The sequence below is a fragment of the Thermococcus atlanticus genome (genome assembly GCF_054657855.1).
Genome location: NZ_BAAHXX010000001.1, coordinates 1680809 through 1790912, shown reverse-complemented (window position 1 = coordinate 1790912; position 110104 = coordinate 1680809). Strand labels below are relative to the sequence as shown.

121 protein-coding genes and 3 tRNA genes (1 of these 124 only partly in view) are annotated in these 110104 nt (G+C 50.4%); 57 read left to right on the top strand and 67 right to left on the bottom strand.

The genetic code is table 11. The annotated features are described in order from the left end of the window. Window positions 1–182 precede the first annotated feature (182 nt). A complete protein-coding gene (locus tag ACYQ27_RS09575; protein ID WP_460041542.1) occupies window positions 183–644 on the bottom strand; it encodes a hypothetical protein in 462 nt (153 codons plus the stop codon). An 88-nt stretch (window positions 645–732) separates the two neighbouring features. Here ACYQ27_RS09575 and ACYQ27_RS09570 point away from each other — a divergent pair, with 88 nt between their 5' ends. From ACYQ27_RS09570 to ACYQ27_RS09530, 9 genes are all read left to right on the top strand, one after another. Further along, window positions 733–2445 (top strand): chloride channel protein, encoded by a 1713-nt coding sequence (locus ACYQ27_RS09570; RefSeq protein ID WP_460041541.1) that lies wholly within the window; start codon window positions 733–735, stop codon window positions 2443–2445. 147 nt (window positions 2446–2592) lie between these two features. Next, entirely contained in the window at window positions 2593–3855 is a 1263-nt protein-coding gene (locus ACYQ27_RS09565; protein WP_460041540.1) for a TIGR00375 family protein, read from the top strand. A 3-nt stretch (window positions 3856–3858) separates the two neighbouring features. Further along, window positions 3859–4815 carry a thiamine-phosphate kinase gene (locus ACYQ27_RS09560; RefSeq protein ID WP_460041539.1) on the top strand — a complete coding sequence of 319 codons (957 nt, stop codon included), beginning with the start codon at window positions 3859–3861 and terminating at the stop codon, window positions 4813–4815. Window positions 4816–4967: 152 nt separating this feature from the next. After that, complete coding sequence (locus tag ACYQ27_RS09555) at window positions 4968–6188, top strand: glycosyltransferase family 4 protein (protein ID WP_460041538.1); 1221 nt, start codon at window positions 4968–4970, stop codon at window positions 6186–6188. Then, window positions 6185–6898: a polysaccharide deacetylase family protein gene (locus ACYQ27_RS09550; RefSeq protein WP_456453728.1), complete on the top strand. Its 714-nt coding sequence runs from the start codon at window positions 6185–6187 to the stop codon at window positions 6896–6898. Before ACYQ27_RS09555 ends, ACYQ27_RS09550 begins: the two co-directional genes overlap by 4 nt. A 221-nt stretch (window positions 6899–7119) precedes the next feature. Beyond that, a complete protein-coding gene (amrS, locus tag ACYQ27_RS09545; RefSeq protein ID WP_456453731.1) occupies window positions 7120–8166 on the top strand; it encodes an AmmeMemoRadiSam system radical SAM enzyme in 1047 nt (348 codons plus the stop codon). Window positions 8167–8411: 245 nt separating this feature from the next. Beyond that, a complete protein-coding gene (locus ACYQ27_RS09540; RefSeq protein ID WP_456453729.1) occupies window positions 8412–9260 on the top strand; it encodes a hypothetical protein in 849 nt (282 codons plus the stop codon). Between the two features lie 193 nt (window positions 9261–9453). Further along, window positions 9454–11265: an S-layer protein gene (locus tag ACYQ27_RS09535; protein WP_460041537.1), complete on the top strand. Its 1812-nt coding sequence runs from the start codon at window positions 9454–9456 to the stop codon at window positions 11263–11265. Window positions 11266–11312: 47 nt separating this feature from the next. Next, on the top strand, window positions 11313–11978 hold the full coding sequence (locus tag ACYQ27_RS09530; RefSeq protein WP_456454082.1) for a hypothetical protein: 666 nt from the start codon (window positions 11313–11315) through the stop codon (window positions 11976–11978). Here ACYQ27_RS09530 and ACYQ27_RS09525 read toward each other — a convergent pair. After that, window positions 11956–13713: a radical SAM protein gene (locus ACYQ27_RS09525; protein ID WP_456454084.1), complete on the bottom strand. Its 1758-nt coding sequence runs from the start codon at window positions 13711–13713 to the stop codon at window positions 11956–11958. The two genes, ACYQ27_RS09530 and ACYQ27_RS09525, sit on opposite strands and share 23 nt — an antisense overlap. Before the next feature lie 89 nt (window positions 13714–13802). Here ACYQ27_RS09525 and ACYQ27_RS09520 point away from each other — a divergent pair, with 89 nt between their 5' ends. Then, window positions 13803–14315, top strand: coding sequence for a ferritin family protein (locus ACYQ27_RS09520; RefSeq protein ID WP_456454096.1), 513 nt, complete (start codon window positions 13803–13805; stop codon window positions 14313–14315). Here the strand turns inward: ACYQ27_RS09520 and rsmA are convergent. From rsmA to ACYQ27_RS09495, 5 genes are all read right to left on the bottom strand, one after another. Then, on the bottom strand, window positions 14307–15128 hold the full coding sequence (gene rsmA / locus ACYQ27_RS09515) for a 16S rRNA (adenine(1518)-N(6)/adenine(1519)-N(6))-dimethyltransferase RsmA (RefSeq protein WP_456454086.1): 822 nt from the start codon (window positions 15126–15128) through the stop codon (window positions 14307–14309). The two genes, ACYQ27_RS09520 and rsmA, sit on opposite strands and share 9 nt — an antisense overlap. Then, window positions 15125–15754: a DUF655 domain-containing protein gene (locus ACYQ27_RS09510; RefSeq protein WP_456394017.1), complete on the bottom strand. Its 630-nt coding sequence runs from the start codon at window positions 15752–15754 to the stop codon at window positions 15125–15127. The genes rsmA and ACYQ27_RS09510 overlap by 4 nt, the downstream gene beginning before the upstream one ends. An 81-nt stretch (window positions 15755–15835) precedes the next feature. Further along, window positions 15836–16186 carry an RNA polymerase Rpb4 family protein gene (locus tag ACYQ27_RS09505; RefSeq protein ID WP_456454088.1) on the bottom strand — a complete coding sequence of 117 codons (351 nt, stop codon included), beginning with the start codon at window positions 16184–16186 and terminating at the stop codon, window positions 15836–15838. Window positions 16187–16191: 5 nt separating this feature from the next. Then, entirely contained in the window at window positions 16192–16485 is a 294-nt protein-coding gene (locus tag ACYQ27_RS09500; protein WP_456454090.1) for a 50S ribosomal protein L21e, read from the bottom strand. 136 nt (window positions 16486–16621) lie between these two features. Beyond that, window positions 16622–17797 (bottom strand): tRNA pseudouridine(54/55) synthase Pus10, encoded by a 1176-nt coding sequence (locus ACYQ27_RS09495; protein WP_456394020.1) that lies wholly within the window; start codon window positions 17795–17797, stop codon window positions 16622–16624. A 56-nt stretch (window positions 17798–17853) separates the two neighbouring features. Between ACYQ27_RS09495 and ACYQ27_RS09490 the strand changes: the two genes are divergently transcribed. The 8 genes from ACYQ27_RS09490 to ACYQ27_RS09455 all read left to right on the top strand — a co-directional run bounded on the left by ACYQ27_RS09490 (window position 17854) and on the right by ACYQ27_RS09455 (window position 23984). Next, window positions 17854–18147 (top strand): transcriptional regulator, encoded by a 294-nt coding sequence (locus tag ACYQ27_RS09490; RefSeq protein WP_456454092.1) that lies wholly within the window; start codon window positions 17854–17856, stop codon window positions 18145–18147. Window positions 18148–18252: 105 nt separating this feature from the next. Next, on the top strand, window positions 18253–19572 hold the full coding sequence (gatD, locus tag ACYQ27_RS09485; RefSeq protein ID WP_460041536.1) for a Glu-tRNA(Gln) amidotransferase subunit GatD: 1320 nt from the start codon (window positions 18253–18255) through the stop codon (window positions 19570–19572). Between the two features lie 5 nt (window positions 19573–19577). Further along, on the top strand, window positions 19578–19790 hold the full coding sequence (locus ACYQ27_RS09480) for an antitoxin family protein (protein ID WP_456394023.1): 213 nt from the start codon (window positions 19578–19580) through the stop codon (window positions 19788–19790). After that, window positions 19756–20229 carry a type II toxin-antitoxin system VapC family toxin gene (locus ACYQ27_RS09475; RefSeq protein ID WP_460041535.1) on the top strand — a complete coding sequence of 158 codons (474 nt, stop codon included), beginning with the start codon at window positions 19756–19758 and terminating at the stop codon, window positions 20227–20229. Before ACYQ27_RS09480 ends, ACYQ27_RS09475 begins: the two co-directional genes overlap by 35 nt. Then, entirely contained in the window at window positions 20226–22115 is a 1890-nt protein-coding gene (gene gatE, locus ACYQ27_RS09470) for a Glu-tRNA(Gln) amidotransferase subunit GatE (protein WP_460041534.1), read from the top strand. The genes ACYQ27_RS09475 and gatE overlap by 4 nt, the downstream gene beginning before the upstream one ends. A 35-nt stretch (window positions 22116–22150) precedes the next feature. Next, window positions 22151–22678 (top strand): hypothetical protein, encoded by a 528-nt coding sequence (locus ACYQ27_RS09465; protein WP_460041533.1) that lies wholly within the window; start codon window positions 22151–22153, stop codon window positions 22676–22678. Between the two features lie 113 nt (window positions 22679–22791). Then, the gene (locus ACYQ27_RS09460) at window positions 22792–23334 is read left to right on the top strand and encodes a hypothetical protein (RefSeq protein WP_460041532.1); all 543 of its coding nucleotides are present in this window, start codon (window positions 22792–22794) and stop codon (window positions 23332–23334) included. Between the two features lie 71 nt (window positions 23335–23405). Continuing rightward, window positions 23406–23984, top strand: coding sequence for a hypothetical protein (locus ACYQ27_RS09455; RefSeq protein ID WP_460041531.1), 579 nt, complete (start codon window positions 23406–23408; stop codon window positions 23982–23984). Here ACYQ27_RS09455 and hmgA read toward each other — a convergent pair. The 3 genes from hmgA to ACYQ27_RS09440 form a co-directional block, all read right to left on the bottom strand. Beyond that, window positions 23981–25207 carry a hydroxymethylglutaryl-CoA reductase (NADPH) gene (gene hmgA / locus ACYQ27_RS09450; RefSeq protein ID WP_460041530.1) on the bottom strand — a complete coding sequence of 409 codons (1227 nt, stop codon included), beginning with the start codon at window positions 25205–25207 and terminating at the stop codon, window positions 23981–23983. The two genes, ACYQ27_RS09455 and hmgA, sit on opposite strands and share 4 nt — an antisense overlap. Window positions 25208–25219: 12 nt before the next feature. Continuing rightward, on the bottom strand, window positions 25220–25963 hold the full coding sequence (locus ACYQ27_RS09445) for a MinD/ParA family ATP-binding protein (RefSeq protein WP_456454026.1): 744 nt from the start codon (window positions 25961–25963) through the stop codon (window positions 25220–25222). 113 nt (window positions 25964–26076) lie between these two features. Then, window positions 26077–26310: a TRAM domain-containing RNA chaperone gene (locus ACYQ27_RS09440; RefSeq protein ID WP_456394031.1), complete on the bottom strand. Its 234-nt coding sequence runs from the start codon at window positions 26308–26310 to the stop codon at window positions 26077–26079. 199 nt (window positions 26311–26509) lie between these two features. Here ACYQ27_RS09440 and tdh point away from each other — a divergent pair, with 199 nt between their 5' ends. The 4 genes from tdh (at window position 26510) to ACYQ27_RS09420 (ending at window position 31270) form a co-directional block, all read left to right on the top strand. Further along, window positions 26510–27562: an L-threonine 3-dehydrogenase gene (tdh, locus tag ACYQ27_RS09435; RefSeq protein WP_456454049.1), complete on the top strand. Its 1053-nt coding sequence runs from the start codon at window positions 26510–26512 to the stop codon at window positions 27560–27562. Window positions 27563–27633: 71 nt separating this feature from the next. Next, on the top strand, window positions 27634–29139 hold the full coding sequence (gene pheS / locus ACYQ27_RS09430) for a phenylalanine--tRNA ligase subunit alpha (RefSeq protein ID WP_460041529.1): 1506 nt from the start codon (window positions 27634–27636) through the stop codon (window positions 29137–29139). A gap of 10 nt (window positions 29140–29149) precedes the next feature. Beyond that, window positions 29150–30826 carry a phenylalanine--tRNA ligase subunit beta gene (gene pheT / locus ACYQ27_RS09425; protein WP_456454051.1) on the top strand — a complete coding sequence of 559 codons (1677 nt, stop codon included), beginning with the start codon at window positions 29150–29152 and terminating at the stop codon, window positions 30824–30826. 6 nt (window positions 30827–30832) lie between these two features. Then, entirely contained in the window at window positions 30833–31270 is a 438-nt protein-coding gene (locus tag ACYQ27_RS09420; RefSeq protein WP_460041528.1) for a hypothetical protein, read from the top strand. On the opposite strand, the gene ACYQ27_RS09415 is transcribed toward ACYQ27_RS09420, so the two are convergent. Beyond that, entirely contained in the window at window positions 31248–31373 is a 126-nt protein-coding gene (locus ACYQ27_RS09415; RefSeq protein WP_460041527.1) for a hypothetical protein, read from the bottom strand. The two genes, ACYQ27_RS09420 and ACYQ27_RS09415, sit on opposite strands and share 23 nt — an antisense overlap. Before the next feature lie 286 nt (window positions 31374–31659). Between ACYQ27_RS09415 and truA the strand changes: the two genes are divergently transcribed. After that, window positions 31660–32463: a tRNA pseudouridine(38-40) synthase TruA gene (gene truA / locus ACYQ27_RS09410; protein WP_460041526.1), complete on the top strand. Its 804-nt coding sequence runs from the start codon at window positions 31660–31662 to the stop codon at window positions 32461–32463. Here the strand turns inward: truA and ACYQ27_RS09405 are convergent. Further along, a complete protein-coding gene (locus ACYQ27_RS09405) occupies window positions 32428–33804 on the bottom strand; it encodes a DEAD/DEAH box helicase (protein ID WP_456454053.1) in 1377 nt (458 codons plus the stop codon). The genes truA and ACYQ27_RS09405 overlap by 36 nt on opposite strands. A gap of 254 nt (window positions 33805–34058) precedes the next feature. Here ACYQ27_RS09405 and ACYQ27_RS09400 point away from each other — a divergent pair, with 254 nt between their 5' ends. After that, window positions 34059–35327: a UbiD family decarboxylase gene (locus ACYQ27_RS09400; RefSeq protein ID WP_456394039.1), complete on the top strand. Its 1269-nt coding sequence runs from the start codon at window positions 34059–34061 to the stop codon at window positions 35325–35327. 101 nt (window positions 35328–35428) lie between these two features. On the opposite strand, the gene ACYQ27_RS09395 is transcribed toward ACYQ27_RS09400, so the two are convergent. The 11 genes from ACYQ27_RS09395 to sppA form a co-directional block, all read right to left on the bottom strand. Next, window positions 35429–36346: an ABC transporter ATP-binding protein gene (locus ACYQ27_RS09395; RefSeq protein ID WP_456394073.1), complete on the bottom strand. Its 918-nt coding sequence runs from the start codon at window positions 36344–36346 to the stop codon at window positions 35429–35431. Between the two features lie 8 nt (window positions 36347–36354). Then, the gene (locus ACYQ27_RS09390) at window positions 36355–37239 is read right to left on the bottom strand and encodes an ABC transporter permease subunit (RefSeq protein ID WP_456453537.1); all 885 of its coding nucleotides are present in this window, start codon (window positions 37237–37239) and stop codon (window positions 36355–36357) included. Window positions 37240–37348: 109 nt separating this feature from the next. Beyond that, window positions 37349–38356, bottom strand: coding sequence for an aspartate-semialdehyde dehydrogenase (asd, locus tag ACYQ27_RS09385; protein WP_456453538.1), 1008 nt, complete (start codon window positions 38354–38356; stop codon window positions 37349–37351). Next, the gene (gene thrC, locus ACYQ27_RS09380; protein WP_460041525.1) at window positions 38353–39525 is read right to left on the bottom strand and encodes a threonine synthase; all 1173 of its coding nucleotides are present in this window, start codon (window positions 39523–39525) and stop codon (window positions 38353–38355) included. Before thrC ends, asd begins: the two co-directional genes overlap by 4 nt. Beyond that, window positions 39510–40403: a homoserine kinase gene (locus ACYQ27_RS09375; RefSeq protein WP_456453540.1), complete on the bottom strand. Its 894-nt coding sequence runs from the start codon at window positions 40401–40403 to the stop codon at window positions 39510–39512. Before ACYQ27_RS09375 ends, thrC begins: the two co-directional genes overlap by 16 nt. Beyond that, window positions 40400–41446, bottom strand: a complete 1047-nt coding sequence (locus ACYQ27_RS09370) for an aspartate kinase (protein WP_460041524.1) — start codon at window positions 41444–41446, stop codon at window positions 40400–40402. The genes ACYQ27_RS09375 and ACYQ27_RS09370 overlap by 4 nt, the downstream gene beginning before the upstream one ends. A gap of 123 nt (window positions 41447–41569) precedes the next feature. Beyond that, entirely contained in the window at window positions 41570–42358 is a 789-nt protein-coding gene (locus ACYQ27_RS09365; protein ID WP_456453541.1) for an N-glycosylase/DNA lyase, read from the bottom strand. Next, entirely contained in the window at window positions 42359–43297 is a 939-nt protein-coding gene (locus tag ACYQ27_RS09360) for a beta-ribofuranosylaminobenzene 5'-phosphate synthase family protein (RefSeq protein ID WP_460041523.1), read from the bottom strand. Next, window positions 43294–44289 carry an AI-2E family transporter gene (locus ACYQ27_RS09355; protein ID WP_460041522.1) on the bottom strand — a complete coding sequence of 332 codons (996 nt, stop codon included), beginning with the start codon at window positions 44287–44289 and terminating at the stop codon, window positions 43294–43296. The genes ACYQ27_RS09360 and ACYQ27_RS09355 overlap by 4 nt, the downstream gene beginning before the upstream one ends. Continuing rightward, window positions 44289–44750, bottom strand: coding sequence for a PH1570 family protein (locus ACYQ27_RS09350; protein ID WP_456394057.1), 462 nt, complete (start codon window positions 44748–44750; stop codon window positions 44289–44291). Before ACYQ27_RS09350 ends, ACYQ27_RS09355 begins: the two co-directional genes overlap by 1 nt. A gap of 4 nt (window positions 44751–44754) precedes the next feature. Then, window positions 44755–45786, bottom strand: coding sequence for a signal peptide peptidase SppA (sppA, locus tag ACYQ27_RS09345; RefSeq protein ID WP_456394059.1), 1032 nt, complete (start codon window positions 45784–45786; stop codon window positions 44755–44757). A gap of 97 nt (window positions 45787–45883) precedes the next feature. Between sppA and ACYQ27_RS09340 the strand changes: the two genes are divergently transcribed. After that, entirely contained in the window at window positions 45884–46690 is an 807-nt protein-coding gene (locus ACYQ27_RS09340; RefSeq protein ID WP_456394075.1) for a sugar phosphate isomerase/epimerase family protein, read from the top strand. Window positions 46691–46695: 5 nt separating this feature from the next. Here the strand turns inward: ACYQ27_RS09340 and ACYQ27_RS09335 are convergent, their stop codons facing one another. Genes ACYQ27_RS09335 through ACYQ27_RS09320 form a run of 4 tightly spaced genes read right to left on the bottom strand, consistent with a single transcriptional unit; the run spans window position 46696 to window position 48623 of the window. Further along, a complete protein-coding gene (locus tag ACYQ27_RS09335; protein ID WP_456453544.1) occupies window positions 46696–47082 on the bottom strand; it encodes a ribonuclease III family protein in 387 nt (128 codons plus the stop codon). Window positions 47083–47116: 34 nt separating this feature from the next. After that, on the bottom strand, window positions 47117–47404 hold the full coding sequence (locus ACYQ27_RS09330; protein WP_456453545.1) for a DNA-directed RNA polymerase subunit L: 288 nt from the start codon (window positions 47402–47404) through the stop codon (window positions 47117–47119). Next, window positions 47394–48023 carry a DUF2067 family protein gene (locus tag ACYQ27_RS09325; RefSeq protein ID WP_456394065.1) on the bottom strand — a complete coding sequence of 210 codons (630 nt, stop codon included), beginning with the start codon at window positions 48021–48023 and terminating at the stop codon, window positions 47394–47396. The genes ACYQ27_RS09330 and ACYQ27_RS09325 overlap by 11 nt, the downstream gene beginning before the upstream one ends. A gap of 3 nt (window positions 48024–48026) precedes the next feature. Then, window positions 48027–48623 carry an exosome complex RNA-binding protein Csl4 gene (locus ACYQ27_RS09320; protein ID WP_456394077.1) on the bottom strand — a complete coding sequence of 199 codons (597 nt, stop codon included), beginning with the start codon at window positions 48621–48623 and terminating at the stop codon, window positions 48027–48029. Window positions 48624–48736: 113 nt separating this feature from the next. On the opposite strand from ACYQ27_RS09320, the gene ACYQ27_RS09315 reads away from it, so the two are divergent. Continuing rightward, entirely contained in the window at window positions 48737–50611 is a 1875-nt protein-coding gene (locus ACYQ27_RS09315) for a threonine--tRNA ligase (protein ID WP_460041858.1), read from the top strand. Window positions 50612–50681: 70 nt separating this feature from the next. Here ACYQ27_RS09315 and ACYQ27_RS09310 read toward each other — a convergent pair whose 3' ends face one another. From ACYQ27_RS09310 to ACYQ27_RS09295, 4 genes are all read right to left on the bottom strand, one after another. Beyond that, window positions 50682–51440 carry a hypothetical protein gene (locus ACYQ27_RS09310; RefSeq protein ID WP_460041521.1) on the bottom strand — a complete coding sequence of 253 codons (759 nt, stop codon included), beginning with the start codon at window positions 51438–51440 and terminating at the stop codon, window positions 50682–50684. A 66-nt stretch (window positions 51441–51506) separates the two neighbouring features. Next, window positions 51507–52181, bottom strand: a complete 675-nt coding sequence (locus tag ACYQ27_RS09305; RefSeq protein WP_456453547.1) for a TBP-interacting protein — start codon at window positions 52179–52181, stop codon at window positions 51507–51509. Window positions 52182–52289: 108 nt separating this feature from the next. Next, on the bottom strand, window positions 52290–53087 hold the full coding sequence (gene uppS / locus ACYQ27_RS09300; protein WP_456396799.1) for a polyprenyl diphosphate synthase: 798 nt from the start codon (window positions 53085–53087) through the stop codon (window positions 52290–52292). Between the two features lie 6 nt (window positions 53088–53093). Beyond that, window positions 53094–53618, bottom strand: coding sequence for a gamma carbonic anhydrase family protein (locus ACYQ27_RS09295; protein WP_456396806.1), 525 nt, complete (start codon window positions 53616–53618; stop codon window positions 53094–53096). Between the two features lie 70 nt (window positions 53619–53688). Between ACYQ27_RS09295 and hjc the strand changes: the two genes are divergently transcribed. The 6 genes from hjc (at window position 53689) to ACYQ27_RS09265 (ending at window position 58671) form a co-directional block, all read left to right on the top strand. After that, window positions 53689–54096: a Holliday junction resolvase Hjc gene (gene hjc / locus ACYQ27_RS09290; RefSeq protein WP_456396801.1), complete on the top strand. Its 408-nt coding sequence runs from the start codon at window positions 53689–53691 to the stop codon at window positions 54094–54096. Then, complete coding sequence (locus ACYQ27_RS09285; RefSeq protein WP_460041520.1) at window positions 54086–55621, top strand: COG1470 family protein; 1536 nt, start codon at window positions 54086–54088, stop codon at window positions 55619–55621. The genes hjc and ACYQ27_RS09285 overlap by 11 nt, the downstream gene beginning before the upstream one ends. Window positions 55622–55693: 72 nt before the next feature. Continuing rightward, on the top strand, window positions 55694–56731 hold the full coding sequence (locus ACYQ27_RS09280) for a lysyl aminopeptidase (protein ID WP_460041519.1): 1038 nt from the start codon (window positions 55694–55696) through the stop codon (window positions 56729–56731). A 44-nt stretch (window positions 56732–56775) separates the two neighbouring features. Then, on the top strand, window positions 56776–57324 hold the full coding sequence (locus ACYQ27_RS09275; protein ID WP_460041518.1) for an archaemetzincin family Zn-dependent metalloprotease: 549 nt from the start codon (window positions 56776–56778) through the stop codon (window positions 57322–57324). Next, window positions 57321–57875 carry a class IV adenylate cyclase gene (gene cyaB, locus ACYQ27_RS09270; protein WP_456394617.1) on the top strand — a complete coding sequence of 185 codons (555 nt, stop codon included), beginning with the start codon at window positions 57321–57323 and terminating at the stop codon, window positions 57873–57875. Before ACYQ27_RS09275 ends, cyaB begins: the two co-directional genes overlap by 4 nt. Then, entirely contained in the window at window positions 57859–58671 is an 813-nt protein-coding gene (locus ACYQ27_RS09265) for a hypothetical protein (protein ID WP_460041517.1), read from the top strand. The genes cyaB and ACYQ27_RS09265 overlap by 17 nt, the downstream gene beginning before the upstream one ends. Here ACYQ27_RS09265 and ACYQ27_RS09260 read toward each other — a convergent pair. Together ACYQ27_RS09260 and ACYQ27_RS09255 are read right to left on the bottom strand one after the other, a co-directional pair. After that, a complete protein-coding gene (locus ACYQ27_RS09260; RefSeq protein ID WP_456453551.1) occupies window positions 58643–59482 on the bottom strand; it encodes an ATP-binding cassette domain-containing protein in 840 nt (279 codons plus the stop codon). The genes ACYQ27_RS09265 and ACYQ27_RS09260 overlap by 29 nt on opposite strands. Then, complete coding sequence (locus tag ACYQ27_RS09255; protein ID WP_456394614.1) at window positions 59479–60960, bottom strand: TrkH family potassium uptake protein; 1482 nt, start codon at window positions 60958–60960, stop codon at window positions 59479–59481. The genes ACYQ27_RS09260 and ACYQ27_RS09255 overlap by 4 nt, the downstream gene beginning before the upstream one ends. A 161-nt stretch (window positions 60961–61121) precedes the next feature. Between ACYQ27_RS09255 and map the strand changes: the two genes are divergently transcribed. After that, window positions 61122–62012, top strand: a complete 891-nt coding sequence (map, locus tag ACYQ27_RS09250) for a type II methionyl aminopeptidase (RefSeq protein ID WP_456394628.1) — start codon at window positions 61122–61124, stop codon at window positions 62010–62012. 25 nt (window positions 62013–62037) lie between these two features. Here map and ACYQ27_RS09245 read toward each other — a convergent pair. After that, window positions 62038–62124: transfer RNA gene (locus ACYQ27_RS09245), tRNA-Ser, on the bottom strand. Window positions 62125–62305: 181 nt separating this feature from the next. Here ACYQ27_RS09245 and ACYQ27_RS09240 point away from each other — a divergent pair. After that, window positions 62306–63478 (top strand): CBS domain-containing protein, encoded by a 1173-nt coding sequence (locus ACYQ27_RS09240; protein ID WP_456394613.1) that lies wholly within the window; start codon window positions 62306–62308, stop codon window positions 63476–63478. An 89-nt stretch (window positions 63479–63567) separates the two neighbouring features. On the opposite strand, the gene ACYQ27_RS09235 is transcribed toward ACYQ27_RS09240, so the two are convergent. From ACYQ27_RS09235 to ACYQ27_RS09225, 3 genes are read right to left on the bottom strand one after another with little or no spacing between them, the layout of a single operon-like run. Next, entirely contained in the window at window positions 63568–64677 is a 1110-nt protein-coding gene (locus tag ACYQ27_RS09235) for a DUF835 domain-containing protein (protein WP_460041516.1), read from the bottom strand. A 4-nt stretch (window positions 64678–64681) separates the two neighbouring features. After that, entirely contained in the window at window positions 64682–65941 is a 1260-nt protein-coding gene (gene glmU / locus ACYQ27_RS09230; RefSeq protein WP_460041515.1) for a bifunctional sugar-1-phosphate nucleotidylyltransferase/acetyltransferase, read from the bottom strand. After that, window positions 65938–66735: an undecaprenyl-diphosphate phosphatase gene (locus ACYQ27_RS09225; RefSeq protein WP_460041857.1), complete on the bottom strand. Its 798-nt coding sequence runs from the start codon at window positions 66733–66735 to the stop codon at window positions 65938–65940. Before ACYQ27_RS09225 ends, glmU begins: the two co-directional genes overlap by 4 nt. Window positions 66736–66797: 62 nt before the next feature. Here ACYQ27_RS09225 and ACYQ27_RS09220 point away from each other — a divergent pair, with 62 nt between their 5' ends. Continuing rightward, window positions 66798–67592: an MBL fold metallo-hydrolase gene (locus tag ACYQ27_RS09220; protein ID WP_460041856.1), complete on the top strand. Its 795-nt coding sequence runs from the start codon at window positions 66798–66800 to the stop codon at window positions 67590–67592. A gap of 9 nt (window positions 67593–67601) precedes the next feature. On the opposite strand, the gene speB is transcribed toward ACYQ27_RS09220, so the two are convergent. Then, the gene (gene speB / locus ACYQ27_RS09215; protein WP_456453555.1) at window positions 67602–68462 is read right to left on the bottom strand and encodes an agmatinase; all 861 of its coding nucleotides are present in this window, start codon (window positions 68460–68462) and stop codon (window positions 67602–67604) included. A gap of 139 nt (window positions 68463–68601) precedes the next feature. Between speB and ACYQ27_RS09210 the strand changes: the two genes are divergently transcribed. After that, the gene (locus ACYQ27_RS09210) at window positions 68602–69969 is read left to right on the top strand and encodes a cation:proton antiporter (protein WP_456394608.1); all 1368 of its coding nucleotides are present in this window, start codon (window positions 68602–68604) and stop codon (window positions 69967–69969) included. Between the two features lie 5 nt (window positions 69970–69974). On the opposite strand, the gene ACYQ27_RS09205 is transcribed toward ACYQ27_RS09210, so the two are convergent. The 4 genes from ACYQ27_RS09205 to ACYQ27_RS09190 form a co-directional block, all read right to left on the bottom strand. Further along, window positions 69975–70385 carry a translation initiation factor IF-5A gene (locus ACYQ27_RS09205; RefSeq protein ID WP_456453556.1) on the bottom strand — a complete coding sequence of 137 codons (411 nt, stop codon included), beginning with the start codon at window positions 70383–70385 and terminating at the stop codon, window positions 69975–69977. Between the two features lie 64 nt (window positions 70386–70449). Then, the gene (locus ACYQ27_RS09200; protein WP_460041514.1) at window positions 70450–71766 is read right to left on the bottom strand and encodes a sodium-dependent transporter; all 1317 of its coding nucleotides are present in this window, start codon (window positions 71764–71766) and stop codon (window positions 70450–70452) included. A gap of 48 nt (window positions 71767–71814) precedes the next feature. Next, window positions 71815–72492, bottom strand: coding sequence for a 16S rRNA methyltransferase (locus tag ACYQ27_RS09195; RefSeq protein ID WP_460041513.1), 678 nt, complete (start codon window positions 72490–72492; stop codon window positions 71815–71817). After that, a complete protein-coding gene (locus ACYQ27_RS09190; RefSeq protein ID WP_460041512.1) occupies window positions 72492–73565 on the bottom strand; it encodes a saccharopine dehydrogenase family protein in 1074 nt (357 codons plus the stop codon). The genes ACYQ27_RS09195 and ACYQ27_RS09190 overlap by 1 nt, the downstream gene beginning before the upstream one ends. 59 nt (window positions 73566–73624) lie before the next feature. On the opposite strand from ACYQ27_RS09190, the gene ACYQ27_RS09185 reads away from it, so the two are divergent. Further along, the gene (locus tag ACYQ27_RS09185; RefSeq protein WP_456394603.1) at window positions 73625–74215 is read left to right on the top strand and encodes a metallophosphoesterase family protein; all 591 of its coding nucleotides are present in this window, start codon (window positions 73625–73627) and stop codon (window positions 74213–74215) included. 48 nt (window positions 74216–74263) lie between these two features. Continuing rightward, window positions 74264–75232 carry a hypothetical protein gene (locus tag ACYQ27_RS09180; protein WP_456453560.1) on the top strand — a complete coding sequence of 323 codons (969 nt, stop codon included), beginning with the start codon at window positions 74264–74266 and terminating at the stop codon, window positions 75230–75232. On the opposite strand, the gene ACYQ27_RS09175 is transcribed toward ACYQ27_RS09180, so the two are convergent. After that, window positions 75213–76142 carry an NOL1/NOP2/sun family putative RNA methylase gene (locus ACYQ27_RS09175; RefSeq protein ID WP_460041511.1) on the bottom strand — a complete coding sequence of 310 codons (930 nt, stop codon included), beginning with the start codon at window positions 76140–76142 and terminating at the stop codon, window positions 75213–75215. The two genes, ACYQ27_RS09180 and ACYQ27_RS09175, sit on opposite strands and share 20 nt — an antisense overlap. A gap of 164 nt (window positions 76143–76306) precedes the next feature. Continuing rightward, the gene (argF, locus tag ACYQ27_RS09170) at window positions 76307–77254 is read right to left on the bottom strand and encodes an ornithine carbamoyltransferase (RefSeq protein ID WP_460041855.1); all 948 of its coding nucleotides are present in this window, start codon (window positions 77252–77254) and stop codon (window positions 76307–76309) included. A gap of 237 nt (window positions 77255–77491) precedes the next feature. Here argF and thyX point away from each other — a divergent pair, with 237 nt between their 5' ends. Then, window positions 77492–78241 (top strand): FAD-dependent thymidylate synthase, encoded by a 750-nt coding sequence (thyX, locus tag ACYQ27_RS09165; RefSeq protein ID WP_460041510.1) that lies wholly within the window; start codon window positions 77492–77494, stop codon window positions 78239–78241. Window positions 78242–78287: 46 nt separating this feature from the next. Continuing rightward, entirely contained in the window at window positions 78288–78974 is a 687-nt protein-coding gene (locus ACYQ27_RS09160; protein ID WP_460041509.1) for an STK_08120 family protein, read from the top strand. Here ACYQ27_RS09160 and ACYQ27_RS09155 read toward each other — a convergent pair. Further along, entirely contained in the window at window positions 78971–79465 is a 495-nt protein-coding gene (locus tag ACYQ27_RS09155) for an HIT family protein (protein ID WP_460041508.1), read from the bottom strand. The two genes, ACYQ27_RS09160 and ACYQ27_RS09155, sit on opposite strands and share 4 nt — an antisense overlap. 91 nt (window positions 79466–79556) lie before the next feature. Between ACYQ27_RS09155 and ACYQ27_RS09150 the strand changes: the two genes are divergently transcribed. The 4 genes from ACYQ27_RS09150 (at window position 79557) to ACYQ27_RS09135 (ending at window position 82400) form a co-directional block, all read left to right on the top strand. After that, complete coding sequence (locus ACYQ27_RS09150) at window positions 79557–80789, top strand: 2,3-bisphosphoglycerate-independent phosphoglycerate mutase (protein ID WP_460041507.1); 1233 nt, start codon at window positions 79557–79559, stop codon at window positions 80787–80789. A 219-nt stretch (window positions 80790–81008) separates the two neighbouring features. Then, complete coding sequence (locus ACYQ27_RS09145; protein ID WP_460041506.1) at window positions 81009–81812, top strand: DUF2202 domain-containing protein; 804 nt, start codon at window positions 81009–81011, stop codon at window positions 81810–81812. A gap of 73 nt (window positions 81813–81885) precedes the next feature. Then, complete coding sequence (locus tag ACYQ27_RS09140; RefSeq protein WP_456394597.1) at window positions 81886–82008, top strand: hypothetical protein; 123 nt, start codon at window positions 81886–81888, stop codon at window positions 82006–82008. Window positions 82009–82034: 26 nt separating this feature from the next. Beyond that, on the top strand, window positions 82035–82400 hold the full coding sequence (locus ACYQ27_RS09135; protein ID WP_456453181.1) for a DUF4405 domain-containing protein: 366 nt from the start codon (window positions 82035–82037) through the stop codon (window positions 82398–82400). A gap of 119 nt (window positions 82401–82519) precedes the next feature. Here the strand turns inward: ACYQ27_RS09135 and ACYQ27_RS09130 are convergent, their stop codons facing one another. Beyond that, complete coding sequence (locus ACYQ27_RS09130) at window positions 82520–82813, bottom strand: hypothetical protein (RefSeq protein ID WP_456453179.1); 294 nt, start codon at window positions 82811–82813, stop codon at window positions 82520–82522. Window positions 82814–83083: 270 nt separating this feature from the next. Between ACYQ27_RS09130 and ACYQ27_RS09125 the strand changes: the two genes are divergently transcribed. Beyond that, window positions 83084–83917: an aldo/keto reductase gene (locus ACYQ27_RS09125; protein ID WP_460041854.1), complete on the top strand. Its 834-nt coding sequence runs from the start codon at window positions 83084–83086 to the stop codon at window positions 83915–83917. Window positions 83918–84082: 165 nt separating this feature from the next. Beyond that, window positions 84083–84322, top strand: coding sequence for a hypothetical protein (locus tag ACYQ27_RS09120; protein WP_460041505.1), 240 nt, complete (start codon window positions 84083–84085; stop codon window positions 84320–84322). 6 nt (window positions 84323–84328) lie between these two features. Here ACYQ27_RS09120 and ACYQ27_RS09115 read toward each other — a convergent pair whose 3' ends face one another. The 7 genes from ACYQ27_RS09115 to ACYQ27_RS09085 form a co-directional block, all read right to left on the bottom strand. After that, window positions 84329–85054, bottom strand: coding sequence for a tRNA-binding protein (locus tag ACYQ27_RS09115; RefSeq protein ID WP_460041504.1), 726 nt, complete (start codon window positions 85052–85054; stop codon window positions 84329–84331). After that, window positions 85038–86111: a hypothetical protein gene (locus ACYQ27_RS09110; RefSeq protein WP_460041503.1), complete on the bottom strand. Its 1074-nt coding sequence runs from the start codon at window positions 86109–86111 to the stop codon at window positions 85038–85040. The genes ACYQ27_RS09115 and ACYQ27_RS09110 overlap by 17 nt, the downstream gene beginning before the upstream one ends. A gap of 53 nt (window positions 86112–86164) precedes the next feature. Continuing rightward, window positions 86165–87211, bottom strand: coding sequence for a tetratricopeptide repeat protein (locus ACYQ27_RS09105; RefSeq protein WP_460041502.1), 1047 nt, complete (start codon window positions 87209–87211; stop codon window positions 86165–86167). Continuing rightward, window positions 87204–87533, bottom strand: coding sequence for a hypothetical protein (locus tag ACYQ27_RS09100; RefSeq protein WP_456453171.1), 330 nt, complete (start codon window positions 87531–87533; stop codon window positions 87204–87206). Before ACYQ27_RS09100 ends, ACYQ27_RS09105 begins: the two co-directional genes overlap by 8 nt. Beyond that, window positions 87534–88505 carry a DHH family phosphoesterase gene (locus ACYQ27_RS09095; RefSeq protein ID WP_456394588.1) on the bottom strand — a complete coding sequence of 324 codons (972 nt, stop codon included), beginning with the start codon at window positions 88503–88505 and terminating at the stop codon, window positions 87534–87536. It lies immediately after the preceding gene. Between the two features lie 191 nt (window positions 88506–88696). Further along, window positions 88697–89002 (bottom strand): DUF3194 domain-containing protein, encoded by a 306-nt coding sequence (locus ACYQ27_RS09090; protein ID WP_456394622.1) that lies wholly within the window; start codon window positions 89000–89002, stop codon window positions 88697–88699. Between the two features lie 27 nt (window positions 89003–89029). Beyond that, window positions 89030–89380 carry a prefoldin subunit beta gene (locus ACYQ27_RS09085; RefSeq protein ID WP_456453187.1) on the bottom strand — a complete coding sequence of 117 codons (351 nt, stop codon included), beginning with the start codon at window positions 89378–89380 and terminating at the stop codon, window positions 89030–89032. A 165-nt stretch (window positions 89381–89545) separates the two neighbouring features. On the opposite strand from ACYQ27_RS09085, the gene ACYQ27_RS09080 reads away from it, so the two are divergent. Further along, window positions 89546–90286 carry a hypothetical protein gene (locus ACYQ27_RS09080; RefSeq protein ID WP_456394587.1) on the top strand — a complete coding sequence of 247 codons (741 nt, stop codon included), beginning with the start codon at window positions 89546–89548 and terminating at the stop codon, window positions 90284–90286. After that, on the top strand, window positions 90279–91673 hold the full coding sequence (locus ACYQ27_RS09075; RefSeq protein WP_460041501.1) for a coiled-coil domain-containing protein: 1395 nt from the start codon (window positions 90279–90281) through the stop codon (window positions 91671–91673). Before ACYQ27_RS09080 ends, ACYQ27_RS09075 begins: the two co-directional genes overlap by 8 nt. Window positions 91674–91678: 5 nt before the next feature. On the opposite strand, the gene pcc1 is transcribed toward ACYQ27_RS09075, so the two are convergent. The 7 genes from pcc1 to ACYQ27_RS09040 all read right to left on the bottom strand — a co-directional run bounded on the left by pcc1 (window position 91679) and on the right by ACYQ27_RS09040 (window position 94168). Beyond that, a complete protein-coding gene (pcc1, locus tag ACYQ27_RS09070; RefSeq protein ID WP_456394585.1) occupies window positions 91679–91921 on the bottom strand; it encodes a KEOPS complex subunit Pcc1 in 243 nt (80 codons plus the stop codon). After that, a complete protein-coding gene (locus ACYQ27_RS09065) occupies window positions 91914–92549 on the bottom strand; it encodes a ribosomal biogenesis protein (protein ID WP_460041500.1) in 636 nt (211 codons plus the stop codon). Before ACYQ27_RS09065 ends, pcc1 begins: the two co-directional genes overlap by 8 nt. 44 nt (window positions 92550–92593) lie before the next feature. After that, a complete protein-coding gene (locus ACYQ27_RS09060) occupies window positions 92594–92743 on the bottom strand; it encodes a DNA-directed RNA polymerase subunit P (protein ID WP_456394583.1) in 150 nt (49 codons plus the stop codon). A gap of 24 nt (window positions 92744–92767) precedes the next feature. Continuing rightward, window positions 92768–93028 carry a 50S ribosomal protein L37ae gene (locus tag ACYQ27_RS09055; protein ID WP_456394620.1) on the bottom strand — a complete coding sequence of 87 codons (261 nt, stop codon included), beginning with the start codon at window positions 93026–93028 and terminating at the stop codon, window positions 92768–92770. 308 nt (window positions 93029–93336) lie between these two features. Next, window positions 93337–93414, bottom strand: a tRNA-Pro gene (locus ACYQ27_RS09050). A gap of 23 nt (window positions 93415–93437) precedes the next feature. Then, window positions 93438–93514 (bottom strand) — tRNA-Thr (locus ACYQ27_RS09045). A 66-nt stretch (window positions 93515–93580) separates the two neighbouring features. Then, window positions 93581–94168 (bottom strand): RNA ligase partner protein, encoded by a 588-nt coding sequence (locus ACYQ27_RS09040; protein ID WP_456394619.1) that lies wholly within the window; start codon window positions 94166–94168, stop codon window positions 93581–93583. A gap of 52 nt (window positions 94169–94220) precedes the next feature. On the opposite strand from ACYQ27_RS09040, the gene ACYQ27_RS09035 reads away from it, so the two are divergent. After that, window positions 94221–95423, top strand: coding sequence for a hypothetical protein (locus ACYQ27_RS09035; protein ID WP_456394582.1), 1203 nt, complete (start codon window positions 94221–94223; stop codon window positions 95421–95423). A gap of 71 nt (window positions 95424–95494) precedes the next feature. Here the strand turns inward: ACYQ27_RS09035 and ACYQ27_RS09030 are convergent, their stop codons facing one another. The 4 genes from ACYQ27_RS09030 to ACYQ27_RS09015 form a co-directional block, all read right to left on the bottom strand. Next, window positions 95495–97831, bottom strand: coding sequence for a TRAP transporter permease (locus ACYQ27_RS09030; protein ID WP_456453144.1), 2337 nt, complete (start codon window positions 97829–97831; stop codon window positions 95495–95497). 2 nt (window positions 97832–97833) lie between these two features. Further along, window positions 97834–98295, bottom strand: a complete 462-nt coding sequence (locus tag ACYQ27_RS09025) for a DUF1850 domain-containing protein (RefSeq protein WP_460041499.1) — start codon at window positions 98293–98295, stop codon at window positions 97834–97836. Window positions 98296–98308: 13 nt separating this feature from the next. Continuing rightward, window positions 98309–99346, bottom strand: coding sequence for a TAXI family TRAP transporter solute-binding subunit (locus ACYQ27_RS09020; protein ID WP_456394579.1), 1038 nt, complete (start codon window positions 99344–99346; stop codon window positions 98309–98311). Between the two features lie 150 nt (window positions 99347–99496). Continuing rightward, window positions 99497–101410 carry a KamA family radical SAM protein gene (locus ACYQ27_RS09015; protein ID WP_456394578.1) on the bottom strand — a complete coding sequence of 638 codons (1914 nt, stop codon included), beginning with the start codon at window positions 101408–101410 and terminating at the stop codon, window positions 99497–99499. A gap of 370 nt (window positions 101411–101780) precedes the next feature. Between ACYQ27_RS09015 and ACYQ27_RS09010 the strand changes: the two genes are divergently transcribed. The 8 genes from ACYQ27_RS09010 (at window position 101781) to rpl12p (ending at window position 107285) form a co-directional block, all read left to right on the top strand. Further along, the gene (locus ACYQ27_RS09010) at window positions 101781–102599 is read left to right on the top strand and encodes a D-aminoacyl-tRNA deacylase (RefSeq protein WP_456453140.1); all 819 of its coding nucleotides are present in this window, start codon (window positions 101781–101783) and stop codon (window positions 102597–102599) included. 227 nt (window positions 102600–102826) lie between these two features. Then, entirely contained in the window at window positions 102827–103948 is a 1122-nt protein-coding gene (ftsZ, locus tag ACYQ27_RS09005) for a cell division protein FtsZ (RefSeq protein WP_456394576.1), read from the top strand. Window positions 103949–103986: 38 nt separating this feature from the next. Then, window positions 103987–104175, top strand: a complete 189-nt coding sequence (locus ACYQ27_RS09000; protein ID WP_456394575.1) for a protein translocase SEC61 complex subunit gamma — start codon at window positions 103987–103989, stop codon at window positions 104173–104175. A gap of 16 nt (window positions 104176–104191) precedes the next feature. Next, window positions 104192–104647: a transcription elongation factor Spt5 gene (locus ACYQ27_RS08995; protein ID WP_456394574.1), complete on the top strand. Its 456-nt coding sequence runs from the start codon at window positions 104192–104194 to the stop codon at window positions 104645–104647. 12 nt (window positions 104648–104659) lie between these two features. Further along, entirely contained in the window at window positions 104660–105151 is a 492-nt protein-coding gene (locus ACYQ27_RS08990; RefSeq protein WP_456394573.1) for a 50S ribosomal protein L11, read from the top strand. Window positions 105152–105232: 81 nt separating this feature from the next. Then, the gene (locus tag ACYQ27_RS08985) at window positions 105233–105883 is read left to right on the top strand and encodes a 50S ribosomal protein L1 (RefSeq protein WP_456453138.1); all 651 of its coding nucleotides are present in this window, start codon (window positions 105233–105235) and stop codon (window positions 105881–105883) included. A 5-nt stretch (window positions 105884–105888) separates the two neighbouring features. Continuing rightward, window positions 105889–106908, top strand: a complete 1020-nt coding sequence (locus ACYQ27_RS08980; RefSeq protein WP_456453136.1) for a 50S ribosomal protein L10 — start codon at window positions 105889–105891, stop codon at window positions 106906–106908. Between the two features lie 62 nt (window positions 106909–106970). After that, window positions 106971–107285 (top strand): 50S ribosomal protein P1, encoded by a 315-nt coding sequence (rpl12p, locus tag ACYQ27_RS08975; RefSeq protein WP_456453134.1) that lies wholly within the window; start codon window positions 106971–106973, stop codon window positions 107283–107285. An 11-nt stretch (window positions 107286–107296) separates the two neighbouring features. On the opposite strand, the gene ACYQ27_RS08970 is transcribed toward rpl12p, so the two are convergent. The 3 genes in view from ACYQ27_RS08970 to ACYQ27_RS08960 are tightly spaced (at most 53 nt apart) and all read right to left on the bottom strand, a layout consistent with a single transcriptional unit that may run on beyond the window. After that, entirely contained in the window at window positions 107297–107929 is a 633-nt protein-coding gene (locus tag ACYQ27_RS08970) for a pyroglutamyl-peptidase I (RefSeq protein WP_456453132.1), read from the bottom strand. Further along, window positions 107926–109101 carry a carboxypeptidase CpsA gene (cpsA, locus tag ACYQ27_RS08965; RefSeq protein ID WP_460041498.1) on the bottom strand — a complete coding sequence of 392 codons (1176 nt, stop codon included), beginning with the start codon at window positions 109099–109101 and terminating at the stop codon, window positions 107926–107928. Before cpsA ends, ACYQ27_RS08970 begins: the two co-directional genes overlap by 4 nt. A 53-nt stretch (window positions 109102–109154) precedes the next feature. Further along, a protein-coding gene (locus tag ACYQ27_RS08960; RefSeq protein WP_456453695.1) for a sodium:solute symporter family protein crosses the window boundary here: on the bottom strand, window positions 109155–110104 show its 3' portion. 502 nt of this gene lie beyond the right edge of the window; only the last 950 of its 1452 coding nucleotides appear in the window; its start codon lies beyond the right edge, outside the window — the gene reads right to left on this strand; its stop codon occupies window positions 109155–109157.

Genomic DNA, 110104 nt, shown 5'->3' with positions numbered 1-110104 from the left:
GCATTAGCTTCCTTTGCACCTTGGTTTTTAAAGCCTTCTCCGCTGAAGTTGTGTCTCCCGGCAGCCGTGAGCTTTCAAGCCCATGCCGGGGCATAACCTGAAATTAATGCCCCTCAATAATACCAAAATAACACCAACAAGCGCACCGCGGACAGTATGCAAAAATTAGATGGCGAAGGGGACTAACCGAAGAACGCCCCCATCATGTCCATCTGCTCCTCGCTGAATGCCCGGACTTTGAATTCCGGCATTTTCTCAATCAGGTCTCTGTACTCCTCCTCCGTTATCTCCCTGACGGAACCCTCTTTGACATGGAAGTATCTCCCGGCTTTTCCGTTCTTATATGCGATGAGAAATTCTCCGCTCTCTATATCCTCGAACTTTACGAATATGGCGTTTCCCCCGGTATAGGGCCTTTTGCACCTGAACGGAAAGCTTGATGAGTTGAGCATGGCATCTCCAAGGGCAGAGTTTGCCTTCTCACCGTTTATCTCGGTGAAAAATCTGCTGCCCTCGAAATCCCCCTCAATAACGACGAGGAATTTCTCATCATCCAGATCAACTATCGGGCTGCTCAGAATATTGAACAGCTCCTCTATGGTTCCTGCATTTCTAAGGCTTGCAACAAATCCCTCAATTTTCATGTTTATTCCTCCGGTCTTTCGTTCCGTCCAACAGCTTAAAAAGTTTGAGCTGGGATAGCTTTTTATTGGCTGGCTGCCATCACTCAGTGTGAGGGCCGGAAGGGTTGATTACGTAAGGAGATGGGCAGCAGTCCTGACACTTTCAACGGTGGTGGGCTTAGCTGGAGGATTGGGGGCAGTTCTATTCAGGCTGTTCATCAACCAGAGCAGGCATATATTCTTCGGTCTCATACTCCCCAGGATAACCCTTGAGGTTTACGGCTATAATCTCGGATACATTCTCCTCCCGGCTATTGGGAGTCTTGTGGCGGCCCCTTTTATAATCAAGTTCCCGGAGCTTCAGGGAAACGGAATTCCTGAGGTAATGGAGTCCGTAATATTCAAGGGGGGACACATGAGCGGTAGCTTTTCCCTCATGAAGATTCTTGCAACCTCCATAACAATAGGCTCCGGGGGCAGCGCAGGAAGGGAAGGTCCGATCGGTTCCATAGGGGCATCCCTTGCATCCCTCATCGGAAAATGGTTTGGACTGTCCCCCGAAATGAGAAAACTCCTGACCACGTGCGGTTTGGCGGCCGGAATTGCCGGGACATTCAACACCCCCCTCGCAGGGGCAATGTTTGCCCTTGAGGTTGTCTATATGGGAGCATTCTCCATAAATCTCGTGCCGATATTCTTTGCGGCCATCACAGGGCACGCGGTCACCAGAGCCATTCTCGGGCGCTCCTTTGAGGTTACACTCCCGTGGCTTCTTTCATACTCCCACACGGAGCTTATCTTTTTCTTCATTCTCGGTGTCCTCCTCGGTATTTTATCCGCCGCGTATGTGAAGTTCCTCTATGCCCTCAGCGACCGGCTAGGCGGAAAAGGGGTAAGCACGCTCGTTCTCGCGGGGCTTGGTGTTGGAGCGATTGGCATGTTCTTCCCGCAGTACGGTATCTTCGGAATCGGCTACGATGGGATGACCCTTGCCCTCTACGGCCTTCTCCCCCTCTCCTTTCTTCTCATCCTCGGAGTTGCCAAGATGATAGCCACCGCCCTGACCCTCTCTTCGGGCAACAGCGGGGGAATTTTTGCCCCCAGTCTGTATATCGGCACGGTGTTCGGCATGGCATTTGGAATGATACTCCATCTTTTGATGCCCTCACTCAGCACCAATCCATCGGTCTATGCACTGGCAGGGATGGCGGCGTTCTTCAGCGGGGTTGCCCAGGCGCCTCTAACCCAGATTCTGATGATTACCGAGCTAACGAGGAGTTACGCACTCCTGCCCGCCATAATGACGTCAGCTACGGTGAGTTTTTTGGCTGCGAGATTCTTCCTCAACGGCGATTCCGTCTACACCCTGAAGCTCAAGCGCAAGGGCTTTCACCTGAAGACCGGGAAGCCAATCATCCTTGAAACGATACCCGTGAAGGAGATCATGACAGATGAGCCAGTTTATGTTCATGAGTGGAACACTCTGCTGGATGTTGAAAAGCTGGTTGGAGAAACCGGTCACGACTGCTTTCCGGTTGTTGATGAGAAGCTTGAAGTGGTGGGGGTGGTTGGCATAAAGGATCTCATAAGGCGGAGGGATTCCATGAAAGGGCTGCAGGTCAGGGAGGTGCTCGAAGGGCCATATGCTGTGGTCTACCTGGATGAAACTGCCGAGACAGCCTTCAGGAGGCTGATGGAGTACAGCCAGAACCTTCTTCCGGTTGTCGAAAGCCCCGAAAGTAGAAGGCTTGTGGGTGTTGTGACCAAGAGGGATATCTACAGGGCATATTACATGGGAATAGAGGGTATGTATCTGGAATGATGATGAGAGCCTGTAATACCTCTAAAGATTTGCCATCTGCCGGGCGCACGGCAGTTATCGCAAAGTATTTCCCGCCCCAAAGGACGGGCTTGGAAAAGAAAAAAGTCAAGTTTTTAATTGCCGGCGACAACTTCCATCGGTGATGGAATGCTGGTGGATGCTGACCTTCATATTCATTCGCATTATTCAAAGGCGGTCTCAAAGCTCATGAGGATTCCTGTACTGGCTGAAAATGCCCGGTTCAAAGGGCTTGGAATCGTAGGAACCGGGGATATCCTCAACCCGCACTGGGAGGCGGAGCTGCTTAAATACACCGAAAAGCTCGATGAGGGCACATATGAGCGAGGAGGAACCGTATTTCTGCTGACGGCTGAGGTTGAGGACATAAGGAGGGTTCACCATCTCCTTATATTTCCGGGAATCGATGCTGTCAGGGAGATGAGGGAAAAACTGGGGCGGTATTCAAGCGACATTGAAACCGAAGGACGTCCCCGTGTAAATCTTTCAGCCGCTGAGATAGCGGAGATTGCGGATAATCTCGGTATTCTGGTGGGGCCCGCACATGCTTTTACTCCCTGGACGGCCCTCTATAAAGAATACGACTCCCTGAAGGAGGCGTATGATGGCGCAAAAATCCATTTTCTTGAACTGGGGCTCTCCGCTGATTCATACATGGCGGACAGAATAAAAGCCCATCACGGACTAACGTATCTATCAAACTCCGATGCCCACTCACCGCATCCCCACAGGCTTGGAAGGGAATTCAACCGCTTTGAAATTCAGGAGGCATCTTTTGATGAGGTCAGGAAGGCGATTCTGAAACGTGGCGGGAGGAAAATAGTTCTGAATGCGGGTCTTGATCCCAGGCTCGGCAAGTATCATCTCACAGCATGCTCAAGGTGCTACACAAAATACCACCTTCAGGATGCCATAGCCCTGAGGTGGAGGTGCCCCAGGTGCGGCGGAGCGATAAAGAAGGGAGTTCATGACAGGATTATGGAGCTGGCCGATACGGATGAGAGGCCGGATGACAGACCGCCCTACCTGCACCTTGCCCCTCTGGCGGAGATAATCGCGATGGTGATGAACAGGGGCGTTGATACCAAGGGTGTTAAAAGGGTATGGGAAAGGCTGCTGCGGGAGTTCGGCTCTGAGATCAGGGTTCTCGTCGATGCTCCTGTGGAGGCCATAGGAGAGGCTGTTGATGAGGGGATAGCCAAGGCTATCTGGGCGTTCAGGAATGAAAAGCTGGTTATAATCCCCGGAGGAGGCGGCAGATACGGCGAAATTAAGCTCCCTGATGAAATCAGAAATGCAGAGCTGGGAGAGCTTGAATCCATTGAATTTGAAACATCCACGGGGGAATACAGACCAAAGCAAACTTCCCTGATGAAATTTCTGAGGGGGTAAAACATGGAGAGGGAAATAATCGAGATGTTCCTTAAGCATCTAAATCTTCAGGGTGAATTGCCCCTCGGAGATGATGCCGGGGCACTGAGAATAGGGGAGGAGTGGCTCGTTGCTACGAATGATATGCTGGTCAGGAAAACTGATGTTCCCGAAATAATGACACCTGAACAGACCGGTTTCAAGGCCGTTACGATGAATGTGAGCGATATTGCTGCAATGGGTGCGGAGCCAATAGCCTTCCTGTTCTCCATAGGGATTCCAAGCGATAGCGATATAGAGTACCTTGAGGGCATCGCCAGAGGCATCGGCAGAGGTTCAGAATTCTATAGAATTCCCGTAATCAGCGCTGATACGAATGAGGCATGCGACCTGATAATAGACGGCATAGCCCTTGGAAAAACAGCACACCTGCTCAGGAGAGATGGAGCAAAGCCGGGCGATCTTGTTTGTGTTACCGGGGATATAGGAAGGGCCCTGGCAGGGCTGAAGGTTTACTCTGAGGGCATAGAGGTCGACGGAAAAACACGCAGAGCGCTCTATGAGAAGCTGCTTGAGCCGAGAGCGAGGGTCAGGGAGGGTTTAATGCTTGGCCCGCATGCCAGCTCGGCCATAGACATAAGCGACGGACTGAGCAAGGAAATTCATCTTCTCGCGGAGATGAGCGGAGTCAGGATAATAATAGACTCTGAGAGACTTCCCGTGAGGGATGAGGTGTTTGAGGTTGCTGGAATGCTGGGTATGGACCCTTTGGCCATTGCTCTTGCCTCGGGTGAGGAGTTTGAGCTCCTCTTCACGATCCCGCAATCAGAGCTCAGAAGCATTGATTTTGAATTTTCGGTTATAGGTGAGGTGAAAGAGGGGAGCGGGGTGTATATCCTGAGGAATGGCGTACCCGAGGAGATGCCCGTCCTCGGCTGGGAGCATCTGGGAGGCAGGTCAGATGAAAATCTACACGTTTAACCAGTTCTCTGAGTTAGCTTTAAAACCGCTGAGTTCAATCGAGGGTTGGGGGTTAATTATTTCACAGAATCGTATTCCGCCCGATACTTTGATGGTGTTACCAAGAGGTTTATATTGGGCATCCTGAACTCCATTTAGGCCGGTGATATTCAATGAAAATAGCGATTGCCAGTGACTGGTTTTACCCCAAGGTGGGTGGAATCGAAGCACATATGGATGAGCTTGCACGGCATCTGCTGGATGCAGGGCATGAACCTCACGTAATCACCCACGACTACCGGTATCTTACTCCCTATAATGATGGCTTTCCCTATCCCGTTCACAGATTCAGGGGCTCGGTTTACCTGAGGGATTACCATATAAGCCTGAGCCCGGGTCAGCTCTGGAGGATAAACGGGCTTTATAAGAGTGTGGATTTTGATGTGACCCACGTGCACAGCATATATTCACCTTTCTCAATCGCCGTTGCAAACCTCTCAAGGGGGATAAGGGGCGTGCCTGTGGTTGCCACTAACCACTCTTTTTTTGGAGAGCCGAGACTGGGAGGGGTCATAAAGTCCCTTCTCAGGTATTACCTCAGGAGGATGGATGCATTCGTAGCCGTGAGCACCCCTGTTGCGGAGGATACGAGGAAGCTCCTGGGGAGAAGTCTTGGAAACCGTATTGTGACGACGATTCCCAACGGCATTGATGTCGAGTACTGGCGCCCTCCTGAAGAGGAGGAGAGGGAAAAGGCAAGGGATATGCTGAATCTCGGAGGTAATGAGATTGCCCTCCTGTACGTTGGAAGGATGACGGAAAGAAAGCAGGCCCACAGGCTGCCATTTGTTATATCAAAGGCCCTTGAAATGTCAGGCACGCCGAAAGACCGTATAAGGATCATAATAATCGGGAATGGTCCCATGAAGAAAGCCTTAGAAAGCAATCTTGATGCGACGGGACTCAAGGAGAGGGCAATCCTGATGGACTTCATTCCCAGGCAGAATCTGAGGGAAATATACTGGGCTGCGGATGTTGTTCTGATGCCCGGTATGCTTGAGGCCTTCCCCATAGTCGGACTTGAGGCGTCTGCAACAGGGAAGCTGATAGTCGGGAGGAACGAAAGCGGGCTGTCGGATTTAATAGTTGACGGTCAGACAGGTTTTCTCTCCTACAGCGAGGAAGAGCTCTCCCAGAAGCTTGCTGCTGTTCTATCCCGCACCGAGCTGATACCGAGGATGGGAAAGGAGGCGAGAGAGAGGGCCGAGAGGGAATTCTCGTGGGATGTCATACTGAAACGCCTTCTTGAAGTCTACAGAACTGCAATAAACAGGGCGGAGGAATTTGATGACAGGTATCTCCTCTACAGAGCAATCAGGAGGATTGCGGGATGATCGTTACGCTGAGTTTCGATGTCGAACACGACTGTCCCCCCTATCTCACCACAACGAGGGGAATGGAGGAAGGGCTGCCGCGTATTCTTGACCTCCTAGCCGAAAAAAGGGTTAAGGCGACATTTTTCTTCACTGCTGAGATGGCGAGGCGCTTCCCCGGGCTCGTCAGGAGGGTCGTTGATGAGGGGCATGAACTTGGAAGCCACAACTACAACCACGAGAGGCTTGACAGGCTTTCCAGGGAGGAGGGGAAGAGGGCCATAGAGAAATCGCTGGAGGTTCTGAGGCAGTATGACGATGTCCTCTCGTTCAGGGCTCCCAACCTCCAGCTTCCCGATTACTACTATCCGATACTTGAGGAAAACGGGGTTCTGGTGGATTCCTCAAAGGCCACATATAAGGGATACAGGGGCGGAGTGAGATTCTTCGGCGGCGTTCTGGAGGTTCCGGCTTCAACGACCTCCTCGGTTATAAGGCTCCCGTGGAGGATTCAGAGTATTATTCACGGCAGGCTGTCAGAGCCACGCGTTTACTTTGCTCATCCCTGGGAGTTCGTGCCGATGCAGGGAGAAAGGATAAGGTGGGACTGTAGGTTCAACACGGGGGATAAAGCCCTTGAACTTCTCGGACAGCTTATAGACCAGTACAAAAAGCAAAAAGCCCGGTTTCTCATGATGAGGGAGTATTATGGAAAGTATGGGAAAGCCTAATTAACAACCTCCCCGATTCTTCCAACGTGAGAGGTGATGGTTATGGGAGAGGCTGTTAAGGGGAGTGCTGAGAGAGGTATGAGGGGCCTATTTGATCCCTGGAGCGTAGGAGGGTGGTTATCATGAGGGAAGCAATGGGTGGAGTTATGTACTGGAGAGGGCAGGAAAGCCTAATTAACAATCCGCGACAATTTAACTGTGAGCTGTGAGAGGTGATGCTCATGAGGGAGGCCATGTACTGGGAGAGGATTGGAGATGACACCGTCAGATGCAGACTGTGCCCTCTCAACTGCATCATCAGCGAGGGAAGGAGGGGTTCGTGCAGGGTAAGGGAGAACAGAGGCGGGAAGCTCTACACGCTCAACTACGGCCTTGTGTCGTCCATAGCATCCGACCCCGTGGAGAAAAAGCCCCTTTTCCATTTCTGGCCGGGTTCATGCGCCCTTTCCATAGGAACTGTTGGATGCAACATGCACTGCAGGCACTGTCAGAACTGGGAGATAAGCCAGGCTGACGAGAAATTTCCCTATCTCCAGAAGGCAGCCCCCGAATCCATTGTGGCCATAGCAAAACGCTACGGCTGTGAGAGCATAGCATACACATACAATGAGCCCACGATATGGTATGAGTTCGTCCTCGATACGGCAAAGCTTGCCAGAAATGAGGGCATCAACAACATCCTCGTTACAAACGGATACATAAACGAAGAGCCTTTCAGGGAGCTTGCACCCTATGTTGACGCCATGAATATCGACATTAAGGCCTTTGATGATATATTCTACATGAAGATAGCTGGTGTGCCCGGGGGGGAACCGAGCAGAAAAACTGCGGAGATTGCGAAGAAGGAGTTTGGAATCCACGTGGAGCTAACGTATCTCATCATACCAACGCTTAACGACAGGGAGGAAGAGTTCAGAGAATTTGCGAGATGGGTCGTTGGGGAGCTCGGTGATGACACCCCGGTCCACTTCTCCCGCTTCTTCCCGCACTACAGGCTCACCAATCTTCCGCCGACTCCCTTGGAAACCGTTGAAAGGGCTTACAGGATAGCCAGGGAGGAGGGCTTAAAGTTCGTTTATATTGGAAATGCACCCGGACATCAGGGGGAGAACACATACTGCCCGAAGTGTGGAAAGCCTTTAATAGTAAGATGGGGCTTTGAAATTGAGGAGTACCATGTTAAAGATGGAAGATGTGAATACTGCGGGGAGCCAATTCCCGTTGTTGGCACATACACAAAAAAGAGATATAAGGGAATATGGTGCTGACCTCCTCCCCTTTGTGAGGGGGGTTTGCGGACCCATCACTTACTCCCGTCGCCGGTTTCAGTTCAGCCCGCAGGCCGGGTCTCCGGCCCGTTACCCCTAGCACGGGGTTATTGCTCCAACTGCCCGGGAGGGCAGTTTTCAAAGGGCGCTCCCCGGCATCCGTTTTGGGGCACGGTGAAAAGCCCCAAAAGGACTCTTTCGGAGTCCTTACCACTCCAAAACTTAAAAAGCTTTCGGTGATTTAAATGACAGACTCAGCGAAATTGGGTGAGGTTGAGGTTATATTCTATATTGAGGCCATGGGAAACGAGAAGAAAGCCTTAGAAATGGCTGTAAGGGAGACTGTGGAGTCACTGAAGAAGGAAACCACGGTTAAAGTGAAGCGTGTTAGGGCTGAAGAGGTTATCGAAAACGAAGGGGACGACCTCCTTAAATACTCCAGCATGATAGAGGCTGTTCTATCGGGGTCCTTTGAGAACGTGGTTAAAGCCGTTCTTAAATACGCTCCGGCTGTGGTGGAGGTTCTCAGGCCCGGCAGCCTTGAACTCAGGGCCAATGATCTCATGAAGCTTATGGGCGAGGTGGCCTTCTTCATGTCGAAGCTTATGGACACATACGGCGGGCTGGCGGCATATCCGAAGCTCGACGATGTTCCGATGCCGAGGATAGGGTACGAAGAGGAGGAAATAGAGTCCGCCATCATGGAGGACAGGTACATCCGCTACCGTTTTGTTATAGAAACCTTCGGAAAGGAGCTTGAAGAGGTAAAAGAGAGCATGGCAAAAGCCTTCTTCCTTGAGGGATGCATGATAAACACGATCCTCGTCCAGGAACAGGGGGAGGGAGAGAGTGAGGGAAGCAGATACTTCCTCGTTGCCGCAGAACTCCTCTCTGACTTTGAGACGATGTTCCAGCTGAATGCCAAGTACTCCCCGGTTGCGATATCCATTGTGGAGCCGGAGATCATTGATATCAATGCCAACGAGCTTCAGGGTGCCCTTACTGATCTGGCGGGTTTTGTCCACTCACTCATCCACCGGCCGCTCCTGAAAAAGCTGAAAGAGGAAGGCATGCTTAAATCCGGGCAGGAATAATATCGTCAAATGGCGAATTGAGTGTAGGCATTTAATTAAGCTCCCTTTCATTTTTACGGCAATAATCGAGCTTTTTTAATCGTTAGAAAGGGTCTGAAAGCGAAAAGTATATATACCCAAACCCGATATTAAGGTATTGACAACACTGTTAGAAAGGGGTCTAACCCCCAACAAATGTGGAGGTGTTGAAGAAATGAAGGTTAAGAAAATCGCGGCCCTTGCAGTTGGTGCCGCAATGATAGGAGCAACTCTTGGCATGGCCAGTGCTGGCGGAACCCTTGTAAAGGATGACAGCGCTAACATTCCAAAAGACTTCTTTGTTAAAAATGGAGAGCCAAACGTTAAAATTGTGATTGGTACCCAGGCAGCTGCCCAGGATGTTGCAGGTGCTGCTGACATAGCCGTTGCACTTGGAAGCTTACTCTACACCGAGAAGGAGGTTACAACAGCTCCCCTCACGGATCTCTCAGTCGTCGTTAAGAAGGACGTTAGCCACATCGGCGACATACCGGTTTACTCAAACTACTACGAATACACAGGCACTCAGCCAACAGCCCAGAAGTGGGAAGACCTCACAGGAAACTACTGGTACAACGGCGCCGCCTACAGCACGGACTACAGCGGATGGGTGACAAACAACTTCCCGTACGACCTCGCTACTCTCACAAACCAGAGCGATATTGTTGTTGGAGGTCACACCTACGGAGTCTCATGGAACTTCATCATCGACAAGATACAGTTTCTAACTGATGATGGCAAGGAGTGGAACGAAACCTACAGTTACCCACCATCAGCGAGCAACGTCCTCATGGAGATACCGGCAAACGCCTTCAAGATCGTCATGAACTATGAAATCTACAAGTGGACAAAAACCGAGAACACCACCGACCCTGTCTGGGGAACAACCGAGACAACCACAGACACAGTGGTCTCAGATGCTCCTGTTGCGGGATACACCCAAGATGGCACAGTCATTGACGGTGTTGGCGTCGGCGACACCATCCAGGTTCTCGACAAGACCCTCAACATAATTGACATCGGAAGTGACACCAACGGCGACTTCGTTAAGGCCGGCGAAACTGCAACAGAATGGATACCAGCAAACAGCTCAAAGACATTCGGCGACTACCAAGTTAGCGTTGTTGATATTGACATGATCAGCAAGGAGATCCTCGTCGAGGTTAAGAACCTCAAGACAGGTGAATCAGAGCAGAACGTTCTTTCAGACACAAGCACGAACGTTCCGTTCCTCAACGACCAGGTTGAGATAACTGTTGAGGGAGTCTTCACAGGTCTGAACATCCTCAAGGCCAAGCTCAAGGTTACATACAATATCCAGACGATCTACGACGGCGACAAGATAAGCGGATGGGTGGTGGACTGGACAGGCGTGAACACCACAGCCAAGACCCTCAAGGGTGTCGTTCTCACGTACCCGGATGCCATCAAGGGCAAGGTCCTTAACATAGAGACCCCTGCAGTCAAGTACAAGATAACCTACAACGTTGAGAAATATTCAAAGGACATCAATAACGATGGCACCAACGAGCTTGCTGTTGACATCTGGCTCTCAGTCGACTACGCCCAGCCGAAGTACGAATACAAGGATCTTTCAGATGTCCTCTCAGGATGGCAGGTCGACCTCGGAAAGAGCAAGGCCACATTTGAGGGCATCAAGACCCTCGAGATTGTCCCACCAGCAAGCCCGATAACAGTCCTCGACACCAACGTCACACTCAGCAATGTTACCAGCAACCTCATCCTCGTCGGCGGTCCGGTTGTCAACAAGGTCACAGAGGCCCTTGCAGACGCCCTCGGCGTCCCGAAGGACTACAACGGCTGGAAGAGCGAGATTGGCGAAGGCAACGGTGTAATCGTCTACAAAGCCCAGTGCGACAAGATTGGCGGACACGGCGTTGTACTCGTTGCGGGTACCGACAGGGACGGAACCCAGGTCGCAGCTGAGGCTCTCATGGCAAGAATCGCCGAGCTTGCCAAGGCCTGAATTCTCTTTTCTTTCTCTCCTGCTTTCAGCTTCTTGGAGGGATTCCATTGAAGAAGAGAACTTTCTATGCCCTGCTTGTTATCGTCCTTCTGGTTGTGGCTTCTCTGTCTGTTGCGGTATATGCATATAACAGCTTCTCAAATGTCGTTAATCCGGGAAAGAAGCCCCTGACTGTAAAACCTGTGGGGGCTCCTTACGAAGGAAAGCTGTACAGAATTGATTTTGAGAGCTATCTAACCGGTGATCCTTTCATTGACCTGAACATGACGCTTCGCACCACATACGATAAAATAACCATAATAGTTGGAAATCCGGACTTTAAAGGTTGCTCGGGTATGGAGTGTGCCCTCAGGAAGAGGACAGCAATGGAGCTTGGCCTCATGATAGGAGCGCTCTATGGCGTTAAGCCATATATCGAGAACATCCAGAAGGGGGCAAACAACACGAGCGCACTCTACAGGGCGGCATACGAGACAATGAAGAACGTGAAATCGGATTATCTCGGCATAATGCAGAAAATCAACATAGGGCTCGGAAGGATAGGGAACAGAAAGCATCTGGTTATAATTCTCATCGGTCCTGCAGAGGGTGCCACTGAAAACAGAGTTTTCTGCCCGAGGCAGGGGGTTCTCGTTATTGAAGGGACAAGTGAAGAGGCTCTGTTTGTTGAGGTGCTAACAATTAAAAGGCTCATAGGCTCTGCTGTAAAGTGATTCTGCCCCTGTACATCTCTCTGTATTCCTCCCCTATTATTTCCAGGAATTCCTCCTCATTCTTAAAGGGCCTCTTTGAGAGGATTCTCATCACCCTCCTCTTTCCTATTCCCGGAAGATAGCTGAGAACTTTTGAGCTCTCTTTGTTCACGTTTACGGGTATTGGGATTCCCGTTATGCTCCTGAACCCGTGTCCCACTATCAGGACGTCATAAAAACGGTTTAGCCCGATTTCTTTTGGAATCCCCACTATAATGGGGTAGCTACCTATCTGACGCCCGTAGGTCAATCCGCTGTCATAAACCTCCGCTCTCACATCCCTTAGAACAGTCCCCACAGGGACCAGCCTTTTCAGCATTGGGAGGTCAATCTCGTGCCTTATCTTATACTTGTAGTGTCTAGTGAGCGCTCTGTGTTTTTCGGTCTTTACCTTCTCCCTCATGTGCCACAGGGGGGTGCCCGGAAAGACCACAACCTGCCTTATGTTTATCCTCCTCACAAGAAGGCCGTCATCCAGGAGGCGCTTTAAAAACTGGAATGTTATTTCATAGCTTTTCTTGGTTTCCCCGGGGAGCCCGAAGAGGATATTTATGCCCGGGAGCAGCCATGGCATCCCGTTATGGCCCCTTCTGGCCCCAACCTCGTTCAGGATTTTAACGGCTTCGTACGTCTCATCGGCGGTGGCGTTGAGGTTGTTCTTTCTGGCCACCTTTGGATCAGCGCTCTCAAGGCCAAAGGCGACGACATTCCCGGGCGTTCCGTATTTTATCAGTGTCTTTGCTATCCTCCTGCCCTCCTCGGGATGGTTTGCTATAACAGCGGGGTTCGCGTTATCAACGTGCAGGGTTTTGAGCTCCGGGGCGACGCTCCTTATGCCTTTGAAGAGCTTTTCCAGCGCATCGGGATTCGGAATTGGGACCCTTCCATCCGGTTTTGCCATATACGAAAAGATGCAGCTCTGTCTGCCCACCCTGAAGTGTCTGACCCCCAGGCTGTAAAGAACACTGACCTCCTCCACGATGTCCCTGATAGGTCTGTCCTCAACGGTTCTGTACCTCAGAGGCTCTGTACAGAAGGAGCACCCCCCAATCCCCGCCGCTTTGGGGCATCCCCTCTGGGTCTCGATTTCCACTATGAGGAAGTCCGGATAATCCGGGAACTGCCTGACCACCTCGGCCCCCAGAAGGGCGTAGTCCCTAAGCTCCCCGTAGGTCCTAAAGCGGAAGGGGCCGGCATCTTTGGGGCCGGTCAGATAGTCGTAGAGAAAGGCTTCCAGGTCTCCATAGGCTATGTAATCAAAAATCTGAGCGGCCAGCATGAGCTCTCTCGACCCTATCCTGGTTCCCCCTTCGTGAGCGGAGCCCATAAAGGCCGGCCCACCCAGAATCTTGACGCCTTCAAAGGGCTTTAGGAACCTGGCCACCTCCTCAACCTGGGAGGGCACCGCGGATAGGTATTTCCCGGGCGTGTGCAGGCCTCCTATGTAAATTATTAACTCCGCTTTTTGGAGGATTTCCCTGGTTTTAAATGCGTTTGGGGTCCTGTTCTTTGTCCTTATCCCCTGCTCGCCTTCAAAAGTGAACCTCAGGTCATCAATGGTCAGATAAAATATATTAGCCCCTGGATTGGCCTTCTTCACTGCCCCGTAGGCATAGCGGGGGTATATCCCCAGGTAAGGCGGCACCCCAAGGCCGGCCGGCTCATCCGTGTAACCATCAATTATGGCGACTATCATGGTATCACCTTAAAGGCTGGAGCTTAAAAATTCAGCGAAAAGCATATTACCCCATGTGTCTATCTGTTTTCTGGTGTTAGTAATTGGCTATGAAACTTGGTGAGTCTTCCAGGAACAGACTCAGGGAAATTATCAGCGAGCTCCTTAAAATGGATTCCAGGGGGATAATGTCCTACTGGGTCAGCAGCGAATTCAGAAAGGCTGAGATGTATTACCGGCTTTACAGGGTGAGCAAGGAAACCACGTGGGATGAAAGGATTTCCGAAGTTTTCTTCAGCCTCTACATGGAGAGTATAGGGCACGCGGAGAAGCTCCTTGGTCTCTATAAAAAAATGTTCCCCGGAGAAAAACCGGTCCCAATTCAGCTGCAATCTCTGGAGGTCGAGATGTCCGAATACAAGCTGGAGGAGATGCTCAAGCGGGGGAGAATCAGCGACCTTTTTGGAATCCTTATCGGGAGTGAAGAAACTGCGGCTGAGCTTTACAACTACCTCATGGAACACGCGGGGGACTCTGATCTGAGGGAAATACTCGCTCATCTCGCGCAGAGCGCGGATGGATATTCTCAGAGGCTCAGGGAGATTTACGCCGCATTAGGTTAATATGCCGTTTTCCCTCAAAAACTCTTCAATTTCTTTGATATCGATGACATCAAGATGGAAGACCCTCTTCCTGGCATGGGGAACGCTGTCAAAGATTCTTTTAATCCCCTTAAACTCCTCCTTTGTGAGGCCGAGCATGTGGTATGAATCCTTCAGTGCTCTGGATGCTGTTTTGCGCCTGTGCTGAAAGAGGGCCTTGACCAGGTCTTCATTTAAACTCACCTGCTCATTTTTCGGCTTCGGCTCCATAACTATTACAGCTGAATCAACCTTGGGCTTTGGATAAAATGCACCCCTGCCTATTTTTTCAACCAGTTCTGCGCGAGCTTTCGCCTGAACCATTACGGACAGGCGGGAGTAGTTCCTATCGCCCGGCTTCGCCACCATTCTCTGGGCAAATTCGAGCTGGTATATCAGAACGGCCCTCTTAAAGTCATGCTTTAAAAATTTGAACGTTATCGGGGATGAAATCTGGTAGGGAAGGTTTGAAACTATCCTGTCAAAGGGGGGAAACTCAATTTTTAGAGCATCCGCGTTGATAATCTCGACGTTGCTCCACCTGTACTCATTTTTCAGGATTTCAATTACCCGCGGGTCCTTTTCCACCGCGTATACCTTTTTCGCCACCCTGCTCAGCTCATCGGTAAGAACACCCAGACCGGGGCCGATCTCCAGAACAGTCTCGCTCTCTTTTATCTCTGCCCGCTCAACTTCCCTCTTAACCACATCCTCCACTATAAGGAAGTTCTGGCCCATGTTAGAATCGGGCCGTATTCCGTATTTTGAAAGAAGGTAGAAAAGATTCGACTTCATTTCGACTCCCTGAAGAGGCGCCTTGAGCCTACGAAGAGGCGGTACTTATCTCTTCCTTCCAGCTCGTCAAGGATTCTCTTCGATATCATCTTGACTGGGTCAGGAAGCCCCTTGACCCTGTGCTTCAGGTCCTCAAAGCTCTTAAACGGCTCCCTCTTCCTTTCATCGAGTATCTCCCACATGTGCTTCTTCCCTATGCCCGGAAGGAGCTCAAGGCTGTGGAGACGGTTGGTTATGGGTGGGGCTATGTTGAAAAACTGAATGAATCTGTTTTCGCCCTTCTTCACGATTTCCTCAATAATGTAGGGAAGCTCTGCCTTTGCAGTGGCTGTGAGATCGTCATAGTGGAGCTTTCTGTTTATCATAAAAACCTTATCCCTCTCCCCTTTTCCGATAAACACCCTCTCATACAGCATTAAATCTGTCTTTGGGGTCACCTCAAGGAGTGTAAATGCCTTCTCACCGAGCACCTGGGCGACAGGCTTTCCGCTTTCCCTTCCGGTATTTATATCGATGTAACCTCTGGGCAGATAATCAAGGACATATGCATACTCCTCATATTCAACATTCCTTCTCCTCTTTTTATCCAGACTTTCCCTATAACTGTGTCTCCTATAGTAATCCATGCTCTCTCCCCCAGAAAATATAGCATACAACTCTTTTTATACTTTTGTCTCCGAGAAGAGTTCAGGAAATAAAAATGAAAGTTAAGCCCGGTATTCATCAATCAGCTGGATGATCCGCTCTGCCTCCTCCTGTGTCGGCATATAATCCTCCTTGGCAAAGATGACCCGGATGTCGAAGTAGTCCCCGGGCATAAGGTCAATCAGCTTGGCTGCCAGTCTTTCATCGAGCCATTCAAACAGTCCCATCAGCTTCTCCTTAAGCTCCCTCGCCTGCTCCGGGCTGAGCTTTGCAAACCTCTCCGAGTACTCAAGGCTGATTCTGGCTTCATAGAACATCTCTTCCTCCTCACCGTCCTCCTTTCTCCTGTGGAGGAGTTCTTTTGTCTCTGCAACGGTAATGTAGCGTTCCTCAATCTTCTTTCTTCCTATCATATTCCTCACTTCTGGGGCCTTAAATGAACCGGATGAATGAAGAAGGTCTTAACCTTTCCCCCATCGAGGAGCTCCACGACGTATGCATCGCCTCTCCTTCCGACGACGGTTCCAGTCCTTCCGTGGAACCGCGGGTCGGGCATTCCCCTGTGGTAGCTTGGTTCAATTACGATATGAACCCTCTGACCCACCTCAAATTCCTGGAGGAACCTCGTGAGAGGCGGAAGGCCCCTTCTTCTCGGGGATTTGCTGAGCTTACCCCTCGTCTTCCTCCTAAAGCTGTGTGCCTTTTGAACCATTTAAATCACCTCGCATCTTTCCGTTTATCCCGCAACACTCATTTACACGAACCTTTTCGGCATATAGACTAAGCCTGTTATGGCTTCGTAACCCAATCGGGGAGAATCATTTATAAAGTTTTCACTTAAATGGAGGTCAGTCCAGCTCCTCCACATCAAATATGCCAATCACATCAAGCAGCTCACACCATGCTTTTTTACCGATAATTGAACTTACGGAGGGTACGGTTCTCCCGTCATCACCGGAGATAAGCTCTTTTATGTAAAGTCCTCCATCCGTTAAAAGCCTGAGCCTGAAGTGATTTTCGTCGATGAGCTCCCCTTCCGCCCGGTATACCCTTCTTTCCCTGATAATATCCGCCCGTCTTCCAAGAACCCTCTTTGGGGTCTTCTGCCTGATTAAAGCACCGCTTAGGGCTTCCTCAACCCTTCTTATATCGCCGATATTGGCGCCCCCATCAACGCGCACAACGGCCTCGTACATTTTCCTATGGCTGCCGGCGAGGATTTTTTCCATCTCCTCCCTGCTGGAGAACCTCAAATCCAGAACTTCAACCATCCCGCTTCTGTTTATTTCCTTCGCTGCTTCCTCCAGGTTTATTCTTCTCCGCTTCGGATTCTTTATCTCCAGGATGAAAGGCCTCCCGTTCCCCAGCATCCTGACATCTATGTCCTCCCTGCCCGCACCGTGGAAGACGCATCTGCCCCCCGATGCCTTCGAAAACGGCCTGCATATTATGGACGCAACACTCTCCCTGTATCCCCTGAGGGGAGTCTGGGGAATTCCCCGCACGAGCTTCCGGTATCTCCCGTATACAAGGAGGGGCTTAATCTGAAGCTCGATTCTCATGGCATATGGGTCTACTATAAACACGACATCGGGAGTTTTCCTGTCCACGGGCTTTCCCAAGATTCCCTCGACACTCTTCCCCGCTTCCCTGTTGAACTCCCGGTTTATGGGCTCCATGTATTCAAGCCCGAACTTATCCGCAATCTCCCTCTCCCTTTCAAGCACTTCCTTCGGAAACCTTGAGCCGATCAGAAAGCTCTCAAATTCTATCTTTTCTGCCGTCCTTACGATGAGCCCTGCAATCTCATCCACCCTGTCAAAGACATTCAGACAGAGCACACACTCCTCCGGCTCTTCAAACGGTGGTAGCCCCTCTGCCTCCCTTTCCATGTTAAGCACAAGTCTGATGGCTTCTCCCCGTTTTCTGTTTTCTCCTTTTCCAAGCCTGCCGAACAGCCTCCCGAGGCAGCGATCGCACAGAGCATATTCCTCAAGCACTTCTTCCGCTTTTTTAAGTATCATACCTCTCACCGGCAAATCCCGCAACGTTTATATCCCGGGCATCTGATCAAGTGCCGATGATGACTCGCAGGCAGCGCATAATAAAGCTTTTGGAGGAGAGGGACTACTCACCGGGAGAGCTTGCACTAGCCCTCGAACTGAGGGGCAGGGGGGCGAGGAAGGTTATCATCGAGGACCTGAAGGTCATCCAGAGAACCCTCAAGCGCGAGGGCAAGGTGCTCCTCATAAAGCCCGCGGAGTGCAGGAAGTGCGGCTTCGTTTTCAGGCCAGAGATTCACATCCCCTCACGCTGTCCGAGGTGCAAGTCGGAGTGGATAGAGGAGCCGAGGTTTAAGATTGAGGCCAGATAGCTGTCATTCTGACGGGATTCACTCATAATTTTAGCCCGATTTCGTCACTTGTCCAGACCGAAGGTTTATATTGGATTGGGTGCACTATTCCCCGGAGGGAGAGCTATGCGTAAAGTTGAGAGGTTTATGAAGGAAAAAGGCCTTGAAGTCGGAGATTACGTCCGGATAATCGAAAAGGAGAACGGAAACACGAGCGTCTATGAGGGCATCGTTATGAACCCTTACGAGCTCTCCAGCGGCGAGACCCTCACGCTGAAGCTCGACAACGGGTACAACATCGGAATACTGGTTGATCAAATCCTCTCCGTTGAAATCATAGAGAAGGCCGCTCCAAAGGAAGAGCTCCAGTTTGAGGAGGTCTTTCCCAAAAAGCCCGGCCTTCCAAGCGTCGCGATAATAGGAACCGGCGGAACCATAGCGAGCAGGATTGACTACAAGACCGGCGCCGTTCACGCGGCCTTCACCGCAGAGGAGCTCGCCAAGGCCGTTCCCGAGATATTCGAGATAGCGAACATAACGCCGAAGCTTCTCTTCAACATAATGAGCGAGGACATGCGCTTGGAGTACTGGATTAAAATAGCCCACGAGGTTGCGGGAATGCTGAACAGCAGTGAGGATGGTGTTGTGATAGCCCACGGAACGGACACGATGGCCTACACCGCCTCGGCGCTCAGCTTCATGCTCAGGGATTTGGGCAAGCCGGTTATTCTCGTCGGCTCCCAGAGGAGCTCCGACAGGCCGAGCAGTGACGCCGCTATGAACCTGATATGCTCGGTCAGAATGGCAACTGCCGACTTTGGGGAAGTTGCCATAGTCATGCACGGCGAGACCGGCGACACCTACTGCCTGGCCCACCGCGGGACAAAAGCAAGAAAGATGCACACGAGCAGGAGGGATGCCTTCAGGAGCATCAACGACATCCCTCTCGCGAGAATATGGCCAGACGGCAAAATCGAGTTCCTCAGGAGCGACTACAGGAGAAGAACCGATAGCGAGGTCTGGGTGGACGATGAGATGGAGGAGAGGGTAGCCCTCGTCAAGGCATTCCCCGGAATCCAGCCGGAGGTCATAGACTTCTTCGTCGATAAGGGCTATAGGGGTCTGGTCATTGAGGGCACCGGACTGGGCCATGTGCCTACTTACCTCATAGACTCCATAAAACGCGCCACCGAGGAGGGTCTTGCAGTCTGCATGACCAGCCAGTGCCTCTACGGGAGGGTGAACCTCAACGTATACTCCACCGGCAGGAGGCTCCTCAAGGCCGGCGTGATTCCGTGCGAGGACATGCTTCCTGAGACCGCCTATGTTAAACTCATGTGGGTTCTCGGCCACACCGACGACCCGAAGGAAGTGCGCGAAATGATGCTGACCAACTATGCTGGCGAGATAACACCCTACACGAGATTTGACACTTTCCTGAGGTGATAAGTATGGGGATTAAGGCGGTTTACAAGAATGGGGTCTTCAAGCCCCTTGATAAGGTGGACTTACCTGAGGGAATCAAGGTGGAGATAGTCATAGCTGATCCCCAAGAGGCCATCAGGAGGTACGCTGGGGCGCTTAGGGAGCTGAAGAACCTCAAGAACATAGACTGGGAGGAGGCTTACCATGAGTACATTCTCAAAAGAGCCGGTGATGGTTGATTCAAACGTCTGGATAGATTACCTACTCGGGGAAAAACGTGGAATTGAGCTAATGGAGGAACTGGCTAGGAGATACCTTCTTGCAGTGATCCCAACAATATACGGGGAGGTTGCCTTTCAGTTGCTCGCAAGGAACTATACGAAACTAACCGGAAGCTACAAGTTCTACTCTCTTAGAAAAGAGCTCGCCAAGAACCCTGAGCTATACAAGCCTGTGAAGACCTTCGATGAATTCCTAGATTCCCTTCTTGCCTCTGAGGTTTTGATTTTCCTCGACGAGAACTGGGAGATAATGCGCATCTCCAGAAATATACGCAAGAAGTTTGGCCTGCTCCCAAACGATGCCATGATAGTGTCCGCCTGTGAGTACTATGGAATAAGCAAGATAGCCACATTTGATGACGACTTTTTGAGAACCCCACTGGAGGTGTTAAGATGACTGAGAAGTTCAACTACGAAAAACTCGGCCTCAAGGTTGGCCTTGAAATCCACAGGCAGCTGGACACCAAAAAGCTGTTCTCACCAGTCCCAAGTGAGTTCAGCGATGAGGTTGATTTCACCTTCCGGAGGAGGCTCAGGCCAACGATAAGCGAGCTCGGTGAGGTTGACCCCGCCGCGCTGGAGGAATTCAAGAAGGGAAGAACCTTTGTCTATGAAGGAAATTACAGGTTCAGCGATCTGGTCTATATAGATGAAGAGCCGCCCCACATGCCGGACGAAGAGGCTCTGAGGGTTTCCCTCCAGATAAGCTACCTGCTCAACGCAACATCTGTTGACGAGGTTCACTTCATGAGGAAGATAGTCATTGACGGCTCGAACGTTTCGGGCTTCCAGAGAACGGCGATAATAGCCATGAACGGAAAGGTTGATACCCCCTGGGGAAGCGTAGGGATACCGACGATATGCCTTGAAGAGGACGCCTGCAGGATAGTTGAAAGAAAGGACAAAGAGGTAATCTACCGCCTCGACCGCCTTGGAATACCTCTCGTTGAGATAGCCACAACACCAGATATACACCACCCGGAACAGGCAAAGGTCGTCGCCAAGTACATCGGCGATGCTCTGAGGGCGACGAGAAAGGTCAAGCGCGGCCTCGGAACCATCAGGCAAGACCTGAACGTCTCCATCAGGGGTGGGGCAAGGGTCGAGATTAAAGGTGTGCAGGAGCTGGACATGATACCGGTCATCATCGAGCACGAGATTGAGAGGCAGCTCAACCTTCTCGCGATAAGGGACGAGCTCAGAAAGCGCGGCGTTAAACCCGAAGAAATAAAGGAGGAGTTCCACGACGTCACGGATATATTCGAAAACACCGGCTCGAAGATAATAGCGAGAACCATAAAGAGGGGCGGAAAGGTTCTGGCAATAAAGCTTCCCAAGTTCCGCGGACTTATAGGTAAGGAGATACAGCCCGGAAGGAGACTAGGAACAGAGATGGCCGACAGGGCCAAGAAGTACGTGAAGGGCATCTTTCACATCGATGAGCTGCCGAATTATGGAATTACCGAATTAGAGGTTAATGCGGTTATCGAAAAACTTGGCCTTGGAGAGGAAGATGCATTCGTTCTCGTTGCTGCGGAGGAGGAGACCGCAAAGAACGCCCTCCGCGAGGTTCTTAAGAGGGCGAGGGAAGCCATTGAGGGCGTTCCTGAAGAAACGAGGAGAGCCCTGCCGGACGGAAACACCCAGTACATGCGCCCCCTGCCGGGCAAGGCCCGGATGTACCCCGAGACGGACATACCCCCGATACTGATAACGGACGAGATGAAAAGTGAGATACTTGCAAATCTTCCCGAACTGCCGCAGGAGCGCGTTGAACGCTATGTGAGGGAGTACGGAATAGACAGAAGCCTTGCTGAGACCCTCGTGAACGACGAACGCGACGAGCTCTTTGAGGAGCTAATCGGAAAAGGTGTCAAGCCGTCCCTAGCTGCCTCAATTCTCGTAGTTGTGCTCAAGGGACTCAAAAAGGAAGTGCCCATTGAGAACATAAGCGATGAACACATCAGGGAAGCCTTTGATCTCTACCTCAGCGGAAAGATAGCGAAGGAGGCCTTCGAGAAGATATTCAAGGAACTGGCGAAGAGCCCGGAGAAGACCGCGAAGCAGATCGCGGAAGAGAAAGGCCTGACGCTCCTCAGCGAGGAGGAGGCCGAGAGGATAATAGATGAGGTTGTTCAGGCCCACATAGAAGTCATAAAGGCCAAGGGAATGGGAGCGATGGGCATGATCATGGGAAGGGCCATGGCAAGGCTCCGCGGAAGGGCGGACGGAAAGCTCGTCAGCTCGCTCGTGAGGAAAAAGATTCAGGAGCTGAGCAGTTGAGTTAAGTTTTTAAATTTCTCGTTTTACCTTTTATCGTGGGAACCATGGCAGAAAAGATGAAAATCATCTATTATCTCTTTGAGCTCCGGAACCAGCCGATGAGTGCATATGCAAGAGAAATGGAGAGGCATCTGAAGCACTTCGTCAGGCTTGTGAATCCCGATGAGTACAGCCTTTTTGAAAATTCCAGGAGTATTCTGAGAAGTTCCGGAAAGGTCTATATTATAGAGCTCCGGGATGAGCTGAGCAGGTGGTTCTACATAGCTCCGGTCGTGGAAAACATTGAAAAACCGGAAGCGGCATACGAATATGAAATCGGGAAGGAGAAGGGTCTGGAGGCGGTTCTCAGAGAGATTGCGGAGGGAAAGGCTCACAGGAAATGGAGCGTAAATAAAATCTCCACCGTTCTTCAGATTATTCTGTGGGGAGGCTTTTTTGTGTTGAGCTACTTCGGCTATAAAAATGATCAGGCCGGATGGGTCAGTAATCTCCTTCCTCTGGTTTTTCTGCTTTCAGGTCTGATAGAGGGGTTCAGGAGAGGGTACAAAAAGAAGAAACGCTGAGATGGTGGGGGAATATGAGAAGCATTGGAAGAAAGTTCCGCATTTTTCGCAAAAAGAAGAGGTGTGTTTACGCCTGCTTTCGATTTGACCACGTCTCCACCGGCATGCGGGAGGTGGAGGCCTATTTGTCCTCAAAGGGAATTAGCTTCAGGAGGCTGGCAGACCCTGATCCGGATTTCATTAACCCTGATCCGGGTATCCTTTACAGGGAGGGCAATTTTATCACAATTCTGGAAGTCAGGGGTGAGCTCGGCAGGGTATTCTACATCTTTTCAACAGGAGAAATCTTTGATGTTGAAGACCTGATGAGGCCCGAGTTTGCCATCGGTTTTGAAGTGGGCAGCGAGGAGGGATTTGAGGCCCTCCTGCGGATGATATTTGAAAAGAGGATCTCAGGGGCCAGGCACAAACACAGATCCCTCGTGAACTTCATCATCAGCTTCATTGGAAGCATGGTGCTCTCAGCCCTCATGGGGTTTGGGAGCGTCATTGTGCAGAGCATAGTTGTGGGCGTGATGGCGTTCGTTCTCTTCATGATAGTAGATTACCCGTTCTCCGTGCTTTACCTCAAGGGAGTTAAAGTCATCCCTGTTCCAAAACCCGGCGGAAGAATCATGGTGGTAAGGATAAAGCGCGCAGGAGAAAAGAGTGTTTAGCGGTGGGGCGCTCCAGATCTTACCCGGATTGATCAATAAAATTTTTAAGGTATGAAGTTGTTTTCTTTTCCATGGGGCTCATAAACGTCGTGCCTGTTTTCTACTACGAGCTGAATGTTCCTCCGGAGAGGGTTAGAGAGTCCTTTCCTTCGGTCCTTGAGTTCAGGAACCCCTCTCCCGGGAGCTTCTCCGTCATTCAGCCTCCGGAAAGGAACGGGGGACTTCTCGTTATTGACCTTAGGAGCGAAAACCGCCATGTATTCGTCCTTCCAATTGGGGAGGAGCTCGTCCTGATCAACGACGCCTTTCCGGGGGTTTTCGTAGTTCCCAGACGGGGACTCAAAAAGTTCTTCGATGCCCTTGCTGAAAACGACATTGAGAGGCTCACCGGAGGGGGCCTCAGGAGGAAGGGCAGGAAGTGGCGCTTCATCATAGATGCTATAGCATCCCTCATCATCGTTTCCGCTGGGGATTATTTCCATCTCGGCCTCTGGGCGGTGGTTCTTCTTGGTGCGGTTGTTTCAACCGTCGAATACCTCTTCGGGCCGAAGCAGGTGAAAACCTACATCAACGGATTCGATGAAAAGACCGTCAGAAAGATGTACAGAGCTTCAAAAAGGAAGGGGAAGGTGATTGAGGTCTCCCTTTAGCGTCCGAGCTCCTTGTGGGCCTTTGCCAGGTGCTTCGCCGCTATTGCCGCCAGAAGTGAGAGTTCTCCAGCTAAAACTGCACCGGCTATTATCTCCGCGAACTTCCTGGCGTTGGTTCCCGCTGGCTCCCCACCGCCGGCGACGCCCATTATGCTCAACGCTTCCCTCTGGGTCGGGACGCGGGTTCCTCCGCCGACTGTGCCTATCTCGAGGCTCGGCATGGTGACGCTTACGTAGAGGTCTCCCTCGGGAGTGACCTCGGCGAGGGTTATGCCATGTGAGCCTTCGGTAATCTGGGCCTCGTCCTGGCCGGTGGCGAGGAATATTGCCCCGACTATATTGGCGAAGTGGGCGTTGAAGCCGTAGGAGCCAGCCTGAGCGGAACCTACGAGGTTCTTCCTGTAGTTGACCTCGGCTATGAGCTCCGGCGTCGTCTTCAGCTTCCTCTCAACGATCTCCCTTGGTATCACCGCCTCGGCAATAACGGTCTTCCCGCGGCCGTTGATGAAGTTCATGGCGTTCGGCTTCTTGTCCACACACAGGTTGCCCGAAAGCGCGAGGTATCTCACGTCCGGAAAGTGCTCCTCGATGACCTTCATTATCTCCTCACTTGATATCGTCACCATGTTCATGCCCATGGCATCGCCGGTCTCGAACTCGAAGCGGAGGTAGAGGTTGTTGCCGACGATGTAGGGTTTAACACCCCTGAGCTTCCCGTGTCTGGTGACCTTGCTCACGGCCTTCTCCTGGAGGTAGTCGATGTTGGCCTTGACCCACTCCGCAACCTCCCTCGCCCTCCTCGCGTCGGGGCACTTGAGGAGCGGTGCCCGGGTCATCTTGTCGTCTATGATGGTGGTCTTGACGCCCCCAGCTTCCGTGAGGGCGGAACAGCCCCTGTTCACTGAAGCAACGAGAGCACCCTCCGTGGTCGCGAGCGGAATGTAAAATTCGCCCTTCGCGTACTCGCCGTTGATTTTAAGCGGTCCAGCGACGCCCATCGGTATCTGGACGACGCCTATCATGTTCTCGATGTTCTTGCCTATGACCCTCTCCGGGTCTATGGAGTAGTGCCCTATGTTCTCAAGCCTTACACCGAGCTTCTTTTCAAGCGCCTTTCTCCTTATTTCAGTGGCGAGTTTCTTATCTCCGTTTGTGTACTTTTCAACCTGGTGGAGCTTTATCTCTCCGCCGGCAACTTTCTCAACAATCTCCTCGATCTCCATAGAGGCACCTCCTCATCCAAACATCCATTCCTCAAGAATCTGCCCCGCTTCTTTAAATGCAATCCCCGCATAACTCCTGGGCCTGTACCGGATCACGGGAACTCCCACGTTTATTGAAGAAGGAACCGTATCATCGAATGGAATTGCGCCCAGAACAGGGACGTTTAAATCCTCCTCCACGGCCTCTATTATATCATTCACAACATCCTGTGATTCCCTTATTTTGTTCAAAATGACTCCGATTTTAAGGCCGTATTCATCTCCAAGTGCCTTCAGTTTCTCAACTTCATTTTTCACCATAATCTCAAAGGAGTAGATGGGGGATCTCTCAATCTCCACGACTATGAGCTGGTAGTTTGCCACCTCGAAGGTTGGCAGTGTATCGAAGGGAACACCCGTTGGAGAATCCACGAATACGACACCGAACTTATACTTCATGTCCTCCACTATGTCCCTGAGCCTTTTGGGGGAGATTCCAAGGACATCCTGGAGATTTGTGCTGCCCGGCATAACATAGACCCCTGTATCGGGGTGTTTATAAATTGCCCACTCTGGATCCATATTGGGATCCTTCAAAAGCGAATGAACGGTGTATTTAACATTCTCAAGTGCAAAATGAAAGCCAAGATTGGGCAGGTACAGGTCTCCATCAATTGCGAGTGCGCGGTATTCCCGGCCGGCAAAATAGGCACTCAGATTGGCTGTTGTTGTGGTTTTTCCTGCACCCCCCCGGCCTGTTACAATAACAACCGCCATTTAAGCTCCCTCTCAGTGCTCCTCCCTAGTCCACGTGATTTTTTAACCTAAACAGAATATAAGGTTTTCTGATAAATGAGACAATATTAAAAGAACAAGAACATAAAACCCCTTTAACCAATGACCTCTGCGAATGCAAATTTCTGCTTCACATTATTTATAACAATCTCAACCTCATCTCCAATCTGAGTTTTCGGCACAAAAATAACAAACCCTTTAATTCTGGCGATACCATCCCCGGCCTTTCCCATGGCCTCAATTTTTACCCTGTATCTTTCACCAACCTTAACGGGGGGCTGGGAAGTGAATCTTTTCCTCGGTCTGTCTTCAAACCTTCTACCCTCCAACTCAGACACCACCGGTAAGGGGTTGCATTATAAGAGATGCCCTTGAGGTATTTAAAGCTTTGGTGCCGATGATGCCTGAAAAGAGGGGCGCGGTCTTCTTTATCTTCTGAGAGCCTCAGGGTATGGGGGATTCGTTCAAAAGATTTATATCGGATGTCCATTTAGATACTCATGTAATCGTTTTATGGAGATGATAAAGATGGATGAAAAGATGCTCGCAATTATGAAAACAAAGCCTGCCTATGGAGCGGAGCTCGTTGAAGTTGATGTTCCAAAACCCGGGCCCGGAGAGGTTCTGATCAGGGTTCTGGCAACCACCATCTGTGGAACCGATTTGCACATCTACGAGTGGAACGAGTGGGCACAGAGCAGAATTAAGACCCCCCAGATAATGGGGCATGAGGTGGCCGGAGAAGTCGTAGAGGTTGGTCAGGGTGTCGATAACCTTGAGGTCGGCGACTATATCTCCGCAGAGACGCATATAGTCTGCGGCAAATGCTATCAGTGCAGGACAGGGAACTACCATGTCTGTCAGAATACGAAGATTTTTGGCGTCGATATGGATGGTGTATTCGCCGAGTACGCAATAGTCCCCGCCCAGAACGCATGGAAGAACCCCAAGGGCATGCCTCCGGAATATGCCTCGCTTCAGGAGCCCCTTGGAAATGCAGTCGACACAGTCTTAGCAGGCCCAATAGCGGGCAAAAGCACGCTCATCACAGGGGCCGGACCGCTGGGGCTTCTGGGAATAACCGTCGCAAAGGCCAGCGGTGCGTATCCTGTTATAGTAAGTGAGCCGAGTGAATTCAGGAGGAAGCTGGCCGAGAAAGTTGGGGCTGACTACATAATCAACCCCTTCGAGGAGGACGTTGTCAAGGAGGTCAGGGATATAACGGACGGCAACGGTGTCGACGTGTTCCTTGAGTTCAGCGGTGCTCCAAAAGCCCTTGAACAGGGTCTGCAGGCGGTAACTCCCGGTGGGCGGGTTTCCCTGCTCGGTCTCTTCCCGAGGGATGTTACGGTAGATTTTAACAACCTGATAATCTTCAAATCGCTGACCATCCACGGTATCACAGGAAGACATCTGTGGAACACATGGTATACGGTTTCAAGGCTCATACAGAGCGGCAAGCTGAATCTTGAGCCTGTGCTTACCCACAGATACAAGGGATTTGATAAATTCGAAGAGGCCTTCGAGCTGATGCGGGCGGGCAAGACCGGAAAGGTTGTTTTCTTCCCACAGAAGGCCTGATAATTTTTCTATCTTTTTCAACCGCAATTTTTAAGTAACTTCTATCCGTATTCAACCCGGGAGGTGACTTTATGGACCTGAGCTATCAGGAAAAGATAACTCTCATCAGACTCAAAGACCTGAGGAAGGTAAAATTTGATGAGCTGGTTAAAGAAACTGGTCTGGATCAGGTTGCCGTTATGAGAGCAGTCCTCTGGCTTCAGAGCAAGGGGCTTGCAAAGCTCCATGAGAGGGAGAAAAATTTTGTCAGGCTCACAGACACAGGGAAAAAGTACCTTGAGATTGGACTTCCTGAAAGGAGGGCCCTTAAAGTTCTCAGGGAGAAAGGCAAGGTCACGCTGGATGACCTGAAGGAGGTTCTGAGCGAAGACGAGCTCAGGCCCATTGTGGGAATCCTGAGAAAGGAGGGCTGGGTATCTGTAAGGAAGGAAGACGGAAAGCTTGTCCTTGAGATAACCGATAAAGGCCTGAAAGCTGGGGAGCGGCCGATTGATAAAGCGCTGAAACTCCTTTCCGAAAAAGGCGAGGTTGAAACAGGCGAGATTTCAAAGCTCCTGCCTGTCAGGGAGCTTAAAAGGAGGAAGATTGCGGAGGAGGAAAGCAGAACCGAGAGGGAGGTTGAGATAACCGAGGAGGGTCTGAGAATTGCTGAAAAGGACCTGAAAATAAAAGAGGAGATTTCCTTCCTGACCCCCGAGCTGATAAAGTCGGGAAAATGGAGGGAAGTTGAGTTCAAACGCTTCAACATAGAAGCTCCTGTTAGGAGAATTTATCCCGGGAAAAAGCAGCCTTACAGAGCGTTTCTCGACAGGATCAGGAGGAAGCTTATAGAGATGGGGTTCATCGAGATGACGGCTGAGAGTCTCATAGAGACCCAGTTCTGGAACTTCGATGCCCTCTTCCAGCCCCAGAACCATCCTGCGAGGGAATGGACAGACACATATCAGCTTAAATATCCAAAAACGGGGCACCTGCCCGGAAAGGAGCTTGTTGAGAGGGTTAAGGCGGCTCATGAGAACGGGTGGATTACAGGTTCAAGAGGCTGGGAGTATGTGTGGAGCCCTGAGAGGGCGATGCTACTCATGCCGAGGGCTCATGGAACCGCACTGAGCGGGAGGCAGCTTGCCGGAGGGGTTCAGATTCCGGGCAAATACTTCACGATACAGAGGGTTTTCAGGCCCGATGTGCTTGACAGGACTCATCTCATCGAGTTCAATCAGGTCGACGGCTTCGTTGTCGGTGAAGACCTGACTTTCAGGCACCTGCTCGGCATACTGAAACGCTTTGCCGTTGAGATAGCTGGAGCAAAAAAGGTCAAGTTCCTGCCAGACTATTATCCCTTCACGGAGCCCAGTGTCCAGATGAGTGCATACCACGAGGAGCTCGGCTGGGTGGAGTTCGGCGGTGCCGGAATCTTCCGCGAGGAGATGACCAAAGCTCTCGGCATAGACGTTCCTGTCATAGCATGGGGGATAGGGATAGACAGGCTGGCCATGTTTAAGCTTGGAATAGACGACATCCGCTATCTGTTCAGCTACGACCTGAAGTGGCTCAGGGAGGCTAAGATAATCTGGTGAGGTGATGAGGATGCCGAAGTTTGATGTGTCCAAGGATGATCTGGAAAGGCTCGTCGGGGAAACATTCACGGTTGAGGAATGGGAAGACCTGTTTCTCTATGCCAAATGCGAGCTGGATGACATGTGGGAAGAAGATGGAAAGATTTACTTCAAAGCTGACTCCAAGGATACCAACAGACCCGACCTCTGGAGTGCCGAAGGAATAGCGAGGCAGATAAAATGGGCTCTCGGGAAGGGCCGCGGTCTCCCCAGATATGATGTGGAGGAGAGCGGCGTCGAGGTTTATGTTGATGAAAAGCTCGCCAGCATAAGGCCCTACGGTGTCTATGCGCTTGTTGAGGGACTCAGCCTCGATGAGGAAGCTTTGAGGCAGATGATAAACCTTCAGGAAAAGGTTGCTCTAACCTTTGGGAGGAGAAGGAGGGAGGTCGCCATAGGAATATTTGACTTTGATAAAGTAAAACCTCCGATATACTACAGGGCCGCCGATAGGAATGAGAAGTTCATACCCCTTGGATTTGAAGAGGAGCTAACCCTCGATGAGATTCTTGAGAAGCACGAGAAGGGAAGGGAATACGGTCACCTGATTAAGGACAAACCATACTATCCGCTCCTCGTCGACAGCGAGGGTAATGTCCTCTCAATGCCGCCCGTGATAAACTCCGAGCTTACAGGAAGGGTTACGGAGAATACCAGAAACGTGTTTGTTGATATCACCGGATGGGATCTGAAAAAGATAATGCTGGCACTCAATGTTGTCGTCACGGCCATGGCAGAGCGCGGCGGAAAAATCAGGAGCGTTAGGGTGATATACAAGGATTTTGAAATCAGGACACCGGATTTGACCCCTAAAAGCTTTGAGGTGGAGATTGATTACATCAGAAAGCTCACGGGTGTTGAGCTGAGCGATGAAGAGATTAAGGGGCTCCTTGAGAGGATGTTCTATGAGGTTGAGCTCGCGGACGGAAAGGCCAGGTTGAGATATCCCGCCTTCAGGGACGACATAATGCATCCGAGGGATGTTCTTGAGGATGTTCTCATTGCGTACGGCTACAATGAGATAGAACCGGAGGAGCCGAAGCTTGTTGTTCAGGGGAAGGGGGACGAATTTATCGATTTTGAAAACGCAGTCAGGGAGCTTATGATAGGCTTTGGCCTTCAGGAGGTCATGACCTTCAACCTGACGAATAAGGATGCTCAGTTTGCCAGGATGAACATCCCGTATGGGGACCTCGTGGAAATTGAAAACCCGATAAGTCCCAAATGGAGCGCCCTGCGCAGATGGCTTCTTCCAAGCCTGATGGAGTTCCTCAGCTTAAACACTCATGAGGAGTACCCCCAGAGGATATTTGAAGTCGGTAAGGCCACGCTGATAGACGAGAACAGGGAGACAAAAACCGTTAGTGAAAGCAAACTGGCAGTTGCCATCGCTCATCCGAGGGTTACATTCACGGAGGCCAAGGAAATCCTCGATAGCGTGATGCGCCATCTTGGGGCTGACTACAGAATAGAGGGGATTGAGCACGGTTCGTTCATCCCGGGAAGGGCAGGAAGGATACTCGTGGGAGATAAAGAGGTTGGAATAATCGGAGAGATTCATCCGCAGGTGCTGGAGAACTGGGGTATGGAAATGCCTGTGGCGGGGTTTGAAATCTTCCTCAGGTCTTTTTACAGGCCTTCCCCATAAGACCCGGTGGTGCAGATGAACTTCAACTTCGGTTTAATCTTTTTAATAGCCCTCGCATTTCTTCTGGGCTCATATCTCCCCAAGCTGATGAGCGAGCACAGGGACTGGGGCAGGCTTCTGGTTATACTCCTGCTGGTGGCGCTGACGATATTCAACTGGAAAACAAAAGGGCCGAGGGAGGCCTATGTCTACTTTGAGATAGTTATACTGCTCCTTTTCGGTATCGTGGATTATCTCAGGGAGTTCTGGATAAAGGTGCTCATGTTGCTCGTTCTGATAGCCACGGGGATTCTGGGTCTCACCCTCTACAGATTTGAAATGACCGTGACGGATGTAATGGGGGTGGTGATAAGTTCAGCGGTGGCCCTTTATGGCTTTGCCTATCTGGGCTATCTTGTTGTCGAGAGAAGAGAAATGAGAGCTAAGAGAGGGAAGGCTTCTTAATCTTGAGCCTCTTTTCAAGTCTCTTAATCAGCTGGGTTAGCATTATTTCAAAATTCTCAACCGCACTGAGCACCTCTTTATCATTTATACAGCTGTTCTCCATCTCAACCCCTCCATGTGTGCATCCTGCACGTGAGTATTTAAAGTTTGTCTCACTGTTCTTGTCAATGATTCGAAAAAAACCGGGCGTATCTTAAATTGGCTGAATATTTTCCTTTTACGTTTGTAAATTTTTACATAGGGAAAGGCATCAATGCTTTTCAGGGGTGATGGAGGCTGTTTTGTGTGCATTGATGCCCCTGAATTTCTGATAAAAAAAGCACGGAAACAGTATATCACCCCCAAAAATCTTTTATAATGGACGGCCAATAGATTATCCGGGATTGTAAATGAGAATTGCCCTAAAGATAGCCTATGACGGGAGTAAATTTTACGGCTTTCAGCGACAACCGGATGTAAGGACTGTTGAGGGGGAGCTGTTGAAGGCCCTCAGAAAGCTGGGGGTAATAGGGGATCCCAGAGAAGCCGGGTTTCAGGGGGCTTCCAGAACTGACAGGGGGGTTTCGGCGTTTTTTAATGTCGTTGCATTCAACACTGAAAATCCGAAACTGGCCATGCCCAGAATCCTGAACCACCAGCTCAGGGATGTGTGGGTTCTCGGGATAGCGGAGGTTCCTGAGGACTTCCACCCGAGATTTTACGCCAGGGGCAAGACCTACAGGTACTATCTTCCGGATGAGGGATTTGATATTGACTCCATGAGAGATTGCGGATGTCTCTTCATCGGAGAGCACAACTTCTCAAATTTCGCACGCCTTGAGAGGGGTAAAAATCCTGTGAGGAGGATAACGAACCTGAGGATTATGAAACAGAATGACATCGCTGTGATTGAAATCTCAGGAGAGAGCTTCCTGTGGGAGATGGTCAGGAGGATTGTAACGGCGCTAAAGCTGTGCGGTCTCGGGGTTCTCGGAATGAATGAAATAAGGGAAATGCTGGAGCTGAAGGTTAAAAGAAAGCTTCCCCCTGCACCTGCTGAAAATCTGGTGCTCTGGAAGATTGAATACGAAAATCTGCGCTTTGAGATTGATGGGTACTCACTGGAAAAGGCAAAGAAAGAGTTCTTTGAAAGATATAAGCTTGCCGCTGTCAGGGCATCACTCTTCAGGGATTTTTATGCCGGACTTCCTTGATCTCATTTCCCTGTCATAGAAGCTCCCGTAGTACTGCTTAAGGGCTTTTTGTCTCTCAATGAAATGCGTGAATAGCAGGGGATCGTCGTCCTGTATATCAACTATAACGGCTTTCATGCCCCTTTTAGGTCTCAGAGCCCTTCCTATGGTCTGGATTGTCATTATGTCGCTTTTTCCTCCACCCGCAAGGATTATCGTTGATATCTCGGGTATATCAACGCCCTCCTTTAGCAGCGTCGAGACGAGAATGCTGATCTCGCCGTTTTTGAACTTTTCGAGAATCTCCCATCTGTCAGGGCTCTGTGAGCTCAGGAATTCAACATTCACGCCGTTTCTTCTGAGCATCTCAACGAGAATTTTGCCGTGCTCTATCCTCCTCACGTCAATCAGAACCCTGTGCCCCTTTTTTGCGAGCTCAAGGGCTTTCTTCACAATCGCCCTGTTCCTCTCCTCGTTGTTCATTATCATGTCCTCATAAAGCTCCTTGTAGCGCTCGCTGAAGGAGGGCATTTTCGATTCATAGGTTATGATGTCAAATTTTGGCTTTGCGAGGAAGCCCTCCTTTATCAGATCCTCGGCCTTGACCTCATAGAGAGTCGGTCCGACAACAGCCTCAATCTTTATCTCCTCCCCCCTGATCCTCCTCCACGGGGTTGCGGAAAGGCCGAAGCGGTAGACCTGGGGCAGGGACATTCCCAACCTGTAAAACTTCTCCGCGGCTGATGTTCTGTGGCATTCATCAAACAGAACTGCGGCGTATTCAAGCTCCAGCTTATCGACTCCCCTCGACAGGAGGGTCTGTATCATGGCTATTGTGACGGGTTTTTCGTTCCATTTATTGTCCCCGACTATACCTGCCTCCAGACCCAGCACATCCTCAACCTTTTCCGCCCACTGATAGAGGAGCTCCTTTGTGTGGACAACTATCATGGCCGACAGGTCGAGTTCATGTATTATCCTGAGTCCAACTATGGTTTTCCCGCTGCCTACCGGCAGTGCCAGAACACCCATTTTGGCCTTCAGGGCTTTTTTAACCGCCTTCTGCTGGTATTTTCGAAGGCTGTATTTCGGGTTCCATTTTGAATTCAGGGGTACCCCCATATCATCCCTCTCGTCTATTATCCTCACCCTGTACCCCTTACAGTTCAGAAATGTTTTCACACGTGGCAGGAGGCCCACGGGGAAGGTTTTTTCATATGGGTCGTACAGGCTTTCCGGCTTTTCCCATTTGCCATAGTCCTTTTTGTAGCTGAGCAGGTCATATATCTGGAAATATATCTTCGGGTCAGCTTTCTCAATAATGACCTTTGCAGAGCCCTTTGGAATGCGAAGCCTTACCATTCCCATTGGCAATCAAATTGAAAATTTGGAGAAGCCCCTTTATAGGTTTTTTGATTTCAGGGGGCGTGTCCAAAGTCGGGGTTGTTTTCGTTTGATGCTTTATTGAAGTTTTTGCACCCTCAGGGAAAACCACCTGAGGGGCTAACCGCATAACTCAACCATCAAGACATGCCCTGATTTCGAAATGGTCTCGCTAACAGCGGGAAAAATACAAAATGCTAAAAAGGCCGGGGAGTATTCTCTACGGTGATATCATGCTCAGGGAGATTATTGAGGGTTTTGGAGATGAGGTTGTCAGGGTGAGCACCCCCGTGCGGAAGGAGCTTGAGATAACAAAATACCTGCTGAGATACAGAGACAGGCCTGTCCTTTTTGAGGATGTGGATGGCTGGCAGGTTGCCGGCAATATATGGAGCACCCGGGAGAGAATAGCCCGATACCTCGGGGTGGGTAAGGAGGGCATCCTCCATATTCTGGCGGAGGGCATGGAAAATCCGCAGCCATACCGGGCTGTGAAGGATGCCCCTTTTCTGAAGAATTCGACAGAGGATTTCTCGCTGCTGGAGCTGCCCGTTCCCAGATATTTCCCGGAGGATGGAGGCAGATATTTTACATCGGCGGTTATAGCTGCAAAAGATGATGATGGCTTTGTCAATCTCTCATTCCACAGAATGATGGTTGTTGACGAAAGGAGGGCGGCAATACGTCTCGTCCCCAGGCATCTCTACTCCATGTGGCGGGATAAAGTGGAGCGGGGGGAGGAGCTGGACATAAGGATTATGGTCGGAAATCCGGTGCACATTCTTCTGGCCGGAGCAACAAGCGTGGCCTATGGAGTCAGCGAGCTTGAAATCGCATCATCCCTGAGCTGGAAAGCCTTCGGAAAGCCGCTGGAAGTGGTTGAGGTTGGGGGTATCCCGGTTCCGGTGGAGACAGAATTTGTGTTTGAGGCCAAAATCCTGCCCGAACTCACGGATGAAGGGCCCTTTGTGGACATAACCGGAACCTACGATTACGTCAGAAAGCAGCCCGTTGTGGTTTTTGAGAGGATGTATCATGCTGATAACCCGGTTTTCCATGCCCTCCTTCCCGGAGGCTACGAGCACTACATGCTCATGGGCCTGCCCAAGGAGCCCCAGATTTATGCAGCGGTTAAGAGGGTTGTGCCGAAGGTTCACGGTGTAAGGCTGACTGAGGGGGGAGCGATGTGGCTGCATGCCGTTGTGAGCATTACAAAGCAGCATGAGGGGGATGGCAAGAACGCCATCTTAGCGGCATTTGCCGGCCACCCGAGCCTGAAACACGTCACGGTGGTCGATGAGGATATAGACATCTACGACGACAGGGATGTTGAATGGGCTGTGGCCACGAGATTTCAGGCCGATAGAGACCTGGTTTTAATTCCCAATGCCCGCGGAAGCTCTCTTGATCCCTCCTCTGAGAAAAGCCTTACCGCCAAATGGGGCATAGATGCCACAAAGCCTCTTGAGAGAAGGGAAGAATTTGAAAGGGCAAAGCTTTAGCTCTCGCTCCTCTTCAGAGAAGAGCCTGGCTGCCAGATGGGATATAGATGCAACAACGCCCTTCAGCAAAAAGAAGAATTTGAAAGGGCAAAGCTTAGCCCCTATTCAACCATTTTCAGGAAAATCTCCTCTAAGGTGGGCTCTCTGACCTGCATCGTCAGTATTTTGGCTCCCTGAGATGCCACAAAGTCGTGAATTTCCTCCCTTATGTCGCCCGGGGCCGCGATTCTGTATTTCTTTTCTCCGAGGGGGCTCACCTTCCATTCAACTCCATCAAACGACACCGGTCTGCTTGTCTCGACTATTATTGTATAGCCAGCCCTCCGGAGGAATTCGCGCTTGATGCTTTCGAGGTTGTCCTCAACTATAAGCTTTCCCTTAACGATGACCCCCACGGTATCGCATATCTCCTCCACATGGGCCAGTATGTGGGAGGAGAAGAATACGGTTTTGCCCTCCCTGTTCAGCTCCCTGATTATGCCCTTGAACTCTGCGATTCCCGAGGGATCGAGGCCCGTCATGGGTTCATCGAGGATTAGGAGCTCCGGGTCGTTGATGAGGGACTGGGCCAGCAGGAGCCTCTGCCTCATCCCCTTTGAAAACTTGCCCACTTTCTTGTTTCTTACATCCCAGAGGTTAAGGAGCTTCAGAAGCTCCTCGGAGCGCTCTGCCCTTTTTCCCTTCGGAATCCCAAAGGCCTCTCCGATCATGTCCAGGGTCTGCAGGGGTGTCAGGAACTCCCAGAGGGTGGCGTGCTCGGGCATGTATCCTATTTTTCTCTTGACCTCAACGAGGCTGCTCTCGTCATATTTCCCATCCCTGAAAACCTCAGTGTCGAAGAGCTCAATTCTGCCCTGCTGGGGAAATATAAGGCCCAGTGTGCTCAGTATCGTCGTGCTTTTGCCTGCCCCGTTCGGCCCCAGGAATCCATAAATCTGCCCCTTTCTGACTTCGAGATTGAGTCCATTGAGGGCCTTCACATCACCATAGGTCTTGATGAGGTTTTCTATGTGCAGTATCATCGCCATCACCTCAAATCCATCCTGAGGAAGCGGTAAAATCCAACGAGCAGGTACAGGGCCGTGAGCCAGATTATGTGGGCAAGGTTTGTGAGGTTGTGCCTGATGGCGTATGCAACGCCGTTGTATCTGATGTTCCCCACCCTCCCTGAATTCGAGGAGGACATTGTGGATACATCGCCTGTTATTACCTTGACCTGCGATATGGGGTCATAAAACAGGTATTTTGTTGTGTATTCCTTCTGAATCTGCTGTACCTCCTCCATGCTGGTGTGGGGGTTGTTCATGGTGTCCTTGATTGCGAGGAATCCCACCATGCTCGGGACTATCATAAACACAATGAACATCACAGCCAGTGCCAGTCCGAGGGCTGTGGTGGCCGATTTTATGAGGGTCGAGATAATGTATCCGAGGGCCACGAGCTGTATCATGGCCAGAAGGAGCAGCAGGTTCAGGAGGAGGACATCGGTTACGAGCTGGGTCGTAAGCGAGCCCCCTATGTAGAGTATCCCTGCTATGCTGATTACTGTTGAGAACAGGATTGCTATGAGGAGGACGAGGATATGCGCCAGGAATTTCCCTCCTATGTAATGGAGCCTCTTTATCGGCTTGCTCATGGCTATCCTGAGGGTTCCCTTCTCAATTTCGCTGTTTATGGCGGTGGCACCGATTAAAAGGGCCAGAATTGCGACGAAGAAGCTCGTCATCCCCGTTATTGAGCTTATGAGCATGCTCATGGCAGCTTCATTTGTTATTTTCTCTCCGGACTGCAGGAAGAAGGACTTCATGATGTAGAATGAGGGTATGTAAAGCAGGGCCATTATGCCTATTATAACCCAGAACTTTTTTGTTCTCAGATTCTGCTTGAACTCCAGCCTGAATCCCCACATCATAAGCAACCACCCCTGTTACGGTTTCCAGAGATTACTAACATTGGAGATATAAAAACTTTTCTCCCAATAAGGGTTTAGCCAATAAATCTTAAAAGAGGAAGAAGGAGATTCAATGAAGGATTCTCAGTGCATAGGCCAGCTCTGCGTTAAGGATCGAGCCTCCCGCAGCGCCCCTGACAAGATTATGGCCGAGTGCGACGTATTTTATCCCGCTGTCTGCATTCTCCACCCTCCCAACTGTAACCGTTAAACCCCTTCCCCTGTCTCTGTGGAGCCTCGGTTGAGGAACCTCGCTGTATGCTATGGGCTTTTCGTATGAAGGCAGGCGATAAGCTCTGAGGGGGTCGAACCGTTCAAAGGCTTTCTTTATTTCGCTGATATCGGGGTTTTCAAGCTCAACAAAAACTGCTTCGGTGTGACCGTGGAGGACTGGAACTCTTGCTGCTATTGCCGATATCCCGAATTCGGCGGGTTCGATTTTTCCATCAATTATCTCTCCGAATATTTTCCTGCTTTCGTTTTCAATCTTCCATTCCTCTCCCTCTATGAGCGGAATCACGTTGTCCTGTATGGCAAACGCAGAAAGCCCGGAGAAGCCGGCACCGCTTACAGCCTGCATCGTCGCCACCCTGATTTTCCTGATTCCGAATTCCCTCAGGGGTGCCAGTGAAAGCGCCAGTATGGCCGTTGAGCAGTTTGGGTTTGCAACTATAAACCCACCCCACCCGCGGTTCCTCTTTTGGGTCTCCACAAGCGCAAGGTGCTTCTCGTTCACCTCTGGGACGAGAATCGGCACATCGTCCTCATATCTGTGGCTCCTCGCATTTGTAAACACGGGAATCCGTCGGGCCAGCTTTTCCTCAACTCTGCCAGCAATTGAAGCCGGCAGCGCCGAGAACACCAGCTCCACATCAGGATTTCTCAGAAATTCCTCAAGGGACGTCAGTTCCATATCTGCAAACTCGGGAGGAGAGTCCTCTACCAGCTCCCCGTATTTTCTTCCGGCGGATCTCTCGGATGCGACAAGCTTCTCCACTTCAAACCATGGATGGTTCTGGAGGAGGGCAACAAATTCCCTCCCCACAAGCCCGGTCGCTCCAAGCACAGCTGTTCTCATTCCATCCTCCTCCTGAAGGCTTCCATGGTGGGTTCTATCGGTTCGGGAAGGGTGAAGTTTTCAAGGATTATATTTGGATCCTTCAGCCCGTGCCCCGTGGTTATGAGGACGGTGCTTTCGTCGGGGCCAATTTCATCCCCCATCTTTATCAGCCCCGCCAGTGAGGATGCCGATGCGGGTTCAACGAATATTCCCTCCTCCGACGCCAGGAGCTTCTGGGCCTTCAGTATCTCATCATCGCCAACGCTCTCAAATGTACCGCCCGATTCTTTCACGGCGCGCCATGCTTTGGGCCAGTTTGCTGGATTTCCTATCCTTATTGCGGTTGCCACCGTTTCGGGTTTTTTCAGAGGTTTGAAGGCCTGACCTCCCTTCCACGCCCTCACTATCGGTGATGCCCCTTCAGCCTGTATTCCAATCATCCTCGGCAGACTGTCCGTAAATCCGGCTTCATAGAGCTCCCTGAACCCCTTCCATATGGCCGATATGTTTCCTGCGTTTCCCACCGGCAGAATAATGTTTTCAGGAACAAATCCGAGCTGGTCATATATCTCGAATGCTATCGTTTTCTGTCCCTCAAGGCGGAAGGAATTTATTGAATTGAGCATGTAGACACCAAGCTCTTTACTTGCTTCCACCACTAATCCGAGAGCATCATCAAAATTCCCCCTCACGGGAACGACCTTTGCTCCATAAACTATGGCCTGAGCAAGCTTTCCCAGCGCTATCTTTCCCTCAGGAACGAGAACATATGCATCGATACCCGCCTTCGCAGCATATGCGGCCAGAGAGGCCGAGGTATTTCCCGTCGAGGCACAGATAACCCTTTCCATCCCGAGCTCCAGAGCCTTGCTAACACCGACCGTCATGCCCCTGTCCTTGAACGAACCGGTGGGATTTGCTCCCTCGTTCTTGACATAAAGTTCCTTCATTCCGAGCTTTTTTTGAAGGTTCTCCAGCCGGTAAAGGGGAGTTCCCCCTTCATTGAGGGAAACCCTCTTTTCAACCGGAATAAACCCCCTGTATTTCCAGAGAGTTATATTTCTCCCATCGAATACGTTTTCAGACCCATCCAGATTCACAATGACTTCAAGCAGCCCTCCACATTCGCACCTGTACCTTACCTCGTCTTCCCCATATACCCTTCCGCATTTTATACATCTGAGCATTTTGCTCCACCTCCCACCTTAACTACCCGATAATCCGCTCTGATTCCGGCATCCTCAAAGGCCTCCTTCATGGCCTTCCCTATGCCCTCCAGCCCCTCACCCAGGGCAAACATTGCGGGCCCTGAACCCGAGATAGAAACACCGTATGCCCCGCTCTCCAGTGCGGCATTTCTTACCCTGTCAAACCACGGCATGAGGGACTTCCTGTACGGTATGGCCAGATGATCATCCAGAAGCCTTCCGGCAGTCTCGATGTCGCCGTCTTTGAGGGCCGAGATGAGAGCGCTGGCAAGCGCAACATTCCTGACCGCATCCTTCAGCGGCACGTACTCCGGCAGCACTTTCCTCGCCCTTTTTGTACTTATCTCAATCTCCGGCAGGACGACGACGAGCCTGAAGTCCACATCGAGCCTGAACACTTCGAGAGGTGAGAGTGATTTTGTTATTGTGAACCCTCCAAACAGGGAGGGAACCACGTTGTCCCCGTGTGCACTCCCGGATGCTGCTTTCTCCCCCTCAAGCGCCGCTTTTATTATACGCTGCCTGTCCTCAATCCCCAGAAGCTTTGCCATTGCCAGCGCCCCTCCCAGAGCGGAGGCTCCGGAGCTGCCGAGCCCGCTTTTCGGCCTTATTCCCTTGTGGATGCTCATTTCAAACTTGACTTCAGCTCCCGCCATCCTGGCAAGCCTGAGAGCGGCGATTGAGGCGACGTTCCTCAGGGGGTCTTCAGGGATTTTGAGCCTGAATCCATGCACCCTGAGCGTGAGACTGCTGCTCTCCCTTATTCTGATGACGTCAAAGGGTTCATTCAGGCACAGGCCAAAGACATCGAATCCCGGCCCGAAGTTTGCCACCGTCGCCTGGGTCAATACCTTCATCCAAAAATCACCTCATGAATCTCATTCAAGGCATGGCTTAGTTCGCTTTTATCGACGGAGAAGCACACATAATGGGAACCTCTCCTTGAGACCCTGTATTCCCCTATCCCGGGAATCTCCGTGGTGTTTATAACCGAAATTTCCGCCCTTTCCTCAAGCTCTCTGTGCACGATTATCGGCCATCCCGAACCCGTCCTGGAAATCAGGGTTCCGAGCTTCCAGCTGCTTGTTTTCCCGAGTATTAAGGGAATCCTATCCTGGAGGGGCTCTACTGCTTTTTCGTGCAGGGCTTTCATTCCAAGCGCTGAAGCCATTGAGGCTTCATGATAGGAGACAAAGGGTATGAGGAATGCATCCCTCACCAGCTTTGGATCTGCCGTGTAAATCCCGCTTACATCGCTCATCACTGCGACGGCTCTTGCATTCAGAAGCAAACCCATGACTGAAGCCGTGTAATCGCTGCCCCCTCTCCCGAGTGTTATCCTGAACCCACCCCTGTTCCCCAGAAATCCCGTTACAACCGGAACCATTCCGTTCTCCAGAAGCCTCTCTATCGGGTGGATTTTCTCCGCGGTCCTTTCAATATCAACTTCACCGCAACCGAACCTGCCCCTGGCTTCAACAACGTGGAACGCATCAACCGGAACCGAGGGTATTCCTTTCCCTTCAAGTGCCCTTGAAAAGAGTTCTGCAGAAAGTCTCTCTCCGAAGGAGAGGATATGATCTTTCCATGCATCCCTTGAAGGAAACATCTCCGGGTTTTCGAGGATGAATTCAAGCTCCCTGAAGTAGCCCGAGATATCCGCCCCCACCCTTCTGGCAGCCCTCTCATGGAGCCTCTCCATCTCATCCAGGATGCGGGGTTCATGGCTTCTGGAGAGCTCCAAGAGGCTGTCTGTAATCCCTTTCAGGGCCGAGACAACAACCACAACGCTGTTGTTTTCCCTGAGATGCTGAACGAGCTCTAAGGCTTCTCCAAAAGAGTTCTTAAGGGAACTTCCCCCGAATTTAACCACTATTCTTCTGGAGAGTTTGTAAACCACCCAATTGAATCACCTGTCTGGGAGAGTCCTCATTCAATATAAGGCTTTCTGAAGGTTTTTTGGAGTTTTGATAATAACAGGCTGTTTTTGATAAAGAATTTTGATGAAATAACAGCGATCCGGTTAAATCTCCCTCAGCATGAGCACGAGATCCGCCTGCGGGCAGTGTTTTTTCACCCTCTCCCTTACCTCAGCATGCTTCCCGAGAACAGGCCATAGAATGGAGTCTATATGCAGGGGAGGTATGCCAACATCCCGGGCCAGTCTGTTCCAGAAGATGACCGGCGGAGCATCCGTGAACCTCCTCGTGTATGCGTTTATCCTGATGTCATCGGGTATCTCAACTTCCATCGGATACGGGATAAAATGGCCGAAGACAATTCTGCAGGCATAACCGAACATCTTCACGCTGAAGACTATCGTCTTTGCAGTCCTCTTTGAACCCAGAACCCCCGAGAGGTCGTTTCTGAAGCCCGACATGTTCCCGTAATAGTTTTCCATCTCCCGAAGGGTTAATTCCCGGAGAAAAGGCTCAATCCTCTGGAGCCTCTTAAGTTTTCCGGTGATAAGGCGTCTGTTTGTCCTTGAAGTTCGCAGAAACTCTGCATAGGCATTTTTTATGCTCTTCCCGGGCGGATTTCTGGAGAAATATTCTGAAAATTCCCTCCACCACTCTTCCCCGGTTGCGTTCAGCTGGTAGGATATGAGTGCGTTGGCAATCACGAGTCTTATGAATGTCTCATCGTCCTCAAGGCTTTCCCTGAGATGTAACAGGGCTGAGAACTGCAGGTCGACCTTCTCCTCTATTGTCCTGGCGCATTCTATCCCCAGCTCCCTCAACATTTTCCTGAGTCTTTCCGTTCTAGCCCTGTCCTCCCTATACTGAATTTTGATAAACCTGTCGAGGGTCATTCACCCACCAGCCACATCTTCAATCTCGGCCCCCCGGTTTCTCGGGACTCCAACCTCTATCCTGGCCCTTATTCCATGCTCCTTCATGTAATCACGGGCTTCGTTTATCAGTTCCGCCCCCATCTCCCTCAGGATCAGGCCGTAAACCGTCGGCCCCCATGAGCTCTGACCGCAGCCATAGGTTTTTTCAGCCAGAAACTCAATGGCAAGCCTTACATCCTCCCTGAACTCCCCTCCCTGATATGCCTCAAAATGCTTCCCCACAAGCCTCTGAATTGCGTTCAGATGGGAGCCGAATTCTTCAATGTCCCTCTCCTTCAATGCGGGCAGGAGACCGAGCAGAATTCTGTGGGAAATTTCCATGGCAATCTTTCCGGAACCTGTTATATTTTCCATAATCGGTTTTTCCTCTTTCTCGTCCAGCCCCGCTTTAACATCCGGTATTATAAGGAGGAACCCCCACTCCTCCGGAAAGTCTTCCCTGAAAATCATGGGAGGGACTCCCTTCTTGGCTCCCCCATCGACTATAAACCCGCCGTAGGCAAAGGAATAAACTCCAGCGCCTCCATTTTTGCCTCTTCCGAGGATTTCCGCGAGCTTCTCCACAGAGATATCAATGCCGTTTATCTTTGCAATTGCCGCCCCGACTGCGAGGGTCAGCTGGGTCGTGGAGCCAAGCCCGACATGCCTTGGAATTGCCCTCTCCACCTTTATATGGTATCCAAAGCCCGTGTTAAATCTGGAATCCATCCTCTCGATGGCATCACGTATGGTATCCCTGTCCTCTTCCCGGGCCGCTATCCTGAGCCTCTCCCCCCGAATCACATCAACCTCATACCCTTCCTCAAGAGCAACTCCCAGTGCCCCAAACCTTCTGCCCAGAGTCGCTGAGGGGTCTATAAGACCGAGGTGCAGCCTCCGCGGAGTGCGCACTATCATGTATACCCCCTCTCCGTCATGCTCTTCCACTCCTCAATCAGGGTTGCTGCGAGGCCAAGCGTCACGGGCCCTATGATAATGCCAACCGCTCCGAAGGCAAAAAGCCCGCCAAAAATTCCAACCAGGGCTATGATGGCATTTACCCCGCTTTTGCTCGGGGCGAGCCTGTGCCTGAGGAAATAATCCGGCACCGGTGATACCAGCAGGAACCCGTATACACTAAACAAAACGGCGAGCAATGCATTTCCTCCCTGAAACAGATACACCGCTCCGGCGAGCCACATCATCCAGCCACCCACCACGGGCAGCAGCTCCAGGATTATGGTGAATATACCGGCCGCAATTGCTCCGCTTATGTTTGCGATTCCAAAGATAAGGAAGGCAAAGGCCAGTGAGGCTCCCTTAATGACGCTGAATGCAAGCCACACCCTCAGGAGCATGCTGAGTGTCTCCTCCCCCTTCTTGAGAAGGCGCAGTGCAAGCTCCCTTCTTTCGGACGGCATGAGGCTGTATACCTCCTTTTCAATCGCCTTTGCGTTCAGCAGTATTCCATAGAAGGTGAATATCAGGACAAAGACCTGCAGTGTGAGCTTCGGCAGGGAGTATGTGTATGCCTGCAGGTAGTCCTCAAACCGTCTCAGGATATCGCCGGCAACCCTCTGCAGAACATCGTAGAGGCTGGGCGGCAGATTCTGATTCAGGAGCCACCTGAAGAAGACATCCAGATAGAGGGTCAGGTACGTCTTAACCTCGTTAACCCACAGGGCAAAGCCGATTACAAAGAGCATCAGGAAGACGGTAAGGATACCCGTAAGAACCAGCCCCGAATTCCTCTCCCCGATTTTTTCAGCGAGGTTCTTATGCCAGGGATGGAATATGTATGCTATCGTCAGTGCGAATATCACGGGGGTTATCACCGGACGTATGGTCTCCCATGTGAGAAGCAGTATTATGAGGGAGACAACAATCCATACAGCGGTTTCAGTCCTCATCAGAATCTCCTCAGATATTTGAGTATGAGCTCCCCTGCGGAGGGTTTGTTGAATACAAAGAGCCTTTTTCTGCCCTCATCCAGCACGAAATTCCTCCCCAGGGCAATAAGCCCATCCCTGAGCTTCTGGACATCCGCCTCCTCAAGCTCTATGGCCACGGGGGCATCGATTTCCGCCAGTGCCCTCTCAAGCCTTCCTTTTATGGAGCGGTTTATGAACTTCACCCTTCCTGTTTCGAGCTCTTCGGGTACCACCTCGCCGGGATCCATGTAAATGCCCCAGAACTCCTTGGCGCACTCGAAGGGATACACGTATTCGGGAGTGTAATCCTGCAGGTAAAGCTCGTAGATAATCGCAAGGAGAAGCTTTCTGGAGTCGCTGCCGTAGAACCGTATTTCAAGGTTGAACCTCCCATCTTTAAAGCCGTTTTCAAACACCTCAAGCTTCTCCTCGCACTGCATAACCTCACCCCTTTATGTATGCGGTTATATACCTCGGATCCATGTAAAGGGCAGTGCTCTGATACACCCCAAAGTTTACCCTGGTATTCCCCTGATAGATAATAACCTTTGCGCTCGAAACATTTGCCATGTTCTCCAGAACCTTGATGGAGTAATCGAGGTCTCCGGTTTCATCAACGAGAGTCCCGGTGACGTTCAGCGCAAACCACGTTCTTCCGGTTGCGAATTTCTTTGTTTCGTTTATTGTCATGTTCCTTCCCGTGCTCACGGCGTTAAGGAAATCCGTGAAGTATGCATCCACCATGTTGGAGATAATTTTCCTCTCCTCATCCGTGAGGCCCCTCCACTCCGCCCCCATGTCCTTGTAGGGGCCGGTTTTGAAAACCTCGACCTTTATTCCGTTTCTCTGATAGTTCTGCTCAAGGTCGTAGTGGACATAGAGAACCCCTATGCTGCCAACATCCGCCAGAGGATCCGCGATGATTTTATCCGCGCCGCATGCTATGAAATAGGCACCTGACGCCATCATATCCCCCGTGTATGCAACCACGGGTTTGTTATAGCTGAGCTTCCTGACCTCCCTGTAGAGCTCTCTTACAGGCCCCACATACCCACCGGGACTGTCTATCCAGAGAAGAACCCCCCGGATTGAGCTGTTCTTTGCGATATCCCTCAGCTTCGGAATCAGGCTGAGGGCCGTGTATTCGTCTATCGGCCCGAATATTGGAACTATTGCGAGGGTGGCGTTGCTTACGTTTCCGGATATCTGCCTCTCCCTGAGCTGCTCCTTCAGATAGTCAATCTCCCTCTGGAGCTCATCAATTCTGGCCTGCAGTGCGGTTGTATTCCCGGTTGAAACTATCACCGTCTGGTTTCTGACCTCAACCTTTGCCTGTGCCGTCCTGTTAAACATGTAGCTCTTCTGAAGCTCGGAGTTCTGGATGTAGAGAAGTGAGGTTGCAATTATCGACGTCGCAAGCAGGAGTGCGAGGATGAGTGCGAGGTACTTCCAGATTTCCCTTTCCCTCTCTTCCATTATACCACCAATTTCAGTATTCCTCCGGGATTTTTAAATATGCCCCTGCTAAGATTTTTATAGTTGGCGCTACAGATATCGCAATAAGGTGAGGATTATGGAAATAGGAGTAAGCGTGTATCCGAGTTTTATCAGCAAAGACAAGACGCTGGCCTCGCTGCTGGCGGATGTGAAGATAAAAAACTACGATTTTGTATCGATTTTCCCCCACGCACTCGGCCTGATAAAGAACGGTCATGTCATAGAGAAGGCCATGAGGGAGGTTGAGATTACCCTGAAGGGCGTAGGCATTGACTACATAATACGGATGCCGATATCTGTCAACCTCAGGGATCACATCTACTACACCCGGCATTTCAGGGTCGCGAGGGCGATTGCGGATGTGGCGATAAAGCTCGGTGCAGGCGTAATAGTGATGCAGAGCGGGAAAACGGGAAGGCTTGACCTCGAAATAGAGGCCATCCAGCAGCTGGCAGACATGGTGAGGCCTTTCAACATAAAGATAGCCCTTGAGAACACCTTCAGCGTTAAAGATACGCTCTACGTTGTCGATAACGTTGAGAGGGAGAACGTTGGCTTCGCCCTCGATGTCGCCCACGCATTCCTCAGCGCCCAGGGAGATGAGCACAAGCTTCTCGACGATGTCAAGCTCGGCACGGAAAAGACGATCATCCTCATGATACACGACAACTTCGGAAAGCTCTTCCCCCAGGTTGAGCCCGAGGATGCCCTTGCCTACGGCGTCGGTGATCTGCATCTGATGCCCGGAGAGGGCAGGATTCCCTTCGGCAAGCTGCTCAAGCTCTTTGGAGATGTTCCGATCCTCCTTAAGATTAAGGATCCTGAGAAGTTCAGGAAGATACCCACAAAACACGGCCTGATAGAACTCCTGACCAGCCTCTAATCCCTCTAAAGCTCCAGCCTTTCCTTTATGACCTTAAAAACCTCACAGAAGGCCCTTCCAATCGCCTCTTTCTTTCTTGCGAAGTTCATGACGTCATCCGTGAGGTTCTTCCTCAGAATTTCCGCAGCCTCATCTATCGTTATTTTCCTTTCAAGCCATGCGTATGCAAAGACCGCCTCAGCTATGTCTCCCTTCCCGTGTTTGTCAGTCCTTGGAGGAAACAGATGCTTCAGGCCGGCCAGCTCAAGCGCCATCGCAAGGGATGCGTTCGGAACCCTCCCAGCGGAGGGATGGCCTAGATACTCGCTCAGAGCCAGGGAGAAGACGAAATTGATAAGGGAGTCGCCGAATTTTGAGAGGTTCTTATCCCTAAAGTCATTCGGGTATTTCATAAAATTCACTTCCCGCAGTGAGAAAAGGGAAAAGTCACCGCTCTGCGGCTTCCTTCCAGAGGTTCAGGACTTCCCTGGCCTTGTCAAAAATCCTCTGGGCGGCCTCCTCAAGGGCCTTTTCGGGGGTTATCTTCCCGTCCGTAACCACCTTGAACCTCGGCTTCCTCGCCATGAGTATAGGGTGCTCGATGGCATAGCTTGCAAACACCACATGCCTGTTCTCATGGAGCACCTCATTGAGTAATCCTGCGAAGGTGTGGTCTTCCCCCTCAAGATAGAACTCGAGCACGTTGGCTTCACGCTTTATGACCTCAATCCTCATCAACCTCACCTTTTAGATGTTCTAACAGCCTTTTCAATGCCTGCTCCTTATTCTTCACGAGTTCGTATTTAAACTTATCCTCTTTATACTCTGCCAGCCCGAGTTCCACAAGCAGGTCAAGCACCTCTTCCGGATCGAGGCTGAAGGCAGCTGCAACGGGGAGGACGACCTCCCTGATCTGCCTGGTGGTCTGGAGGGAGACCTCAGAGAGCATTCCTCCCAGATTCCTGACAAGCTCGACAATATCATTCCACGGGAGGGAGGTTTTGAGACTTTCACCGTTGAACTCCGCATATTCGCCCTCAAGCTCAAGTGTCTTCAGCAGGATCTGCGCTGAGACACTCACCCCCGCCTCCCTGAAGATATCCTCGATGCCGTACCTGTAAAGCCCTCTCCTGTTTGTGTATAGCCTCGCCCTGACCCTGTGCTGTATCTCCCTTATCCTCCTGAGGGCATCCCTTATCTCATCTTTTGTGCCCTGAACGGTTATCTTCAGGGAGTTCAGCTTTCCGTGGACATATATAAAGGCAGGAACGCGAAGCCTCTGAAGCTCCTTCATGAACTCCTCCTTTTCAGCATCATCCCTTACATGTATAACAATGACTTTTTTTGCCACCATATTTCACACCGTCAGCTGAAGCTTTCTGTAGAGGGTTGAAGTCTTTCTTGTCTCGACGTTTCCGCATTTGGGACATATGAGCTGGCTTCCCCTTCTGACAAGCGGACTCCTGCAGCGGGTGCAGAGGGCATAGACGACCCCGAGGTCAGGATTTCTTGTTGTGAGCTGGATTGGACTTTTCTCATCCGTTAATACCCTTGCCCGTATTATGTCGCCGATTTTGAATTCCTTCCTCATATCCTCAACATACCCCTCCCTGACCTGCGAGATGTGAATTCCGGCCAGTTTGGAGGTTGCTATTTCCCTGTAGCCCCCTCTGCCCTCAATTTTTGAGAGCTGGACTATGGCCGCCTGTGGCTTCACCTCTATGACCTTGCCTATCACTATGTCCCCGACCCTGGGCAGGGGAGGAACGTCAGTTACGGGCTCAATGCGGATTTCCATCTTTTTTTCGTTTATTCTAACCCTTCCGGGTATCATTGCATACAGTTCCCCGTTCTCCTCTATGACCCCCTCCCCCGGAAGATACTCCTCTATAACCCCAAGGTAATCGCCCGGGATAACAAGCGTGCCTTCCCTGATTTTTTTCTTTTTATCCATCCGCCACACCTCAAAAGGTTTCCGTGATCTAATCTTTTAAGCTTGCCGCTGGATTTATAAGGCTGAAGAAAAAGGTTTTAGTAATTGAATATGAGCTTACGGTGGTGGTAGAGATGAGAATGCTCCTGATCCATAGCGACTATCTTGAATATGAGGTTAAGGACAAGGCGATAAAAAGCCCGGAGCCGATAGGCGATGAGATGAAAAAGGGAAGGCTTGAGGAGGTATTGGCTGTTTTCATAAGCGTTGAGAAGGTTGATGAAAGCGGTCCGGAGGAGGTCGTTCGAAAGGCTGTTGAGGAAATAAAGGGTGTTGCTTCTCAGGTTAAGGCGGGGAACATATTCATCTATCCCTTTGCCCACCTAAGCAGCGAGCTTGCAAAGCCCGCCCTTGCCCTCGGCATTCTGAAGGAGCTTGAAGAAAAGCTCAGAGAGGAGGGCTACATCGTAAAGAGGGCTCCGTTCGGCTACTACAAGGCCTTCAGGCTGAGCTGCAAGGGGCACCCTCTGGCCGAGCTTTCAAGGACGATAGTGCCGGGCGGAGAAAAGGCCGAGGAGGAGGTTTCGGAGGCACTGAAAAAAGAGGAAGAGCTGGTAAGCTACTGGTACATCCTCACGCCCGAAGGCGAGCTGGTTGAGGTGGATAAGTTCGACTTCACCGGCCACGAGAACCTCAGGAAGTTTGCAAACTACGAAATAAGCAAGAGCAGGATCGCCACCGAGGAGCCTCCCCACGTCAGGATAATGCTTGATCAGGAGCTCGTCGACTACGAACCGGGAAGCGACCCAGGAAACCTGCGCTACTACCCGAAGGGCAGGCTCATCAAGTCCCTCCTTGAGCGGTACGTCACGGAAAAGGTCATCGAGTACGGTGCCATGGAGGTTGAGACGCCGATCATGTACGACTTCGAACACCCGGCACTTGAGAAGTACCTCAACCGCTTCCCTGCGAGGCAGTACGTCGTCAAGAGCGGGGATAAAAAATTCTTCCTCCGCTTTGCAGCATGCTTCGGCCAGTTCCTCATCAAGAAGGATGCAACGATAAGCTACAGGCATCTGCCGCTGAGGATGTATGAACTGACGAGATATTCCTTCAGGAGGGAGAAGCGCGGTGAGCTCTCCGGACTGAGAAGGCTGAGAGCGTTTACAATGCCGGATATGCACACCGTTGCTAAGGACTTAAAGCAGGCCATGGACGAGTTCAAGAAGCAGTACAGGCTCAGCATGGAGGTGCTCAGGGGTGTGGGGCTCACCCCGGAGGACTATGAGGTTGCAATACGCTTTACCGAGGACTTCTGGAACGAGAACAGGGACTTTATTATCGAGCTCGTCAGGATAATAGGCAAGCCCGTCCTCATAGAGATGTGGAAGCAGAGGTTCTTCTACTTCATCCTGAAGTTTGAGTTCAACTTCGTGGACAACCTCGATAAAGCCGCCGCCCTCAGCACGGTTCAGATAGACGTGGAAAACGCTGAAAGGTTCGGCATAACATACTACGATGAGGAAGGCAAGGAAAAGCACCCGCTCATTCTGCACTGCTCCCCGAGCGGAGCCATTGAGAGGGTCATGTATGCGGTTCTTGAAAAGCAGGCAAAGCTAACGAAGAGGGGCACAAAGGCGATGCTCCCGCTCTGGCTCAGCCCGATACAGGTTCGTGTCATTCCGGTCAGCGATGATGTTCTGGACTATGCCCTCTACGTTGCGGGGAAGCTTGAAGGGGCAAAGATTCGTGTGGATGTCGATGATACTGGCGACAGGCTCAACAAGAAGATAAGGAAGGCCGAGAAGGAGTGGGTGCCCTACATCATTGTCGTGGGCGAAAAGGAGAAGGAGCAGGGCACGGTTACGGTGAGAAGGAGGGCAGGAGACCGGTCGGAGATGCAGCTTGAAGACCTCATAAGGGAGATAAAACAGAAGACGGAAGGCTTTCCGTACAAGCCGAGGCCATTACCGCTGCTCCTCTCAAAGAGACCGAAGTTCAGAGGCTGATTTTTCTGCTTTTATTTCCATTCTCCTTTTCAGCCTCTCAGCTCCTGCGCCTGTATGTGACACCAATCCATTAAAGGGTGCCTTTGTTGAGGCCGATTTTCCTTATTTTAAGCCTCTCTGCCCTTTCCCCCGTTGCCCTGAGCCTGTATGCAGTGGGTTCAAAATCCTCAAAGGGCGCTTTTACAACGTGAAGTCTCTCTTTAAGGCCCTCATCGGTCAGTTTTGACGAAGCGACAATGACGTAGTCGCTCAGGCTCGCCACCCATGCCACAAACCGCCTGGAAACCACATCCCTGTTAACCGGCAGCACCAGCACGGATTCGGGCATTGTTCTCGTCTTTTCGGCGATTGTGGCGTTGAGGAGCCTCAGGGTGACCTCCTCTCCGAGCATAAAGGCCGCCCCATCGAGGGTGTGCACCAGCCTTATAACAGTTCTGTGATGCATTTTCGGCAGCACAATCCTCTCATAGAGCACGTTGATTTTGGGGTTTATCGTCTCGGGGTCAACGTTCTCAAGATAGAAGAGGTTCTTCATATCAAACCTCACGTTGTATTTGGAGCCGAAGACATCTATGATTATAAGATTGTCCTTTTCAAGCTCATCCATTATGTCAAGCCCGACCCACGCTCCCGCCCGCAGCAGGTTCAGGAACGGGAGGTTGTAGTTTGATATGCTCCCGAATCCGCCCGCATCCATCTCCCTCTTCAGAAACGCAAATCCCAGCATCCATGCTGAGGAATAGGTGTCGTATATTATCGACACTATTGAATTGTGGGGGAGCTGGTTCCTGAAAAGCGCACTCACTATTTCCTCCTCTTTTGATGACATTCTTCTCCCCCAAACTGGTGATTATTTATAAACTTAAAAATTTTTCGCCGATAAAATGTAAAAACATCAGTCCCTGAAATTATCAAATGTCTCCCTGATGAAGTCCCGGGCTTCATCGCTGAACTCTTCCATCGAAACCTCCTTGCCGAACTTGTCCCTGACCTTGCCGTCCCTGAAGTTGATTTCAAACACTTCATAGCGCTCCTCGCTTTTTTCGTGAATTCTTATTCCGTGCCATTTCAGGTGGGCCGCAACGCTGTCCATGTCCACATACTTTCCGCACTCTTCACACCTGTAGAACTGCCAGAAAACATAATCCTGTCCCGGCATCATGTTTGCCTTCAGGTGCTCTATCAGCATGCCGCCGAGGTACTCATAGAAGTCCTCCTGAAGCAGCTTTCCATCCTCCTCGATGGTCTTAAACCCGCTCCAGATTATATGGTCGTTTATATCCGTCAGCGTTGCCCTCACATATTTGAATGTAAGTATAAACGCTCCGTTGTGGATGTAGAATACGTTCTTGTCCGGAACCACTATCAGGTCAATCCCCTGCCCCTCCTTAACCTCGCTGAGCTTTTCCGCCTCTCCCTTATCTCCCGCAATCCTGATTCTAACAACCATGTTGCTCCTCTTATGTATCCCCAGAATTTTATCCTCATAAAGCTCCCAGTGATAGTCATCGAGGGTTCTTACCCTTGCATACACCTTTCTTATCCTATCGCCCAGCTCCTCGTATTTCATTCACACCACCTGGTGAAGAATCTCCGGGAACCTTAATAAAGGTTAGCGGAAAAGTTTAAAAAGAGTTGGAATCTGTCCTCCGGCGGGGTTTTCAAAGAAAAGACGGAATCACCTTCCAAAACGCCTTTCTCTCCTCTGATACTCCCTGATTATCCTGAGGAAGTCAATCTTCCTGAATTCAGGGAAATAAACATCAACGAAGAAAAGCTCGCTGTATGCAATCTGATACAGAAGGAAGTTGCTTATTCTGATTTCCCCGCCGGTCCTGATCACTATGTCCGGGTCGGGCATGTTGGGAATGTAGAGGTAGCGTTTTATCAGCTCCTCTGTTATGTCCTCCCTCCTTATCCTGCCGGCCATGACGTCGTCGACGATTTCCTTAACGGCATCTGCTATCTCGCTCCTGCCCCCGTAGGCAATCGCCAGGTTGAGGTGGTAGCTGTCATATTTTCTGGTTGCCCTCTCCGCCTCTTCGGCCGCCTCTCTAACGTTATCGGGGAGGAGCTCCTTTCTCCCTATCACGTTTACCCTTATGCCGTATCTGTGAACCCTTTCATCATGAACGAGCTCCCTGAACTTCTTCTCAAAGAGATCCATCAGCGCGTTAACCTCCTCCTGAGAACGCCTGAAGTTCTCGGTTGAGAATGCATACACCGTTATTGTCCTTATACCAAGCTCCCGCGCCCACTCCAGAATCTCCTCAAGCTTTTCAGAGCCGAAAAAGTGGCCGTACCATGGGGGCTTCTCATATTTTCTCGCCCATCTCCTGTTGCCGTCCATGATTATGGCCACATGCTTCGGAACCCTTCCGCATGATTTAACCTTCTCAAGCAGGTATCTCTCATATAAATCATACACCGGCCGGAACAAAATATGGGGGATGTGAGAAATAACACGATAAAGCATTTCGGGTCACTCTATCCTCTTCCTTCCCCTGAGATGCATTTCGGCGAGTTCCATATAGATTTCGGCGTTTTTCTTCGTCATTTCAATTTCCTTTTCATTTAGCTGTCTGACGACCTTCCCCGGGACTCCAACCACGAGGCTGTAGTCAGGAATCTCCTTCCCGGGAGGCACCAGAGCCCCGGCTCCGACTATCACATGCCTGCCTATCTTTGCGCCGTCAAGGACTATCGCACCCATTCCTATGATGGTGTAGTCCCCTATCCTCGCTCCATGAACAACCGCGTTATGTCCCACTGTGACGTATCTGCCGATTATGGTTGGAAGGCCGTGGGAGGTGTGTATGCTAACGTTGTCCTGTATATTGGAGCAGCAGCCGATATGAATCCGCTCTATATCTCCCCTTAAAACGGCAGATGGCCAGACGCTCGTCTTTTCTTCGAGAACGACGTCACCTATGATATATGCATTTTCATCCACAAAAGCCGTGTCGTGAATCACAGGCCTCTTTCCGTTTAGCTCGTAAATCGCCATGAGCATCACCAACTCAAGCTCATCCAGAGCCTTTATAAATTTTTCATGGATAGAATTATGGGGAAGAATCATGAAGTACCGCAGGGGAGCGAGCGCTGAAAGAGAGCTGATAAAGATGCTTGAGAAGAACGGATTTGCTGTGGTGCGCTCTGCGGGGAGCAAAAAAGTTGATATCGTTGCCGGAAACGGGAAGCTCTTCCTCTGCATCGAGGTCAAGAGCACGAAAAACAACTGCGTGTATTTCAGCCAGGAGGACATGGACAAGCTCCTTGAGTTTTCTTTTCGCTTCGGCGGAAAGCCCATCATAGCTGTGAAGTTCATCAACAACGGCTGGTATTTCTTCTATCCGGAAAAACTAACGAAAAGCGGTAAAAACTACAAGCTCAGCCTGCAGAAAGCCAGACATACTGGAAAGAGGTTTGACGAGGTTATAGGAAAACAGAAGTCCCTGAGCGAGGTGATAAAAGGTGAGATTTAAGGGCATTCTGCTGCTGATGGTTCTTATGTCCGGCATGATGGCTGTCCATGTTTTCGCCTATCCATTGATCTCTGTTCAGGCAATGCGTGATAATTTTGAGGTCAGGCCAGGGGATACGATTATCATTCCTGTCAGAATAACAAACCTCGGAAATGAGAGCATCAGCAACGTTACACTCTACGTCACCGGCCCTGCGTCCGGTTTTAAATATCAGACCAGAACCATAAAAACCCTGCCTGCGAATCAGAGCACCCTGGAGACGCTAATAGTCCGGGTGCTGTCTCCCGATGCAGGCACATATTCCCTGAAGGTTGTTGCATCCGCAGGTTCGAGCTTTGCACAGGACACCGTCAGCGTCCGGGTTCTGGCGGAGATTGATTACTCCCTTGCCATCAACGTGAGCGATAAATACTCCTATGGCAGCGATGTTGTGGCAAAGCTCCTCGTTAATTCAACATCCAACACCCCCATAATAGGAACCATAAGCTTCTACCTCTATCAAAATAAAAGAATCATCAAGTCGTATTCCTCCACCGTGTATATAGGGAGCAGGGACAGCTGGAAATACCGGCTCTTTCTGCCCAAGCCCGAACCCGGAAAATACACGCTGGTGTTGAAGGCAAACTTCTACGGCAACAGCAAGATGATAAACAGGAGCTTTGAGGTGTATCAGAGAATCCTCAGATACAGGGCAGAGTTCCGTGATGGCGCGGTAGTGGTCACGGTAACCGATGGGAATGGAAACGCTGTGCCGGGCATAAACGTCCAGATAAACGGAATCCAGTTCACAACCGATAGCTACGGCAGGGTGAGCTACGCCGTTGATAAACCGGGCACCTACAGGGTAAAGCTCAATCTGGATGGAAAAACAGTCGAGACGCTCGTTGAAGTGAAAAAGCTCTTCATTCGCACAGTGCAGCAGAACGAAACCCTGCTCGTTCATGTTCTTGAACCGACCGGGAGGGGGGTTGGGAATGTTAGCCTGAGAGCAACGGGGCCCCTTGGAACAGTTTACGCCATTACAAATTCGAGCGGATGGGCGGAGATAAAGCTTGGGGATACGGGATTTGGAACCATACTGCTCACTGCCGAGAACCCGTTCTATCTTCCCGCAAGGGAGACCGTGCAGGCTGAAAAGCCAGCACCCCCCGAGACCCGGACAGAAAGCCCGGCAACAAGCACAACCTCCACCATGATGCCGGCACCCCCTGCCCCTCCTGCGGGCAGAACAAACATGCCATACATTGCACTTATCATTCTCTTTGCGGCTTTAATATTTGCGGGAACATCCTATATGGCTTTCTTCATGCCGGTGAAACTTGAAGAACAGCTTGACAAATATTATTTCGTTAAAATCAAGGCTCCAAAGCTGAGGGGGTTAAAGAACTTCAGGTATGAAAAGATCATCAACGCGACCGATGCGAGGGCCACCAAAGGAACCGTTCAGATAGAGGGAAACACCGTCGTATGGGAGATCGGGGAACTGGAGCCGGACGAGGAGGCATTCCTTCAGGTTCTCCTCTGAAGAGAACAACCGAAAACCTTTAAATGTCCCCGAACATAGCATTCAGATAGAAATCTAAACGAGGTGGTTGCTGTGGTTGATACTGAGCTGCTGAAGAAGATTGTGGAAGCTCCGGGTGTCAGCGGGTATGAGTTTATGGGAATAAGGGATGCTGTAATCGAAGCCTTGGAAGGCCACGTTGACGAAATTAAAGTTGATAAGCTCGGCAATGTTATAGCCCGCAAAAAGGGCGAAGGGCCGAAGGTGATGGTTGCGGCCCACATGGATAAAATCGGGGTCATGGTGAATCACATAGACAAGAACGGCTACCTTCACATAGTTCCCGTTGGGGGTGTCGACCCCAGAACCCTCGTCGCCCAGAGGATAAGGTTCTTCACAGATAAAGGCGAGCGCTACGGTGTTGTGGGGCACATCCCGCCGCACCTCCAGAAGCCGGAGGACAGAAAAAAAGCGGCGGACTGGGACACTCTCGTCGTGGATGTCGGGGCTGACAGCGATGAGGAAGCCGGGGAAATGGGCTTCAGAATTGGCACTATAGGAGAGTTTGCCCCCTCATTCACGAGGCTCAACGAAAACAGGATTGCAACTCCATATCTCGATGACAGGGTTTGCCTGTATGCCATGATTGAGGCTGCGAGGGCCATTGAGGAGCACACCGCTGATCTGTACTTTGTTGCGAGCGTCCAGGAGGAGGTGGGCCTCAGGGGTGCGAGGGTTGCCTCGTATGCTATAGACGCTGAAATAGGCATCGCCATGGATGTTACATTTGCCAAACAGACTGGGGATAAGGGTAAAATAGTTCCAGAGCTCGGGAAAGGCCCGGTCATGGACGTTGGGCCAAACATAAACCCCCGGATAAGGGCATTTGCTGATGAGATTGCTAGGAAATATGACCTCCCCCTTCAGGTCGAAGCGAGCCCGAGGCCAACGGGCACCGATGCAAACATAATGCAGATAAACAGGGAGGGAATGGCAACGGCGGTGCTCTCGGTGCCGATCAGATACATGCACAGCCAGGTTGAACTCGCAGACCTCAGGGATATTGACAGCACGGTAAAGCTTGCAAAGCACCTTCTCGAAGAGCTCAGACCCATGGACCTAACCCCGTGAGAGGAAAGTTTATCTTTTCTTTTTACATAATTTATCTGAGGCGTATGGCGGAGATTCTGATAATCCCTGTAGAAATGAAGTCCGTGGAGAAAAGTGTCCTGAGAGCAGTGGCGGCTTATGTTGGGGACTTTTATTCAGGGTTCGGGCTGTCGGTGGGGATTCTGCATAAAATTGGCATCCGGCCTTTCAGGGATGGCTACAATGAAGCTCGGGGGCAGTTCCTCGGGAGGACATTTATTCTGGGTCTCAGCGGTCTCAGGAGGGCTGCGGCCGTTCTGGGAATTACGGATGCTGACCTCTATGAGGAGGGTATGAACTTCATATTTGGCCTGGCCCATCCCTACTTCAGGACAGCGGTAATCTCGCTGCACAGGTTGAGACCCGAGTTCTATGGGGAACCCGGGGACAGGAATCTCCTGAAGGAGAGGGCCGTAAAGGAAGCCATGCACGAGCTCGGACATGTTTTCGGACTGACTCACTGTCCTGACCCGAAATGTGTTATGCATTTTTCAAACTCCATTCTCGATACCGATCTCAAGGGGATGGATTACTGTGGTGCATGCCGGAAAAAACTGGAGGAGATGCTGAGATGATAGAGATTGAACTGAAAGGATATGCGGATGACAGGATTTTTGAAAGGGTGCGCGAAAGGTTTGAGTTCATGAGAAAGGAGAGACAGGAGGACTTATACTTCCAGCACCCGTGCAGGGATTTCGCTGAGACGGATGAAGCCCTCAGGATAAGGATTAAAAAATTCAACGGCCATTTTGAGGCTTTTCTGACCTACAAGGGGCCGAAGCTTGACAGAATTTCAAAAACCCGGAGGGAAATAGAGGTTCCCATAAACGATGTGGATGCATACATTGATATTCTCCACAGCCTCGGATTCAGGGAGGTGATTTCCGTTGAAAAAACCCGGGAAAAGTACTATGTGGAAAAGGGCATAACGATAACCCTTGACGAAGTTGAGGGCCTGGGTAAGTTCATTGAGATTGAGGAGCTTGCAGGAGGGGACGTCAGCATAGATCAGGAGGTTGAGAACCTGAAAAGGCTGCTGCTGGATCTGGGAGTGAGGAAATTTGAGAGGAGATCCTATCTTGAACTCCTTCTCCAGAGGGGCATGAACGATGGGCAAGCTCGATGAGCTGTTTGAACCAGAGAAGGAGCCGGAAAGGGATAGTGACAGGATTGAGGTTATTGAAGAACTTGTTAATCAGTGGGAGTTTAAGGAGGCCTTAAAGGAACTTGACCGGGTTAAGCTGGTTCCCAACATGTTTCTGGGCCTCAGGGTGATTGTCAGGGGAGTTCTGACGGCAGTTAAGGAGAGCATGAAGGAAGGAAAGCTGAACGAAGACATCAGGAAGGCCCTGGTGGATTATGTTGAGAGTCTTATCCCCATAGCCAACGGGATTACAAACCTCAGGCTGAAGGCCCTTGCATTTGCGGATATCTCCGTGGCCTTCTACATGCTGGATGAGAATCTGAAAAGCGATTTGGCGCTGAAGACTGCACTGAACATCGCCACCGAAATTGGGGACGACGACATCACAGTTGAGATTGTGAAAACCCTGATAGACAGCGGAATCCTGGCAAAGGCAGCATACGCCATGAACCTCGTCAGAAACAGGAAGAAGCTTGATCTGATTCTCTCCCAGCTCGCGGTGATGTTCTACGCCTCGGGGGAGCAGGAAAAAGCCGAGGTCACCCTGCAGCACATAGAAAGCCGGTTCCACAGGGCGAATGCTCTCTACTACATGGCATCAATTGAGGCCAGCCGGGATCAGGAAAAGGCCCTCAGGCTTCTCGATGCCGCCTTCAGGATTGTGGAGGAAATTGAGAATCCCGTGCTCAGATTTGAAATGTTTCTGAAGCTTACTGAGTTAAAATCCAAAATAACGGGAGAAGGCTCAACTAAAATCGATTTTTCAGGGCCTCAATAAGCTCTTCTTCAGTCATGGCGGCTTTCTCAAGTATGCCCCTCCGTTTAAGCTCGGCCCCGATTTTTATGCTTGCAGGTAGCCTGATTCCGAGGCTTTTCAGGAGTTCCGCCTCCTCAAAAATCTCCTCAGGTTTTCCTTCCATGATTATCTCCCCGCGATCCATGACGATAACCCTGTCCGCAAAGCTCAGCATGTAATCCGTGTTGTGCTCAACCAGAATTATTGTAATGCCCTGTTCCTTGTTCAGCAGGGTAATCAGGCTGAGAACCTGCTCCCTGCCAAGCGGGTCGAGCTGGGCGGTCGGCTCATCGAGTACTATAATCTCCGGCCTCATTGCCAGAACACTCGCTATGGCAAGGCGCTGCTTCTGTCCTCCGCTCAAATTCGGGGGGAATTCATTCTCAAGACCCTGAAGCCCCGTAATCTTGAGGGCCCAGTTTATCCTCCTCCTTATCTCATCAGCCTCGATTCCGAGGTTTTCAAGCCCGAATGCTATCTCCTCTTCGACGGTCATGTTGAAGAGCTGGGACTCCGGGTTCTGAAGGACGAGACCCACAGTCGTGGAGAGCTTTGCAGGGGAAACCTCACGCGTGCTTACCCCTTTCACATAGACATTTCCCTCAAACTTCCCTTTTATTGAATTGGGGATGATGCCGTTCAGTGTAAGGCACAGTGTTGATTTGCCGCTTCCGCTTGCCCCCAAAATCCCGAGAAACTCCCCTTTTCTAACCTTCAGGTTTATGTTTTTTATTGCATACTCCCTTGCCCTCCGGTATTTGAAGCTCAGGTCTTCGGTTTCCACCACTATCATTTTCTCTCCACCAGTCTTGGCACGATTAGAAATGCACTCACAATGAAAACCAGCGTTGAGAATATCTCAAGCCTCCCTATCCACATGTGGAGTATCAGGAGCACTTTGACATCAGCCGGCAGTGAGGGAGAGGTTATCCCGACGCTCAGTCCCACATTCCCCTGGGCGGATGCAACCTCAAAGAAGGCATTCACGAGGGACGTTCTCAGCCTGACCATCAGCCAGATTGTTCCGAACAGGAGGAATGCGAAATACGTCATAGTGAAGCTGAGCACCTCCTGAATTTCCTCGTCCGAGAATATGTAATCCCCGACCTTCCTCTTGATAACGGCTCCTTTGGGCAGGATGGCCTGTTCAATTGTCCATTTCAGGCTTTCGTACATAAGCGTAATCCTGATCAGCTTTATGCCGCCCGCTGTGCTTCCTGCGCCCCCTCCAATCACCATCAAAAACCCGAGCATGAACTTGGCGAGTTCGGGGTATTTTGCCAGATTGTCAATCCCGAATCCGGTACATGTTATCGCGGAGACGGAATGGAAGATGGCCTCCCTGAAGGCCCTCCCGACTGGCATGTTTATCTGCATCAGACTGTATGCGATGAGTATTATCGTTGGAATCAGGAAAAAGAACAGGTATCTGACCTGAATATCCCTGAAAAACCTTCCAAGGGAGCGCTCTTTAAACATGCGGTAATGCACTGTGAAGTTTGTGGCACCCATTATCATGAGAAAAATTGTAACCGCCTCTATGCTGAGGCTGTTGAAGTAGCCTATGCTCAGGTCATGGGAGCTCATACCACCGGTTCCGAGACCCGTCATTGAGTGTATAAATGCGTCGAAAAGCGACATCCCGTTTATATAGTAGAGGTAAACACCGACGAGGGTCAGGATGAAATATATCTCAAAGATAATCTTTGCGGTGTTGACCAGATTGGGCATTATCCTCTCGCTTCTTGCCTCGGCTTTATACAGACGGGCTGCCGCCACTCCCGGCCGGATAAGAACGGTCAGTGCCACGAGGACAATGCCGATGCCGCCGAGCCACTGCATCCAGGCACGCCAGAAGAGGATGATATGGGGGTAGCTCTCCAGATGGCTCATCATGGTCAGGCCGGTTCCGGTCCATGCAGACATGCTCTCAAAATATGAGTCGAGGAAGCTCATCCTGGCGATATACACGAAGGGAACAACGCTTATCAGGGACGCAAAGAGCCATACAAAAGCCGCAGAAACCATCGCCTGCCTGAGATTAACATCCTCGATTTTTCCTATATGCCTTCCCATCCAGGCCCCGAGGAGTATGCTGATGAATCCGGGGACTGCAAAATAGTATATGTACCTCATCTCACCCCGGTAGACCCACACGAGAAGTCCGGGTACGAGATAGGCGAGGCCTATACCCTGAAGGATTGCTCCTATGAGGTTTTTTACAACAAAAAGGTCATCGGAGATGTTTATGTATTTTCTGAGCTTTAGCATTGCCCCACCACAGAGGTAGAACCCCCTTGGGAAATAAAAGGTTTTCGAGTGAGAGGAGCATGTTTGGAATTGTTTCTCCACCTGCCGGCATCAGTTCCCAGTTTCTCCAGAGCAGCGGAAACACTATAAAGGAAGGATGCATTACTTTTTTGGTGGTGATAATGCCGGATGAGATGGAACTGCTCCTCCGGGCAGGGGAAATTGCGAAAAAAGTTAAATCCGAGGTTATAAAGCTTGTTAAACCCGGGGCATCACTTTATGAGATTGCAGAGTTCGTGGAAAACCGTATAGCTGAGCTCGGCGGAAAGCCCGCCTTTCCATGCAACCTCTCAATAAATGAGATTGCCGCTCATTACACCCCGTACCGAGGGGACAGCACAGCGCTCAGGGAGGGGGATTATCTGAAAATTGACATAGGGGTTCATGTGGAGGGATATATAGCGGATACAGCGCTGACCATCAGGGTGGGCATGGACGAGGATGACCTTATGGAAGCCTCAAGAGAAGCCCTCGAAAACGCCATAGCGACAATCAGGGCTGGAATTGAGATCAGGGAAATCAGCAGGGCGATAGAAGAGACGATAAGGGGCATGGGCTTCAACCCCATAGTGAACCTGAGCGGTCATAAAATAGAGCGCTACAAACTCCACGCAGGGATATCTGTTCCCAATGTCTACAGGGCCGCCGACACATATGTGCTGAAGGAGGGGGATGTGTTTGCCATAGAGCCCTTTGCGACCACTGGAGCCGGGCAGGTCATAGAGGTTCCTCCTGCGCTGATATACATGTTTATTAAAAATAAGCCCGTGAGAATGCCCCAGGCGAGAAAACTTCTGAACCATGTAAAGACGAACTACTCCAGCCTCCCGTTTGCATACCGCTGGCTTCAGAAGCTGATGCCCGATGCCAAGCTGAAGCTTGCCCTGGTTCAGCTTGAGAGAGCAGGGGCAATATACAGCTACAACATCCTGAGGGAAATCCGGGGAGGTCTCGTTACCCAGTTCGAGCACACGGTTGTTGTTGAAAAGGACGGAGCGCTCGTGACCACATAGGGAACCCCGCGAGGGCTCGGCAGTATGGCGCCGGGGCAGGGATTTGAACCCTGGCGGGCACACGCCCAGTGGATCTCGAGTCCACCGCCTTCCCTGGCTAGGCTACCCCGGCGCTCCAAATTGAACACATGATTTGGGGTTTATATCTTTTGTGCTGCTCTCATGATGTCCCCGGGATAAGTTCGATAACGGCTTAAAATTTACCATCCACGGCCTTTTCTCATTCATACACCTCTCAGCAAGGTTTAAATGGTATGAGAAACATAGAATATATTGAACGGAGGTGGACAGCAATGGTAGGAATTCTGGTTGAGGAGGTTGTAACAGACAGGTTTTCTAAGATTGACATCAACGCCCCGATTTCTGAGGCGATTGGAATTTTTGAAAAGGAAGACCCAGATTTAATTTTGGTGTTTGACGGGAAGATGTATAAGGGTGTGGTAACCCAGGATCTGATTATAAGGTCGCACCTGAAATGGGATCCGACAAAGGCCAAGGTCAGGGATGTGTATAAAGCTGCCCCCATCATAACGCCAAAAGAAGACCTGAGCAGGGCCGCAAAGCTCATGCTTGAAACTGATTTACGTTCTCTCCCTGTTGGTGAAAATAAGAAGGAGATTTACGGTGTAATAAGTGATATTGTTCTCCTTGAGCGCGTTGCCAAAGACCAGTTCGGGAAGAGGAAGGTTGAGGACTTCATGACAGCGGACGTTATAAGCCTGAAACCCGATGACACCGTAGCAAAAGCCCTCGCCACGATGCGCGACCACGCGATTTCAAGGATACCCATAGTGAGCAATGAAGGCAAGCTTGAGGGGCTCGTAACGCTTCACGACCTTATAATCCGGTTCATAAAACCGAGGTTCAGGGCCCAGACAGGTGAGCTGGTTGGTGAAAAGATTCCTCCATTTTCCACCCAGCTGAGGGAGGTTATGATCAGGGGGGTAATAACAATACACCCGGGGGCAACCGTAAGGGATGCGATTGACCTCATGCTCAGGAACGGCATTGACGGCCTTGTTGTGGTCAGCGAGGAGAACAGGGTCAGGGGAGTTCTGACAGTGAAAGACCTCCTGCTTCCAATCTCCAGGATGGTGGAGAAGGAGACCAGGTTTTATCTCCAGCTCGGCGGGGATGCTGCAATACTCAGCGATTTCACGAGGGAGAGGATAATCAGCGATATCAGGAAATTCGTGGATGGCTATGAGGAAATACTGGGCAGCGAGGGCATAATATACCTGTACATACGGAGATTTAACGAGAAATTCCGTGGCGTCCATCTTTATCAGGCCAGAATGAGGATTGTAACCGATAAGGGCATCCTGATAGCAACCGGAGAAACCTGGGGGGCAATCCAGGCAGTTCATGATGCTCTCAGGGCGGTTGAGCGGCAGCTGCTCCAGAGGGTTGAGCTCGCTAGGGATGTCAAATATACAAAGAAGTTCCTGGAAAAGCTCGAATTCTGAGTCCTAAATTTTCAAATTTCAAATTTTTATTTTAAAATATTTTTAATTAATAATTAAAAAATTTTAAAAATTTAAACCAAAGCCCTGAATCATTCAACAACCTCGAACTCCCTCATAAGTATGGCCTTCTGCCTCTCATCAAGGATCTTTATGTTCAGTATCAGAATCAGTGCGGCATTGTGCGAGAGCACCCTGTCCCTGAGAGAGAGGAGGAACTTAAGTGCAGGTTCGAAGGAGTTTTCTATGACGAGATATTCGAAGGCGTCAATGTAGACAACGTTGTAGCCCTGTTCGAGCTCCCTGTTCACAAGGTCAATTAAAATTTCAATTTTCGTTGGGGAAATTGCGTATATTGGAGTTCCCTCAACATCACCCTCCCGAGCTTTTGTGATCCAGAACACAACGTTGTGCTGGTTGATGTGCTTCTTCACCCATCTGGGGTCCTTCCTTGTTATCAGAATAACATTTGCCCTGTGGAAGAGGTCTGGAAACCTCTTTATGAATGCCTCCTCCCTGGTGAAGATTAATGCCCTGCTCTGCAGAACCAGTGTGGGCTCTCTCGAAGGGGTCTTCAGGGGGTAGAAGATGAATACCAGAGCCCCAACGGCGGCCATAAGGCGGAATATCGCGGCGGCAAAAAAGGCAGGATGAGCAAACCATTCGAGGGGCCGCGTTATGGGATAGGTCAGGTTTAAAGCCCCAAGCAGAATCAGGCCCCATGGAAACAGCTCCTCAAGGCTCCTCTTTGAAATAACGTAGTCCCTGAGGACGTATCCAAAGAAAACCATTGAAAACCCCAGGGCAAAGGAGGGGTATATGGACTTCAGGAGGAAGCTGTGCGGGAATCTATCAAACAGCTGGGTCGCCAGGAGGAACACCCAGAGGTAGGCCGTAACCACGAAGAGGCCGATGTAGAGTGTGTCCCTGAACGTTGTTTTGCGTCTCTTGAGCTTTAATGCTCCCCATCCAAGGAGGGCGGCGATGAGAAAGTCTGGAATCTTGCTGGCTATATCATACGCATCGGGTTTTATTGTGAGCCCGAGCGGCGTTAGGATGTAGCTCTCTATGTTGAGTGCATCAACGAATGTTGCAAAGCTGAGCAGAACCCAGCTCTTTTCCCTTGTTGTGACAGCCTTGTATGCTATTGCAAAGAAGAGAACCCAGCGGGAGAAAAAATTCAGATAGGGAATGAAACTCATCCTCTCACCTCTTTCTGATGACCTTTTCCTGCTTCACCGACACGATGGTGTTCGGGGGAATGTTTTTATCGACTATAACCCCCGGTCCGACAAATGCGTTGCTTCCTATCTTTCTTCCCGGATATATTGTTACATTTATGCCTGTCTTGACGTTGTGTCCTATTATCGCCCCGAGCTTATGTCTCCCGCTGTCCTCCAGCTTCCCCTTTATCTCCACCTTTATGTTGCCTCTGTCATGCCTCAGATTGGCCGTTATCGTTCCAGCACCGAGGTTTGTGTGCTCTCCTATCACAGAATCGCCCACATAGTTCAGATGGGGGGCATTGGAGTGATCCATGATGATTGAGTTTTTGACCTCGACGGCGTTTCCTATGTGGCAGCCATCCCCTATGCTCGTATAGGGCCTGATGAAGCAGTTGGGGCCTATTTTTGAGTTTCTGCCTATTTTTACTGGCCCGATGATGTATGCCCCGCTCCTGACAACAGTCCCCTCCCCTATTTCAACGGGCGGGATGAGCGTTGCACCCTCCTCCACAACGCCTCTGATGTCCTGCTTGAGATATTTCTTCAGGATGTACTCATTGAGCTCAAGCAGGTTCCACGGCCTCCCGATATCGTTCCAGTAGCCCTCGTAGACTGCGTATGCTATCCTTTTTCCCCCTTCAATCATTAGGCTCAGAGTATCGGTTATCTCATACTCCCCGCGTGGGCTTATCCCTGTCCTTTCTATGAACCCGAAAACTTCGGGCGTAAAGGCATAGACGCCCAGATTGGCATAACCCCTGAGTTTTCCGGGTTTTTCCCTGATTTTCCTTACAAGCTTTCCTTCAACCTCCACCATGCCAAAATGGCTCAGGTCTTCAAATTCCTTGACCAAAATGGCCGCATCCGCCTTCTGTTTTTTGAATTCGTGAATTAGAGCTTTGATGCCCTCAAGCTCGAAGTAAATATCCCCATTGGCCACGAGGAAAGCTTCCTCCTCAATGTAATCCTTTACGGAATAAATCGCCCTTGCTGTCCCCTCACCCTCAAGCTGCTCCACGTAAAGCACCGGCTTTCCGTTGAACTCATCGCCGATGGTGTGCATGAGCTTCTCCTTCTCGTAACGCACCACGATGATGAATTCGTCCACAAACGGGGAGAGGTTCTCCAACACGTATTCTATTATCGGCCTGTTTGCGACTTTCAGGATGACCTTCGGCCTGTCATCCGTAAGAGGTCTCAGCCTTTCACCCTTTCCTGCGGCAAGCACAACACCAATCACAGCAACACCCCCATTACAGCTGCTATGAGCGCCACGGCACCGAAAAGCATGCAAAATCTGGAAAAATCAAGCTTTTCCGCGAGCCTGAGAATGACCTCCATCATGAGGAGGCTCACAGCAAACGATGACAGGACTGCAGTCAGCGAAAGGGGCACGGGCTGAGCAACGCTTTCCCCTTCAATGAAGAGGGCTCCGGTTATTGCAAATATCGCCATCAGAAAGCTCATCCTGACTGCCTTCCTCCTGTCCACACCGAGAAACAGCAGCACCCCGATTGTCATTCCGGAGCGTGATATTCCGGGTATGAGGGCAGCTCCCTGGGCCACCCCTGCAATGATGGCATCTATTACAGTGACCTCCTCTTTCCCGCGCCTGATACCCCGTTCCACCCTCTCAAGGGGAGCCCTCATCATCAGTCCGGTGGCTATGAGCGCAGCCCCTATGAGGCCGTTTATTATCTCCGGGGTTGATGAGTCTGAAAAGCCGCCGAATGCCCTGTATAACGGGAGCCCGACTGCGGCTGTAAACAGTGTGGAGTAGAACAGGAAGCTTTCCTCCTCTCCCCAGCGGAGGGTTAAAAGATTCATGAGGATTTTTCCAAAGTCATAACGGAACCTGTAGAACAGCGCCAGCAGGGCTCCCATCTGAATCAGAATGGTGTAGGAGTGGGCTTCCTCAGGGGTTATGCCAAAGGTATTCATCACTGTAAGCATCGCCTGACCCGAACTGCTCACAGGAAGCCACTCCGTTATCCCCCTGAGAATGCCGATGATAGCCGCCTGCACATAATCCATGCCAATCACTGAAAGGTTTTAACCCTCTTTGAACATAAACTTTTCGAGGGATGTGCATGAGGATAAAGGTTACGGTTATTGTTGAAAACCACAGCGGATTTAAGAAGGGGCTCTACGGTGCCCATGGATTTTCAGCTCTCGTTGAGGGCAAAGTCAGGGTGCTTGTGGATACAGGTGTCGAGGGGGATGTTCTCCTGAGAAACATGAAGGAGCTGGGCATAGACCCCGATGACATCGACTATCTCTTCTTAACCCATGGACACTACGACCACACCGGAGGACTGAAGGCTCTACTTGAGGCAAGGAGCAGGGAGTTAAGGATAGTGGCACATCCGGGGGTATTTGCAAGGAGGGTCGCTTTAAAGCCCCATCTCAGGGATATAGGCATTCCCTTCAGAAGGGAGGAGCTCAGGGCGGATTTCATACTTTCAAAAGACCCTCTTCAGTTTGTGGAGGGAATATGGAGCAGCGGGGAGATTGAAAGGGTCACATGGGATCGGGCTGTGGGTTATCTCCTCAAAGACGGGAAGCTAATCAGAGACCCGGTTAAAGACGACATGGCTTTAATCATTGATGGTGAGGATGGCATTACTGTGATAACAGGCTGCGGCCACAGCGGGATACTGAACATCGCGCGGCATTCCCGGAACCTCCTCAACAAACCCGTAAAAGCTCTCATAGGGGGTTTTCACCTGGCAAATGCCAAGAAGGGCGTCCTTGAGGAAGTGGTTCGGAATCTTGAGGCGGAGAAGCTCTATGCCGGGCACTGCACGGGTATGGATTCCTATGCATACCTTAAGGGGAAACTCGGTGGAAGGGTAGAGCCCCTCTATGCCGGCAGGGTTATTGAAATTTAGGAATGCAAATCAGGGCTTTCCCTTCATCCCTATAAAATAGAACAGCAGCTTTGCAGCCGTCAGCGCGGTAACATCCCCGAGCCCGCTCCCCCCTACCTCCATGATGTCAAAGCCGGCAATCTCCTTGCTCTCAACAAGCCATTCAAGCGCCTCGATGACATCCCAGAACCTCAACCCGCCGGCCTCTGGCGTTCCGGTATTCGGCACCAATGAGATGTCAAACGCATCAATATCCACCGAAAGGTAGACCGGCTCGGGAAGCGGCTCCACAAGCTCCACGAAGGCATCAAAGGAGTAATCCCTTGCATGAATCCATGGTATGCCATGTTTTTCAGCATACTCAACCTCCTCCCTTGTACCGCTCCTTATCCCGAACATGGCTTCCCCTATCCCCAGCTCTGAGATTCTCCTGGCCACACAGGCGTGGTTGTAGGGGTTGTCCTCATACCTGTCCCGCAGGTCGAGATGGGCATCAAAAACCACATAGCTCTCAGGTCTGAGGGCTTTAACTGCTCCAAAGGTTATGGAGTGCTCCCCGCCGAGAAGGATTGGAAGGGCTGAAGGGTTGATGGACTTCAGTTCTCCAATGGTTTCTTCAACCCTTTTTATCGTCTCACCGGCATCCCCTGCCGCAATCGCCAGGTCTCCTATGTCTGCTATCCTGAACTCCGCTATATCAACATCATAATCGAGGATGTAACTCTCAAGGTTCAGCGTGGCGTGCCTTATCAGGGTTGGCCCGAACCTCGTTCCGGGCTTGTATGAAGTTGTGCCGTCAAAGGGGACCCCCAGGAGAACAAAATCTGCATTTTCCGGCTTGCTCAGAGGGAATTCCAGCTTGAGAGTTTCATACGTATAGAGGAACTCCATTCTCTCACCCCCTGTGTACCTCCGGCTCGGCCAAATTATTTAAGGGTTTCCGGATATAAAAATATGTGAAAACTTTGAAGGGCGTACCAAGAGGTTTTTAAAAGCCCTGAATCACGGAAAGCAGCGGAAGGTGATAAAAATGATTGAGATCAACATGCTATCTCTTATCTTAATGCTGGTTTTGAGTGTTGGCGTGATATCACTGATGGTTAGTAGGAAGTTCAACATTTCGTATATACCCCTCTTTATATTGTTTGGGATTCTAATAGGGCCCATCCTGGGATGGATCAACCGCGCACTTGCCCACGAGCTCTTCTATTATGTAAGGGTCTTCGGCCTCGTGATAATCCTCTTTACCGAGGGGCACAACCTGAGCTGGAAGCTTCTTAAGAAAAACTTTGGCACAATAGCGGTTCTCGACACTGCAGGACTTCTGGTTACAGCCATTATCGCCGCTGTGGTGTTCTCATACATATTTAACGTTCCGTTCCTGGTGGGATTCCTCTTCGGGGCGATTATCGGGGCAACCGACCCCGCCACACTGATACCCCTCTTCAGACAGTACCGGGTTGAGCAGGACATCGAGACCACGATTGTTACGGAGTCCATATTCAATGACCCCCTTGGAATAGTCCTGACCTCTGTGGCGATAGCCCTCTTAGTTCCCCAGGCACCGTCCGCCAAGTTTCTTGAAAGCATTGCGAGTTATATTTCCCTATACCCTGCTGCTGTTATATTCTTCATATATGAGCTGATGGTATCTATAATAGCAGGGGTTATTCTGGGAATCGTGGGATATTGGATAATAAAGAAAAGTGACATAACGGGGCTCCCAGAGATTGAAATATTCACGCTCGCGCTTGCGCTCGGGGGTTTTCTTCTAGGTGAGTACATCCATGCGTCGGGCTATCTGGTAGCGACCGTTACTGGCATAGTCCTCGGAAACCACAAGATATTCTTCAGGAAGGATGATCCGAGAACCGTGAAGAGGATTATGAGGGCCATCTCAAAGGAGGTTCACTTCAACGAGAGCCTCGCCACCATAGCCACAATTTTCATATTCACACTCCTCGGGGCAAGCATCAGCACCGGGGTAATAACATCAAATCTTGGGAAGGGTGTGGCAATTGCCCTCAGTGTGATACTGGTTGCAAGACCCATTGCAGCCCTGCCTATCCTGAAGTGGTGGAGCCCGAGGGAGTACCTCTTCATAGCTTTTGAAGGCCCGAGGGGAATAGTGCCCGCAGCGCTGGCAAGCCTGCCCCTGGCAATTGGACTGAACTACCATAACACCCGGCTTATTGGATGGGGAGAGCTTATCCTGAGTGCAACGGTCGTAACGGTTCTTGTTTCGGTTGTAGTGGAGACCCTGTGGCTGCCGTTCCTGAGGGACAGGCTGCTCATAGGAGAAACCGCATCCGACAGGGTTTCAAAGAGCGAACTGCTGAAGGAGAAGACGATCAAGAGGCTTGAGGATATTGAAAGCATGCTGGGGAGAAAAGGTTAAAGGGCTCACTCGCCCTTGAGCTTCATTATTTTAATTCTCCCGAGGGTTTCCCAGTACTCAACGTTTATTCCTTCCCTGAGCTGATCCTTGATGCCATCCTCCACGCCGCTTTCTATGGGAACATCATAGAGTTCGTAGGTCTCCATGTCCATTATCTGCACGGTGTCTGGGGTTATTGCAATAATCTGGGCTGTTCTCTTGTCTATGATTGGAACATCGACCTCAGCGCTCGTGGGCTTCACGATGCTCCTGACCTTCTTATCAAAAATGCCGACCGCTTCAATTCTCGCCTTGGCCGAGCCGTGTTTTCCGGGTGAGGAAACCGTTATGTTGCCTATCCTGCACGGCTCTCCGTCAATAAGTATGTATCTTCCCGGTTTGAGCTTGCTAACCTGAACCTTGGTCTTATCTCCCATTTTTCAAACCTCCAATCAGCGTTCTAAGGGGGTTAGATTGGGGGAGTTTAAAAAATTTTTGAAGTTAGCCCCTCGTTTTGAGGAGCATGCCGTTCAGGAGAACCGGAAGCACGAAGATCACACCGACCATCACACCGAGCTGCTGGCCTACGGTGCCCCTGACAAACTTCATGATGAAGACCGCCGCGACCAGCAGGCCGAGGACTGCGATGGCCGAGCCGTAAAGCCTGGCATCCTGTCCCAAAACGTTCCTGTTCCTTATCAGGGGAATCATCTCAAGGGCGACCATGAGGGGGAGGTAAGCAAAGAAAGCCGCCAGAAACATCCTCCTCAATGTATCAACCGCGAGGATCATGGAGAGGAAGAACACCATGCTCAGGGCGATTGAGAGTGCGGTATTCCTTGAGCTCTGTGTGGATTCGCTGATTACGTGCCCCACGGTCTCAATTAACGGTATGAAAGTGGTCATGCCGGCAAAGTATATCGAGAATACAAGGAGGTACAGCACCCTGCTGGCTTCAGGTGACCTTGCCGCCACGAGGGCGCCTATTATGTCCTTTGTGAACTTCAGAGCGTCAGCTATGCCGGACTCAGCATAGCGCAGGGCCGTGCCCGGGAAGGTTGCGGCGAGGGCATAGACAAAAATGTAGGTCACGAGAATTCCAATGAGGAGCTGGAGAATATAGCCCGCCCCTATCATCTTTCTGGAGTCAGCTTCCTTTGGAAGGAACGTCCCCATGACCATGAAAAAGCCGTAGCCCAACCCGAGTCCAAGAAATCCTAAGAGCACTATTCTGATCCCATCCCGGAGCGTTAAAGGGGCGTTTGTTGCGGTGATATGCGTCATCAGGGTTTCAAGAGCGAGCTGAACGGAAAGCGACTTGCCGGACGCCGTCAGGCTGTAGTCCCTTATTATGAAGAAGGAGATAACAACAAAGATTATGAACACGGTCGAAAACCAGGTCATCAGGACAAGTGTCTTCTCTTTGGCATGGAAGAGGATGATGGAGGCCAGAATGAGGGAAACGATGAGGATAAGGACGAGATACAGGATGTCCGAAGCTGCAAATGCTGCGGCAAGAACCGAGGCTGAATAGTAGAGGATCAGGGAGCCTCCGATTATGGCGAAAATGGCGAGGCTGATGGCGATCCCCGGAAATCGCGAAATTTTGGTGAGATATTCAACAAAGAGGTATCTGGTTCTCTTGGTTGCCTCGACGCTGAAATACGGGGCCACAACAAGGACTGCCGTTACAATGAGATACAGCGCAAGCCCCTTGAGCCCGTTCTTGATCAGGATCTGCGGAAACAGCAGAAATGTCCACACACCAACCATGTATCCGACGATCAGGAGCGTCATAAGAGCTATTAACCGCTTCATGGTTTTACCCCCCTAATTTTCAGGTGTTACTCTTAAATTAGCTCTGTTTTACGATATAAATTTTTCCGAGGGAAGTGCGTTTTCATAACTCACCACAACTTCATTTAAAACCGTCCACGCCATGAGGGGCTTTTTATACAGGCTTATCCTTCTCCCCTCAGCTCTGCTCCTGAAATCGCCATGGGGAAATCCTCCGATAATCACGAGGGGGTTTGTATATCCTGTGAGCTCCCTTCCAAAATCGGCCGGCCTGCGGGATTCCCCCCTTTCATGCATCACGAAAATGGCATCTGGATTTATTTCGGCGATGAGTTCCTCAAGGGATTTGCTTTCAATCCTCAGAAGGGACAGATCCGGTGGAACGGCCCCCTTTCTGAACAGGCTCTCCATCAGCCCGACGAATCTGTTGTAATTCCTTGGAATCCTCGTCTCCGGTTTAACATAAATCACCTCATCATTTCTTGTGTGCACATAGACCCTGAGCCTCCCCTCCTTGTTCAGTATGCTCTCAAGCGCATTTATCAGGCAGAAATGCACTATATCCGGCCGCCCTCTTCTATCACCCTCTTCAAGCTCTTTCATGGCCGAATGGTGATACGTCGCGTCAAGCAGAACTTCACCCGGCTTCCTGCCCCTCCTCCGTGCATAGCTGAGCACTGCCGGATGTTCCGCTATTTTTTCCGGGACGAGCTCAAGCTCGGCATCGGCTATCACAATGTGGAGCACTACCCCCACCTCTGAATCTTTATCCCTCTCTCATCAAGCTCGCTCATTATTCTCGCATACGTGTCTATTCTCATACCGAGCATCTCGGGCGGGATGATGCCGGGTATACAGCTCCCCTCAGCGACGATATGTGCTATAACGGCTGCCGTGAAGCCCGTTACCCTCGCCATCGAGGTAAATCCTCCCTTCTCCTCGTCATACAGGAGGTATCCTATTTCTCTCTCTTCCCCGTCAAGGATGCCCTTTCCAATCACCTGCATTATTGAAAAGTCCGGGCTCTCATAATTCATAAGGGGGGCTATAACTTCGAGGGTTTTGTCCACGTGTTCTGGCCTGAAGAATCCGAGCTCCCTCAGAACCTTCATCCTTTCGAGATGACCCGGCCACCTGAGCGTCCACTCCTCAAGCCTCTCGGCTTTAACGTTTTCAAGGAGCGAGCGCAGGCCATCGCTGATGAAGGCCTCGAACTCAAACTCCCCGACGGTTACCCTTTTGATATCCTCGAAGGGGTCAACGGATGTAACCCTCCCATCCCGTATAACCCTCGCGGGTCTGGTGTATTCCTCAATAAGATCATGGGGGGACCACGTGATGCGGTAGTAGAGGGGAGGTTTGGGCTCCTTTGGCAGGCCTCCAACGTATATATGGCCCTCTTTGAGCTCATCCACCTCCTGCCATATCCGCCCCATCAGAATGTTGCTCAGGCCCGGAGCAAAGCCCGCATCAAAGATGACCGTAACCCCTGCCCTCTCCGCTTCATCGCGAAGCTCAAGCGGATTCTCGGGCATGAAGGAAACATCAACCATATCAACGCCCGCCTTTATGGCAGCTCTGACCGAACTGTATCCGAACCTTCCTGGCAGAGCGCCTACGACAAGCTCGAAGCCCTTCATTGCCTCCACAAGTCCGTTGAAGTTTGAGGCATCAATCTCCATCGGCACGGCAAACTTCTCAACCGCCCTGAGCCTTTCCCGGTTTGCATCACCGACATACACATCAAATTTTCCTTCCCTGGCCAGATCATATGTGATGGCCCTACCGACATTTCCGGCACCAAGAACGAGAACCTTCATGACATCACCGGAAATGCTTCACCAAAGGTATATATAAAATGTCCTCCAATAATGCTGAGATGAGACTCAAACTGCCAAGCTTCTTCAGAAGAAAAAAGCTTCCAGAGGCTCTGATATCCTCAGGGGAAAGAAAGATTATGCACATAAGCGATACTCCCGACAACATATATCCCTTTATCCTCAACCTGATCGAAAAGGTCAGGCCGGACTACACAATCCACACCGGCGACCTGGCCGACAACTTCAAAATAGAGAGGAGACCGGAGCTCAAGCCAAAATATGCGGACTCCGTGAGGAGGCTGCTTCACATACTGGAAAATGCAGAATGTGAGGTCTATATAGTGCCCGGCAATGAGGACGATGTTGAAATACTCAGGGGGCTTGTTGGGAGGAGCCACATCATAGCTCCGGGGAGCATCATAGAGATTGAAGGCCTCAAACTTGCGGTCGGACACTCGTACAGGGATGTTATCGCTGTGAAAAATGCTGATTTCAAGCTCTACGGGCATAACTTCAGGCTAATTCAGGGAGGGCTCAATGGTGTGCTGAATATAAATTTCATTTTACTGCCCAGCAAGCGCATCATAAAAATCCAATATCCCCACGGAACAAATTTTGAGAGGGGATACAGGATGTGGAGGGGTATGTGATGGATTCAGTGGCAGTGGTTTCTTATCAACCCGCCGGAGGGGTGTGTTATGAGGGTTTTAAGATTTGGACCGTCAATAGTTTTTATTAAGCCGAAGGAAGTAGGCAGGGAAATTGAAAGCCTTTTTGGAGTCGAGCCGGTTCCATTCGAGAGAGCACTCGGGGAGAGCCAGGAGTTTGAGACCATACTGGTTCCCGCAGGGAGTGAAGAAGGAACGCCATTTGATGCCGGCAGGGATGTGTATCTGATAAAGGAGAGGGCGGATATTGTCTTCAAGGAGATTATAAACGCAGGAGTTCCGGTTGAGAGGATAATCGTTGAGGCCAAGCATATAATCCTGAGGGTTCCGGCAAATCCGGAGAAAGCCGCTGAGGATATAATCCGGAGATATGGAGGGAGGAGAACCGGCTTCGCGGGCGGGCTGATGGAGGGTGAGGAGAAGGATACGCTGATTCTCATCACGACAAAAAAACTGAACCTCGCATTGAAGATGGAAGACATCAATGAGGGAATCCTTGTAAAAAAGCCCTTCATGGAGCTTTACAGGGATCTGGTTGTCCACCTGCCGATTATAATGCACAGAACAATGCCGGAGGGATGGAACGAACTTACCGTGAAGGTATACGACACCGGAAAACATTATGAGGAAAATCTGGAAAGGCTCTTCCTCGTCATTGAAGACCTTGACTGGGGCTTTATCGTGAGTGAGGGATGGGACTGGGACTACCCGAGACCCTTCATGCGCGTCCCGGTCTACAAGCTCAAGCTGATAACGTGGGAGAAGCCAGAGAGAGTGAAGTTCCTGCTCAAGGGGCTGGAATATAAGGGCTACAGAAGGTTCTGCGACATAGATGTGTTCCTTGAAGGAAAGAAGATAAGCTGGGTGTCGGTCGCTGAGGGTCTGGAAAAGTTTGAACTCGCAAAGAAAGCGAGGGAAGAGCTTGAGTCTCTTTTAACCCCTGAAGTTCGCAGAAGCCTCCACGAAATAGAGGATAAACTCATATCTTCAGAATCTTAGCAACGAAGAAGCCGCTCGTGCCGTGCCTGTCCGGGTAGAACCGTCTCGCCTTTTTTATTTCTTCATCCAGCTCAATTCCGAAGGGGCTGGTTAGAGCAGGTTCGCCGTATCTTAACGGCAGAAGTTCGACGTCGAAGCTATCAAGAACCCACTGGATGACGAACTCGTTCTCCTCGGGCTCAAGGGAGCAGGTTGAATAAACCAGAACCCCGCCCTTCTTGAGGACGTCTAGACCTTTCTCTATGAGCTTCATCTGCAGATTCTGGCAGAACCTGATGTCTTCCATAGTTCTGCTGGCCTTCCGCTCGGGGTTCTTGTGTATCGTCCCGGAACCCGTGCATGGAGCGTCGAGGAGGATTTTATCGAACTCCACCCCAAGCTCATCTATGTGGAGCGAGGACTTGTGGAACAGGACAGCATTGGTAACTCCCAATCGGGAGAGGTTGAGCCTCGTCTCCTTCAGGCGCTCCTCACCAACATCGAAGGCGTATATTACCCCCTCGTTCTCCATGAGCTGGGCTAAATATGAGGTTTTACCGCCGGGAGCGGCCGCCATGTCTGCTATAGTTTCGCCGGGCTTCGGCTCCAAGGCAATGGGCGGATACATCGAGCTGGCCTCCTGAATGTAGAGCAGTCCGCTCAAATATTCGGGTGTTGAGGTTATTGAGAAAGGTTCTCTCGTGAGGCAAAACCCCTCCCTCGCCCATGGAACCCGCGTGAACTGAAATCCCTTTTTGTTGAGGAGTTTTGTTAATGCGGGAACCTGTATCCGGAGGGTATTTACTCTGAAACATCTCGGTAAAGGCCTTTCCATGGCCTCAGCTATGGCCAAAGCCCTCTCGCCCCAGAGCTCGTAATAGCGCTCCGCAAAGGTCTTGGAGTAGCCGAGGGCAAAGAGTCTTTCCAGCATGGTGGTGAATAGGGAGAGGGGTTTAAAAGGTTCTTCGTTGTGAAAGTGCACTTCCACAAAACAGCCATTTTATGAAACTCTACTTTCACAAAGAAATCATAACCTTTGCGCGAACTCCTATACATCACGGAACAGCCATATAACAGAAAAAGGAGAAAAAGCCTTCAAACCTTTATTCCTCCCATGACGAGGGCCATTAAAGCCTTCTGGGCGTGCAGGCGGTTCTCTGCTTCGTCCCAGACCACACTGTTTGGCCCGTCTATAACATCATCGGTGACTTCCTCACCTCTGTGGGCAGGCAGGCAGTGCATGAAGATGAAGTCTGGCTTTGCGTGCCGGACGAGTTCCTTGTTAACCTGGAACGGTTTGAATACCCTCCTCCTCTCCTCAGCCTCTGCCTCCTGTCCCATCGAAGTCCAGACATCGGTGTAAATAACATCCGCATCCTTGACAGCTTTAACCGGGTCGTGGAGAAGCTCGAAGCTACCGCCGCTTTCAGCTGCATTCTCCTCTGCCCATCTGATTACCCTTTCATCGGGCTCGTAACCTTCCGGTGTCGCCACAACGACGTGAGCACCGAGCTTGGTTCCGGCTATCATGAGTGAGTGAGCAACGTTGTTCCCGTCTCCAACGAAAACCACCTTGAGGCCCGCTATACGGCCCTTCTTCTCAAGGATGGTCTGGTAATCCGCCAGTGCTTGGCATGGATGACTGAAATCGCTGAGGGCGTTTATAACGGGAACCCTTGCATACCTGGCGAGGTCCTCAACGTCCCTGTGTGCGTAGACCCTCGCGACGATTCCATCCACATACCTGCTCAGAACCCTTGCGGTGTCGGCTATCGTCTCTCCCCTGCGGAGCTGTAAATCATTGGCACTGAAATACAGACCAACGCCCCCGAGCTGGTAGATTCCGACCTCAAAGCTAACGCGGGTTCTCGTGGAGGGTTTCTGGAATATCATGCCGAGGGTCTTGCCTTCAAGAAGCCTGTGGGGCTTGCCTATCTTGTTCCATATCTTCATCATCTCGGCTGTTTTGAGAATTGTTTCAATTTCCTCCCTTGTATAGTCCTGAAGACAGAGCATATCCCTTCCGGCTAAGCTAACCACCATCTGCATCACCGTTTAAAGCTGGATGTTGATTTTAATAACCCTTTCGTCAGAAAATATTTGAGAAAAGCGAAAAATTTTGGGAGATTTAAGGCTGAAGCTTTCTGAAGTGAATTATATGCGGATATCTGCCCGGGGATTTGCCATAAGTTGCATTCAACTTCTGCAATATTGTCATCCATTCAGCGGGCCGGGGATAATTACTATAAACATCCATGAGCTCTCCCGGAGGTGAGGTAAATGGGGGGCGGAATCAGGGTCAGACTTGTCAATTATACAAAAAAACCTCTTGAAACTGTCACATGGGCAGCCCTCATAAGCTACTGGGATGGCTGGGAGACGGGGGCTTTTGAAAGGATGAGCGAACTGGATGTGGAGAGGCACCTTCCTAAGATTCTCGGCTACGGCCATGAATCCATACTGGAGCACGCTGTTCTGACTTTTGCGGTCGAGGGCATAAGCCGGATCACGAGTCATCAGCTCGTTCGCCACAGATTGGCGAGCTATACGCAGCAATCAATGCGTTATATAAAGCTCGACACAGAGGACGTCGGGGAAACCTTTGTGATTCCTGACTCCATAGGGAAAGACCCGGAGCTCCTTGAGGAGTGGAGAGAGCTTATGAAAAGCTCGATAGAGCTGTACAAAAAAACCGTTGAAAGCGGCGTTCATCAGGAGGATGCCCGCTTCATCCTTCCTCAAGCGGTAAAAACCAAAATCGTCGTCACAATGAACCTCCGCGAGCTGAAGCACTTCTTCGGTTTAAGAGCCTGCGAGCGGGCCCAGTGGGAGATAAGGGAAGTGGCATGGAGGATGCTTGAGGAGATTGCCCGGAATGATGAGCTGAGACCGATAATAAGGTGGGCGAAGCTCGGGCCGCGCTGTGTGCAACTCGGCTACTGTCCTGAAGGCGAGCTCATGCCCCCCGGATGCTGGAAGAGGACACGGGAGAGGTGGAAAGCCCTGACAGGTTCTAAACAAGAGGTTTAAGAAATCCTTTTTTGTCCTTTTTATTAACTGGTGTTGGTGAGTGGTCATGAAAATGAAGAGTTTCACTGTCGGGCTCCCCTATGGCTGGGAGACCCTGAAGCTGCTCCTGAGTGAACCCGAGAAGACCCTTCCATTCTTCCCCTACTTTGAGAGTTTAACCGGGAGAAGTGTCAGGTTCAGAGTTCCCAGATTCATCTTCAATTTTGGTTATGAGTTCAAGCTTGACGTTGGATTCAGCGAAAACGAGGCAATCTATACCTTCCGGGGGGACAGAGGAATCCTGACTGTCACCTTTCTGATGGAGGGAAGGAGCCTGACAGTAACAGCGAGCTGGGCCGGCTTCGGCGAGGTGTTGATGGGGAAACCCCTGGAGAACTTTGCGAGGGGAATAGCGGAGGCCGTGAAAGAATTCTGCTCGGCAAAGGCCTGTCCTGTGCTGAAATCGGAAGAAAGCGGAGGTGAAGTTGAGAACATAACACCTGAGACCGCACCTGCCCTGATAAAGCACTTCGCTCTTGAGCTTGGAAAGGATTTCAGCCTTGAGGGAACCGCCGATGACGGAACGTACCTCTTTGTGAGGGTCGAAAATGGGAACCTGAAGGAGATACGCGTTAGGGAAGGGATGAGGGAATCCGCTATTGAGACCAACGTTCCGGTGGTGGAGATTGAAGGTGAGCTTTTCGAGGGGCTTCCTCTTAACAAAAGGTTCAGAATAAAGGCAAAGAAGAGTTAAATTCCTTTCTCAATCTCCTCTATGGCCTTCCTCAGCTCATCGTAGGCCTCCTCAAGGGACTCCGGAATGACCTTTGTGTCATCTATAACTGGCATAAAGTTGGTGTCGCCGTTCCACCTCGGCACAATGTGGAGATGAACGTGATCCTCTATTCCGGCTCCGGCAACTCTGCCGATATTAACCCCCATGTTGAAACCATCAGGGTTCATGGCTTTTTTTAGGGCCTTTATCATAAGCTGGGAGAGCTGCATGATTTCAAGAAGCTCCTCATCGTTCAGATCCTCCCACCTTCCCACGTGCCTGTAAGGTGCAATCATGACATGACCCGGATTGTAGGGGTAGTTATTCATGATTATGAATGCGTGCTTTCCCCTGTGAAGTATAAGCCTCTCCTTATCCCTCTCCTCTCTGGGAAAATCGCAGAATATGCACCCGTCGTACTTGGGTGCCCGTATGTACTCGATCCTCCACGGTGCCCACAGCAGCTTCATCCCTTCACCTCCATTGGGAGAAATGCCGCAGCGTTAAAAAGTTTTCCTAAAGGTTTTTTAATTGAGATGCTACTCCCTTTAGGTGATACAGATGAAGCGTAAAGGAATACTGGTGATTATCGACGGCCTTGGAGACAGGCCAGTGGAGGAACTTGATGGGAAGACCCCGCTTGAGTATGCAAACACCCCCAGCATGGACAGACTCGCTAAGATTGGAATACTGGGCCAGCAGGATCCGATAAAGCCCGGACAGCCGGCCGGCAGCGACACAGCTCACCTCAGCATATTCGGCTACAATCCGTATAAGGTCTACCGCGGGAGGGGCTTCCTTGAGGCGTTGGGGGTCGGTCTCGAGCTGAGCGAGGATGATCTTGCATTCCGCGTAAACTTCGCCACCCTCGAGAACGGCATCATAACCGACAGAAGGGCTGGAAGAATAAGCACGGAGGAAGCCCACGAGCTTGCCAAAGCCATTCAGGAGAAAGTTAAACTGCCGGTCGATTTCATATTCATCGGTGCGACAGGCCACAGGGCTGTTCTCGTTCTTAAGGGCATGGCGGCTGGCTATAAAGTCGGCGAAAACGACCCGCATGAGGCAGGGAAGCCACCGCACGAGTTTGCTTGGGAGGATGAGGAGAGCAAAAAAGTTGCGGAGATCCTCAAAGAGTTCGTCGGCCAGGCCCACGAAGTTCTTGAAAAGCACCCAGTAAACGAGAAGAGGAAGAGAGAAGGCAAACCTGTCGCAAACTACCTCCTCGTTCGCGGTGCCGGAACCTACCCCGACATACCCATGAAGTTCACCGAACAGTGGAAGGTGAGAGCGGGGGCAGTTATAGCGGTCTCGCTCGTTAAGGGCGTCGCAAGGGCGATAGGCTTTGACGTACACACGCCGGAAGGAGCCACCGGCGAGTACAACACCGACGAGATGGCGAAAGCGAGGAAGGTTGTTGAGCTCCTCAAGGAGTACGACTTCGTTTTCCTTCACTTCAAGCCGACTGACGCTGCAGGCCACGACAACAATCCAAAGCTAAAGGCCGAGATGATAGAGAAGGCCGACAGGATGATAGGCTACATAGTCGACAGCATTGACCTTGAGAACGTCGTTATAGCCATAACAGGCGACCACTCAACGCCCTGCGAGGTCATGAACCACAGCGGCGACCCCGTTCCGGTTCTCATCGCAGGTGGAGGAGTCAGAGCTGACTACACCGAGAGCTTCGGTGAAAGGGAATGCATGCGCGGCGGCCTTGGAAGAATTAAAGGCCACGACATAGTGCCGATAATGATGGACCTCATGAACCGCTCCGAGAAGTTCGGGGCTTAGCTTTCTTCTTTCACCTTTCAGGATTTTTCCTGCTTTTTAAATGCTCCTTAAGCTTTTGTATTCCCTTCTCCATTTCCCTGCAGTTCAGCCTGCGGTTGAATTGTCCCGAATGTACCGGTTTTTAAACTCCCCTATCCCTGCATATTCCCAAAACCGAAAACTTTATAAAGTCTGCATGCATATGTAATATTGAAGTTACATATGCAGGAGGTTGAAAACATGAGAAAGAAAATATTTGGAATCGGGTTGCTGGTGCTGGCCCTGTTCGGGCTGGTGATAGGAGGGGCAGCCGCCTACAGAGGAATGCCCGGGCCAAACCCCGAGGCACCGCAGACATATGCGGAGGAATACAGCATGCCGCTGAGCGACGAGGAGGCCAGCGGGCTTATTTACATGGTCGAGGAGGAGAAGCTCGCAAGGGACGTCTACCTCACGCTGTACAACGAAACCGGTCTGAGCGTGTTTGAAAAGATAGCCCGGAGCGAGCAGATGCACATGGATGCAGTGCTTTCACTGATAGAGAAGTACAATCTAACCGCACCCCAGACGCTTGAGCAGGTCGGCGTCTTCCAGAACGAGGAACTTCAGGCGCTCTACGACAGGCTCGTTGAAACAGGAAGCCAGAACACAACGGAGGCCCTCAAGGTGGGGGCACTCATAGAGGAGACTGACATAAAGGATCTTCAGAACTGGCTCGCCAAGACCGACAACGAGGACATCGAGCAGGTGTATGAACACCTAATGGCCGGCAGCGAAAACCACCTGAGGGCCTTTGTGAGGAACCTTGAAGCCTACGGCGTTGCCTACGAGCCCCAGGTGCTTGGAGAGGAACAGGTTCAGGATATACTGAGCTCAACCGGCGAGCACGGTCATGGTATGATGGGTGGTAAAGGAAAAGGCCACGGCAGGAACGGCATGGGAAGAATGGATGGAGAACACAGAGGAATGCACGGCACGGGGCAGAAAGCCCACAGAGGAGACGGCATGAGGGGCGAAGCCTGCGGCATGGGCTTTGAGGACTGATGCCCCTCCGGTATTTTCTTTGTTTTTCAAGCTGACTAATAACCAAAACACAGTAAAATGTGTGGTGGTCGAAATGGAATTCATTATCAGACTCATACCTGTAATGAAGACAGAGAATATTGATCCCGTACCCGCTGAATCAATTATGAGAGACGAGGAATCTGTCAATAAGCCTCCTGATATGAGAAATCCCTGAAGAGTCTGAATACGGAGGTGAAGGGTATGAGGGTTCCAAGATGGCTGAAGCCCGTGCTTGATCTGTTGTTGCTGATTGATTTTATGTTTGAGGGCATTTCCGGAATAGCCCTCTATTTGGCTCCAAGCGGGAGAATTGTCAGAGAAGCGGGATGGACATTCCTCGGTCTCAGTAAGGATGCATGGGAGGCCCTGCATATCTACTTTGGTTTTGCCATGATAGCACTCATAGCCATGCATCTTGCTGTGAACTTCGGCCCGATGGTGTGTATGATCAGAAACCTCACAATGAAGAGGAGAGAAAACTCCATAAACTGGCGTGCTCTGGCCGAACTGACAGCTATAACTGGACTGTTCATTAGTGGCGCTGCTGTCTATGTACTGTTTGGATGACGGGAACAGCAGCAGGCAATGGAGAGATCTTCCTCTTTTATGTTGTCCATTTATGCTCTTAGTGGGCTTTTTTGTTTTTCCGTGGAAACCGGAACAAAAATATGGAAAGCTTGAGCCGCTCAGCTCATCAGAAATTCTATCTCTTTTTTCAATATGTTCCAGTTCATGCCAAGATGGATTATTATAAGGGCAGTCATTATGAGGCCATAGCGAGACCGGAGCCTGAGGAAATCAAGCTGGGTCATTCCTATAAAACTTCCGTGCTTGCTGGCCAGTATAGTTCCAACGGTTATGAATATAACTCCCAGAAACATCACGGACAGCAGGAGTGTGAAAGCCGCCTTCATCTTCAGTTTTTTCCTCATCTTTGGGTTTCTCTTTGCTTCCTCAAATATCTTTGACATGGGATCCATTGTATCACCAATATAACCTCCGGAGAGTGTTTAAAAACTATTTCCTCTGAGTGTTGTATAACCTAGTTTCCATTTTGGATTGTGCATTTTGTTTGCTTGAATGTTCCCGGGTGAGCACTTTCCTAAGAGCAAATTCCCTCAAGGACACCCTCCAATATTTGATGGGAACCAGAGTGTTGTATAGTATCAGGAGATTTTGGTGGGCCCTGCAATTAGCGCTAACACAGAAACCTTAAAAGAACTCCGGCCGATCGTCTATAGGTGGGTATTATGCCGGTTTTCGATGATCTTAAAAGGATAGGCGATTTCAGAGTCACATCCATCGGCATGGGGACGTGGGGCATAGGCGGACGGGAACGGCCAGACCGCAGCCGCGACAGGGAGAGTGTTGAGGCTCTCCGCTACGGCCTTGAGCTCGGGATAAACCTAATAGACACGGCGGAGTTCTACGGTGCCGGACACAGCGAGGAGCTCGTTGGGAAAGCCATAGAAGGCTTCGAGCGTGAGGAGCTCTTCATCGTCAGCAAGGTGTGGCCAACACACTTTGGGTACGAGAGCGCAAAGAAGGCAGCCAGGGCGAGTGCAAGGAGACTGGGCACGTACATAGACCTCTACCTCCTCCACTGGCCGGTTGACGACTTTGGGAGGATAGAGGAGACGCTTCACGCTCTGGAGGAGCTCGTTGATGAGGGGCTTATCAGATACATAGGCGTGAGCAACTTCAACCTTGGGCTTCTCAAGCGCTCCCAGGAGGCCATGAGGAGGTATGAGATAGTTGCCAATCAGGTCAAGTACTCTCTGAAGGACAGGTGGCCCGAAAATAGCGGACTGCTCGACTACATGAAAAGGGAAAAGATTGCTTTGATGGCATACACTCCCCTTGAAAAGGGCTCCCTCGCCAGAAACCGGTGCTTGGCTGAAATTGGAAAACCCTACGGCAGAACCGCCGCCCAGGTGGCCCTGAACTATCTAATCTGGGAGGATAACGTTATTGCGATTCCGAAAGCCGGGAGAAAGACTCACGTTGAAGAAAATGCCGGAGCCATGGGATGGAGGCTCTCGAAGGAGGACAGGGAGAAGGCGAGGGGGTGCATGATGCAGTAATGCACATCTCTCATTTAACCTGCATGAAGCTCATCAGCATGTAGAACATGAAGTAGCTAGCAAAAGCTATCCGGGCTAAAGCCATCCTTATCCATGGATTGGGCTTTTTGAGAAGCTTCATAATACTTGCAAGGATACCGCAGAGTATTAACGTGGGAATAGAAGGTGCATAAGATAAAAGAGCATGCCAGGAAGTGCTCTATCTATGCCAAGGGTATCCAATACAGCTATAGTAAAAAACAGCATAAAAGGGGAAAAGATAAACAAAATAATCCCGAAAGCCACAATTATTATGGTATCTCTTTCCATGAGATTCACCTGAGGGTGCATGTTTCCACGGCAGCTGAGCAGTTCCCCACCAGAATACTATTGGGAATGGGTTTAAAAAGTTATAAAGTATTGTGAGAGCATTTACCCCTTCAGAAACGCCTCGACCAAATTCCTGGTCTCGTTGAAGGCCTCAAGCGGGATTCCCTTCGGCAGGCCGCCTATTTCTCCCTTCACATCCTTGAGGACACCCTCCCCCGCACCGAGGAACATTCCCTCGCTGACGATTCCGCGGAAGTTGGCCGGAGGGAGCAGTGCAACAGCGACGCGGTTCCCCTCTTTTACGCTCAAATCGTTGGTGACGACGGTAACAGCTCTCTCGCCGAGGTTCACGTTGGTAACCAAAAGCCTGTTCGCGTTCGGATGCTTGGCCACGCTCATCACCTCTCCGACCTTTATATCAACGGCTATAACTGGATCGTTTATCCTGCCGAGCCTCAGGCGTTTATCGAGGTTAAGTATGGTGTTGAGGAAAAAGCGCACTTTGGCGACGGCCTCTTCGACCTTCTCGCGCTCGCCCTTATCCGCCAGGCTGATGAATTTGTGGTGCCACTCCTCACCGCCCAGAGCCTCGATTATGCCCAAAGCCTTCTCCTTCAAGGCTTTCATCTGCGGTGTTTCTATAAGCTCATTCGGCTCGATGTAGGAATAACGCATCGCCTGAAGTTCCGGAATCATCTCCTTCGCCAGCTGAATAGCTCCCTTCTTGTTCCACTTCCCCTTGAACTTCGCGTGTTCCACCGTTTTCAGGAACAGCTCCACGCTCTTCTCCGCCACCAGTAAGCGGTAATCCTTACTCGTGTCCCACATTCCTCTCACCCCATATGGCCTTCAGGATTTTGCTCTTAACGCTTTCGTTTTTTATAACGTCGAGTATCTGCTCCGCCCTCAGTTTATCTCCCCTCCGGGCATACATGAGTGCTATCCTTCCGAGAACCCTGTCGCTTATCTCCTCATCCTTTATTATTCCTGCAATATTAAGTGCATCATCCAAGAGCCCGAGCTTTATGAGGCGGTATGCCACTCCTTCCAGCGCAATATCCTTAGGTCTGATGTCCTGAAGGAACATCATATCATAGGCATCTTTAAGCAGAACCCTGGCCAGCCGCTCCTGCCCGTGGAGGAAAAGCCAGTATGCGACGTTCATCAGCGCCACGGGCTTTTCCTCATCCTGAAGGTATCTGACGGCAAAGACTGCCTTATCTATATCCCCGATTTCCAGGAATTTTGTCACAGCGACGCTTCCCTCTTTTAGAACGTCCTCGATTGTCCTGATCTTTTCATTAACCATCGAGGCTGTGAGCCGTTTGTTTATGATGAGATGGATGTCCCTTGCCAGACTGTAGAATTTCAGTGCCCTTCTGTCATGGATATGATCCGCCCCCTCCATTATGGCGTCAGCGAGCGCGGAGAACATGGAGACAACAGCTGAATACGGCTCTCCCGACCTTTCAATAACCTCAACCGCCCGGGTGTAATAATGATAAGCATCATCCACGAGGCCCGCAAGGATCATCATGCCCGCTATATGGGCAAGGGCATCGGCACGCCATTTAAAGAGCTCCATTCCCTCCGCCAGATGTACGGCCTCCTCAAAGTAGTGCCATCCCGTCATTTCTGCCCCCGTGCTGTAAAGCGCCTCCGCAGCAGCGCTCAGTGCCTTAACCCGGTCAATGGGGTCTGTGATGCCGTTTATTGCATCGTTTATACAGGCCAGCACGAGGTTGTAATCCTCCACGTTTCTCACGTATTTCAAAATCAGCGAGAGTATCTCCACGGTGATGAGGGGATTCCCCGCATCGAGGGCAAACTTCAAAGCCCCCTCAACATCCCCCTCTTCCAGGCGCTCCTTTACAATGTCCAGCATACCACCCACCGTTATGTGAAGTACGGCCCCATCATAAAAAAGGGTATCGGAAGTTAAGTCTCTCCGGACTTCAGCTCCTCCAGAACGCTTATTCTGGTTTCCTCATCCTGAATGCCCTCAGCAATCGACAGGGCTCTATTTATCTCGCCCCTCCTTGCGTAGGATATGGCAATATCCCCCAGCAACCCGGATGCCCTCTTTTCGTCCTGAATTATCCCTGTTATCGTGAGGGCTTCCTCCAGAAGTCCGATTCTCAGGAACCGCCTCCCGACACTTTCAAGCTCGCTGTCATCTGGTTTGAATTTTCCAACCAGGATTGTGTTAAGGGCATCTTCAAGAACCGACCTGCCAAGCCTCCTGTAATCATGGAGAAAGAGCCAGTAGGATATTTCGAGGAGTGAGAATGCCTTCTCCCGTGGAGGCAGAAAGCGGGTCATCTTCATTGCCCTCTCTATATCCCCCATGTTAATCAGGTCAACGATTGCCGCACTCTTTCTCTTGAGAACATCCTCCACAAGCTCCATTTTCTCCTCCAGCACCTCCACCTGGAGGGTGAAGCGTATTGAGGCATAGAGCTCCCTTGCCAGTCTGTAGAAGTCGAGGGCTCTCTCCGTTGGGGTTTCGTCCCCGGTTTTTTCTATCAGGCGGGCAATCTTTATAAGCGCTGATATTACCTCGGAGTATAGCGCCCTTGAAAACTGGAGCTGCTCTACAGCGAGCCTGAAATACTCGTAGGAGTCGCTGTATCTGTCGGAGAGGGCAAGATTCCGCGCTATGGCCGCAAACACCTCTGCCTTGACCCTGGGCGACCTCAGAGACTCCGCCATCTGAACCGCGGATTCAAACGCTTTTTCGGCATCCCTGTCCCTGTCAAGGAGGTAGAGGGCACGGCCCAGAAAGGACATGGCGACGATTTTTTCGGGTGTTGAGGTTATTTCATCCAGTGCATCCAGCATCGGGGGAAGTACATCCTCCCTTCTGGAGATTTCGATAACAGCAACCAGAGCTTTCAACCGCTTCACGGGATCCCCTATTTCCCCTGCCTTTTCCACGGCTCCCCTTACATCACCGACCTCAGCGAGATGGATTATCTCATCCACCCCTCGACCTCCTGTCCCATTCTTCAAGCATGAGGTCAAGAGCGAGGAGATTCGTGAGCTTAAGCCTGACCCTCCTCTCCTCCCAGTCTATGCTGCCCTTAAAATCGTTGAGGAGGTCAAAAACCTTCTCCGCTTCCCTGGCCGGAAGGTTCCTTCCGTAGAACTCCTCACCGCAGTGAGGGCATTTAAAAACAAAATCCCCGAGACTTTCCATAAAGGCATTTCTGTCCTTCAAAATCTCCCTGAAATCCTCAAGTTCAAGCATCTGTTCAACAAGCTCCTCCCATTTAAGGGCCCTTCCACACAGCGGACACCTCGCCATTCATATCCCCCTCAGAAATTTTTCAACCTCTTTAATCAAAAACTTTAGGGCATCATCGAGATTGGATCTCCCGTTGGCCCCTGCGGCTCCGGCATGTCCTCCTCCCGAGCCATCAATAATCGGCCCCACCATCTCCATTATTCTACCGAGGTGGAGGCCTTTCTTCACGAGATTTTCCCTTGCCCTTGCCGAAATCCTTACGCCTTTTTTTTCGCTTCCGACTATGGCAACGTCGGCCCCCAGCTGGAGAAATGTTTTGCAGGCTAAGGATTCATACGCGGAAACCTTTGATACCGCTATTATATACCTGCCTGCCTTTTTAAGCTCCATCCTCTGACAGGCCTTCAGCACCGCCATTCTCCTGGCGCTGTCTATGTTTTCATCGCTGACGGGACTCACAAGGCCGTATATCTCCCCCATCTGAATGTCGAATCTCTCAAGAATCTCACCAACCGCTTTAAATGTCATGGAATTGGCAAAGCGGAAGTTCGCGGTATCCGTCACTATCCCTGCCAGCAGAGCCTTTGCGGCAGTCTCATCGTAGAACCCGAGGTATTTAAAAAGCTCCCAGACAATCTCTGCCGTTGAGGTTCTTGAGGACTCGATGAGGGTTATGTTTGCCCTGATGGGTTTCTTCTTCTCGGCATGGTGGTCAATAACGATTACGAACTTCTCATGCGGAATCTCAATGGGTTCGAGCTGCTCTATTGATGACGTGTCAAAGATTACCACCACATCCTCCCTGACATCGGGATTTATCTCAACCTCCGCAAATTGGAGCAGCCTTTTTGCATAGGAGGAAATGCTCTGAGAAACCCCTATGCGGTTTTTAATCCCCTTTGAGGTGAGATAGCGGGAAAAGGCTATTGCACTACCCAGTGAATCGGGATCGGCATTGTGATGACAGAGGAGAAGAAATGACCTATCCTTTGAGCCATCAAGGAAGCGCCTGAGCTTAAGCTTTCCCCTCATTCCAGCTCCTCCAGGGCTTTTTCCATGCGCTCGATAAAGCGTTCGGCATCAGCGAGGGTAGAGTGTTAGCACAGTACCTTTCAGCGATCCCCCCACGATTGGATTTGGCAACACTCCGAATGTCTCTGGCAAAGGCCTTTGCAATTTCCCTCTGTCTCATAATCCCACCGGCGTGAAGCTGGATTTAACCATTAACCCTTACCAGCGATCTCCCTGAGCCTTTCCTCGACCTTTCTGTAGGCCTTCTCAAGGGCCTCCTCCACGAGGGCGTCAACGTCCACTTTAACGAAAATCGGAACCTCGATGTAGAGCTCAAGCTCCAGATTGAGGGTTTCATCCCGGGTTACCCTCACGACAGCCTCGATGTCCTTCACCTCGCTCTTTGTAAGGTGAGCAAAAACATGGTTTATAGCTGTCTCCTGTGCCAGCTCTCCGATGGCCGCAAGCTCCTCCTCGCTCATCTCGGGGAGACCTATGTGTATGACCCCTGTTTTCATGTCCATCCCTCAAATAAATAAGAAAGATCAGCCAGCGGTGGGCCTCAGTGCGGCCTGTATCCTCTGGGTTAGCTCTTTGAGCTTCTCGTTGAGCTTCTTCTCCTGCCTCTCAAGGGCGTTTAACCGGATCTCAAGCGTTTCGACCTTTTCCCTGAGTTCCTCAACAGCTTTATCCTTCCCGGTTTTGACTATGAGCGTCCCCACTGTCCTATAAACGGGAGTCCCGGCCTCTATTCCCTCAATCTCTTCCAGGGCCTTTTTTGCGTCGCTGAGCTCCAGCTGGACTTTTTGCTTCTGCTGTATGACGAGCTGAAGCTGCTGCTGGTAGCTTTCAAGCTGTCCCAACATGGCCTGAACCTGTGGTGGAATATTCTGCATTTGCATCCCCCAGAAAATACTTGAGAGGGGCATTTAAATAGTTTTAGCTCTACCCGTGGGTTGGAGTTTGGCCTTTTTTTGGAAGTTCCTCCCCGAATTCCTGTGTGAGTACAATATCTAAAAATTTTAATACTCCGACAACCAAAATAAATAAGGTGGATCTCCATGGAAGATCCTGAACTTCTCATGGAGGAACTTCAGGCAGCGACTTCCAGAATGCGGCAGCTTATATCAAAGTTCGAAGACCTGAACACCCAGATTCTTGAAATCAAGAAGGAACTGTCGGCTATCATGGAAGAGCAGAAAGCACTGAAATTTAGAATAGACGACCTCGAAAAAGCTCTTAGCGTTAAAACAGATGCTATTGAAAGAGATATCAATAATACGGACTTAAAAATTGAGGAAGCAAAGGAAGAGCTTGAATCCCTCAGGAATGAACTTAAAACCCGGGCTAAAACCCTTGAGAGTTCCATAATGAACAGCATGGAAGGGCTTAAACTTCATATAGATGGAAGGAGTGAAGAACTCAGTTCCGGGCTGAGCGAGACAATGAGCCTTATCAAAAGCTTGGACAGTTCTGTGGCCATAACAAAGTCCCTGGTGGTGGATTTAAAGTCAAATCTCAGAGTATTTTCAAAGGAGATATCCGAGAATCTTAAACAGATGGACGAGAAGAATTCTATGAGGCAGCAGGAAATCATCCAAACACTGAAAGAAGACATGGGGGATTTGAAGAAACTCCTTGATGAGCACAGCGGTCTCCTGAGCATACACAGCGAAAAACTGCTGGTTCTGCAGGGGGAAGTGATCTCCCTGAGGGAGTCCATGCTCCGGAATTTTGGTGAGGTTTTCACGAAACTTGAGGGCATTGCGTATCTGCTCCGGGAGGGAATGGAGAATGAGTGAACGGATAGATTTTGAAATGCTCGAGGAATATGTGAAATACTCCTCGGACGCCAGAAAGGTTATGGACAAGGTAAAGCGTGGAAAGGGGCTGTCCAAGGAGGAGCTAACACTTGCAATAGCCTCAAATCTCCTGGCCGCTCAGGAGGAGAGCCTGAAAAAATACGTTGAAAGCCTTGAGAGGATAGAGAAGGTTGTAAGCAGCTCTGAGACAAATGAGGAAAGGATAAGGAAAACAATTGAGGAGCTCGGCAAACTTATATCCGCCCTTCAGGAGGACATAGATAGATACTCAGCCGCTTATTCAAAGCTGGTGAAAATCTCCGATGAGCTTGAACCCTCGATGTATAAGTTTAATGAGGTTATAGGGCAGCTCAATGAATCCGTTGTTATTCTGAGGGATGAAAAAAAGAAACTTGACGAGAAAAGAAGGGAGTTCGAAGAAAAAATTGCCCAGCTTGAATCCCTCAGAGAGCAGAAACTACAGCTGGAGGAGGAAGTTACCAGACTTAAGACAGACGTCCATTCTCTGGAGGAACAGAAAGCCTCGTTAGAAAGGGAAATCGAAGAGATGGAGAGCAAAAAGACGTGGTTCCAGGAAAAAGAGGAGCACCTCACACAGCTGGAAAACCAGCTTAATTCAAAGATGGGAGAGCTCATGGAAAAGGAGAAGATGCTGGTAGAAAAGGAGCGGGAGCTCGCAGAAAAGGAGCTTGAACTGAAATCGGTGTCCGAGAGGCTGGCTGAAAAGGAGAAGGAGCTCGCTCACATTGAAGACCTGAAAAAGGAGCTTCTGAAAAAAGAAAGGGAACTGGAAGAGAAGAAGGAAACACTGGAAAAAATGCTGGCACAAATTACGGAGAATTTGAAATATCTCGAAGAATCCGGAAAACAGCTGCAGCGGAAGGAGGAACTCCTGGAGAAAAAGGCCAAAGAGCTCAGTGAAATAGAGTCAAAGCTGAAGACATGGAGGGAGGAGCTGGATTCCTTTGAGAAGCAGCTGAAGGAGAAAGAACTCACCCTGCAGATTCTGGAGGATTCTCTGGAGAAAGAAAAGGAAGCCGTAAAAATAGAGAAATCCAACATAGCGAAGGAATACTCGAAGCTTGAGGAGGAGAAAAAGGAAATCAGCAAGAGATTTCTGGAGCTGGCAAGCCAGGAGAGATATCTCTCTGCCATGATACGGGATTACACAGAGAAACTCCAGAAAATCAGTGAGAAGGAAACTGAACTGCTCAAGAAGGAAGATGAGCTGAGAAAGCTTGAGGAATACCTCGCCACCAGGGAGAAGGAGCTGATGCAGCGCATAGAGAACCTCAAGAAGGAGAACATAACGCTAAAGGACAGCCTCAGCAAATGCCGTGAGAGACTTAAAGAGCTCTCCAGCTGAGTACGTTATACTTCAGCTGCATCCATGGCGGCTTTGATCCAGCGGAGGTAGGAGTTCAGAGTCCCCCTGAGGGCGGAATTGTCCGCAGCAGAAAAGCGCATTACTATCTTTTTTCCTTTAAGAATGAAATCCACCCGGCTTCTCCTGTACGGGACGGTGAGATGTTCATAAAGAACGCTCTCGTAGACGATTCTTGCGGTATTCTCATCAGGAAATTCAATTTCCACATATCCCTCAATGTCACTCATGGACTTCCCTCTTCCTGATGCCAATTTTTTCCTTATAGTCCCATCTCCGGCCATCTTCCATAATCCAGATTTTAACGCTGATTAACGGCCCGACAGCCCGCTCCATGGTTATGTCGAGGCGATGGAAGTTGAGTGCCATCCCCCTCGGATGCCTTTCAACCACACCGAGGACATCGGTGTTGTTTTTATCCGCTATCGTCTGAAGGCTTCTGTCCCCTCTGGGAACGAATTTGCCCCCGGTTAGCTCGGCAAACACCTGGGCAAAGGCGACATGGTCAAGACCCACGCGCTTGGCCGTCGTAACGACGAAGGGCATCTCCTCGCGTATGGGACGGATATCCCTAAAACCAATCTCACGCTGTAGCTTTATCCCGTGGAGATAGAGATAACCGAGATAGCCCCAATCATCCGGAGAAACCTTAATGAAGGTCATCTTGAGGGGATTCCCCTTCCAGACATTGATTATCAGAAGCCTCTCGTAACCCCTGTCATAGGCTTCCATGAGAAGGTCCTGGAGGGTCTTCTTGCCCCGGGTCAGATAGAGGGCATTGGGAAAAACCTTCTCCAGATCATGCCCAAAACTTCTCGTCCTTCTCGTGGGCCTGTGAGAGGTGGTTATCAGCATCATAGATATCACTCACTTGAAGGTAAATAAAAGCTTTTTGAAGAGAATCAGATTGCTTTGACCCGTCTCGCCACTTTGGGGCGGGGTTTGTAGAGAATCTTGCTGCCGCAGTACGGGCATCTGACTTCCCTGGTATTCTCAAGGTCAATCTCAACCTCTCTACCACACTTTGCACATCTATAAATGCCTTTCGTCATTTTCCTCACCAAAAATAATTAGATTCAGGCCCTTGAAGAGGTAACCCTCTTCGCGACCTTTCCGGCAGGGGTAACCGGCAGATAAGCCCCACCTGCGAAGGTGGCACCGCACTTCTGGCACTGCCATATGCCGGTGCTTATCCTTCTGACTGCCTTCCTTCCGCATACAGGGCATACATGTTTCTGCCTCATCTTTGCCTCAACGGCTGCAACCCTTCTCCTGATCTTGAGACCGTACCTCGGACCGAATCTTCCGGCTGAACCAACCTTGGTAGTTCTTCCCATGAGCATCACCTCTAATGATATTGAACCTGAAGGCTTATTCTAAAGACGTTTTATAAATCTTTGCATAATTCCGGACATCGGGGGAGGGTTCCTAGTAAACCTTCCGCTGGAGCACAGCCTTTGGAAGAGGCCGGCGAAAAGCCCTTGCTTGGCAAAAAGTTAGAGGTTTTTGAGTTAAACCTCTTTAAAAGAGTCCTTAAGTGAGTTCTCACCCAAAACAGTTAATTTTAACCAGAAACCACCGAAAATCACACTCCAAGAAAGAGCTACAAGCTTTGATCAAACTTTCGTTCGGCGAAAGTTTGTACTGGTGGGGCCGCCGAGATTCGAACTCGGGTCCCGGGCTCCCAAAGCCCGAAGGATAGGCCAAGCTACCCCACGGCCCCCGTTATTCACATAGAACATTAGCTGGAGCCCCGGGCGGGGTTTGAACCCGCGACCTGCCGCTTACCAAGCGGCCGCTCCACCAGGCTGAGCCACCGGGGCACCGTTGGATTGGTATCTGGATTAGCTTATAAATTTTTCTATGGATTTCTCCATCCATTCAGGCACCTATTTCGAGAGTTTGCCCGTCAGCCCCTCCAGAACCTCCCTGAAGCTGGCGGCATCTATCCACCTTATGCCCATCTTCTGGGCCCATGTGAGTATCCCGATATCGGCGGAGACTATGGTGGCATCAAGTTCCTTTGCAAGGAGAATGAGCTCAAAGTCCTCCTTGCTGTCGACTATTCCCTCCCTCAGGGCTTTGCGGTAATTCCTCCGCAGCTTCTGGATTATTTTATCAACGTTATCCGTTTCGATGACGCTCTCCCTCACGGCTTTTTCAGCAACGCGCAACCCCTTGTCTATCCTCCTCCTTATATCCTCAATGAGCTCGTACACAACAAAAGCCGGTATTCTGATATCATGGAGGTTGGGAGGTTTTTTTATGATATAAAGCTCAATATTCGGAGAAACCTCCTCCCTATCCACGAAGTTCATAACCTCCCTGTAAATGCCGGGGGGCATGTAGAACTCCACCTTCCCGAAGAGCCGCTCGGCATACACCAGAAAGGATTTCATGGCCTCTGTTGGGGTCTCCCCGAACTCCTTTCTGACCTCGGGATTGACAAAGATGCTGGTATCAAGAACAAACTTCATCCCGACCACAAGCTTATTTAGTCCCCAGAGTTTAAAATCCTTGGGTGATGAAATGAAGATTGGAGTGGTTTTTGGAGTCAGCGAACTTGCAAATCCGAAGGCATTTGAGAAAAAGGTCTCAAAATTTCTGACCCTGCTGGCCGGTGAATTCGAAATCAAGGGCGGTCTGATAGTCTCAACCCGGGATGAGGCGAGGAGCGAAGAGCTTGATTTTAAAGATGTCGATGCTGTCCTTATCTATCCCCTCACGGGAGGGACGGAAAACACGCTCAAGGGCTTTTCCTACTTCAGAAAACCGGTAATCCTCTACGGGGACACGTTCAACAACTCGATAGCGGCGGCCTTGGAGCTCAGGGAGTATTTCAGGGACAGATTGATACCTTCTGCTCTGGTAAAGAGCCTTGATGAGCTTAAGGCGGCTTTGCTGGGCTATGAAGATATGAAGGAGATGCTGGAGAGGTTCCTGAATCTCAGACTCGGCCTCATCGGAAGGGTCTCCCCATGGCTCATAAACGAAAAATTCGAGCTGCCGTATATCCATATAAGCCTGAAGAAGTTCTATGAATACTACGAGGCAACCACAGACGCGGAGGGCTGGAAAGCTGTGGAGGATATAGTGGCCAAGGCCGTGGAAATAAAGGAACCGCAGAGGGAGGATCTGGTAAAGGCCGGCAGGATATACCTGACATTAAAGAGGATTGTGGAGGACTACAGGCTTGATGGCTTCACGATTGGATGCTTTGACCTGCTTCAGAAGCTGAAGGGTACGCCATGCCTCGCACTGGCCATGTTCAATGCTCAGGGTATTCCTGCGGCATGTGAGGGCGAGCTCAACTCCCTCCTTGGAATGGCGATAGCGAGGATTTTCTTCAACAAACCCGCCTTCATGGGCAACATAGCTGATTACGGGGATGATTATGTAATACTTGCTCACTGCACAGCTCCTCTGATAGCCGGTTACAGCCTCAGATCACACTTTGAAAGCGGCATCGGTGTCGGTGTGGAGGTGGGCCTGCCGAAAGGGAGGGCATCCCTTCTGAAAATCAGAGGAAGAAAGGTGGTGGTGGCAGGAGTTGAGGTCGCAGGAAGGGAGAGGAGCGAAAGCAGATGCAGGACACAGCTCAGACTTAAAATAGAGGAGGCAAAGGATTTCATGGATGGAACCCTTGGCAATCACCATCTGCTGGTCTACGCGGACAGCGAGGAGCTGGCGGATCTGCTGAGCGAGCTTGGCTTTGAGGTCATGCTCTACTGATATCTTTTTTCTCTGCAATCTCAAAGAAAAGTTAAAGATAAAAATACAGGTTGCTGGAATCTGTTCCCATTCTAAAGGGCAGGGCTCCCGGCGGATGACGATTTTCTCTGGTAGAGGTAGAGCACCGCCATAACTATGACTCCTGCACCCACGACAAAGTGGTTCAGTGTAGCGCCTGAAACGCCGAGGATTACAAGGACAACCCTGAATACCTTTGGCACTGACCCCTTAAGATGCCCCGTTATGCCAACCGCCATCATGTACATTATGAACACAGTGGCTATGAGGTAGTAGATAACCTTAATTGCCATCTCAGGCGTCCAGTGCTGCACGGTTATGAGGAACATCTCCGGGTGTGTGAAGTATATGTAGGGCCCGATATATCCTGCAAGGGCGTATTTTACTGCATTTATTGCAGTTTTCCAGAAGTCTCCCCCTGCCAGAGCAGAGCCAGCGTATGCAGCCAGCGCCACCGGAGGCGTCAGGTCTGCGAGAATTCCAAAGTAAAACACGAAGAAGTGAGCTGCGAGCAGGGCTATTGCAGTGCTGTATCCCGGGACAGAGGCAGCGTAGACCGGATTGTTCTGAACAGCGGTATATACCGCCGGAGCTGCTACCAGAGAGGTGATAACATAATTCGCTGTTGTGGGGACTCCCATACCAAGGATCAGGCTGAAGATCATTGCCATTATGAGGAGCAGGAACAGGCTTCCTCCCGCAAGCTCCACAAGTCTGAAGCCCAGACTCGTAACAAGCCCTGTCATTGTGAGCACTCCCTGGATCAAACCGGCGCTTGCGGCTGCGAGCATGACTGTGGTGCTTGTTTTACCTGCATCGATCATGGATTCATAGGTTGCCCTGTACATTTTTCTGCCGCCCTCTGTCTGTGATTTGTAACCGACTATAAGGGAGAATATGATGCCGAAGACTCCTGTAAGCAGGAGAATCTCCTCTTTTCTCAGGTAAAGCAGCTTCCCCCATGCCACGAGGATTATGAAAAGGATGCTTATGTAAAATTTCTCGTTGAACTCAACCATATCCGTGGTGAATTTAAGGATTATGAGCAGAATTCCAAGGGAGAGGACTATCAGTCCCACTGGTTTTGCTATTGTCATTGAGCCCACCGTGCTTTCTCTGCTTGTGAACATCAGGAGTGTGGTTGCGAGCATCACCGCAACATAGAGTTTTTCATTTCCCGGAATTTCCTCCTTTGCAATCCACGCCACCCATATAGCCACCCCAAGGGACGAGACGGCTGCGATATGCGGTGCTATTCCCCATATGAGGGCTACGGTAATCACCAGAATCGGCAGGAGAATGTAGAGCTTCCGCAGGAAGTACCTGATTGGCTTGAAGTGTTCTCTCGGCATGCCTTTTAGGCCCAGGCGCTTTGTTTCGAGATCTATGAAGAGATAAACTCCCGAATAGTATATCAGCGCTGGCAGTACTGCTGCAATTATGAGTTTGTTGTATGGGATTCCAAGGAACTGGGCCATAATGAATGCGGCTGCACCCATAACGGGGGGCATCAACTGGCCACCTGTGGATGCGACAGGCTCAACAGCCCCCGCTATCTCCTTGGGGTATCCCGCTTTCTTCATCAGGGGGATTGTGAATGTGCCCGTTGTCAGAACATTGGCAACCGAACTCCCGCTTACGGTTCCCATCAATCCACTTGATATAACAGCCGACTTGGCCGGTCCCCCCGGCCGTGTTCCAAAAACCGTTATCATGAACTCGGTTATGTAATCGCTGACTCCAATCTTCAGCAGGAATGCTCCGAAGAATACGAACGCAAACACATATATCGTCATGACATAGTAGGGTATGCCGAAAATACCCTGATCAAGGTAGAGGTACTGAGCAATACGCGTCCAGTTGTAGCCGGCATCCCTGATTCCATACAGGATGAACACCGTGACAATGGCCGGCAGAATCCATCCAATTGTTCTCCGGGTGGCTTCCAGAACCAGGAGAATTGCCAGAAATCCGAATATGACGTCCATCTGGTTCACGTTGTAGTAGACCATGTACGTGGGCCATCTCCAGAACTTATAGAAGGCGGCTGCGAGACCGAGCAGTATGAGTAGATAGTCAATGATATTGACTTTTTTCAGATATTTCTCACGTTTTAGCAGGGGATATCTGAGGAATGCGATTACAAAAATCATGCCCAGCACAAAGGCCATTACCTGCTGATCCTGGAAGTCGAACTTCAGGAACTCAAGCTTTATTCCCATCTTCTCAAGCAGGGAATATACCGAGAAGTTAAAATTGAAGATGAACAATATCTCAAAGATACCTATCAAGATGGCTGCAGCTTTGACAGCATTCTCAAGCCTCGGAGATAGGGTTCTCGTGGTTTCCAGTTTTATCTGTTCCTCTAATTTCTCAAGGTTTTCTCCCATTTCTAACACCTCCTTATCAACATCAGGATTAAAGGCGTTCTTCCAACATTGATCCGCAGAATACCCTCCTCAGGGGGCTGAATAAATACCGTCCTGCCATTAATTTTCAGGGTAGCCTTATTCAGAGGGATGAACCAGTATTCCCACGATCTGCCGAGGTACATGTTCATATCCTTGACATAAAAATCCCCGGAGCGGTATTGAACATCGGTGGGCTGCCCGGCAAGAAATTCCTGCCATTTCTCCTGAATGGCATATATACCCTGGTCCGTGATTCGATATACGTCCACGACTTTGGTGAGCGAAACACTATGCGTATAGTCAACATCAAGCGTTTGGGTGGAAGAGAGGGGATAATAACACTCCTTTCCATCAAATTTTATCCCGACTGTTTTGACAGGGAAAATCATGGAAGCGACTAACAGCAAAAGCAATAACAATAAAAAAAGAAAGAATTTCTTCAAAAAATCCACCTCCTCACTCCTTGGGCTTGTATCTATCCGGCACTGTTATGCCGTGCTCCTCGTAGTATTTAATGGCCCCGGGGTGGAGGGGTATCATAAGACCATCAAATGCGTGGTTTATGTCAATCTGCTTTGCGACCTGGTGTGCCTTTGCGAGTTCATCGAGGTTCCCGTAGAGAATCTTTGTTATTTCGTAGACGACCTCATCGGGCACGTCCTTGTGGACTATCAATGTTGACTTGACGGCAACGGTCTGGGCATCCTCCGTCATTCCGTTGTAGGTGCCCTTGGGTATTATGACCTTGACGTAGAAGGGATATCCCTGGTCATGAAGCTTCTGGATAACATCATCTGGAATTGAGAGAATTCTCACCGGAACCTTAACGGCTATCTGGTTAACCGCGGGGGCTGGGTATGCGATAACTGTAAATTCAGCATCAACCTGTCCGAGAACCAGGCTCTGAGCAGCCTCTTCAAAGGTCTGATAAATCTTGTCTATCTTATCCCAGACACCTGCAGCTTTAAGAACCCTCTCAGCTGTCGCGGCAGTACCGCTTCCAGCGGCACCAACAACGACCTTTTTGCCGGCTAAATCCTGCAGGGTCTTTATATCGCTGTCAGCTCTTACGACGATCTGAACCGGTTCAGGATACAGGGTGCCTATTGCCCTGAGAACCTTAATTGGCTTTCCTTCAAACTGGAATTTCCCTTCCCATGCATACCATGTGACATCGTTCTGGGCAATTGCCACCTGGGCTTCACCCTTCCCAACTGCCTTACAGTTGGCAACACTGGCGCCGCTCGTAACTGCTTTGGCGGCTATGTCATTGCTCTTCTTGTTTATAACCTTGGCGAGCATTGAACCGATGGCAAAATAGACGCTGCCCGGCCCCGAGCCTGTATAGATGGTAATTTCCCACTTGCCCTGGTCGTTTTTCTGAACAATCGGCTTGCTGGTGCTTGTTCCGCTCGTGCCGCCGCTGATACAGCCCGCTGCAACTACCCCAACCAAAACAACAAACAAAACTCCAATTGCTTTCCATTTCCTCATTCTTTATTCACCCCATACGCGTTCTCAAACAATACCCATGCATGTATATACATCCTAAATATTTGTAAAGTCAAGGATTATATATTTTTCGGCCATTTGGAAGATTTACAAATCAGTAAATAAATTGAAATGCAGGAGAGCGAAGATTTTTCAGTAGTAGTACCAGATTGTCCAGTAGTCGTTTGAGTCCTCTCCGATGCCCTCCAGATATTCGAGATACTCCTTAATGGGAACGTCCGGGTAGGTGTATAATTTGGTTTCACTGATGCCCTTCTCCCACGGGTGCATTAGGTATATTCTGCTGCCATCGGGTCTTATGCCGACGAGTTCCCTGTCCTGCCATGCTCTGAGATGGTTCTTGCCCATCCTCGGAACGTTGAAGACCGGTTCATCCGGCCTGAACTGTCCCGGGAGAAGCCTTGCCTCTTCCTTTCTCTCCTGGACAACCCTCGCTATCGGCACGAGGTAGTCCTTCTGTTCTATCTTGCCCTTCGGATAGAAGGTGTAGTACGGGTCAATGCCAACCTTTTTGAGGGCAATCCTAAGTGCTACATTCTCAAAACGCCTGCTGACGTTCCTCTGGTAGACCAGCTGGTTGTAGATGTAGATGCCCTGACGTCTTATCTTGTATGCCGCCTCCCCCATCTCTGGTGTTACCTCATAGGCGCTCTCGACGTGAGTTGAGATGGAGACATTCCTCCTGCCCGGCTCTATGTATGAACCGAGTATCTCTGCCAAACTGTCGGTTATCCTCATAGGAACGGTCACGAATATTCTGCTGCCCCACCGGATGTTAACAACGTGATCCATCTCCGCCAGGCGGGCCATTATCCTGTCGATTATCTTGTCGCTTAAAGCGAGTGGGTCGCCGCCGGTTATGAGGACATCCATCATCGAGTCGTGCTCGGCGAACCAGTTTAAGGCTTCCTCGATCTTCTCCAATCCAGGGAATGAGCCTGCCATGAAGGGCTCAAGAACCTCCCAGTTCCTCTGGCAGTAGACGCATATCTGCGGGCAGGTATCGTAGGCCTTGAGAATCGCTATTGTAACGTACCTCCTCGTTACCAGGTCTATCGGCGAGGTGTCATGCTCTCCCATGAAGTCGAAATAGTATTCCCTGTCCTCGCGGTGGATTATCATGTTCTTCATGTACCAGTCGGGGGGCATCACCTGCCTCCTGACCTGCCTGTCATGCCTGTACGGCTCTTCGAAGTCCCAGAGGTGCAGGTAGTAGGGTGTTATCCCCCATGGAATGTGGTACTTGACGGCAAGTTCGACCTGCTTGAGGTCATCCTCCGGAACCTTGACTATGCCGAGCTCATTGAGCTCCCTGAGCGTTTCGAGGCCCTTTTCCCTCTTGAGGACGTGGGAAAACTGCCACTTGTAGTCGAACCATTTCTCCTCGGTTATGCCGAAGTATTCCATAAGCTGTTCTCTCTGCTTCTTCCTCTTCTCGATTATCTCCCTGTCGAGGCCGCTTGGATACCTCTTGAGGTAGCCCCTGATGTAGTTCCACTCCTTGTCCAGATACTCAGAACGGGCAAGGGCCGCTTTTCTTCCCTTTATTTTGCTGAAGTCCACAAATTTTATGCCAGCTGCCTCAAGCTTTGGCCCGAGCCACCCTTTGGAATAGCCGCTAACACCGGCTATGGCTTTAAAAAGATGCCTGAACTCCTCGACAAAGCCCTCTGTAATTATGCTGAGAACATGGGCATCACCCTTAGCAGCCTTCAGCAGATACTCCAGGGTGCTGAAACCGGCGGCTTTTTCTCCGTATTCGGAAATAATATTGAGGAAGACATTTATTGACTCAATGGCAAGCCACCTGTCGATTGGGTCGACCTTAATCCTGCCGTTCTTGTACCTCCAGAGAAGCTCCCCGAGGAATTCCGAAAGTTTTCCTCTGGCCTCTTCGAGGCTTTCGCTGGTGAGCAGGATGTTTTTGATTTCCGGAAGGGGCTCAAATATTTCCAAAAACTTTTCATGCTCTATCCCCTGTTTGAGTCCCCAGGGGGATTCCTCCACATTAAATGTGGAAATGGCGCTTTCCATCTGTTTTTCCATATCAGCACCTCCATGTCCATATTTGGACATATACACCTCTCAGGACATTGCTGTACTCTTTCCATCATCGAGGTTTCATTACAGTTCTTAGTGAATATCAATGGCGTTATATATTTTGCTTTTACATAGAAGTAAAACATTACAAAATTCAAAATTTATTGGAAAAATAGCGAAAAATTTTACATATTTTGTAATTTAATCCGAAACCTTTGCTAAATAAATACTTAACTTATGTATCATCACGAAGATTTGACTTTCTAAACATAAAGATTACCTTTATCTTGGACAATACGGGGTATCCGGGAGGTTGCTTCATCTAAACACAAGGCTTTTTAATGGGGCCTGTTTGCACTCTATTCGAGGTGTTAAAATGAAGGTCATAATGACGACAAAAATAGACTTGGCATCCATGAATATAATGGACAGGCTTATTGAAAATTTCGGATTTAAGGAATACGGGCGCTCATTCGATAATAATCCAGTATATTATAAGAATGACACGTTAATACTGACAACGAACGGAGAGATGATATACTACGACAACCTCGACGAGAGTGTAGCAAAGCAGCTTGGATTTAAACCCGAGATAATTGTATTCGCCTCACGTCATTCCAGCAGGCAGAAGATGCCAGCGCTGACCACGCACGTCACGGGTAACTGGGGGAATGCGATGTATGGTGGAAGGGATGGGAGCCTTGCAGTGGCACAGCCGAACGCCATGAAGCTCGCTTTATTGAAGCTCAGCGAGCTGAACGACCTCGGGTGGACCGTATGCTACGAGGCCACCCATCACGGGCCGAGCGAGCTTGAAGTTCCATCCCTCTTCATTGAAATCGGGTCAGGTGAGGAGGAGTGGAAGAATGAAAGGGCGGGGGAAATAGTGGCCGAGACGATAATGCACGTCCTCAGAGGATACCAGAGAGCAAAATTCAAAATTGCGATTGGAATTGGCGGCGGACACTACGCACCGAAGCAGACAAAGAGAGCGCTTGAAACAGATGTGGCCTTCTCGCACATAGCCCCCAAATACACCCACCCAGTATCAAGGGAGATGCTCATCAGGGCCATTGAAAGAACCAGCGGGAAAGTCGATGCGATTTATGTGGACTGGAAGGGGAGTAAAGGAGAAACCAGACAGATGGCAAAAGCTCTGGCCGGAGAGCTCGGACTGGAGTTCATAAAGGACTGATCATACCAGGATAACCTGTTAAACGCTGGGTTTAAAGCTGAGTTTCCGGACATTAATTAAGGAAAGAAGAGGAGGCACGGAGATCGAAATCATCATATACCAAATCGAAACGTTTAAAGCTGTTGACCTTAAATTCTAAAAATAGCAGTGTCTCTTTGGCTAAAATTTATATACCATCTGAATACAAACTGAAACAGATGTTAAATTGCTCCCCGGAGGGTGAAAGGATGTTGAAGCTGATTGAAAATGCGATTGAAAGAACCTCTTCAGAGATGAGCAACGCACCCGAGATTCAGGCTCCGCAGACGGATGTTGATGAGGAGCTTAGAAGGCTTTTAGAGCAGATTCAGGCAAAGATTTATGTCATCGGTGTCGGCGGTGCCGGCTGTAATACCGTTAACAGGATGATGCAGGTGGGAATTCAGGGTGCCAGAATTATAGCTGTTAATACCGATGCTCAGGATCTTTTAAAGGTTAAAGCTCACAAGAAGATTTTAATCGGTAAGGAACTAACAAGGGGTCTTGGAGCTGGAAACGACCCAAAAATGGGTGAGGAAGCTGCAAAAGAAAGTGAGAGAGATATAAGGGAAGCCCTTGAAGGTGCCGACATGGTTTTCATAACATGCGGTCTCGGCGGTGGAACCGGAACAGGTGCCGCTCCAATAGTTGCGGAGATGGCAAAGAAGATGGGAGCACTTACAGTTTCGGTTGTTACACTTCCGTTCACAGTTGAGGGCATTAGACGCATCAAAAACGCCGAATACGGCCTTGAAAGGCTCCGGAAGAACAGCGACACGGTTATAGTCATCCCGAACGACAAACTCATGGAGGTAGCTCCGAACCTGCCGATACACATGGCGTTCAAGGTTTCCGATGAAATTCTCGTTCAGGCTGTAAAGGGTATAACGGAGCTCATTACGAGGCCGGGACTTGTCAACCTCGACTTCAACGACGTCAGGGCGGTCATGAAGGACGGCGGTGTTGCGATGATAGGCATCGGTGAGAGCGACAGCGAGAAGAGGGCGCTTGAAGCGGCCCAGCAGGCCCTGAACAGCCCGCTGCTTGATGTCGATATCAGCGGGGCTAAGGGAGCATTGATAAGCATTGCGGGCTCGGATGTGAAGCTTGAGGAAGCCCAGAACATAATTGAACTCGTGACGAGCAAGCTTGATCCTGAAGCCCAGGTAATCTGGGGAATTCAGCTTGACGAAGAGCTCGGAAAGATGATAAGAGTCATGATAGTGGTTACGGGTGTGAGCTCGCCTTATGCCGTTGCCGAAGAAGAGCTCCCGAGCTTTGGGGAGGAGGGTGAAAAGAGAATAATCAAGCTCGATCTTGAAGAGCTTTAATCTCTTTTTGCCATTACAATTTTAGCGAGGTGTTGAAAGTGGCAGAGAGCTACACAGAAAAGCTTAAAAAGTTCCTATCGGAGTCGAAGAGGGTTTTGATGGTCACAAAAAAACCCGGTGGGAAAGAGTATAAAATGGCTGCAAAGATCACCGGGCTCGGAATGCTGCTAATAGGTCTCCTCGGCCTTATTACCCGTATCCTGGGCTACCTCATTACAGGACAGTGAAATATTGGTGATTGGAATGGACGGCAAGATCTACACAGTCAGGGTTACAGTTGGGCAGGAGGAAACAACCGCAAAGCTGGTCTACAGCAAAATTAAGACCTACAACCTTCCGGTTTATGCCATTCTGGCACCGTCGAAGGTTAAGGGCTACATATTCGTTGAAGCTCCGAGCAAGAGTGCGGTTGATGAGGCTATAAAGGGAATCAGACACGCCAAGGGGACACTGCCGGGTGAGGTGCGGTTTGAGGAGATAGAGCACTTCCTTGAGGAAAAGCCTGCGGTTAGTGGTTTTGAACCCGGTGATATTGTGGAGCTCATCGCCGGGCCCTTCAAAGGCGAGAAGGCCAAGGTTGTCAGGGTTGATGAGGCGAAGGATGAAATCGTCGTTGAGCTCATCGGGGCCATAGTGCCAATCCCCGTTACGGTCAGAGGGGAATACGTTAGACTTATAAGCAAGAGACAAAAGGAGTGAAGGGGTGAGATTATGCCACAGGTTGTCGAGGTACTTGTTGAAGGAGGTAAAGCTACTCCGGGTCCTCCGCTTGGACCTGCCATCGGTCCCCTGGGATTGAACGTTAAACTGGTCGTTGACAAGATCAACGAGGCGACGAAGGACTTTGCAGGGATGCAGGTTCCGGTTAAGATTATAGTCACCGACCCGAAGAAGAAAACCTTCGAGATTGAAGTCGGTGTTCCACCCGTCAGCCAGCTCATCAAGAAGGAGCTCGGCTTAAGCAAGGGATCAGATGCTCCCAAGAACAACATCGTTGGAAATCTCACAATGGAACAGGTGATCAGAATCGCCAAGGCAAAGGTCGACCAGATGCTGGCGGCCGATTTAAAAGCGGCAGCAAAAGAGGTCATAGGGACAGCTCTGAGCATGGGCGTTACGGTTGAGGGCAAGGATCCAAGGGAAGTCCAGAAGGAGATAGATGAAGGCGTATATGATGAGGTTTTTGCTGGCGCTGAGGAGTGAGGGAAAAGTTTAAAAGCTCCTCTTTTTACGCATTTTTGACTTTTCCGCAGGCTTAAATCAAAAAAGAAAGGAGGGCTGTAAATGGCCTTTGACAAGCAAAAAATCGTGGAAGCGGTGAAGGAGGCTAAGGCCCGGGCTAAGCCGCGCAACTTCACACAGACCGTCGAAGTGGCAGTGAACCTCAAGGATATTGATTTGAGGAAACCTGAGAACAGGTTCAAGCTTGAGGTTATACTGCCACATGGTAGGGGTAAGGAACCCAAAATCGCGGTCATAGCTGATGGTGCGGTCGCTGAAGCGGCCAAAAAGCTCGGGCTGGATGTTATTAGTGGAGAGGAATTGGAGGAACTGGGCAAGAATCCAAGGCAGGCCAGAAAACTCGCAAAGAGCTACGACCTTTTCATAGCAGCAGCTCCGCTGATGCCGAAAATCGGTAGATACCTCGGTCGCTATCTGGGTCCGAGGAACAAGATGCCTCAGGTCGTTCCGCCAACAATGACGAACCTGGAGCCGATAGTCGGAAGACTCAGGAGAACGGTCAGGATTCAGCTCAAGAACAACCCGGTTGTCCATGCACCTGTTGGCACTGAGAAGATGGAGGATGAGAGCATAGCGGAGAACATCGAGGCAGTTCTCAATGCCGTCATAGGAAAGCTTGAGAGGGGCGAAAACCAGGTAAGGTCAGTGTACGTCAAGACAACAATGGGACCCGCTGTGAAGGTGGAGAGGTGATTCGAATGGCTCATGTTGCTGAATGGAAGAAGAAGGAAGTTGAAGAGCTTGCAAAGATACTCAAGAGCTATCCAGTGATCGCCCTCGTGGATGTAGCGGATGTCCCGGCTTACCCGCTTTCAAAGATGCGTGAGAAGCTCCGCGGGAAAGCTTTGCTGAGGGTTTCAAGGAACACACTCATTGAACTTGCCATCAGGAGAGCAGCACAGGAGCTCGGAAAGCCTGAACTTGAGAAGCTCATCGAGTACATAAGGGGTGGAGCTGGAATACTCGCCACGGAGATGAATCCGTTCAAGCTCTACAAGCTCCTTGAGGAGAGCAAGACACCCGCTCCAGCCAAGCCAGGAGTCCCAGCTCCGAGAGATGTGGTCATACCAGCCGGCCCGACATCAATTGCACCAGGCCCGCTTGTGGGTGAGATGCAGTCTCTTGGCATACCAGCGAGAATTGAGAGGGGTAAGGTTTCAATCCAGAAGGATTACACGGTCTTAAAGGCCGGAGAGGTTATAACCGCCCAGCTCGCGAGAATCCTAAATGCCCTCGGAATTGAGCCGCTTGAAGTGGGTCTCAACCTGCTGGCAGCTTACGAGGACGGACTCGTATACACGCCCGAAGTCCTCGCAATAGACGAGAGCACGTACATAGAGATGCTCCAAAAGGCTTATATGCAGGCTTTCAACCTGTCAGTCAACACAGCATACCCGACGAGCCAGACAATCGAGGCAATCCTCCAGAAGGCATATCTCGGAGCAAAGAACGTTGCGGTCGAAGCGGGCTACATCACCAAGGACACCGTGGAGGACATACTCGGCAGAGCTTTCAGGGCTGTCCTGCTCATAGCAGGGGAGCTGCCCGAGGAGCTGCTCGACGAGAAGACCAAAGAGCTTTTAAACCAGCAGGCACAAATAGCCGTTGCCGCTCAGCCTCCACAGGAGGAGAAGGTTGAGGAGGCTGAGGAGGAAGAGGAAGAAGAGGAAGCAGGTGAAGAGGAGGCCCTCGCAGGACTGGGGGCACTGTTTGGATAAACCTTTCAATTTCCCGCGTATCGAAAATAAGTGAAAATAAAGATAATTTGGAGGTGCGAAAGATGGAGTACGTGTATGCTGCTTTGTTATTACACGCCGCTGGAAAGGAGATAACCGAGGAGAACATCAAGGCAATCCTTGAGGCTGCCGGTGTTAGCCCGGATGAGGCAAGGATAAAGGCCCTCGTTGCTGCCCTTGAGGGCGTCAACATCGAGGAGGTCATCGAGAAAGCCGCCATGCCGGTTGCTGCTCCGGTTGCAGTTGCGGCTGCTCCAGCAGAGGCTGAGGAAGCCCCGGCAGAGGAGGAAGAGGAGGAAGAAGAGGAGGAGGCAAGCGAAGAGGAGGCTCTCGCAGGACTCGGAGCCCTCTTCGGCTGAATCCCTTTTCTTTATTCATTACTGGCTTCAAGCGCTGTTCTAATTGCTATTTCAATTGCCTTTCTTTCCAATTCCAAACACATGCTTGGTGTGTTTTTCCCGAGGAGGAAGAACTTGTTGATGACTTGATCCGGAGTGTATGGGACGTGAATGAAACCGGCTTTTTTAGGATATCCATGAAGTTTTGAATAATGGAGTGTTTTGAACATAATGTAATTGCACAGGTAGGTTCCAGCACTGTAAGAAATCACTGCTGGAATACCGTTATCTCTGAGCTCTTTCACTATCGCTCTAACAGGGAGTGTAGCGAAGTATGCTGCGGGAGCATCTTTTTCTATGGGCTCATCAATCGGCTGATATCCATCGTTGTCTGGAATTCTGGCATCCAAAATGTTCAGGGCAACCCGCTCGACTGCAATGTTGCTGTAAGTTGGTGCCAGTCCAAGATTTATCACAATATCCGGTTTCACGTCCTCAAGAATCTGCTCCAGTTCCGGTCCAGCACGTTTGACTGAGACCGGCAACACTTTTCCAGTTATCTGTGCTCCATGTATATTCCTCCCGTTGAGGGTTTTGGATATAATTTCTGTTGGGTTTTTATCATCTCCCCCAAATGGCTCAAAGCCTGTAACCAAAACTTTCATTTCGAACCCTCCAGGTATCTGTAGGCTAACAGGGCGTAGGTTGCACTTCCCTTCCACAGGACGGACTCATCAACATCGAACTTCGGATGGTGGTGCGGATAAATTATCCCCTTCTCCTCATTCCTGATTCCTAGGAAGATAAACACTCCCGGAGTTTTTTGGGTGTAGAACGCGAAGTCCTCAGCCCCGAGAGTAGGTTCTGGTTCAACAATCCTGCCGAGGGGCTTTAAAGCCTCCCTCGCAAACTCCGCGAGTTTTTCATCATTGATGGTGGGAGGGATGTGCTCCATTGTGAGTTCAAACTCCCCATCACACCTCATTGATTCTGCATAACCCTTGGTTATCCGCTCCATCCGTTTGATTATGTAATCTCTAACATCCTCGTTAAACGCTCGTATGGTTCCCAAGAGTTCTGCGGTTTCTGGAATGACATTAAAAGTCGTTCCTGCTGCAATTTTTGTGACGCTTATAACTGCAGGCTCCAGCGGGCTTATTTCCCTTGAAATTATTTTCTGATAAGCATTCACGATGTCAATCACCGCAGCAACGGGGTCAACTGCCATGTGTGGCACTGCGCCGTGTCCGCCTTTGCCTTTGATGGTTGTTTTGAAGGCGTCTGCTGATGCGAGGAGGGGGCCTGTTTTCACGCCTATGACTCCTGCCGGCAGTTGGGCCCACACGTGTATTCCGAAGATGGCGTCAACGTCATTCAGATGCCCGTCCTCAACGATTTTTTTGGCTCCTAAACCTCCCTCTTCAGCCGGCTGGAAAATGAGTTTTACCGTGCCATTTAACTCGTCCTTTAATTCGGCGAGTATTCTTGCTGCTCCTAAGAGCATTGCGGTGTGGGCATCATGCCCGCAAGCATGCATTTTCCCGGGAATTTTCGACTTGTAAGGAACATCATTCTCCTCCTGAATTGGTAAAGCATCCATATCAGCCCTTAAAGCCACAATCCTCCCGGGTTTCTTACCCCTTAAAACCCCAACAACACCCGTCCCTGCCGTCCTAACAACCTCATAACCAAGACGCTCAAGCTCCCCCACCACAACCCCCGAAGTCCACACCTCCTCATACTTCAACTCAGGACGCGCATGAAAACCCCTCCTCATCTCAATGATATATGGTTCTAATTCCTTAGCCTTTTTAATCACAGACTTCACAACATCCATGGAATCACCTCCAGATATCATGACACAAAACACAAAAAAGGGAATAAATGAAATTAGGCAAATGCGAGCCTGAACTTTTCAAAGTTTTCATCAGGCTTTGTTGCATATGCCACTATTACTGTCACAATGAAGTTCACAAGCAGACCCCAGAGGCCGAAGTGGATTCCCAGAGGATTGTGTTTGAGTCCGAATTTCAGGTATGTAACCGTTATCAACCCTGCGATTATGCCCGCCCCTGCGGAGTATTTGTTCATTCTCTTCCAGAATAGCCCAAGAACTGCTGCAGGGAACATCTGCGTTATGCCGGAATATGCCAGGAGTAAAAGTGCGACAAGCCTTCCCGGAGCAAAGAGAGCTAAGAGCATGGCAGTTACACCGAACAGTATGACCGAAATTCTGCTTGCAAGCACGAGTTCTTTGTCGGATGCTGTTGGCTTTATTATCGTATACAAATTCTTTGAGAGTAATCCTGCCAGTGTTAGTATTATTGCACTTGCTGTTGATGCCGCCGCTGCAAAACCCCCCGCACCGACTATTCCCAGAACCCACGATGGGTATGAGACTTCAACAGCTTTCAGCACAGCCTCATCAGGAGCCGCTAATTTAAGACCCATTGCAGCAATTGTGAAGCCCGCCAAGATGACAGGTATCATGAATATGGAGTAAATCGGTAGAAGGGTGTAATTCTTTTTCAGTGTCTTTAAATCTCTGGCACTGTATATGGATGGGTACATCTGGGGGTACATGAAGAATCCAAGCCCGCACAGTATAAGCGTCGAGACATACCATGCCATGCCAAGCGGTGGGTGAAGTATCAGATGCCCGGGTTTGGCTTGGGCCAGTGCCTTAAACATTGCACCAACGCCTCCAAACTGCTTGAACGGCACGGCAAAGAGAATTGCCCATGCAACTATGAACATGAGCGTTGCCTGCAGAAGGTTTGTCCAGGAGATTCCCCTAAGACCACTGGTATAGACGTATATCATCATTATAACCATCCCAA

Bases quoted from the DNA above. Each gene is read 5' to 3' on its own strand.
- ACYQ27_RS09575 (WP_460041542.1), bottom strand. From the start codon at position 644: ATGAAAATTGAGGGATTTGTTGCAAGCCTTAGAAATGCAGGAACCATA.
- ACYQ27_RS09565 (WP_460041540.1), top strand. From the start codon at position 2,593: ATGCTGGTGGATGCTGACCTTCATATTCATTCGCATTATTCAAAGGCG.
- ACYQ27_RS09560 (WP_460041539.1), top strand. From the start codon at position 3,859: ATGGAGAGGGAAATAATCGAGATGTTCCTTAAGCATCTAAATCTTCAG.
- ACYQ27_RS09555 (WP_460041538.1), top strand. From the start codon at position 4,968: ATGAAAATAGCGATTGCCAGTGACTGGTTTTACCCCAAGGTGGGTGGA.
- ACYQ27_RS09550 (WP_456453728.1), top strand. From the start codon at position 6,185: ATGATCGTTACGCTGAGTTTCGATGTCGAACACGACTGTCCCCCCTAT.
- amrS (WP_456453731.1), top strand. From the start codon at position 7,120: ATGAGGGAGGCCATGTACTGGGAGAGGATTGGAGATGACACCGTCAGA.
- ACYQ27_RS09540 (WP_456453729.1), top strand. From the start codon at position 8,412: ATGACAGACTCAGCGAAATTGGGTGAGGTTGAGGTTATATTCTATATT.
- ACYQ27_RS09535 (WP_460041537.1), top strand. From the start codon at position 9,454: ATGAAGGTTAAGAAAATCGCGGCCCTTGCAGTTGGTGCCGCAATGATA.
- ACYQ27_RS09525 (WP_456454084.1), bottom strand. From the start codon at position 13,713: ATGATAGTCGCCATAATTGATGGTTACACGGATGAGCCGGCCGGCCTT.
- ACYQ27_RS09520 (WP_456454096.1), top strand. From the start codon at position 13,803: ATGAAACTTGGTGAGTCTTCCAGGAACAGACTCAGGGAAATTATCAGC.
- rsmA (WP_456454086.1), bottom strand. From the start codon at position 15,128: ATGAAGTCGAATCTTTTCTACCTTCTTTCAAAATACGGAATACGGCCC.
- ACYQ27_RS09510 (WP_456394017.1), bottom strand. From the start codon at position 15,754: ATGGATTACTATAGGAGACACAGTTATAGGGAAAGTCTGGATAAAAAG.
- ACYQ27_RS09505 (WP_456454088.1), bottom strand. From the start codon at position 16,186: ATGATAGGAAGAAAGAAGATTGAGGAACGCTACATTACCGTTGCAGAG.
- ACYQ27_RS09500 (WP_456454090.1), bottom strand. From the start codon at position 16,485: ATGGTTCAAAAGGCACACAGCTTTAGGAGGAAGACGAGGGGTAAGCTC.
- ACYQ27_RS09495 (WP_456394020.1), bottom strand. From the start codon at position 17,797: ATGATACTTAAAAAAGCGGAAGAAGTGCTTGAGGAATATGCTCTGTGC.
- ACYQ27_RS09490 (WP_456454092.1), top strand. From the start codon at position 17,854: ATGATGACTCGCAGGCAGCGCATAATAAAGCTTTTGGAGGAGAGGGAC.
- gatD (WP_460041536.1), top strand. From the start codon at position 18,253: ATGCGTAAAGTTGAGAGGTTTATGAAGGAAAAAGGCCTTGAAGTCGGA.
- ACYQ27_RS09480 (WP_456394023.1), top strand. From the start codon at position 19,578: ATGGGGATTAAGGCGGTTTACAAGAATGGGGTCTTCAAGCCCCTTGAT.
- ACYQ27_RS09475 (WP_460041535.1), top strand. From the start codon at position 19,756: ATGAGTACATTCTCAAAAGAGCCGGTGATGGTTGATTCAAACGTCTGG.
- gatE (WP_460041534.1), top strand. From the start codon at position 20,226: ATGACTGAGAAGTTCAACTACGAAAAACTCGGCCTCAAGGTTGGCCTT.
- ACYQ27_RS09455 (WP_460041531.1), top strand. From the start codon at position 23,406: ATGGGGCTCATAAACGTCGTGCCTGTTTTCTACTACGAGCTGAATGTT.
- hmgA (WP_460041530.1), bottom strand. From the start codon at position 25,207: ATGGAGATCGAGGAGATTGTTGAGAAAGTTGCCGGCGGAGAGATAAAG.
- ACYQ27_RS09445 (WP_456454026.1), bottom strand. From the start codon at position 25,963: ATGGCGGTTGTTATTGTAACAGGCCGGGGGGGTGCAGGAAAAACCACA.
- tdh (WP_456454049.1), top strand. From the start codon at position 26,510: ATGGATGAAAAGATGCTCGCAATTATGAAAACAAAGCCTGCCTATGGA.
- pheS (WP_460041529.1), top strand. From the start codon at position 27,634: ATGGACCTGAGCTATCAGGAAAAGATAACTCTCATCAGACTCAAAGAC.
- pheT (WP_456454051.1), top strand. From the start codon at position 29,150: ATGCCGAAGTTTGATGTGTCCAAGGATGATCTGGAAAGGCTCGTCGGG.
- ACYQ27_RS09415 (WP_460041527.1), bottom strand. From the start codon at position 31,373: ATGGAGAACAGCTGTATAAATGATAAAGAGGTGCTCAGTGCGGTTGAG.
- truA (WP_460041526.1), top strand. From the start codon at position 31,660: ATGAGAATTGCCCTAAAGATAGCCTATGACGGGAGTAAATTTTACGGC.
- ACYQ27_RS09405 (WP_456454053.1), bottom strand. From the start codon at position 33,804: ATGGTAAGGCTTCGCATTCCAAAGGGCTCTGCAAAGGTCATTATTGAG.
- ACYQ27_RS09400 (WP_456394039.1), top strand. From the start codon at position 34,059: ATGCTCAGGGAGATTATTGAGGGTTTTGGAGATGAGGTTGTCAGGGTG.
- ACYQ27_RS09390 (WP_456453537.1), bottom strand. From the start codon at position 37,239: ATGATGTGGGGATTCAGGCTGGAGTTCAAGCAGAATCTGAGAACAAAA.
- asd (WP_456453538.1), bottom strand. From the start codon at position 38,356: ATGAGAACAGCTGTGCTTGGAGCGACCGGGCTTGTGGGGAGGGAATTT.
- thrC (WP_460041525.1), bottom strand. From the start codon at position 39,525: ATGCTCAGATGTATAAAATGCGGAAGGGTATATGGGGAAGACGAGGTA.
- ACYQ27_RS09375 (WP_456453540.1), bottom strand. From the start codon at position 40,403: ATGAAGGTATTGACCCAGGCGACGGTGGCAAACTTCGGGCCGGGATTC.
- ACYQ27_RS09365 (WP_456453541.1), bottom strand. From the start codon at position 42,358: ATGACCCTCGACAGGTTTATCAAAATTCAGTATAGGGAGGACAGGGCT.
- ACYQ27_RS09360 (WP_460041523.1), bottom strand. From the start codon at position 43,297: ATGATAGTGCGCACTCCGCGGAGGCTGCACCTCGGTCTTATAGACCCC.
- ACYQ27_RS09355 (WP_460041522.1), bottom strand. From the start codon at position 44,289: ATGAGGACTGAAACCGCTGTATGGATTGTTGTCTCCCTCATAATACTG.
- ACYQ27_RS09350 (WP_456394057.1), bottom strand. From the start codon at position 44,750: ATGCAGTGCGAGGAGAAGCTTGAGGTGTTTGAAAACGGCTTTAAAGAT.
- sppA (WP_456394059.1), bottom strand. From the start codon at position 45,786: ATGGAAGAGAGGGAAAGGGAAATCTGGAAGTACCTCGCACTCATCCTC.
- ACYQ27_RS09340 (WP_456394075.1), top strand. From the start codon at position 45,884: ATGGAAATAGGAGTAAGCGTGTATCCGAGTTTTATCAGCAAAGACAAG.
- ACYQ27_RS09335 (WP_456453544.1), bottom strand. From the start codon at position 47,082: ATGAAATACCCGAATGACTTTAGGGATAAGAACCTCTCAAAATTCGGC.
- ACYQ27_RS09330 (WP_456453545.1), bottom strand. From the start codon at position 47,404: ATGAGGATTGAGGTCATAAAGCGTGAAGCCAACGTGCTCGAGTTCTAT.
- ACYQ27_RS09325 (WP_456394065.1), bottom strand. From the start codon at position 48,023: ATGGTGGCAAAAAAAGTCATTGTTATACATGTAAGGGATGATGCTGAA.
- ACYQ27_RS09320 (WP_456394077.1), bottom strand. From the start codon at position 48,623: ATGGATAAAAAGAAAAAAATCAGGGAAGGCACGCTTGTTATCCCGGGC.
- ACYQ27_RS09315 (WP_460041858.1), top strand. From the start codon at position 48,737: ATGAGAATGCTCCTGATCCATAGCGACTATCTTGAATATGAGGTTAAG.
- ACYQ27_RS09310 (WP_460041521.1), bottom strand. From the start codon at position 51,440: ATGTCATCAAAAGAGGAGGAAATAGTGAGTGCGCTTTTCAGGAACCAG.
- ACYQ27_RS09305 (WP_456453547.1), bottom strand. From the start codon at position 52,181: ATGAAATACGAGGAGCTGGGCGATAGGATAAGAAAGGTGTATGCAAGG.
- uppS (WP_456396799.1), bottom strand. From the start codon at position 53,087: ATGCTTTATCGTGTTATTTCTCACATCCCCCATATTTTGTTCCGGCCG.
- ACYQ27_RS09295 (WP_456396806.1), bottom strand. From the start codon at position 53,618: ATGGCGATTTACGAGCTAAACGGAAAGAGGCCTGTGATTCACGACACG.
- hjc (WP_456396801.1), top strand. From the start codon at position 53,689: ATGAAGTACCGCAGGGGAGCGAGCGCTGAAAGAGAGCTGATAAAGATG.
- ACYQ27_RS09275 (WP_460041518.1), top strand. From the start codon at position 56,776: ATGGCGGAGATTCTGATAATCCCTGTAGAAATGAAGTCCGTGGAGAAA.
- cyaB (WP_456394617.1), top strand. From the start codon at position 57,321: ATGATAGAGATTGAACTGAAAGGATATGCGGATGACAGGATTTTTGAA.
- ACYQ27_RS09265 (WP_460041517.1), top strand. From the start codon at position 57,859: ATGGGCAAGCTCGATGAGCTGTTTGAACCAGAGAAGGAGCCGGAAAGG.
- ACYQ27_RS09260 (WP_456453551.1), bottom strand. From the start codon at position 59,482: ATGATAGTGGTGGAAACCGAAGACCTGAGCTTCAAATACCGGAGGGCA.
- ACYQ27_RS09255 (WP_456394614.1), bottom strand. From the start codon at position 60,960: ATGCTAAAGCTCAGAAAATACATAAACATCTCCGATGACCTTTTTGTT.
- map (WP_456394628.1), top strand. From the start codon at position 61,122: ATGCCGGATGAGATGGAACTGCTCCTCCGGGCAGGGGAAATTGCGAAA.
- ACYQ27_RS09240 (WP_456394613.1), top strand. From the start codon at position 62,306: ATGGTAGGAATTCTGGTTGAGGAGGTTGTAACAGACAGGTTTTCTAAG.
- ACYQ27_RS09235 (WP_460041516.1), bottom strand. From the start codon at position 64,677: ATGAGTTTCATTCCCTATCTGAATTTTTTCTCCCGCTGGGTTCTCTTC.
- ACYQ27_RS09225 (WP_460041857.1), bottom strand. From the start codon at position 66,735: ATGGATTATGTGCAGGCGGCTATCATCGGCATTCTCAGGGGGATAACG.
- speB (WP_456453555.1), bottom strand. From the start codon at position 68,462: ATGGAGTTCCTCTATACGTATGAAACTCTCAAGCTGGAATTCCCTCTG.
- ACYQ27_RS09210 (WP_456394608.1), top strand. From the start codon at position 68,602: ATGATTGAGATCAACATGCTATCTCTTATCTTAATGCTGGTTTTGAGT.
- ACYQ27_RS09205 (WP_456453556.1), bottom strand. From the start codon at position 70,385: ATGGGAGATAAGACCAAGGTTCAGGTTAGCAAGCTCAAACCGGGAAGA.
- ACYQ27_RS09200 (WP_460041514.1), bottom strand. From the start codon at position 71,766: ATGAAGCGGTTAATAGCTCTTATGACGCTCCTGATCGTCGGATACATG.
- ACYQ27_RS09190 (WP_460041512.1), bottom strand. From the start codon at position 73,565: ATGAAGGTTCTCGTTCTTGGTGCCGGAAATGTCGGTAGGGCCATCACA.
- ACYQ27_RS09185 (WP_456394603.1), top strand. From the start codon at position 73,625: ATGAGACTCAAACTGCCAAGCTTCTTCAGAAGAAAAAAGCTTCCAGAG.
- ACYQ27_RS09180 (WP_456453560.1), top strand. From the start codon at position 74,264: ATGAGGGTTTTAAGATTTGGACCGTCAATAGTTTTTATTAAGCCGAAG.
- ACYQ27_RS09175 (WP_460041511.1), bottom strand. From the start codon at position 76,142: ATGCTGGAAAGACTCTTTGCCCTCGGCTACTCCAAGACCTTTGCGGAG.
- argF (WP_460041855.1), bottom strand. From the start codon at position 77,254: ATGGTGGTTAGCTTAGCCGGAAGGGATATGCTCTGTCTTCAGGACTAT.
- thyX (WP_460041510.1), top strand. From the start codon at position 77,492: ATGGGGGGCGGAATCAGGGTCAGACTTGTCAATTATACAAAAAAACCT.
- ACYQ27_RS09160 (WP_460041509.1), top strand. From the start codon at position 78,288: ATGAAAATGAAGAGTTTCACTGTCGGGCTCCCCTATGGCTGGGAGACC.
- ACYQ27_RS09155 (WP_460041508.1), bottom strand. From the start codon at position 79,465: ATGAAGCTGCTGTGGGCACCGTGGAGGATCGAGTACATACGGGCACCC.
- ACYQ27_RS09150 (WP_460041507.1), top strand. From the start codon at position 79,557: ATGAAGCGTAAAGGAATACTGGTGATTATCGACGGCCTTGGAGACAGG.
- ACYQ27_RS09145 (WP_460041506.1), top strand. From the start codon at position 81,009: ATGAGAAAGAAAATATTTGGAATCGGGTTGCTGGTGCTGGCCCTGTTC.
- ACYQ27_RS09140 (WP_456394597.1), top strand. From the start codon at position 81,886: ATGGAATTCATTATCAGACTCATACCTGTAATGAAGACAGAGAATATT.
- ACYQ27_RS09135 (WP_456453181.1), top strand. From the start codon at position 82,035: ATGAGGGTTCCAAGATGGCTGAAGCCCGTGCTTGATCTGTTGTTGCTG.
- ACYQ27_RS09130 (WP_456453179.1), bottom strand. From the start codon at position 82,813: ATGGATCCCATGTCAAAGATATTTGAGGAAGCAAAGAGAAACCCAAAG.
- ACYQ27_RS09125 (WP_460041854.1), top strand. From the start codon at position 83,084: ATGCCGGTTTTCGATGATCTTAAAAGGATAGGCGATTTCAGAGTCACA.
- ACYQ27_RS09115 (WP_460041504.1), bottom strand. From the start codon at position 85,054: ATGTGGGACACGAGTAAGGATTACCGCTTACTGGTGGCGGAGAAGAGC.
- ACYQ27_RS09110 (WP_460041503.1), bottom strand. From the start codon at position 86,111: ATGCTGGACATTGTAAAGGAGCGCCTGGAAGAGGGGGATGTTGAGGGG.
- ACYQ27_RS09100 (WP_456453171.1), bottom strand. From the start codon at position 87,533: ATGGCGAGGTGTCCGCTGTGTGGAAGGGCCCTTAAATGGGAGGAGCTT.
- ACYQ27_RS09095 (WP_456394588.1), bottom strand. From the start codon at position 88,505: ATGAGGGGAAAGCTTAAGCTCAGGCGCTTCCTTGATGGCTCAAAGGAT.
- ACYQ27_RS09090 (WP_456394622.1), bottom strand. From the start codon at position 89,002: ATGAAAACAGGGGTCATACACATAGGTCTCCCCGAGATGAGCGAGGAG.
- ACYQ27_RS09085 (WP_456453187.1), bottom strand. From the start codon at position 89,380: ATGCAGAATATTCCACCACAGGTTCAGGCCATGTTGGGACAGCTTGAA.
- ACYQ27_RS09080 (WP_456394587.1), top strand. From the start codon at position 89,546: ATGGAAGATCCTGAACTTCTCATGGAGGAACTTCAGGCAGCGACTTCC.
- ACYQ27_RS09075 (WP_460041501.1), top strand. From the start codon at position 90,279: ATGAGTGAACGGATAGATTTTGAAATGCTCGAGGAATATGTGAAATAC.
- pcc1 (WP_456394585.1), bottom strand. From the start codon at position 91,921: ATGAGTGACATTGAGGGATATGTGGAAATTGAATTTCCTGATGAGAAT.
- ACYQ27_RS09065 (WP_460041500.1), bottom strand. From the start codon at position 92,549: ATGATGCTGATAACCACCTCTCACAGGCCCACGAGAAGGACGAGAAGT.
- ACYQ27_RS09060 (WP_456394583.1), bottom strand. From the start codon at position 92,743: ATGACGAAAGGCATTTATAGATGTGCAAAGTGTGGTAGAGAGGTTGAG.
- ACYQ27_RS09055 (WP_456394620.1), bottom strand. From the start codon at position 93,028: ATGGGAAGAACTACCAAGGTTGGTTCAGCCGGAAGATTCGGTCCGAGG.
- ACYQ27_RS09040 (WP_456394619.1), bottom strand. From the start codon at position 94,168: ATGAAGTTTGTTCTTGATACCAGCATCTTTGTCAATCCCGAGGTCAGA.
- ACYQ27_RS09035 (WP_456394582.1), top strand. From the start codon at position 94,221: ATGAAGATTGGAGTGGTTTTTGGAGTCAGCGAACTTGCAAATCCGAAG.
- ACYQ27_RS09030 (WP_456453144.1), bottom strand. From the start codon at position 97,831: ATGGGAGAAAACCTTGAGAAATTAGAGGAACAGATAAAACTGGAAACC.
- ACYQ27_RS09020 (WP_456394579.1), bottom strand. From the start codon at position 99,346: ATGAGGAAATGGAAAGCAATTGGAGTTTTGTTTGTTGTTTTGGTTGGG.
- ACYQ27_RS09015 (WP_456394578.1), bottom strand. From the start codon at position 101,410: ATGGAAAAACAGATGGAAAGCGCCATTTCCACATTTAATGTGGAGGAA.
- ACYQ27_RS09010 (WP_456453140.1), top strand. From the start codon at position 101,781: ATGAAGGTCATAATGACGACAAAAATAGACTTGGCATCCATGAATATA.
- ftsZ (WP_456394576.1), top strand. From the start codon at position 102,827: ATGTTGAAGCTGATTGAAAATGCGATTGAAAGAACCTCTTCAGAGATG.
- ACYQ27_RS08995 (WP_456394574.1), top strand. From the start codon at position 104,192: ATGGACGGCAAGATCTACACAGTCAGGGTTACAGTTGGGCAGGAGGAA.
- ACYQ27_RS08990 (WP_456394573.1), top strand. From the start codon at position 104,660: ATGCCACAGGTTGTCGAGGTACTTGTTGAAGGAGGTAAAGCTACTCCG.
- ACYQ27_RS08985 (WP_456453138.1), top strand. From the start codon at position 105,233: ATGGCCTTTGACAAGCAAAAAATCGTGGAAGCGGTGAAGGAGGCTAAG.
- ACYQ27_RS08980 (WP_456453136.1), top strand. From the start codon at position 105,889: ATGGCTCATGTTGCTGAATGGAAGAAGAAGGAAGTTGAAGAGCTTGCA.
- rpl12p (WP_456453134.1), top strand. From the start codon at position 106,971: ATGGAGTACGTGTATGCTGCTTTGTTATTACACGCCGCTGGAAAGGAG.
- ACYQ27_RS08970 (WP_456453132.1), bottom strand. From the start codon at position 107,929: ATGAAAGTTTTGGTTACAGGCTTTGAGCCATTTGGGGGAGATGATAAA.
- cpsA (WP_460041498.1), bottom strand. From the start codon at position 109,101: ATGGATGTTGTGAAGTCTGTGATTAAAAAGGCTAAGGAATTAGAACCA.